Origin of the sequence: Victivallis sp. Marseille-Q1083 (genome assembly GCF_903645315.1) — a bacterium.
GTDB lineage: Bacteria > Verrucomicrobiota > Lentisphaeria > Victivallales > Victivallaceae > UMGS1518.
In genome coordinates, this window is sequence record NZ_CAHJXL010000002.1 from 1 (window position 1) to 115343 (window position 115343).

Here is a 115343-nt window from a genome sequence, read left to right on the forward strand (position 1 = left end):
AAGATGTAAAGAAGTAGTAAAAAAACATAGAACTTGAGATATATTTGTCAGTAATTACAATTCAATTGCAACATATTGTTTCGGATGGTAAACGAATAATCAGTCAGTATGATTTATAATAGTCTGAACCGGACGTATAATTATCTGCTGCGGACGAACGCGGTGAATCAGTATTCGCTGATCACCGAGCCGAATGGCACCACTTATGCGCAGGTGCATGATGCTGACGGCAACCTGACCGAGTTATACGACGCAGTATACCTACGATGCCGAGAACCGTCTGAAAACGGCGGATGTCGGGACTTATCGTTATGAGTACGCTTACGACTATCAGGGCCGACGGATCAAGCAGAAGGTGATCCTAAAGTCGGGAGCGACCGGCCAGACGCAGTCAGAGGTCGCTTACGTCTACGACGGCTGGAATGTAGTAGGCGTCTACGACACCACGACGGCGACGCCGACTTTCCAGAAGGGGTATCTATGGGGTGAAGACCTCTCCGGCAGTTTGCAGGGTGCCGGCGGAGTCGGCGGGCTGCTGGCGGAAAAGCGTGGTGGCCAGACCTATCTGCCGGTCTATGACGGCAACGGCAATATCATGAGTTATTTGAATGCGTCGACCAAGGCTTCGGTGGCGGAATATGTCTACGACGCTTTCGGCCGCACGATATCTTCGAGCGGCACGGAGGCTGACAACTTCACTTACCGGTTCAGCACGAAGCCGATGGACGGCAATGGCCTCTACTACTACGGTTATCGTTACTACGATCTGCAGCATGGCCGATGGATCAGCCGCGATCCGATTGAAGAGAGTGGCGGGGTAAATCTGTATGGTTTTAACAGCAATAATGGTATATCGGCCATTGATTGGTTAGGGCTGGATGATGCTAAAGATGTTGAATATCCGACACATTGGTATGGCGTTGGAGAAACCGTTTTATATCATTTTTATGAGACTCTTTATTCTCCCGGCCGAATGCTTGAACGCATGGGCCGGACGGCAAGAGATAATCCATGGGATTTAATAAATCCTTATTCGAAACGTAATTTGGCTATGGAAGGAGTAAATGGTGTCTTGGATACTGCAGGAGTGGGATTGGGGGTGGGGGTTAGTTTCTTGAGTGGAGATGCTTTGGATTCCCAGCCGATGACCGGCTTGGAAAGTTGCTTCATTTTCTTTAATGGTATATCCAATACATTTCAAGGCGCAAGTGATACTGCGGACAGTGCGGCTCGAGCTCTAGGTTATTCCAGTCGGATGTTGGTTACCAATCGGACGACATTTAATATTGAAGATATTGGAGTTGGAGACTATCTTCAAATTCTCGGCAATGAATTTTGGATGATTGAAATAGTGGCGATTCGCGGTGCTCAGTTATTGCGGGAAGCCGATCGTAGGTGTCCTTGCATTAAAGTGGTGGCGCATAGTCAGGGGACAATGAGTTTCAGGAGAGCGTTGGATTTGGTGGACACTCCTGATCTCAGAGCCAAGATTGATTACATCGGGGTTGGAGGAGAGGCTTTTAATAGTGCTTCTTTTATCGGCTTGCGCTGCGCCCGCAATATCTGGAATTTTTCCGATACTTTTAGCACCTGGGATAAGGTGCCATTGACTAATTATCTGCCAAGTTTGGATAAGGGCATGAGCCTGCCATTCTTGGGACCGTCAACTTTTGGTTATGATCTTTTTGAGTATGGTCGTTGGGAATTAAAAACTTCGAAATATTTTCAAGAAGGTGGCAATCATCATTCATTTTCTTATTATATTGAACTGCTTAGAGGAGAAAGGAAACGTAAAAATGTTCGTTAAAATGGTTTGGTTGATGTTTATAGTTGGGTTGTTGTACGGTTGTACTGTTTCAAAAGCTAGACTCGATGATGTTTACCCTTATCATTCAATGATTGGGAAAAAATATATTTTGTTAAGGGATTGCAAATTGGTGGATCGTACATTAAAGCTTCCGTATTTATATCCAGAATATATAGTGTATCCTGAAAACAAAAAAGTTACAGGTTCAGGGCTGTTGGGATCTGATTTTGAGATAATACATGTGGATTTTGAAGAGAATATGGCAACTCGAGGAATCAGTTATGAAGTTTTAATTACTACTCCAAATGGAGAAAAAATTGAAGCTTGTGCAGAACAGCAGATGCTTTCTATTGATTGGGTGGACGGTAATTGGGATTCAATACCCCACTTTATGGCTCCATTAGTAAAGGAATTGGAAAAATGAGAGTACTTGATATTAATAAAGTTGTCACACCTGTCCTAACAATTTTCAAAATGGCGTAATTTTCTGATTACGCCCCCTCATTTTCATCTATTTCACACCAATTCTCAAAAGTAGCCCCCCTTTGTTGTAAATCTGCTGTCCTAAAAAGCGAACTCTGGTTGAAATGATTCCGGCTCCGGTGGTTTGGTAAATGGTTGATCCAGCCATTGGCGCAAGTCGCGGTAAACAAATAGATTCCATTTCAGGAAAGTGACCAGGGTTGAAAAATGCCATTGCGCTTTCGACAAAAACTTCAGGTACTTGGTCAGCAAAATAGCGATAAGCGCTGTCCAAACTTGAATCCGAACCGCATTTTCGCTGGTGCCGATAAACGTTTTGATCTTGAAGTTCTGCTTGAGCATCTTGAAAAAGCTTTCGATTTGCCAGCGAGCCTTATAGATGTCGCCGATCGTTTGTGCGTCCAGCTCAAAATTGTTGGTTAGCAAGGTCAATGTCCGATGGTTTTCCACATCGCAGACGACCACTTTGCGGAGACGTTCCGGATATTTGTCTTGCGAACCACGCAGAAAAATGACTTCATCGCTCAAAACGGTTCCGGGATATTGCTTGACATCGTATTCCGGGATGTCGTAGGTCGTATTGGTCTTGAGGCGCGTGACAAAATCCACACCGGAGAGATTCCATTTATACAGCATGGAAAAATCAACGTATCCGCGATCACAAACCACCATGCTGTCACGCGGGAGTTCCATTCGTCTGGCGCTGTTTACCTCATGAACATCTCCATTGGTGAAATCAACGAACACGGGAAGATGACCATCGTGATCCAACAGCATATTGAGCTTGATTGCCCCTTTGGTTTGCCGATAGGTTGCCCATGGAAAAACTTTAACGCAAAGCTCAATCAGCGTTGCGTCGAGACTGTAAAGTTTCTTGGGAAACGAAAACTCATGCCGTGGCGCAATTGCATGGCAGTGTCCCAGAAGCATATGGAAAATATCGCCGAACATTTTCGGAGAGCGATGGGCATTGGCGTACGACAAGTTGGATTTGGTTGGAGCGGATTCCACTCCAAGATGATTCAATTTGCCTCCACAGGTTTTCAAACCTCCGCAAATCTCTCGCAGACTATTGGCCTGCGCCAACTGGCAGAAGATCATCGACACAAAATGTGCCCAACTGTCAAAGGACTGTTTTCGCTTGTCTCCATTGTGTTTCATGACTATTTCTTCAAATTCTCGCTTCGGTATCAAATCCAACACTTGACGAAAAAGACTGACTGATGTATTCTTCATTACGGAGCCTCCTTGTGGTTTAGGCAACCGTAATATACTATTACGGACAAGTTGGCTCCACTTTTTTCACCCTTTCAAAAGTTTGTTAGGACAGGCGTGTAAAGTTGTAGTGTTTTTTCTATTAATTGCGTCATTAACATCAGGTTGTTTTTACAATTCTTTTGGAATACGTTTAGATGGGAATGATGTTTACCAATCTATGCGTGAGGATAAATATGTTTTGCAGATTCCTTGTATAGTAGAGAAAGATGGCCGCTATTCAAAACTAATTCCTTTGAATGTTGATGCGAAATATTCTGATGATGTCATAATATTACCGGCAGGGACGGAATTATCCTTGGAAGGAATTCGCTTAAAAGTCGATGCATATTATGGGCTGGCAAAGCATTTGTTGGCTAACGATTTTGAAGTAAGTTGTTACTTAATTGGAGAAATGAATGGCGTTCCGACTATATTTAATGTTGACGAGCTTACTCTAACGAAAGGGAATCCTGCGGTTCATGTGGAGTTTGACGAGCGTTATTGTAAACAAGTACCGTTGGAGTCAGAATAGAATTTGCAGGGAGAGTGTTTGTGGCGCTCAATTATTGCGAGAAGCCAATCTAAAATGCCCTTGCATTAAAGTAGTTGCTCATAGTCAAGGAACGATGAGCTTCAGACGAGCTTTAGATTTAGCCTGAATGTTGCATGAAACTTTCGAATCGTCGAGAAATGTTCAGAAGATTCGGAAGTTTTTATTTTCAGAGTCGGATATTGTCGTTTTTTTGCAAATTGAGCATATTCCCCCTTTCCCCCGTTGTTGTTCGGCGAGCCGGGGACAGCTCTCCAAGGTTTTATTCCCAAGCGATGATTTTCGCAGCGATCAAGCGGAGGAGTTCCTGATTTGGACAAGCACTTGAAAGAGCAACATAAATTTTTCTGGTATTCCGCCGAATAATGGCACCGATTTTCACCAGGTATAAGCGAATGCTGCCGCAGGTAGCCTCGGCAAATTGAGTTCCTGTCAACAACAATGCCCGAAACCGTTCCATGAGAATATAAGCCAAACTTGAAAGCAGAAGCCGGAATTGATTTGCCGCAAAGTCATGGCAGCTCGTCCGATCAGCGAAAAGATCCAGCTGCTGTTCCTTGATCCTGTTTTCCATCTCACCTCGGGCGCAATAGACTTTTTCATAAAGATATTGTCCATCATCATCAAGATTGGTGACGATAAAACGATTATTCGGTCCGGGGGAGTTGAATTCCGCTTTGGCAATCACCCGGCGCGGGTATTTCCAAGTTCCTGCCGCATATTCGAACTGAGTAAACAGTTTTGCTTTTTCATGTGTTTCGTTGTAAAGTGCTTCCGCTTTCACTTGAAGATCTTTTGATAATTCCAGCAAACGTGGATTTTTCGCCAATCCGACAATATATTTGACCTCATTTTTATCACACCAGTTCAGCATTTTCTGCCGACAAAAGCCACTGTCTCCCCGGAAAATAATCTTAACCTTCGGCCATTTCTGCCGAAAGCGCTTTACCAGTAGCGAGAGAATCGCCCAAGCATGCTTGGCCGCATCAATTTTTGATGGACGCAAATAAGCCACAAGCAATTGATCCCCGCAGAAAACATACAACGGCAAAAAGCAATAGTGGTCATAATAGCCATGAAAAAAGCGATTTTCCTGCATCCCGTAAGTGAGGTCATCGGTAGCATCGAAATCAAGAATCAATTCTCGAGGCGGCGTGGAAAAACTTTCGATAAAGAATTCGACAAACAATCGGCTCAAATCTACGCAAGCACGACGATCGATTCCATTTTCGAATCGACATAAAGTGCTTGGAGTGGCGAGTTGACGATCACGACCGACAACAGTTTGAATCAGCGGATCAGTTCGCAATTCATGATGGTCATTGAGATCTTCATGGCCGGCAACCAAACCAAAAACTCGTTGACGAAGCATGCTCAGATAGGAATGTTCAACTTTTCCGGGCTGTCGAATATCAAAAGAATCCAGCAGGTTACCGGCGCGCCGGGTCAAACCGAGTTTGCGGTCGAATTCTTTCACAAAAAGCAACCCGCCGTCACTGCTGATATCTCCACCGGCGAAATTGAATTCAATTTTTCTGCTTTTCGGACCTTGAAAGAACGGAATCGAAACGTTACATTTTGTCATTGGCAGACCTCGGCGTTATATTGTCACGTAAAATATTACAATATAATATATTAGTCGAGAATCTGCCTCTTTGTTTTTGAAAATTTACGCAATATTCAGGTTAGTGGATACTCCTGATCTAAGAGCAAAAATTGATTACATCGGTATCGGAGGAGAAGTTTTTAACAGTGCTTCTTTTTTAGGGTTGCGGTCACTACTGTCCGGTAAAAGTTTCCGGACTTGATTGTTAAAATCGGGACTTGTTCTATATTAGAAGAGCTCAAACCCATAATATTGAACAAGAAAGTCCCGACAATGCATTACAGTAGCATCTTTCAGCAGCTTTTCAATTTCATACCGAGACATCGTTTTGAGAAATCCGTAGAAAACTTATCCGGCGACCGCTATTGCAAACATTTTACCGCATGGCGGCAGTTTTTGACGTGCCTTTACGCGCAAATTACGGGCAAAGACTCCTTGCGAGAAATTGAAAACGGTCTTCTTGCAAACCATGATCGGCTGTATCACCTCGGCATGGAGGTTGTTCCAAAATCGACCTTGTCCGAAGCGATGAATCGACGTGATCCGGAGATATTCAAGGCGTTGTTTGAGGAAATTCTTGACCGGGCTTTGAAATGTGCGCCCTCGCACAAGTTCCGATTCCACAATCCGCTGTACGCGATTGACAGCACGACGATTGATCTGTGCCTAAATCTTTACGATTGGGCGCATTATCGTAAAAACAAGGGTGCTATCAAACTTCATACCGAGCTTGATCTATCCGGAAATCTGCCCTGCTTTGTGATGCTGAGCAACGGGAAAATAGCAGATATTCGAGCGGCACGAGAGAACATTATCATCGTTCCGGACAGCATCTACACCTTTGACAAAGGATACTATGATCTGAACTGGTTTCAACACATTGCGGACAGCGAGGCTTATTTTGTCACGAGACTGAAAGACAATGCAAAAATTGAGTTTCTCGGACAGCATCGGGAGGCAAATGAAAAACGTGGGGTTTTGCGGGATGAAGCCGTGTGGTTTACCGGATATCAATCAGCAAGAAAATATCCCGGAGAACTGAGGCTGATTGAGTTCCTGGATGAATCGACCGGAAAAACATACCGCTTCATTACCAACAACTTCAAACTGGCGGCAGCGAGCATTGCCGGAATTTATAAACAGCGTTGGCAGATCGAAATCTTCTTCAAATGGATCAAGCAAAATCTCAAAATCAAGAGCTTTCTTGGAACCAGTGAAAACGCCGTCATGACGCAAATCTATGTCGCGCTTATCCATTATCTTTTGGTCGCATACATCAAATTCCTGCATGGATTCAAGCTCAGCCTCTCGGAATTAACGAACCGAATCCGCGAGACGCTTATGCAGAATCTTTCCCTGCTCGAAGTCCTCGCTCTGAACCGCAAAACCATTACGAAGCCGCCGGATTGGAATGCTCCCGAACAACTCGAACTTTTCAACGAGTTTCTATGCTGAATTTTTTACCGGACAGCAGTGGGTTGCGGTGTGAGCGTAATCTTTGGAATAGTGGGGATATTGTTCCTGGATTTAATTATGCACCGAGTTTTGATAAATTGAAAAGTATTCCATTTTTGGGGCCGTCAACTTTGGGTTATGATATTTTTGGTTATGGCAGTTGGGAATTTGTAAAATCAACAAACGAGGCTCCAGGGAATAATCACTCTTTTTTTTATTACGAAGAATTTTTTTCAAGACCGCGGATGGTTCAAAATGTTCATTAAAATTGTTTTATTTTTGTTGTTAGCTTTATCATTATCAAGTTGTGTTATGATATCGGAAGCGAGGCTTGATGAAGTTTACCCATATCGAGCAATGATTGGGAAAAAATTTATTATTCTAGACGATTGTGTTTTAATTTATAATAAACCTTTTCCCATTCTTGATCCTATGGCATCTAGAGGGGATCGATATTTAGTGACGAAGGAAATTCCTCCTTTATCTGAATTTGAAATAATTCATGTTGATTTTATTGAAAATATGAATATTCGAGGAATTCGATATCAAGTGGAAGTTATAACACCCGATAAAGAGCATATCAATGTTTATCTTGGTATAGGATTTTTTCATATAGTCACATTAAATAATTCAGATGCATTGCCAGAGTTTAAAGCTAAAATAATTAAGGAATTTAAATAATGATTGACACTATAAAAAGAATATTTATTTTTCTGTTTTTTGTTTTTTACTTAATAGGATGTTCTCATTCATTTGTAATAGGGGTGGATCAAAATGATGTTTATAATTCTATGCGGGGAAATAAATATATTTTACAAGTTCCTTGTAGAATTGAAAATAACGATAATGAATTAAAACTAATCCCGTTAACTACAGAGGAAGGAACAGAGGAAAATATATTGCCTGTTGGCACAGAGCTAAAATTGAAAAAAATTTGGTTGGAAACAACTGCTTACTATAATTGCTTTGATCAATTAGTGAGAAATAATTTTACAGTAAAATGTTATTTGGAAAAAAAATTTAATGGAATTCCGACTATATTTAACGTTGACGAACTTACTTTGACAAAAGGCAACCCTGCGGTTCGTGTAGAGTTTGACGAGCGTTATTGTAAACAAGTACCGTCGGAGTCAGAATAGGTTATAGGGTATCGTGAGCAACGGTTGGCATCCGATCCGTTTGATATTGGGAGCCGATGCGGGAGGACTGCCGAATAAATCGGTGACCCTGACGATTAGGGGGAAGGAAGAAAAATCGTTTGCGGTGTTTTCCGATGCGGCCTGCACGCAGGTGTTCATGGCGCCGGGTCAGACGACGAAGACGTTCACATTTCCGGCCAATCAGACCTCGCAGACTTACTATTTTGTCGGCTTGAAGGGCGATGAGGAAGTAGATGCCAAACTGGATTTCAGCAGCGGTTCGCTGTCGGTGGACGATCCCGGGGAGGACAAGGTGGAGATTCTGCCGCTTTGCCAGGCCTGCCAGAACGGCCTGTGCCTGCCGGGCGAGGGAAATTATGCGATGAACGAGAACGGTATCGATGCCGATTTTCCGTTGGGCAGCGAGGATTATGGATCCGGCCGGGCGTCGGTGCGGCTGCGGGCGCCGGAGATTTCCTGGGATATGCTGGACAAGGATCACTTCCGGGTTCAGAGTTCCCCAGGCGTCAACGTCACTTATGATCCGGAGGGTTATCCGACCCAGGTGATCAGCGGCGGAGAAAAGACGACGTTCGCCTATACGCGTGGTGCGGTCGAAGATTCGGCGTCGATTACCAGAATCGTAATGAAGCACTATGTCGGCGGCGCCGCGACGCCGCACGCCGAAACCGAATTGAAACTGGATTTGAGTTCGACGGTGCCGCAGCTGATCAATGGTTTCAAAGTGACCAGCACGGTTGGTTCGATCGTCCGCAACTACTACTGGCGACAGTTGACGATCGCCTATCCTGAATTTTCCAGTTCCGCCCTTCCGACCTTTCAGTTGTTCACTTGGAGCGGCACCGGCGCGCAGCCGACCGGGCTGGCGCCGGAGTGGATGTCGTGGAGTGAGTCCGGGGATACCCGGATCGAACATCATTTAAAAGGGATCGGGGCCCAGACCGGCATTTATACCAAAATTACCCGCAAGAAAATCGCCGGCATTTACCGGGTGACGGAGATCAACGAGGTCGGATTGCGCAAAACCACTTTCGCGTATGATTTGCAGGGTCGTTTGACTCAGAAAATCGCCCCGGATGGCACCAGGTACAGCTACAGTTATCCAGGGACGGCGCGCGACAGCTATACCGAAACAGAAACGCGCGGAACCTTGACGACCAGGCGGACTTACAGCACCACGGTCAGCGGCAGTAAGATCATTCAGGATATAACGACCACGGTGAACAATACGCTGACCGCTCATGACCGTTATGAGAGCTATTATATCAGCAGTTCCAGCCCTGACCTGCAGATCCGTTACGACGGCAGTACGGAGTTGAAAACGGAGATTTACCGGATTACCGACACAGCCAGCCCATTCCTTGGCCGGACCCGGTTGATCAAACATCCGGATGGCCGGGTGACGATCTATGAATACAGCCGGGCGGCCAACGGCAACGATACGGTGACGGTGTCCAGCGGAGCGCCGAACAACCCGAACACTCCGACGGCAGTGTCCAGCGGCGAACGGACGGTGACAGTGACCAATCCGCAGGGTAAAGTGATCAGCCGCACCCAATACATCTCCGATCCGTTCATTTCTCCGACGCTGTACCGCAAGGTGGGGGAGGAGACCAATACGCTTGATTCGTTCGGCCGGATAACCGCGACGACTTATCTGGACGGCACCAGCAGCAGCCGGACCTACGGCTGCTGCGGCGTCACCGAGGAGACCGACCGGACCGGGGTGACGACGACTTATGGTTATGACGAGCTAACCAAACAAATGACTTTCACGGAGCGGAACGGTATCACGACGCTTTACAGCTATGACAACTGCGGTCGGCAGACGGCGGTGACGGTCAAAGGGCGCAGCGGCGGCGAGTTGACGACGACGGTCGGCTATCTGTACAACGCGGTCAGCACGGTGACCGATCCGAAGCGTTTCACGACCCGGTATTCGCACAACTATGCCCAGACCAATTCCTCGACGTTGACGTTGACGGAGACGGTGACGCTGCCGAACAATGCCACTCAGATTTCGACCTATGTCAACGGGCTGCAGACTTCGACGGGAGGAACCGGGCAGCATGCGCAGACCTTCAGTTACGGTCCGAACTGGCAATCTTCGACGCCGTCGAATGTGAAAATCTACACCGACATGCTGGGCCGGCAGTACAAGACCGAATACCCGGACGGCACCAGCGCGATGAATTACTACAATACGAAGGGGCAGTTGGTCAAGTCGGTGACGCCGGGCGGGGTGACGACGCTGTATACTTATAACGTTCGCGGCCAGTTGGCTTCCGAAATAGTGGATATGGATCGCAACGGGACGCAGTCGACCGGCGATATTGTAACGACTTATACGCATAGCTTCGGAACCAGAACGCTGGATGGCCAGTCTGTTACCGTACAGGTTATGACCGTGGCAACGTCAAGCGGAACGAATTCGGTTGAGGTCCGGAAAACCGAGCAAACCCTGGATGGGCTGTGCAGCTGGGTGACGGAGTTCGGCAAAACCGCTTTTTCGAGAACCGAATATCCGGGAGACGGGGTGGTACGAGCAACCGAAATCGATGCGGTTGGAGTAAAGAAAGTGACGACGCAGGAGAACGGGTTGGTTACGAAGGAAGAATTGTTCCACAGTGACGGCACCGCCGGCAACGTGATGACTTACACTTACGATCAGTTCGACCGGTTGAGTACGGTGACTGAAAAACGCGGCGCGACGGTGGTGAATACGCTGGCCAACAACAGCTATGACGCGAACGGCAACGTGCTGTCGCGGACGGTGAACGGGCAGTCGGTCAGCATGGCTTACGACAACCTGAACCGGCTGTATAATTATCTGCTGCCCGGGAACCGGATCGTCAACTATGAGTTCCATCCGACCGGCGAGTTGAAGAAGGTGTCGGGAGCGGAGACTTACACGCAGGAGTTCAGCTACAACAACTTCGGTGGCATGTTGACGTTGAAGACCTGGCGTACCAACACGACGCCGCAGGTGACGAGCTGGAATTACGACAGCCGGCAGCGGGTGAAGGAGAAAATCTACGCGGACGGCCGTAAGGTCTCCTATACCTATACGGCGGACAACCAGCCATTGAAACGGACCTGGGCGCGTGGGGTGACGACGACTTATTCGTATGACAACGGCGGGCGGCAGACCGGCATCGACTACAGCGATGCGACGCCGGACGTGTCGATCACCTACGATTTCCTGAGCCGCCCGGTAACGGTGACCGATGGAGCCGGAACCCGGACTTATACTTATGACAATGCGAAAAACGTGCTGACCGCCGAGACGCTTCCGTATCTGGCCGATACGACGCTGAATTATACTTACGATGCCTACGGGCGCCGCACCGGGCAAGCGTTGAAGACCGGCAGTACGACGCACCAGCAGGCGAACTATACCTATGGTACGGACGGTCGTTATGCGACGATTTCGGACGGCGGTTATACGGCGCATTATACCCACAATGCGGCTGGGCAGCTGTCGACGCTGCGGCTGGCGACGGCGACGGCCAACCAGACGGTATCGACGGCAACCCGGAGCTTCGACAGCGCTCACCGGCTGACTGGCGTCAGCACGACGGCGGGATCATTGACGAAGAACTATGGTTATACATTGAACATCAAGGACCAGCGGATCAAGACGACGCTGGCGGACGGCAGTTACTGGGATTACGCATATGACAACTATGGACAGGTGATCAATGCGGTGCGCAAAAATGCTTCCGGAGGGATCGCCGGGCAGTCGTTCAATTACAGTTTCGACCAGGTCGGCAACCGTCAGTCCGCATTCCAGGGAACGACCGGCAGTGATTCTCAGTGGAGCTATACGGCGAACGCGGTGAATCAGTATTCGCTGATCACCGAGCCGAATGGCATGGCGTATGCGCAGGTGCACGATGCGGACGGCAACCTGACCGGCAGTTATACGACACAATATACCTACGATGCCGAGAACCGTCTGAAAACGGCGGATGTCGGGACTTATCGTTATGAATACGCTTACGACTATCAGGGCCGTCGGATCAGGCAGAAGGTGATCCTGAAATCGGGAGCGACCGGCCAGACGCAGTCGGAGGTTGCTTACGTCTACGACGGCTGGAATGTGGTGGGCGTCTACGACATCACGACGGCGACGCCGACTTTCTTGAAAGGGTATCTGTGGGGCGAAGACCTCTCCGGCAGCCTGCAGGGCGCCGGCGGGGTCGGCGGGCTGCTGGCGGAAAAGCGCGGCGGACAGACCTATCTGCCGGTCTATGACGGCAACGGCAACATCGTGAGCTACCTGAACGCCTCGACCAAAACTTCGGTGGCGGAGTACGTCTACGACGCTTTCGGCCGCACGGTGTCATCGAGTGGCACGGAGGCCGACAACTTCACCTACCGGTTCAGCACGAAGCCGATGGACGGTAACGGCCTATACTACTACGGCTACCGTTACTACGATCCGCAGCATGGAAGATGGATCAGCCGCGATCCGCTGGAAGAAGAAGGAGGCGTGAATCTATATGGGTTCGTTGGGAATAATGGGATATCCTATGTTGATGGATTAGGTTTAATGAATCTATGGAATCCAGGAGAGGCAGCAACTTATTTAGCTTCCCAAAAGTACGGTAGTTATGGGAGAAAAACAGTTAGGATTGATACGGATTTGGATCATCCCATCAATGAGCTTGTCTGGCATAATCCATGGGGAATTCATTACGTTTATGCTAATATTGACGTGATGAAAAGAGTAATAGAGAGACTTTTTGAAGGAGAAAACTATGATCCTGAATGTAATTGTATTGAGCATTTTACGTTGATTGCGCATAATGGAATTGGTGGTTGGATTATGGTTGCAGATGAAAAAGATATTCGCTTTGATATTTCCAGCTACCAGAGAAACCTTTTACCAGAACGTAGTAGAAAGTTGATGCTAGAATCTTCTGAAAAAGCTCTTGAATTTTTAGACTTTGTGAATAGTTATATGTGTACAGATGGAACTATGGAGTTTTTTCAATGCAAATCAGGACAAGGAGAGCAAGGGCGTGAATTGTTAAAATTTTTAATGACACGTTATCCAGGGAAAGAAATAATATTATATGATATTTCTGTTAAATATTTTTTTGCTATTGGTATTCCAGAAGATGTAAATCCTTGGAGTTATTTCTGGCAAAAAAAATACTCATACTGATCAATTTGAATGGATTATTAAAATGAAGAAGATAACTATAATTTTTATTTTTTTTGCAACTCTCTTTGTAATTAGTACAATGTTTATACCGGGAAAACAATTACCCAAGGAGAACATTTGTAAGGGAAATCTTCGAACGCTTAGTATGGGATTAGAGGCATATGTTGAATGCTGGCCAGATATAGATTTATATAATCTAATTAGAAGTAGAAATTTCATATGTTTTATAGAAAAAAAATATTCAGTGTCTTCTCCAGAAATATGTCCCATTACACATTCGAATTATTTATTGAAAGAATACAATGGGCAATATTATTGGGAGGATCGATTACCTCACCTAGATGGACATAAAAATCATGATTATCTTTTAAGATTAAATAACTGGGGTAGTAAAAATATCCCAGGTCGGCAACCGTCAGTCCGCATTCCAGGGGACGGCCGGCAGTGATTCCCAGTGGAGTTATACGGTGAACGCGGTGAATCAGTATTCGCTGATCACCGAGCCGAATGGCACCACTTACGCACAGGTGCATGATGCGGACGGCAACCTGACCGGCAGTTATACGACGCAATATACATACGATGCCGAGAACCGTCTGAAAACGGCGGATGTCGGGACTTATCGTTATGAATATACTTACGACTATTTAAGCCGGCGGATCAGGCAGAAGGTGATCCTGAAATCGGGAGCGACCGGCCAGACGCAGTCGGAGGTCGCTTACGTCTACGACGGCTGGAATGTGGTGGGCGTCTACGACACCACGACGGCGGCGCCGACTTTCCAGAAGGGGTATCTGTGGGGCGAAGACCTCTCCGGCAACCTACAGGGCGCCGGCGGGGTCGGCGGACTGCTGGCCGAGAAGCGCGGCGGACAGACCTATCTGCCGGTCTATGACGGCAACGGCAATATCATGAGTTATTTGAATGCCTCGACCAAGGCTTCGGTGGCGGAGTACATCTACGACGCCTTCGGCCGCACAATATCTTCGAGTGGCGCGGAGGCCGACAACTTCACCTACCGGTTCAGCACGAAGCCGGTGGACGGCAATGGGCTTTACTACTACGGTTACCGTTACTACGATCCGCAGCACGGCCGCTGGATCAGTCGCGATCCGCTGGAGGAAGAAGGAGGGATAAATCTGTATGGGTTCGTTCAGAATAACGGCGTAATGAAATATGATTTGCTGGGAACATTCGTATTAAGTCCTGGATATGAGTATCGCGTATATGCTGGCGGATATCCATTATGGGGAAGTTATAATATTAGATTTTTTGAAGAAACATTACAAGAAACTTCTTCTTTTATTTCTAAAAAGATAATTGTGAGAAGTAATATGTATAGTGCATTTCGTACATCACGAGAAAGATATGATTATGGATGGGGGGCCTATCCAGGACGGAATCCAGTAATACCTACAGAAACTCCTCATGAGATGTTTTGGGCTTATGCGATGATTTTTACATGTAAATGCCAATCCAAAGATAATGGAGAGGTCTATGGTGCTGTAGAACTTTTTGAAAAATCTTCAAGCTGGCAAGTTGAAAGAGATTGGTTTGAGGGATATTCTGTGGATGGAGGAGTCTCTTTAATGAAATTAGGCATGGGCCTTTCATTTAATGGTTCAAATGTGCTTAATTTTGAAAGAGCAGGAGGCTCTGCCTATATAGCAACTGGTACAGTTTATCGTGTAGCTTATGAAGTTGGTTGGATGCTTAATAAAACCACTTCTGCAAGTATTAGTGCAATGGGGCTAGGGATGGGGTTTCCTATATTATCCCAAAATACTGTCATCGCAAAATTACGGTTTATGGTTCAAGGAACATGTTCATTTGAAAATGGTCGATTGAATCTAGATTTGGTTTATCTTGATTATTAAGAAAGTATAATATATAAGTGGAGATGATGTAATTAGTGTTTTTTCTAGATGAGTTACTATAAATTGGGGTAATTAATAATAATGTAATAAAAGAAGTGATTAGCTTGGTTTGTGATTTTTTAGTTGTAAAATAATAGAAATGGCTAAAATATTATAGCTGGTGGCATATGATAAAGATCTTGATTTTCTGTATGATGCTATTGTTGTGTGTTTTTTTAGGAATATTTGATATTTATATTTACCCAAATTTTCAAGTGGAGATAATTCCTTCAACAAGAGGAAATGGTCAAGTAAATATAAATTCAAAATTATTACTTTCGGATACAATAGAGTCAGAAGAGAATCTTTTTCAATCTTTGAGTCAATCAGCTTACAAAAAATTTTTAAAACCTATAATTAGTAGTACACAAGAAATAAGAAATTTTCCTGAATTTCTAGCTGGTTCAGTTACTTTAGGTGGTATAGGATATATTAGAAAAAATGATGGCAAAATCGATCGAATTCTTTTTAAAGTTTCTGACCCATTGACTATAAGTTTTGAAAATTTACGTAATATGAAAGTTTCTAATTATCAGTCGGATCGAATTTTAATACCATCTGGAATTACTCTTTTGACTTATACGGTGGACAAAGATAATAAAATTTGGTATTCAATACAGTATTTTTTTTCAAATCTTTATGAAGAAGAAATTTTTATAAAAAAAACTGAATTTATAATTTTCTGGAATGGAGGTTATCTTATTAATGAAATTAAAAAGAGAGAGAACCTGAAAGATAAAAAGAATTCTATAAGGAACGAATGATTATTAAATATGAATAAAAATATAATTTTACTGATATCTGTAATTGTATTCTTCATATTGTGTTTTAACAAAATTCATATTGTAAGGGCGAAAGAAGAAACCTTAATATCTAAAGATCGAGTTTATTATTTTGAAGAAAAAATTCCGACAGAAAAAGAAATCGCAGCATTATTAGATAATGTAGATTCTCAGGATAATGTACTTGGAGCACTTATAACGAATTCTGTTACTACTCAATTTTCTACAGCAGAATTAGCCGGCAATAAGGTAATTACTTTATTGAATGATAAAATTTTTGATGTTGAAAATAAAATAGAACTAATTTCTTGTTATTTTCCGGAAACATATCTTGTAAGTTTTGAGAAATTACGGGATATTGAAGTAAATGAGTATCAAGCAAAACAGATTATTGTCCCTCCGGGAATTGTTGTTTTTGCATTTACTGTGGACAATGAGAAAAAATTATGGTACAGTTTCCAATATTTTCAAAAGGGGTATGACTCAAAAGAATTTGTCAAAGAAGCTGTATTCGAAATGAAATAATTATCACATATAATTCGACAATACGATGCTGAACTATGATTATTTACGGTCGCTGACTGTACCGGGTAGACGTTGAATACCGGCAGTACGACGCACCAGCAGGCGAACTATACCTATGGTACGGACGGTCGTTATGCGACGATTTCGGACGGCGGTTATACGGCACATTATACCCACAATGCGGCCGGGCAGCTGTCGACGCTGCGGCTGGCGACGGCGACGGCCAACCAGACGGTATCGACGGCAACCCGGAGTTTTGACAGCGCTCACCGGCTGACCGGCGTCAGCACGACGGCGGGATCATTGACGAAGAACTACGGTTATACCTTGAACATCAAGGACCAGCGGATCAAGACGACGCTGGCGGACGGCAGTTACTGGGATTACGCGTATGACAACTATGGACAGGTGATCAACGCGGTGCGTAAAAACGCTTCCGGAGGGATCGCCGGGCAGTCGTTCAATTACAGCTTCGACCAGGTCGGCAACCGTCAGTCCGCCTTCCAGGGAACGACCGGCAGTGATTCCCAGTGGAGCTATACGGCGAACGCGGTGAATCAGTATTCGCTGATCACCGAGCCGAATGGCACCACTTACGCGCAGGTGCACGATGCGGACGGCAACCTGACCGGCAGCTATACGACGCAATATACCTACGATGCCGAGAACCGTCTGAAAACGGCGGATGTCGGGACTTATCGTTATGAATATACTTACGACTATTTAAGCCGTCGGATCAGGCAGAAGGTGATTCTGAAATCGGGCGCGACCGGCCAGACGCAGTCAGAGGTCGCTTACGTCTACGACGGCTGGAATGTAGTAGGCGTCTACGACACCACGACGGCGACGCCGACTTTCCAGAAGGGGTATCTGTGGGGCGAAGACCTCTCCGGCAGCCTGCAGGGCGTCGGCAGGGGGCGGTAGGCTGCTGACGGCAATATCATGAGTTTCCTGAACGCCTCGACCAAGGTTTCGGTGATGAAAAATTCTTTAGATAGTGTCGTCAATAATTTAGAGCCCGAGCGGCAATACATCTAATTTGTACGGTCTCAAGAAAGGATGATGTATTCTTCGCGTATCTGGTTGCGATTCTACGCCAGCGTTTTAACGTCAGATCATCTGAAATATCATGCCGTTCGTATGCATTCGCCATTTTTCATCACCTATAGTTTGACGTTTGCATAATATAGCACTAACCTATTGACGACACTGTCTGGGAACTACTGCAGTTGATCGCGGCGAAAATCATCGCTCTGGAATCGCCGCTTTAAGGGCGCTGTAACAATGAAGGTAGGGGGGAATGGGCGCAAATCACAGGAATAATGGAGAAATAACGATCACAAGGTGAAGCTTTCCGAATCATCATCACATCTTTCGAAGGTTCGGATGCTTCATGTAACTTTCAGGGCAGAACAGATTACGGCTTATCTTGTCGTCTCTGTAAACAACAAATCCGATGAAATTGTCGAAATGGAAAGTTGAAAAGCGAAACCGGAAGTATTAAGGTATCCGTCAGGAGAAAATTGTCGTTGCAGATCGTTGCTGCCGAAATTTTATGAACGAACTGGTTATGAAAGGGATGTTATCTTGAGTACTGTCAAGGAATTCGGTTATGACCGTCGGAGAATTGAGGCCGGAATTGCCCACATCGGAGTCGGAAATTTCCACCGTGCCCATGAGGAGTATTATACCAATCAATTGCTCGAACAAGCCGACCAGCGCAACTGGGGAATTTGCGGCATTGCGCTGCTTCCTTCGGATGAAGCGCTGGTGAACGCGCTGCGCCGCCAGCAGGGGGAATACACTTTGACGGTCTGCGGCCGCGATGGCCGCGACGAAGTGTTCCGCATCGGTTCGCTGATCGAATTGTTGTGGAGTGTCGAAGCGCCGGAAGCGGTCATCGCGAAATTGGCCGATCCAGCCATCAAAATCATTTCGATGACCATCACCGAGGGCGGTTACAATCTTGACAAAGCGAGCGGTGAATTCATGCTCGCCGATGAAAAGGTGCAGCACGACTTGAAGAATCCTGCTGCTCCGGTTACCGTTTTCGGCTTTATTGCCGCCGGTTTGCGCCGCCGCATGGAATTGGCCAACGGCCCGGTGACGATATTGAGTTGCGACAATCTTCAGCACAACGGGAATACCGCCCGCCGTGCCTTCATGGCTTTTATCGAAGCGCAGGATCGGACGCTGGCCGGCTGGGTTGAGGCCAATGTGACATTCCCGAATTCGATGGTCGACCGCATCACGCCGGCGGTGCGGCCCGCCGACCGGGAACGTTTGAACGCCGCCAATGGCACCGCGGATGCGGCGCCGGTTTATTGCGAAGATTTCATCCAGTGGGTTATCGAGGACAAATTCAGCGCCGGCCGGCCGGCCTGGGAACGGGTCGGCGTCGATTTTACCGACGATGTGACCGCTTTTGAAAATATGAAGCTCAGTTTGCTGAACGCGTCGCACACAATGCTGTCCTATCCGGCTTTCCTGGCCGGCTACCGCAAGGTGGACGACGCCATGCACGATGAGCGTTTCGTCCGTTATCTGCGTGATTTCATGGACCGGGATATTACGCCTTATGTGCCGGCGCCGGGCACGATCAATCTGGCGGAGTACAAGCAGACGTTGCTCGAACGGTTCGGCAACCGTTCCGTGAGCGATCAACTGGCCCGGCTCTGTTTCGACGGCGTGTCCAAAATTCCGGTTTATCTCGCGCCCAATCTGGCCAAAATGCTGCGGGACGGGGCGGACTTGACCCGGGTGGCCTTCTTTGCGGCGGTTTATCGCCGTTATTTGAAGGGACCGGCCGATGACCGGGGGCAGGCGTATGCGGTTGACGAACCCTGGCTGACGGCGGCGGACCGCCAACTGATTGCCGAAGATGATGCCGTCGCTTTCCTGGCGCTGTCGCCTTTTGCTTCGGTCGATTTGCAATGCGACGCCCGGTTTGTCGCGCTTTACCGGAAGATGGCGGCCGACGTGGAGGCCGATGGAACGTTGCCGGTGCTGGAAGCGATTCTGTCGCCGGACCGCTGAATGGATGCCGGGTATGGAGACGCGTACTGCCAATAAGCTCGGTCCGTTCATCGTACTGACCTTCATCTACTTCATCGTCGGGTTCCTGACGACGGTCAACGGCCAATGCCAGGGCCCGCTGAAAACCGCTTTCCTGGCGGATGCGGGTGCGTTGAAAAATACTTTCATCACGCTGATTTCCTTCTTTTTCTTTCTGGGATATCTGCTGAACAGTCCGCTCGGCGGCCGCTGGATCAACCGGGTCGGCTATAAGCGGACGCTGCTGCGGGCGCTCGGGATCATGATTGCCGGACTGGTGATGTTCTTTGCCTCCTCGTGGTTTACCGTCGCTTTTCCGGCGGTCATCGCGGTCCTCGGGCCGGCGCACATTCCGGCCGGTTATTTTATCTTCCTGACCGGTTCATTCCTGATGGGCACTGCGGCGGCCTTGTCGCAGGTGGTCATCAACCCCTATGTAGCCGCCTACGAGCTGCCGGGAACCCAGGCGGTACAGCGCATGAATATCGTCTGTGCCGTCAATTCGTTCGGCACGATGATCGCGCCTTTCTTCGTCACGACTCTGCTGTTCGGCGGCCGGGCGATGGAAGATGTCGAAGTGCGGCAGTTGATGATGCCGTTCCTGCTGCTGACCGTGTTCGTCGTGATCACCACACTGGTGACCCGGCGGCTGTACATTCCCGACCTGACGAACACCCGGACGGAGGAAGGGGAGCGGTTGACCCGCAGCATCTGGTCGTTCCGTCATTTCACGTTCGGAGTGATCGCCATTTTCTTCTATGTCGGCGCGGAGGTGGCGGTCGGCACCAACATCAACCTTCACGCGCTGGAATTGGACGGCAACGGCGCCTTGCTGCATTTTTTCGGCCGGAACCGCCTGATGATCGGTGATCTCGACCTCGGGATTCCGGCGCTGCTGGCGACGATTTACTGGGGCGGCATGATGATCGGACGCATGGTTTCCGGAGGGATGAACCGTATTTCGCCGCGCGTTCAGTTGACCGTCTCAACCATTGCCGCCGCCTTGCTGATGGGCGTCGCCATCCTCACCAGCAACCTCTGGCTGATGGCGTTGCTCGGGCTCTTCCACTCCGTGATGTGGGGGTGCATTTTCACGCTCGCAGTCAAAGGGCTGGACAAATACACCGCCAGGGCTTCCGGCATTTTCATGATGGGAGTTTTCGGCGGCGCCGTTTTTCCGGTTCTGCAGGGCGTGGCGGCCGATCTGCTCGGTTCCTGGCGCTGGACCTGGTTGATTGTCGTTGCCTGTGAACTGGTGATGCTTTTTTACGCGCTCGTCGGTTCGCGCTGCCGTGAACAGGCCTGACGGATTCCGCCGGGCCGGCGGGTGGCGTTTTCATTTCCATCGGCCGGGTTGGACAGAAATGAAAACGCAATAAAACGGGTACCGCGTCAGTCGACGAAAAGATCCCGGCCGGCGAATACCGGGTCGCTGGTCAAATTGATTCCCAGTTTGCGCAGACCCGCTTCGTCGCCCGGCGTCGGCAGGTGGCTCAAATGCATTTCACAGCCGGCCAGCCGCTTCAACTGCTTCATGGCCAGGTTGGCGGCCGGATTGGACGGTACACTGACACTGAGGGCGATCAGCGTTTCGTCCAGGTCGAGGCTCAGGCGTTTGCTGCGCAGGATTTCCTTTTTCAACGACCCGACCGAGTCGATGACTTCCGGCGACAGCAACAGCAGTTCGTCCGGCAGACCGGCCAGGTGTTTGATGGTGTTGAGAATGCAGCTGGCCGCCGCGTGCAGCAGCGGCGAATTCTTGCCGGCGATGACGGTCTGGTCCGGCAGTTGGAGCGCTGCTCCGCAATAAAAACCGTCGTTGCCTTTGCCGGGCGTGCTGGCGGCCGCCTTGGCGGTTTCCCGGGCGTTCAATACGGTGGGCCGGTCGGTTTCGGAGACGCCGAGATCGTCCATCAGCAGTTTTACCCGGTCGACGGTCTGCTGGTCGGCCACTCCCATGACGTATTCGCATTGATAGCGGAAATAGCGCCGGATCACTTCCTGAATGGCCGCTTCCCGGACGACCGCGTCGTCAGTGATGGCGAAGCCCACCCGGTTGACGCCCATGTCGGTCGGCGACTGATAGAGTTGCTCCTTGTTCATGATTTTGGCGCAGATCCGTTTGACCACCGGGAAGATTTCGATGTCGCGGTTGTAGTTGATCGCCGTCTGCTGATAGGCGGCCAGATGAAACGGATCGACCATGTTGATGTCGGCGATGTCGGCGGTGGCCGCTTCGTAGGCGAGGTTGACCGGGTGATCGAGCGGCAGGTTCCAGACCGGGAAGGTCTCGAATTTGGCATAGCCGGCGGCGACGCCGCGTTTGTATTCATGGTAAACCTGAGACAGGCAGGTGGCCATTTTGCCGCTGCCGCCGCCGGGACCGGTGACGATGACGATCGGTTTGTCGCTCTCGATATAGCTGTTGGCGCCGTAACCGTCGTCGCTGACGATCGTGTCGATGTCGGTCGGGTAACCTTTGATGCTGCGGTGGGTATAGGTGGTGATCTGGCGGCGCGCCAGCTTATTGATGAAATTGCGCACCATCGGCTGGTCCTCGTAGCGGGTGACGACGACCGCCTTGACCGGCAGCCCCCAGTCGCGCAGATTGTCGATCAGCCGCAAGGTGTCCAGATCGTAGGCGATGCCGAAATCCGCCCGGATTTTCTTGCGTTCGATGTCGCCGGCGTAAATGCAGATGACGATATCGATTTTGTCCTTGAGCATCTGCAGCAGTTGAATTTTGACATTCGGAGCGAAACCGGGCAGGATCCGGGCGGCGTGATAGTCGTAGGCCAGCTTGCCGCCGAATTCCAGGTAAAGTTTATTGTCGAACTTGGCGGCCCGCTCCAGGATGGCCGCCGATTGCTCGGCCAGATATTTGGCGTTGTCGAAACCGATGCTCTTCATCATTATGAAACTGCTCCCCGCTAGTTTTTTGCCACTTCGATTGCGCTGTTGACGTTGCCGAACGGCGCGCTGATTTGAATGCCGTCGATGGCGTCGCGCAACGCCGCCACCGTTTCCCGGGCGATGTCGATGCCGACCCTGCGCTGATCGTCCCGGCTTTGCGCCCGGGCCATCCGGGTCATGATTTGATCCGGCACGACGACGCCCGGCACTTCATTTTTCATGAATTCGGCATTGCGGTAGCTGGCCAGCGGCCAGATGCCGGCGATGACCGGCACCCGGAAATTTTCCATCGCCTCCAGCAGCCGCAGCACCGGTTCGACGGCGAATGCCGGCTGCGTGATGATGAACGAAGCGCCGGCTTCCACCTTTTCCCGCAGCCGCCGCAGTTCGCGCTCCATGTCCAGCGCGTTGGGGTCGGCGCCGGCGCCGCAGAAGAAGCTGGTCGGCGCGCCGAGTGATTTGCCGCCGATGTCGATGCCGCGATTGAGTCTCGAGGCGAATTTCAGGATGCCGATCGAATCGACGTCGAAGACGGCGGACGCGAACGGATAGTCGCCGAGTTTCGGCGGATCGCCGGTGATGAACAGAATGTTGTTGATGTGTTCCCAGGCGCAGCCGAGCAGGTCGGCCTGCATGCCGATCAGGTTTTTGTCGCGGCAGCAGCAGTGCAGGATGACCTCGATGCCGGCCTGTTTCTGGATTTCATTGGCGGTGACCGACGGAGAAATGCGGGAACTGGCGCGCGGGCCGTCCGGCAGATTGATCGCGTCGATGCCGGCGGCTTTGCAGACGCGGGCTTTTTCGATGGTCGAACTCAAGTCGAAACCGCGCGGCGGCGTGATTTCGATGCTGCTGACGAATTCGCCGCGGCAGAGCTTGGCCGCCAGCGCGGAACGCTCCGCCGGCGGAATCGGTTCGAACTGCTCCTCGACGGCCGGCACGACCTCCACCGGCGGCAGGTGCGCCCGCCGGGTCAGCGGCGTGATGCTGCGGGCGATGTCCCGGATATGTTCCGGGCCGATGCCGCAGCAGCCGCCGATGCCGCGGGCGCCGAGGTTGGCGTAACGCAGCGCGTAGGTGGTCAGGTATTCCGGGCTGCACATGTAAATCATCCGGTTGTCGACGCTCTTGGGAACGCCGGCGTTCGGCTGGACGATGACCGGATAGTGGCTCAGCGGCAATAATTTTTCCAGCGCGTCGAGCATCGGTTCCGGGCCGATATCGCAGTTGAGCCCGACCGCGGTCGGCCGGCGTTCGCTGCGGTCCAGCAGGGCGAGAATGGCGCTCAGCGGTTCGCCGTAAACGGTCTCCAGGTCGCGGTCGACGGCGAAGCTGAAGACGAACGGCAGCCGGCCGAAACGGTTGACGGCGGCGATGGCGCACTCGGTGCCGATCTGCGACGACAGCGTTTCGAACATCAGAAAATCACTGCCGGCCGCTTCCAGCGCCTGGATTTGCTCGCCGAGGATTTCGACGCCTTCGTCGAAACTGATCTGGCCGCTGGCCACCTCTTTGCCGAGCGGTCCGAGCGAGGCGGCGACCAGGGTGTTTTCGGCGCATTGCGACCGGGCGAGCCCGACGGCGGCGGTATTGATTTCGACACATTTTTCCGCCAGGCCGAACCGGGCGAGTTTCTGGCGGTTGGCGCCGTAGCTGTTGGTGGTGACGACTTCGGCACCGGCTTCGACATAGCTGCGGTGGATGTCGCCGACCACTTTGGGATTGGTCAGGTTCAGGCTCTCATAAGAGGTGTTGACGAAAAAATTCCGTTTGTAAAATTCCGTGCCGGTGGCGCCGTCGAAAATGACGACGTGATCTTGCAGGCGTTCTTTCAGCAGGTCTGTCATAGTGAACCAGTCGTTTTATCCTAATTTCTTAAACTTGCACCTTATTCCCAAGCCGGACGTTCGGAGCTGTTTGGCGGTTTTGCATGATTTCCCGGGATTGTTCCTGCCGAACCGCGGACGACCTCGCCGGTGCGGTCGTCCTCCAGCGGAAGGAAGCTCTCATCATTGACTATAACCGCATACTATACCACCTGAACCGGCAAAGTAAAACCGCGGCCGGACAAAATTCCGCTCCGATTTCATCAATCATGTCGTGGAGAGGGGGGCCGGTTGTTCAAGCCGTCCGTGTGGCGGGCGGAGGCGAAGGAGCCTGTAGAGCCGCTTCCCGGCGTCTTATTCTTCCCGGCCGGAAAATTTGCCCTGCTTGCGAAACTGGGCCGGGGAAATGCCGCGATATTTCCGGAACATGCGGCTGAAATAATAACGGTCGCAGAAGCCGGCTTCGGCGGCGATTTCGTTGATCGACAGGTTGGAGCGCACCAGCAGCAGTGCCGCATGGCGCAGTTTGATGTCCAGCAGATAACGCTGCGGCGGAATGCCGAAGCTGTCGAGAAATTTCTTGCAGAAGACGCTCCGGCTCATTTTGGCCATCGCCGCCAGTTCGTTGTTCGACGGCGACTGCGTCGGATTCTGCCGCAGGTAATGCAGAATCTGGATCAGCGCGGAGTTGATTTGCGTGTAGTTGTCGAGATAGTCCGGCGGCAACAGAGACAGCGCGACATTGACGATCGCCGCGCAGAGCAGCGACAACCGTTCGGCGGCCTGCCGTCCGGCCAGTTGTTCGCCGGCCTGGTCGATCAGCTCCAGCAGGAGCGCCGAGGCGGGCAGGCGCAGGCAGAAGTCATGGCAGTTCAGAAACGCGCCGCCGGCCAGAAAATGCAGGTAGAATTTTTCGATCTTGCCGCCGTCGGTGGCGGTGTCGAATTCGGTTTCCGGCGCGATCAGCCAGATTTCACCCGGCTGCATTTTGATGACCTGCTCCCGGTAATAGAGGATGCCTTTGTCATTGTAAGGCCGGTAAAGCCGCCAGTAGGGCACTTTCAGAATGGTCGATTTGAAATCCCAATCCAGGATGACATCTTTCCGGCAGTAGAGGATCTCGACCGGAATGCTCTTCGGCTGGATTGCCTCGTGATTGATGACGACGGGCGACGGCATTGGCGGAACTCCATTTTTTTGTCTTTGCTGCCACGGCGGCGATCGGATTTCATCGTGTGTCCGGGGCATTTCGAACGGTCGGCCGGACTGAAAAGAATCCTTGCTCTTCTAAATATAAATGCCTCTTTGCGAAAAAACAAACGGATTTTTGAGAAAAAAAGGATGATTGTACACAAAAATAAGACATTTGTGCATTGTGATTTCGCCGAAAATTTAATATTATTCCTTATAGTGACTATGCCAAACGGTTTGGAATAGCAAAAAATCGGAGAACGAAAAACCTACTAACCTAAGGAGAAAGCAAATGGAAAGCAGGAAACGGGATTTTACATTGATTGAATTGTTGGTTGTCATCGCGATCATCGCGATTCTGGCCAGCATGCTGCTGCCGGCGCTCGGCAAAGCCAAAGCGGCGGCCCAGCGGATCAAATGCGTCAGCAACTTGAAACAGATGGGGCTGGCGGCGGTCTTTTACAACAACGACAACGAAGATTTCGTGCCGCCGTCGGTTGGCAACGGACCGAATGGTGAGCCGCTGGAGCAATTGACCTTCTGTTACCGGCCGACTGCCGACGAAGAGGCGAAAGGGTGGGGCGGCAGTCTGGGCCGGTACATTGAAGGCGATGTTTTCAAATGTCCGAATTCCGCCGTCAAATCGACGCTGCCGGATTGGTTCCAGACCAACTATGGACTCAACATTACCGTCAGCCATTTCCGCTATTGGGATCAGGCGAACGCCAACTGGCAGAAAATCACTGAATTTCAGCAGCCCAGCGTCGGTATTTTGATCGGCGAAACCTATGATCCGATTCGGGACTGGTCGTGCGAAACTCTGATTCTGCATCCGGGATTTCCGGACTATTTCGATTTCATCCGCCATGCGCGGCTGATGAATGTCGCCTATCTCGACGGTCACGTCAGCCAGGTGCGGGAGCAGTTCATGAAACAGGATGCCTGGGCAACGAAGGAAATGAGAGATTTCTGGGGGATGGACAAGCAGCGGTAATTTCGCCGCGGCTGGTGAAGGCCGGTTGATTTCACGCGAAGTCGGACAGGGGAATCGCCGGTCTTTCCTGCATCATAAAGGAGATTGAGGTTTTGACCGGTTGCAGCCGGCCGGCGGACCGGCCGGGAAACAAGATGGAGGCTGGTTGGAGAAGGTTGTCGGAAAAGGAGGACAGGTTGGATTCGAAGAAAAGGTTGGCGGAAGAATATCCGGCAGGGCGGCAACAGTTTGAACAGGAGGCGGACTGATTTTACCGCCGGATTGCCCGGGTGGTGGAAATTATCGATATTCGAAGCGGGTTTCGGTGTGGAATGGAAAAGCGTAATATAGTTCGGAAATTTATTTCAGGAAATGGAAAAAATTGATTTTTTTTTGAAAAACGGACGATTATACACAAAATCGTATCATTTGTGCATTGCGATTTCTGGAAAAATATTGTATAATTTTCCTAGATACTGATATCAGAGCGTTTGCTTGAGCAGCCTGGATATTCAAGAAAACTAAACCTTTAATGAAGGAGAATCCAAATGGAACGGAAATCGAATCGTGCTTTCACATTGATTGAATTGCTGGTTGTCATCGCGATCATTGCCATTCTGGCCAGTATGCTGCTGCCGGCGCTCGGCAAGGCCAAAACCAAGGCCATCTCGATCAAATGCGTCGGCAATTTGAGGCAGCAGGGGGTTGCCGAAGCCATGTACGGCCTGGACAATGACGATTATCTCACGTACGGTTTCTGGGACAATCCGTCCAAGTTCGACACCAGCTGGTTCAGCCAGTTGAACAGTTATCTGGGCAGCCCGGAGGTGTTGACCTGTCCGGCTTACAGCGCGGAGAAATTGACCGGCTGGATGAATATCGTCGATGAGGACAATGACTTCATCGAAGCATTTTCCGGTTCTTACGGCCACAATGTCTATCTCGGCGCCGACAGCACCCTGTGGCGTCCGGCTGGAAAAGGCCCGGTTTTGAAATTGTCCTCGCTGCAAAGCGCCGCTCCGGTGGTCGGAGACATCAAGCGCCACGGTTATATGAGCCCCGGCGACATCAATCTGACCACCATGCTGAACGGCACCGATGCGCCCGGCAGTTGCGTGTCCGTCCGTCATGGCAATAAGGTCAATCTGGTTTTCAGCGACGGCCACGCCGGCACGCTTGGCGCCCAGGAATTCCTCGGCGAAGCGTATAAAGCGTCCGAACGGGCGATCGGCAATGTCGCCGATGACAATGCTTCGATTTGTTTTTGGTTCATGGGGTACTAAATTACTCCAGCCGCCATCGATTCATGCCGCCGGCTGATGGGGCTCGGTGATTCCGGGCAGGATAAGAATTGGAATCTTCATGATGCGTCGGGATTCGGGCTGGGAAGTCGTATTTTTAGATTACGGAGGAAATGATGCGTAAAACGCTATGGATGCTTGGAATGTGTTGTCTGGCTTCTTTGGATGGAGCCGGCGGCGGAATGGTCGGCAGCAATGTCGATCCGGCTCCGGGACCGGCCGGGGAAAAGCCCTATGAGATGGTGATGAGGAGCGACGACCACGAGCCGTTGATCACCTTTGAGGATTGTACCCGCTGGGTGGTGGAAGGGGACCATGCCGAAGCGGCGCTCTACCGGACCGAAGAGGAGAAACTCTACCGGGATTACGCCGGCAAATTATGGTTCAGGGCACAGGGCGACAATGCCGAAATCCGGCTGCGTCCGGTTGAGAAGCTGATGATTGACGAGCCGTGGAATGCCGTGGCGGTCTGGAACCACGGTTTGAGCTGGGTCTGGCAGGCGCAGGACAAGGATCATCCGTGGCCGCAGATGAGCGTGCTGGTTCGCGGGGCCGACGGCAAAGAGTATGAGATCGACGGTTTTGCGCGGATGTATTACGATTACTGGTTTTACCAGCGCCGGCTGGTCAATCAGCCGATTCCGCGCCCGGCGGAATTCGTCGGCTTGAAATTTCGCAATTTTTCCAACGATCGGCCGCTGGCGATTTACCTGGATTGCGTCTACTTCTATCAGGCTTCGGAACGGCCGCTGACCTTTGCCCCCTGGCCGGAGCAGTTGCCGTTTCCGGTCCGCGGCGAGACGATTTTGCCGGATCAGTTGACTGCCGATTTCAGCAATGCGGTGGAGCGGGTCGCGCCGGATACGGTGGCGTTCGTCTATCGCGGCGGCGACGGCGAGTTGCGTTATGAATGGAAGCTGGATGCGCCGTTTCTCGACGGCTTGAAGGTGATCGGCCCGGAGGGCGCGGTAGCGCCGGCCGTCGGAGCGGGGGTGGTGCTGGCCGACGGTGAGAAGGCGACGCTGAAGCTGCTGGAGAATCAGTTGAGCGGCGGGGTGCTCCATTTGAAATATCTGGCGGCCGGGACGCATGCGGAAGCCCGGCTGGATTGTGAAGTCGCCATCAAGCAGAAGTCGCTGGTTTTTGATTTCCGGGAGGAAACCGCGTCCGCCGGACAAATTGCCCGGCTGGAATTGGGACGGGCGGAACAGACCGGTCCGCATCAGTTGTTCCGGCTGCCGTTTCTGACCTATGGCGGCGTCGATACCGATCCGCGCATGCTGCTGGCGAAGGGGCTTTACCTGTTCAGCCAGTTCGACTGGTACGTCTCCAATGCTTCCGAACTGGTCGGCGGCGAAGCCTCCGGCGCTGATTTTGCCCGCTTCAACGGTGCGGCGGTGTACAATGCGATCAGTGACGGGACCCGGAATCCGCTGCGGGAACGGCTGTTTCTCAATGTGTCTGCCAATCCGTGGGAGGTCTTTCCGACCGTCGACAATCCGCCGTCGCCATTCCGTGAAATCCAGGGCGACCGGCTGTGGCGGGTGGCCTCCAGCCATTCTCCGGAAGAATTGGCGCTCAACACCCGGCTGCGCCGGCTCGGACTGGAGAAAATTACGATCCGCTACCATGAGGACGACTGGCGCGACAGCGGGGACAGCTACACCTTTCGTTTGAATGCCGCGCCGAAGAAAGGCGGCGATGCGGCGTTGAAGCAGTTCGTCGCCGCCGTCCGGCAGCTCGGCTGGAAAATCGGCCTTTATACCAATTATACCGATTTCGCACCGGTCAATCCATTGTGGGACGAGGATAACATGATGTGGCGGCAGGACGGCAACTGGCTGGACTCCTGGGCGCGCTGTTATGCGCCGAAGCCGATGTGGGGGGTGGAAATGCAGGCGGAACTGGCACCGCAGATTCAGGCCAAGTTCGGGGAGGATCACTCCTATTGCGATGTCCATACCGCGGTGACGCCGTTCAGCCGGGTCGATTATGACGCCCGGGTGCCCGGCGCCGGGATGTTCCGCCGGACGTTCGAATGCTACGGCCGGATCCTGTACAATGAAAAATTTGCCCACCAGGGGCCGGCCTATTCCGAAGGCGTCAACCATTGGTGGTATGCCGGTTTGGTCGACGGCAACTACGCGCAGTTGATGAGCAACGACCGGCCGAACGAATTGTGGTTTCCCGATTTTGCGCTGCGCAAGCTCCATATTCTGGAGATGGATGCCGGCATGGGGTCGCCCGGCATGTTTTTCGGCAGCAGGTCGTGGAATATGCCGCAGTTTATCGCGACGAGTTTCGCCTACGGCAACATCGGCTTCGCCGACAACGGCCACGACGACGCGGCGGTGATGAATATCTACTATCTGATGCAGCCGGTTCAGGCCGGATACGTCATGGAGCCGGTCGAGGCGATCCTTTACGAACGGGACGGCATCGAATATCCGACCGCCGCGGCGCTGGTCAACGGCGCCTGGCGCGACGGCCGTTTGCGGGTCCGTTACGCCAACGGTTTCGAAATGCGGCTCAATGCCAATGCGGAAGTCTGGGATGATTTGCCGCAATGGGGCTGGCAGGTCCATTCCGCCGACCGTTCCCGCTGGTCGGTCCGCCGGCTGGTGGACGGCAAAGTCGTCGAGGCGGCGGCCGGGCCGGATTCCTGCTATTTCAATTCCGCCGACGGCGAGGCGGCTTACGGCGGGATGCGCGGCGAGGGGGCGGCGGCGTTGAAACGGGAAGCCGGCGGCTGGGAGTTGATTCCGGCCCGGCAGTACCGGAGTTTCGCCTTTGCGCCGGAGTTGATCGGAGCCGGCGACGGGGCGTTGACCGCCATCGGCGTGGACGCCGACGGCAATGAAGTGGAACGCCGGGCACTGGTACCGGCCTCTGACGGTCTGTTGTCGGCGCCGGCGGTGAATCCGGCGGTGTTCAAGTATCTGCTGCGGCGGAATTGAGGCCGCGGCCATGTACGACAGACTTTATTTCGACCGGCCTGCCGAACATTTCACCCAGGCGGCGCCGTTGGGCAACGGTGCGTTGGGAGCGTTGATTTTCGGCGGTGTCCGGCACGAAAAAATTGTCCTGAATGAGAAGTCATTGTGGTCCGGTTCGCCGCAGCAGGCGGACCGGCCGGAGGCCTGGCGGAGCCTGCCGGAAATCCGCCGCCTGTTGCTGGCCGGCCGGAATCTCGAGGCAGAGGCGCTGATGAAGCAGAGCTTCACTTGCCGGGGCAGCGGTTCGGCGTACGGCGCGGCGGCGGAAGTGCCGTTCGGCTGTTACCAGACGCTCGGGGCGCTCGAGCTGGATTTCGGGCCGGTCCTGAATTACCGCAATTACAGTCGATTGCTCTGGCTGGACCGGGCGCTGGCGACGGTCGATTTCGCCGCCGACGGCACGCCGCGCCGCCGGGAAATCTTTCTGTCCCATCCGGACAACGTGATGGTATGCCGTTTTTCCGGCAGTTACTTCCTGCGGGCGAATTTGAGCCGGCGGCAGCATGCCGCCGTGGAACGGGACCGGGATGACCTGGTTCTCCACGGGGTGTTGCCGGACGGCCGCGGCGGCGATGGAATGCGTTTTGTCGGCCGGCTGCGTTTCTGTCAGGCGGATGAGTTGAAATTCCGGGACGGGGCGGTGGAAGTCCGCCATGAACAGTCGCTGGTCATGCTGTTCACGGCGGCGACCGATTTCCGGTCCGGGCAGGATCTTTTCCAATTGACTGCCCGGCGGCTGGAGACGGCGTCGTCGATGGCGTTCGACGAAGCGTTCCAGCGGCACTTGGACGATTATCAGCCGCTGTTCCGCCGTTCGGTGCTGCGCCTGCCGGAGACGGCGAATTCCGCGCTGCCGCTGCGCCGGCGGCTGGAAGGCTTCCGCCAGGGCGCCGCCGACCCGGCTCTGGCGGCGCTCTATTACAACTTCGGCCGTTATCTGCTGCTGGCCAGCAGTCGGCCGGGAGCGCTGCCGGCCAATTTGCAGGGGATCTGGGCGGAGGAATATCAGCCGCCGTGGAACGGCGATTACCATCTCAACATCAACCTGCAGATGAATTACTGGCTGCCGGAGGCGGCCAATCTGGCGGAATGCCACCGGGTGCTGTGCGATTATATCGCCGGACTGGTGCCGAACGGCGAACGTACCGCGCAGTGTTATTACCGCGCCCGCGGCTGGGTGGCGCACGTGATCAGCAATCCGTGGAATTTCACCTCGCCGGGGGAGAACAGCTCCTGGGGCGCGACGCTCAGCGGCGGCGCCTGGCTGTGCCGGCATATTTGCGAGCACTATTTCTACGGCGGCGACCGGGCGTTTCTGCGGGACTACTATCCGGTCCTGCGGGGCGCGGCGGAATTTTTGCTCGATATGCTCGTCGAGGAGCCGGAACACGGCTGGCTGGTCAGTTGTCCGTCCAATTCGCCGGAGAACAGTTTTTATCTGCCGGATGGCCGGATTGCCCAGAATTGCGCCGGCCCGGCAATCGACACCCAGTTGATCCGGGAGTTGTTCGGCAATGTGATCGAGGCGGCCGGGATTCTGCATTGCGATGAAGAATTGCAGCGGGAGCTGCGGCGGGCCTGCGATCGTTTGCCGCCGGTGATGATCGGCCGCCACGGACAGATCCAGGAGTGGCTTGAGGATTATGACGAGGTGGAAGTGACGCATCGCCACTTGTCGCCGTTGTACGCGTTGTATCCCGGCAACGGCATCACGCCGCGGCGGACGCCGGAATTGGCGCAGGCGGCGGCGGTGACGCTGAACCGGCGCGGCGATGTCGCCACCGGTTGGTCGAGCGCCTGGAAGATCAATTGCTGGGCCAGGCTGGGCGACGGCGAGCGGGCCTACCGGCTCTGGAAGACCTTGATGACACTGGTGGAAGAGCGGAAGAGTATCGGTGCCGAAGGCGGCAGCTATGAAAATCTTTTCTGTGCGCATCCGCCGTTTCAGATCGACGGCAACTTCGGCGGCGCGGCCGGGGTGGCGGAGCTGCTGCTGCAGTCGCACGAGCGGCTGCCGGATGGCGGTTTCGTCATCCGGTTGCTGCCGGCTTTACCGGCCGCCTGGCCGACCGGTCGGCTGGACGGCTTGCGGGCGCGCGGCGGCGTCACCGTCGATTTGAGTTGGGAAGGCCGGGAGTGCCGGGCGGTGTTCCGGGCGGATCGGGGCGGCGAATATCCGGTCGCCGTCGGGCAGAATGCGGCGGTGGAGCGTCTGGTTCTGCCGGCCGGAAAGGAGGCGGAGTATCGATTTGCCTTCGAATTGCCCCGGACAAGCCGGATATTTGCATAACGGCGGAATCGTATTATTTTATTTTCAGGTGATCGGTTGAAAAAAAGGAGCGCTCCGGAACAATTCCGGAAGCGGAGTTTTTTTCGCGGCGTCCGGCGCTGGCCGGCGGCCCGCCTGAAAGAGAGAGCAGTGCCAAACCAATAGGAGGCTGTCAGATGCTGAAAGGAATTTCGCCGTTGGTGTCGCCGGAGTTGTTGAAGGTGTTGTCGGAGATGGGGCATGGCGATGAACTGGTGCTGTCCGACGCCCATTTTCCCGGGTATTCGAACAATACCCGGGTGATGCGCCAGGATGGCGCGACGGTGACGCAGTTGATCGAAGCGATCCTGCCGTTGTGGGAGTTGGACCAGTACGCGCCGCCGCTGGTGATGATGGCGCCGGAACCGGGCGATGCGATGCCGCAGGAGACGATCGACGCCTATGCCGGGGCGGTGGCGAAAGCAACCGGCAAGGCGATGAAGATCGAGTTGATCGACCGCCAGAGCTTCTATCTTCGCACCCGTTCGGCTTACGCGGTGGTGATCACCGGCGAAACCCGCAAATACGGCAATCTGCTGCTGAAAAAAGGGGTGATTTCCTGACGGGTTGACGCGGGAAATGCCGGAAGGCGGTTCCGGTCATGATTGAATGGCGTCGCTGAAAAACTGCCGGTCGCGTTTGCGAAACGACCGGAATCTGGTATACAGAGAATTCAGCGGCAATTGCGGATCGCCGCACAGGTCGATGATTTTTCGGAGATTGGCCACCTGGGAATCGATATGAAACCGGGTGTAGTGTTCGGCGCTGTTGTCGTCACGCTGCCGGATGCTCTGCAGAATTTTTTGATGGACATCATAGATCAGTTCATCGTTGAATTCCAGAAATTGCTGGTTGGAAGCATTGTGGTCGCGGTATTTTTCCTCGTTGCCGAGCATCCGGAAGTAAATTTCCGAACACATCTTGACATTCAGCCGGAAGAGCACCGACAGATAACAGAGGTTGTTCGGGCTGGAAAACCGGGCGTTGCCGCAGTAGGTGATGATCGCCATGTGGAAGTTCATGTCGGCGGAAATCGCTTTTTCGCGGTCATTTTCCTGTTGGGCCCGGGCGCTTTGCGCCAGGTAATATTCCAGCGCCTCCAGCGCGGTGACCGACGGCTGCAGCGCCAGGCGCCGCGCCGCGACCGGCTCGATGCCGGCGCGCAGTTCGTTCCAGTCGAGGATGTCGCCCAGCGTGAAGTTTTTGATCCGGTAGCCGCAATAAGGGATGTATTCGACGACGCCCCAGCCGACCGCCTGGCTCAGTGCTTCGCGCACCGACGGCCGGTTGATGTTGAACTCCTTGGCCAGCACCGATTCCTTCAGCGACTGGCCGCAGGTCAAATCGCTGTCCATCAGTTTGCGGACCAACGCCTCTTCCGCCTGCAGAAAGCCGGGTTCCTTGGTTGTGTTGCCGTTCGCGGCGCCGATTGTTTCGAGCATTGAAAACTCCTCATTGCTGTCGGATGTTTTTTCCGGCTTTATTATAGCAAGGTTCGGAAAAAAATACAACGGGCAATCCCATAATTGTTTTCAATTTCACTTTTCAACCGTTGCGCCCGGCCGCTATTGGTTTCCGATGACCGAAGGGGAAATCGTCCGGGTCAGAAAATCGCGCAGCGCGTCGCGCCAGTGCGGCATCGGCGGCATCCGATGAAGCCGCAGCATCAATTTCTCAAGCCGCGAATTGGCCGGACGCGGCGCCGGCAGCGGATATTCCTGCGTCGAACAGGGCACGACCGTTTGCCGGATGCCGGCCAGGGCGAAAATTTCCCGGGCGAACTCATACCAGGAGGCTTCTCCTTCGCAGGTCAGATGAAAGGTGCCGACCAGTTCCGGCCGGATCAGCAGTTGCCGCAGTCCGTCGGCCGCCGCCAGCGTACTGGTCGGATTGCCGACCTGGTCGGCGACTACCTTCAGGACCGGCCGGCTGCCGTCGGCCAGCTTCAGCATGGTGTGGACAAAACTTGGTCCGCCGGGGCCGTACAGCCAGGAAACCCGGGCGATGACGTGATTCGGACAATGGCGGCGGATCAACTGCTCGCCGCCGTATTTGCTGCGGCCGTAGATTGTCTGCGGATCGGGCCGGTCGAATTCATGATAAGGCTGTCTGGCGTCGCCGCGAAAGACGTAATCGGTCGAGATGGCGATCAGCCGGACGCCGTGCCGGTGGCAGGCGGCGGCGACATTGCCGCTGCCGGCGGCATTGATGCGGTAAGCCGTTTCGACCGCCGTTTCGCAGGCGTCGACGGCGGTCAGCGCGGCGCAATGGATGACCGCCTCCGGCCGTTCGGCGGCAATGAGCCGGTCAATTCCGGCGGCGTCGGTGATATCGGCCGCCGGCAAATCGGTCGGAACGACGTCGAATCCGGTCAGACGCTGCTGCAGGGTGCGTCCGAGCATGCCGTTGCCGCCGGTCAACAATATTCTCATGATCCGTTCTTCCTGTTATTTTTCTCGTCTTCAGTCGAAGAGTTCCGCCGCGACGAACGGCACTCCCTTGAGATCCTTGGGCGACAACAACGCTTCCGCCGCCGGAATCAGCCAGTCGATGCCGAGCGCCGGATCGTCGAAACGAATGGTGCGTTCGTAGTCCGGCGCATAATAGTTGTCGCATTTGTAAGCGAAAATCACCTCGTCGGACAGCACCGCGAAACCGTGCGCCATGCCGCGCGGCACGAAGAGTTGCCGCTTGTTTTCGCCCGACAATTCGACGGCGACGTGTTGGCTGAAGGTCGGCGAACTGCGGCGGAGGTCGACGACGATATCCAGCGCGCGCCCGGCGATGACCCGCACCAGTTTGGCCTGCGCATAGGGCGGGCGTTGGTAGTGCAGCCCGCGCAGGACGCCGTAGCGGGACCGCGATTCATTGTCCTGGATGAAATCGGCGGCAATGCCGGCCGCTTGGAACCGGGCCCGGTTGTAGGATTCGAAGAAACAGCCGCGCGCGTCGCCGAACACCTTCGGTTCGATCAGCAGCACGCCGTCAATCGCAGTGGTCGATACATTCATTTTTTCCCTCGTTCAAACGGCGCATCAGGTATTGGCCGTATTCCGTTTTCAGCAGATGTTGCGCCTGGGCCAGAACTTCTTCCGCGCTCAGCCAGCCATTTTCCCAGGCGATTTCCTCCAGACAGGCGACCTGCAGTCCCTGCCGGCGTTCAATGGTCCGGATGAAGTCGGCCGCCTCCAGCAAGCTGTCGTGGGTGCCGGTGTCCAGCCAGGCATAGCCGCGGCACAGGCGTTCCACCGTCAACTGGCCGCGGCGCAGGTATTCGCTGTTGACCGAAGTGATTTCCAGTTCGCCGCGGGCCGAAGGCCGGACCGCTTTGGCGATCTCGATGACGTTGTTGTCGTAGAAATACAAACCGGTGACCGCGTAATTCGATTGCGGATGCGGCGGTTTTTCCTCGATGGAAACCGCTTGGCCGGCGGCATCGAAAGTCACCACGCCGAACCGTTCCGGATCGCGGACGTAATAGCCGAAGATGGTCGCGCCGCATTGCCGCCGCGCCGCCCGGCGCAGCAGCCGCCCCAGGCCGGCGCCGTGAAAAATATTGTCGCCGAGCACCAGGGCGACCCGGTCGCCGCCGAGGAAGGTTTCACCGATCAGGAATGCCTGGGCCAAGCCGTCCGGCGACGGTTGGACCGCATAATCGAGCCGGATGCCGAATTGGCTGCCGTCGCCCAGCAACCGCAGAAAACCGCTTTGGTCCTCCGGGGTGGTGATCACCAGAATTTCCCGGATGCCGGCTTGCATCAGCACCGACAGCGGGTAATAGATCATCGGTTTGTCGTACACCGGCAGCAGTTGCTTGGAGACGCCGAGCGTCACCGGATAGAGGCGGCTGCCGGTGCCGCCGGCCAGGACAATGCCTTTCATGACGGTTTGCCTCCCAAACCGAGCCGTTCCAGCCGGTAGGAGCCGTCCAGCACCCGCCGGCACCAGGTGTCTTTGTGTTCCAGGTACCAGAGGACCGTCTTGCGCAGGCCGCTGGCGAAGGTTTCCTGCGGCTGCCAGTGCAGTTCCCGGCGGATTTTCGACGCGTCGATCGCATAGCGCAGATCGTGACCCGGTCGGTCGGCGACGAAAGTGATCTGTTCCCGGTACGATTTGCCGTCGGCGCGCGGCCGCAACTCATCGAGCAACGCACAGATGAGGCGGACGACTTCCAGATTGGTCTTTTCGTGGTTGCCGCCGATGTTGTAGGTCTGGCCGGGCGTTCCTTCGGTGATGACTTTGAGAAGCGCCGCGGCATGGTCTTCGACATAGAGCCAGTCGCGGATCTGCCCGCCGTCGCCGTATACCGGCAGCGGTTTGCCGTCCAGCGCATTGAGGATCATCAGCGGAATCAATTTCTCCGGGAAGTGATACGGCCCGTAATTGTTGGAGCAATTGGTCACCAGCGTCGGCAGTTGAAAGGTCCGCTGCCAGGCGCGCACCAGATGGTCGGAGGCCGCTTTGCTGGCCGAATAGGGCGACGAAGGCGCGTAAGGGGTGGTTTCCCGGAAGTAATCGCCGGGGCCTTTCAGATCGCCGAACACCTCGTCGGTGGAAATGTGGTGGAACCGGAACGCCGCCTGCCGCCCGGCCGGCAGGCCCTGCCAGTAACGGCGGGCCGCTTCCAGCAGCGTGTAAGTGCCGACGATGTTGGTCTGGACGAATTCTCCCGGCGCGTCGATCGAGCGGTCGACATGGGATTCGGCGGCCAGGTGCATGACCGCGTCGGGGCGGAAGTCATCGAAAATCGCTTCCACCGCCGGCCGGTCGCAGATATCGGCCCGTTCGAAACGGTAAGTTGGCAGATGGGCGACCGGTTCCAGCGATTCGAGATTGCCCGCATAGGTAAGTTTGTCGATCACGCACACTTCATGCGGCGTATATTGCAGCAGGCGGCGCACCACGGCGGAGCCGATGAAACCGGCGCCGCCGGTGACGATGAATTTTTTTCCGGTCATATCAAATCCGAGATTTTCACGATACAAATTGCTGAAACGGCCATTTTTCAAAAATTTACTAATATCCTGTCAACCCTCTTTATGCAACCGGGGCTTTCGGAAAATTCCGCAAAACCCGGCCGCCGGCCGCTTCAATCGAACAACAGGGAAAATTCGACATGGGTTTTGCCGTTCAGCGGGAATTTCAACTCCTTGGCCATGCCGTTGCGATGAAGCCGGAAGGCGACTTCGCCGGCCTGGTCGAACAGCCGCAGCCGGCAACCGCGGTCGTCCAGCTCGGCGACTTCGACATGGGTGGACATCTGCAGCGGTTCGACCGCGTAATTCGGCAGCAGCGTGATGATTTTCGCCTCATGCTCGACGACCTCGGCAGTGAAGTCACCGGCGGCGCAGTGAATGTTCACCGTCTGGCGGTTGCGGTCACTTGTCCAATCGGTGTTCAGCAGCATCAGAGTCCGGTGGCGCGGTCCGTTTTCCCAGCGCGTCCAGAAAATTTCGTCGGTAGCGGCGGTGACGTAATCGTCGGTCCGATAACGTTCCGCCAGACCGGCGATGATTCCGCCGACCAATCGGGACAGTTTCTCGTGGCCGGGATAAGCGTAAAAGGTCAATAGATAGACCCAGCCTTGCCCGAAACGGTGCCGGACCAGCAGCGGCGCGCCGGTGTCGCTGTCGTAAGCGATGATTTCCGCGCCGTCGGAAAGCTGGATTCGGGCCGTCCGGCAGGGACCGTCCTCGTCCGGCGAAACGCTCGGCAGCCGCGAAAGGTCGACCGTCCGGTTCAGGGCCTGGTCGACATGGAAGTATTGGCCGCTGAATTCCGGTCCGGGTCCGCAGACTTTGACCCCGGCCAGTTCAGTCAGGTCGCCGTCGCGAAAGAGGGCCAGGTCGGCCATATCCAACAGGAATTGGCGGTCGACATGAGTGCTGAACTGGGCCAGTGACGTTAAGAGAACGCCGCCGGAAACGACGAATTCGGTCAGTTTGACATAATCTTCGGCCAGCATGGTGTTCCAGCCGAGGTGCAGCAACAGACGGTAATCGTGAAACACGCCTGCGGACGCTTCGATCGGCAGTTGGTCGAAATCGCCGTAGGGGGTACCGGAGAAATAGAACCGCCGCCGGTCGAATTTCTGCCGGAACGGATGGGTCGAGGCCTGCGGCATCAGCACATCCAGCAGTTGCCGGACTTTTTCCGGCTGCCGGTGCTCCCAACCGGGATCGGAACGGCCGAACTGGCCCCAGACGGCGTAATCGGGGCCCTGTTCCGGACCGCAGATGAATCCGTTGAACGGCGCCGCATAGCGGCCGTCGAGAACGGCGATGGCCGGCGCCGGCCGGCCGGCGCGCGGATGAGTTTGGGTGAATTCGAAAAAGCGGCGCGTCATGCTGCGTTTGCCGCGGGTCAGGTAATCATCCCAGCCCTGGCGTTCTTCCTTGAATTGCAGGAACAGACTGTCTTCCTCATAGATGACTTTGGCCCCCTGCATCCACGGCAGGAACAGGGCCAGAAAGTATTGATTCAGTTGGTCGGGGAAGTAAAGCTGCTTGGTGTGCTGGATGGCGATGTGGACACCCCATTCCGTTTTGCCGAACGCCTTGGCGGCGCCGCGGGCGAGGGAGCCGAGGTGCTGGCTGTGCGCCACCAGCGTCTCCGTCCGGATAAAATCGAAGCCGGCCTGATAACAGTGCCGCTGACCGCCGGAAGCGTCGCCGATTCCGGCCGGCATCTGGCGGGCGTGGAGATCGTCGCTGATTTGCCGCAGGTGGGCGATGAAGCGGCAGTAGGCGTCGCGCATGTCCTGCGATCGGTTGTCCGGTTCGGCGGCGTAGACCGGTCCGCTGGCTTCATGCGGCCCGGCATTGTGGAAATAGGTTCCGGCCGCCGCCGCCAGCGCGCCGGAGCGGTAGCAGTTGGTGCCCTGGACAAAGATGTGGTAACGGCGGCACAACTCCCCCCAGCGGGTCAGTTCGGTGTCGCTGACCGCCGCATCGGTGGGATGGCCATGCTGTCGGAACGAGCGGAAAGCGACGAAATTGCCGAGCTGGGTGCGCCAGGTGTAATCGAGCAGCCAATCCATTTCGCCGTGCGAATCGTGCGGCACGGTCGTCATATCGAATCCGACTTTGACCGGCGGCGTTTCCGGCGGCAGGTCGTAGACCGCCCGGATTTTGCCGTGATTGCTTTGGCCGGCATTGGCGACGCTGACCGGGTAATCGCGGCCGTCGCCGGCCGGCGTGAAGGTGAAGTCGTTCCAGCCGGGATGAAGGAGGCAGGACAATGTTTCATCCGGGGTGACGACGGTGATTCGGTCTTCGCGTTCGGCATAAATGCGGCCGGTCTGCGGCTGGTTGCGCAGCGCCCAGTGCGGCAACGACAAATCCAGATGGCTGCGGTATTGCCATTGGCCGGCGATACGGCTGATCAGCAGCGAGAGACCGCCGCCGGCGTTTCGCAGCATGATTTTGCCGTCGACCGGTAGCGTCAGGAAAATATCTTCCAGCAGTTGCGCCGAAAAATCATGCATCCGGAAGTAATGGATCACCCGTCGTTCGCTGCCGTCGGCAGCGATGAAACTCAATTCGATGTCGCCGTCGGCCACCGCTTCATAGCTGCCGTCCGGCGGAACGGCTTCGATGCCGACCGGCCACGGCCGGGCGGTTGTCCAGAGCGAGGGCCGGGCGGCCATCGCCTGAAGGTGCAGCAGCAATTCGCCGCTGCGTTGTTTGGGCGGCAGCGAAAGGGTGAACTCAACCTCTCCGCCCGGCGGCAGTACCGCCGCGTCCATGCGCGACCAGTTGATTTGTTCCAGCGGCAGCTGCGCCGCTTCCAGGACAGCCTGGCCGGCTTTGGGGGCCGGGCGGAACCACAGGCAGTCGCTGCGGGTGACGACGACGGCGCAGCAGGAATATTTGCCGCCGACCGGGAAGATGAGCCGTCCGTCCTTTCGAATTTGCCCGGCGGTGAATTCGAAGGTGCCGGATTGGGTGCATAACGCAAACACGGCGCCGTCGCCGGCTTCGGCCTCCACCCGGATGCCGGCGATGCCGCGCCGGGTGGAGGATTGCCAGTCAAGGCCGGGCAGCGGCACTTCCCGCGGGGACAGAATCGGCCCGAACCAGACGGTCGGATACTGCAATTCATAAAGTTGCCCGATTTTGCCTCCGCTGCAATGCAAACAACCATCCCAGCGGAACAGCGGATGATAATGGCGGCGCGAATATAAAAACTGATATCCCCATTCAATGCGGAAATTCAACTTCATGATCGATTTTTGCTCCTGTGTCGATATTGATTCTATACCAATAATGCCGCTTGGGTGCTTTCGCCAGTATCGGGCGAGAGTTTCCGCGAAATTTCCCGGCCTCAGCCTTGCATAAAATCTTTTTGTCCGTTAATATTAAAAAAGTGGCAATTCACATTTGCCCGGGATGGACAATTTCCCAGGTAAACCGCTTCAGGCGGCAATTTGCCGGGAAAGTCAAGGATGATGAAATGCGGCGGCTTGAATGCCGCCGCGGAGGCAGTAGACGATGCAAACCAACGGCAAACAGTGGGCGGTCAGGATGGCTGAAAAAGGGCCGGGCAATTTTTACCGGGTATCCGCCGATTTATACCGTTCGGCGCAGCCGGAGAACAAAAATTACCCGCAGCTTCAGGCATTGGGGATCAGGAGTGTGCTCAATTTGCGTTATCACCATCGGAATCCGAAGAATGGGGCGGCCGACTACCGGCTGAATTTTCTGGCAGTGCCGTTCAGTGCCGTCGATTTGACCTCGGCGGAATTGACGAAGGCGTTGAGGCTGTTCAAAACAGCGCCGAAGCCGGTGCTGGTGCACTGTTGGCACGGTTCCGACCGGACCGGAACGTTCTGCGCGGCCTATCGGATTGTGTTTGAAGACTGGAGTGTCGAAGCGGCGCTCGATGAATTGAAGAACGGCGGTTTCGGTTTTCACCGGCGGCTTTATGCGAACATTCCGGAACTGTTTCGCGCCGTCGACTGGCCGGCGGTCCAGGCGGCGGTATTGGCCGAAGAAAACCGGCCGCCGCCGGAGGCCGGTTCATAAAAGACACAGCAGCGCCGCCAGCGCCGTAAACAGGCCGGCCAGCGCCAGCTTGCCCCAGAAGACGTTGCGGCGGCTCCATTGCAGCAGCCCGGAAGTGGTGACGCCGCGGTAGGCGATGGCGAAGACCGCCAGCAGCGGCAGGATGAACATGACATTGTAAAGCAGGAGATACCACAGCCAGCGCCCGGCGCCCTGTTCCTTGGTCAACAGCACCAGCGTCGGCAGGTAAACCTGCCCGGTGCAGACGCTTTCAAGCACGGTGACCAGCACCCCGATCAGGAAGGCGCCGGGCAGCAGATAACGGTAAGCGAGGCCGCGGCGCATCACCGTATGGATGCGCCGCTTGACAGCCGCCGGGAGCTGCAGTTTCACCGCCGCAGCGTTCCGGGTCCGCCGGAAGCGGATTGCGTCGAGCAGCGACAGTCCGGCGAACAGCAGCAGCAGCAGGATCATGGCGGATTCGATGAGGCGCTGCAGCGTTTGATAGCCGGAGAAAAGCTGCAGCGCCCGGAACAGCCCGAAGCCCAACGCCAGATAGGTGAGGAAACAGGCGAAGCAGTAGACTGACCCGACCCACAGCAATTGGCTTCCCCGGATTCTGGCCACCGCCAACAGGCTCAGAAAGAAAATCAGGGTGGAAAAGACGCACGGATTGATGCCGTCAACCAGTCCGGCGGCGGCGACGGCGCCGAGGGTGAAGGCGGCGGCCCGATTGTACACTGCTGCGTTATCGGCGTCTGCCGGGCCGCCGGCCGGGGGCGGAGCGGCGGTGGCCGGCGTCTGCAGGCAGTTTTCGACTTCGAAAAGGAGGCGCCGGTCGATGGCGGTGAAGCCGCCGAGATAGAGCCGTCGGTCGAGAACGATGGCGACCGGTTCATTGTCGTCGATTTGCAGGGCGTCTTGGAGTTCGACCAGTTTCAAATAATTTTCCGTGATGCCGATGTCGTAATGGTTCAGCACATAGCGGCCGGCGAACCGTTCTGCCAGCCGCGGCAGTACCAGAGCTTTGACTTTGGCGCATTCGTTGCAGCCGGGCTGGTAAAAAAAATCGACCGTCACCGGCTCGGCGGCGGACAAGCCGCCGGCCAGCAGGAACACCAGGAGAATCGATGCCAAAAGGCTTCGGCGGACGGTTTGCCGACCGGGCCGGGATAATGCCGTTGCCATCGCTTTATCCTTCCGAACGCGGCAGTTGCATGGCGGTATAAGCGGAATCGGTTTCCCGGAAGCCCAGCTTCTCATAAAGGGCTTTGCCGGCCGGCGTGGCGGCCAGTTCCAACAGCGAAACCTGCCGCTGGGCGGCTTCGACCAGCAAGGCTTGCAGAATCAGCGTGGCGAGTCCCCGGCGGCGGTAGGCCGGCCGGGTATAGACGTTGAGCAGTTGGCCGGTCCGGCCGGTCGGATAGCGGAAATTGGCCGGTTTTTCCACCAGCAGCAAAAGGGCGACCGAAACCAGTTCCTCATCGGTATCCGCCACGTACGCGAGGCAGTCGCAACCGAGATGGCCGGTAAAAAAATCGGCCCACTGCCGCCGGAATGCGTCCCGGCTCTCCGGCGGGAATTCTCCGTGCTCTTCGCACAGAAAGTCCAGACGCAGTTGCACCAGTGCGTCGAGATCATCCGGAGTGGCTTTGCGAATTTTCATAAACCGGCCTTCTGGTTGTTTCGTTTCATAATCTAGCACCGGAAAGGGGAGAGGCAAGCCGGACCGGCAAAAGAATTTTCAAGCGGCCGCGGATGAGGCCGCTGCCGCTTGGCGCCGGAACCGCGTTGCGGTTTCGTTCAGGTGCTGCCAGCGCGTTGTTGCTTGCGGAAAGCCAGCGGCGAAATACCGCGGAACTTGCGGAACATCCGGCTGAAATAGTAAATGTCGCAGAAGCCGCAGCTCTCGGCGATGTCGGCGATCGGCAATTCCGTCCGGATCAGCAGCAGTGTGGCGCTGCGGATCCGTTGTTCCTGCACGTAATGCTGCGGCGAGATCCCGAAATAACTGGAAAAACGGCGGATGAAAGTGCTCAATCCCATCTTGGCGAATTCGGCCAGTTCGGCGTTGGTGTAATTGCGGGCCGGATTCTGCTGTATCAGCCGCCAGACGGCGATCAGGCCGGATTCGACCGGCCGGTATTGGAAGAGATATTGTTCCGGCAGCAGCGCCAGCGCGGCGGTCACCAGCGCGGTGACTTCGAATTCGAGCCGGAATCCGGAGTTGCGGCGTTCCTGCAATTTGGTTGAAATCCGTTCGACCAGCGCTTCCAGAGCGGTTGACGGCGGCAGGCGGCAGCAGAAATCGCGGCAGTTGGACAGATCGCCGTCGACCAGGAAGTGAAGGTAGAATTTATCAAGCGGTCCGGTCAGCGACGAATTGAATTCGGTCTGCGGCGCGATCACCCAGACTTCCCCGGCGCGCATCGACAGCGTTTGGTCATGGTAATGGAGCAGACCGGTATTGCTCCAGGGACGGTAAAGCCGCCAGTAGGGCGCCGGCGGACCGCCGATCTGCCAATCGTTCAGCACATCCCGCCGGCACAGCAGAATTTCCACCGCCGGGCCGCTCAATTGGAAAACCTGGTGTCGGCTGTCACTGCTGTCGTTGATATTTTTCATTCGGGCTTCCTCCGGAATCGTTCTGACATATCATAACATTTTGTCGGGTGGAGTCAAGCGGAAACGGCATGAATACACAAAAAAAAGGAATTCCAGTCTATTGTTTTTCGAGGGAAAATCAGTTATACTTTATTATAGAGAACGATTGGAACGTTGCGCAACGGAAAATCGGCGGCATAACGAAGAAAAAAGGCGGATCGGCCGGAGAAACTGTTCGAAGGCGTGCATTGCCGGATGGGGATTCGGAAACTTGTAAAAAAGTACAGGGAGAACAAAATGATGAAAAAGAAGAATTTTACATTGATCGAATTGCTGGTTGTGATCGCGATAATCGCTATTCTGGCCAGCATGCTGCTGCCGGCGCTGGCCAAGGCGAAAGCCAAGGCCCAGACGATCAAATGTATCGGCAACCTGAAGCAGCAGGGACTGGCTTTTCAAATGTATTGCAATGACAACGACGATGCCGTGCCGTACGGAAAAATCGGCTGGCTGGATGAGCACTCGAGCAGTTGGATCAGCAACTTTTACACTTATCTCGGCAGCGTCGATGTCTTTCGCTGTCCGACGGACAATATCGCTTACGGAACCGATTTTTACTTTTTGAACGACAAAGATGAACACATCGATCGTTATATGGGGTCCTATGGTTACAACAACCAGCTCGGGCGGCCCGATCCCGATTTCGGCAACGGCGTTCTCAAGCTGGCCAATTTGAAGAACGCTTCGCCGATTGTTTGCGATATTCATGAACAGGCTTTTATGGCACAGCACGCGATTACCGTGGCCAATATGCTGAAGGCGACGCCGGACTCCTGCTGCCCGGTGCCGCGTCACGAATTGCGGGTCAATCTGGTGTTCAGCGACGGCCATGCCGCCGGCATGACGCCGCAGCAGATGCTGGCTGAAGCGGATCAGGCGTCGATGCGCTGGGACAACCGGATCGTCAACGAAGGGATCAGCTTCGGCGCCTGGATGACCGGTTATTGAGATGGGAAACCGGAATTGAAAAATGGAATATCAAAAATGGCCGGAAACACCATTCTTTCCGGCCGGGAAAAAAAGGAGAAACGATCGATGCGTTGGTGTGTTGCCGTGCCGCTGGTGATTCTGGCGCAGTTGGCCCCCGGACTGCAGGCGTTCCGCTTTGACCGCGGAGAGGAACCGCCGGCAATCTGGATTCATCCGGAGTGCGAGCCGGTGGTCAAATATGCGGCGTCGGAACTGGCTTTTCATCTGAAGGAGAGTCTGGCGCAGGAGTGTTCAATCCGGCAGAGCGATCTTCTGGAGGTCGCCGAATTGCGGATCGCCGGCGACGCGGTCCGGTTGACGGCGCCGGAATTGCAGACGGCGGTTGATTCCTACACGCTGCAGATCCGGCCGGATTCCATTTCCGTTTATGCGGCGTCCGGAAATGAACGGGGGGTGCTTTATGGCGTTTACGCGTTGCTGGAGGACGATTTCCGGTGCCGCTGGTACACGCCGGAACTGACGGTGATTCCGGAAGTGGAACACCTGGAAATTGCCGAAGGCGTCCGGCAATACGCGCCGCCGGTACAGTGGCGGGAAGTTTTTTATTATGAGGCCGCCGAGCCGGTTTTTGCCGGCCGTCAACGGCTGAACGGCAATACGTCGGGCCGTTGCGAACGTTCGCCCGGCCGCCGGGTGATCGACGAGGGCGCGCACGGCGATTGGGGCCTCTGGTGCCACAGTATGTTTTCGCTGCTGGACCCGGAACTCTACCAGACCCATCCGGAATATTTCGCCGAGGTCGACGGCAAACGGGTGGCGCCGAAGCCCGACGGGACCCAGGCCTGCATGACCGACCCGGCCGTGGCCGATATCGTCATCGAAGCCTTGCGGAAAAAGATTGCCGCGACCCCGCCGCCGTCCGTCCCGTGGGCCGGGCCGTTGCGGTACTGGAGCGTCAGCCAGATGGATGGCCGGGGGTATTGCACTTGCAGTCGCTGCGCCGCCGTCGACCGGGAAAATGGATCGCCGATCGGCTCCATTCTGCAATTGGTCAACCGGGTGGCGGAGGCGTTTCCCGATTACCGCATCGGCACGCTCGCCTACGACTATTCACGGCATGTGCCGGGCGCGACCCGGCTGCAGCCGAATGTGGTGATTCAGCTCTGCTCGATTGAGGCGCCGCGCGTCGCGGCGAATGAACCGGTGTCGACTTCGCCCAAACATCAATCTTTTCGGGACGACATCGTCAATTGGGGCAGATTGTGCAATGACATCGTCCTCTGGGATTACGTCGTTCAGTTCCAGAATCTGGTGGCGCCTTATCCGAACTGGAATGTGCTGCAGGACAACATCCGGTTTTACGCCGGGCACCACGTCACCGGGATCTTTTGCCAGGGCAACCGGGACCGCGGCGGAGAATTCGCCGAGCTGCGCGCTTACTTGCTGAGTAAACTGTTATGGGATCCCGATTGCGATCTCGAACGGCATCGGCAGGATTTCCTGGCCGCCTGGTATGGTGCCGCCGCGCCCTGCATCGCCGAATACCTGGCCCGCCAGGAACGCGAGCTGGCGAAATCCGGCCTGCCGCTGTCGATGGACGGAGAAGTGGCCGCTCATCGCAACGGTTTCCTGTCTGAAGTGAACCTGCGCGTTTACAACGAGCTTTTCGATCAGGCGGAAGCGGCGGTCGCCGCCGATCCGGAAAGGCTGAATCGGGTGCGGAAGGAGCGGCTCGGGATCCAGTATGTCCAGCTCCGGCTGCGGTATGGCACGCCGGAAGAACGCCGGAAGGTGCTCGCCGATTTTACCGCCTGCGCCGAAAAGAATGGCGTCTGGATGTTGAGTGAAGTGGATTGGCGGGAAGACCAGGCCGGAAATCGCGCCATGTTTTTCAAACGCATTTCCGACGAATTGGATGCGGAGGACAATGAACACGGGAGATGAGGCGAAATTACTTTGCCTGGCGTCGCCGATTTCCCGTTGGGATGAGGCGCTGCCGCTGGGCAATGGCATGACCGGCGTGCTGATGTGGGGCGGCGACCGGCTGGTGAAGCTGTCGCTCGACCGGGGAGACTTATGGGATGAGCGCCGGGGCGGGGCCGAACGCTGCCCGGACTGGAACCGGGCGGCATTGCGGGAGATTGTTGCCGCCGGCGACGGGGAACGTTTGCGGCGGCTCGACCGGGTTGCCGCCGCTATTCCGGCCACCCGGCTGCCGGCCGGCCGGATCGAAATCGCATTGCCGGCGGCGGCCGACCGGTTTGTGCTCGATCTGTCCACCGCCACCGGCCGGCTCTGGCTTGATGACGGCCGGCTGGGGATGGAATGCTTCTGCGCGGCGGCGGGGGAAGGCATCTATTTCCGGCTGCCGCCGGATATTCCGGCTAAGGTCCGGCTGGTGATGCCGGCGTATGGCAGCGCGAATCCGGAAAAGGACAGCCTGGCTTCGCTGGGCTATCCACCCGGCTGCCTGGTTGAAACCGGCCGCCGGCTGATCGGCTGGCAGCCGACTTTGGGCGGTTGGGGCTTTGCCGTCGTGGTCGATGCATTGGCGGATGGCGCTTACCGGGTTTTGATCGACCGCCATGCTTCGTTCGACGCATTGTCGGCGCAATTGGAAGCGGCCGCGCCGCCGGTGCCGTATCCGGCGGTCCGGCGGCGGCACTGCCGCTGGTGGAAGGCGTTCTGGCAGCGTTCGTCGGTGGTCTTGCCGGACCGGGAGGTGGCGAAACATTACCATTTATGCCGCTATTTTTACGGTTCCGGTTCCCGGCCCGGCGCGCCGCCGTTGCCGCTGCAGGGTGTCTGGACGGCGGCGGACGGACAACTGCCGCCGTGGAAGGGAGATTATCATCACGATTTGAATACCCAGATGACCTATCTGGCCTATTTGACCAGCGGAGACTTCGATTGCGGCCGGGCTTTCTTCGATCACCTGTCGGCGCAGTTGCCGGTTTACCGTCGTTTTGCCCGGGAGTTTTTCGGTTGTTCCGGCATCGCGGTACCGGGGACGGCCACGCTGGCCGGGCAGGCGCTCGGCGGTTGGGGGCAGTACAGTTTTTCCCCGACCAACAGCGCCTGGCTGGCGGTGATGTTCGCCGATCACTACCGTTATACGCTGGATCGGCCGTTTTTGCGCCGGCAGGCCTGGCCGTTTCTGGCCGGGGTCGGAGAATTGCTGCTGAATTTGCTGGAGACGGCGCCGGACGGCCGCTACCGGCTGCCGTTGTCGACCTCGCCGGAAATCCATGACAACACGCTGGCGGCGTATCTGCCGGAATTGTCCAATTACGATCTGGCTTTGTTGCGGCGGTTGTTCGGGGATCTGCAGTTTGCGGCCGCGGAATCGGGGCGGCCGGAAACGGCGCGATTCTGGGCGGCCGAACGGAAGCGGTTGCCGGATTGGGCGGTGGACGACCAGACGGGACTGCAGCTTTGTCCGGGTGAAAATCTGTTGGAATCCCACCGGCACCATTCGCATCTGATGGCGATTTATCCGTTGCGGCTGTTGGCGATGGAGCATCCCGGAGAGGCGAAACTCATCGCCGATTCCTTGCGGTATTTGAAAACTTTGGGCGAACGACACTGGGTCGGGTTCAGTTTTGTCTGGCATGCGGCGATGGCGGCTTATTGCGGGTTCGGGGAGATGGCGTTATTCCGGCTGCAGCAGTTCCTTGACGGTTTTGTCAGCCGCAACGGTTTTCATTTGAATGGTGATTACAAAAATTTGGGCTATTGTAACTGGAAGTACCGGCCGTTCACGCTGGAGGGAAATTTTCTGGCGATGCAGACGGTTCATGAAATGCTGTTGTCCTCCGCCGGCGGTGTGGTGCGGATTTTTCCCGCTTTGCCGGCGAGCTGGCAGGAGGTCGCATTTGAAAATCTGCGGGGGGAGGGCGGCTTGCTGGTCAGCGCCGGTCTGGCGGGCGGCCGCTGCCGGCGGCTGGAATTGCTGGCTCCGCGAAATGTTACGGTACGCTTGGCCGATACCGGACATGGATTGGCGGATTTGCTGGAGCGGCGGTCCGGGGTGGAGAAGCAATCGGGCGGGTTTCGGATTGCGCTGTCGGCCGGAGTGCGCTGGCGGGCGGCGGCGGAAAGTTTGAAACGGCGAAAAATGAACGAAATGGCTGTTGCCGATTGAGAAAGTGAGAAAAGATGATAAATTGGAGAAAATGTCTGATCGGAGGGATGGTGAGTCTGATGACTGGAAATCTGCTGCTGGCGGCGATGCTGCCGGAAAGTTGGGGCAAGGGGGCCAGGCTGGAGGTCAAGCCGGCGGCTCTATGCGGGCAGGAGCTCAGGCGGAGCATTGCGATTGCCCCGCCGACGGAGGGGGACCGGCAGGGCGTGCCGGCCTGGAAACGGACGCTCGGCCTGGGCCGGGAGGGCGATCAGAAACTGCAATTTTTTCTCGGCGTCCAGGACGGAGGCGCCGCCGGCGCGCCATGCGAGTTCCAAGTGGTGGTCAACGGCCGGGTATTGTGGGAGAAAAGTTATGCGGCGGCGGAATGGGAGCCGGTGGAAATCGATTTGTCGTCCTACGCCGGCAATTTGATTTTCCTGGAATTTGCGGTAAAAGTGCCGGAGGGAGCGACCGCGCTGCTGGGGGAACCGCGTATTCTGGAAGGGGGGCGACTACTGTATGATCTGGCGGATCTGCTGGAGGGGTCCAGCTGGTTTTTGCTGCGGGAAGAGTCGGCCGCCGACCGCCGGGCGCGGCTTCAAGTGGTGCCGGGTGCGGAAATCCTGGCTTGGCAGCGGTTGGAGATGATCTGTTTCACCCATTTCGGCATCAATACCTTTTCCAATCGGGAGTGGGGAACCGGCGGCGAGCCGGCGGCGTTGTTCAATCCGGTCGATTTCGATGCCCGGCAATGGGCCAGAGCGGTGAAGGACGCCGGCCTGAAAATGATCATCCTGACCGCCAAGCATCATGACGGTTTCTGCCTCTGGCCGAGCCGGTACACCGACTATTCGGTCAAAAACAGTCCGTGGCGGAATGGGCGGGGGGATGTCGTCCGGGAGGTGGCCGAGGCTTGCCGCGAGTACGGCCTGAAGTTCGGTTTTTATCTGTCGCCGTGGGACCGCAACAATCCGCTCTACGGCAGCGGGGAAGCGTATGACGAATATTTCATGAATCAGTTGACCGAGTTGCTGACCGATTACGGCGAGGTGACGGAGGTCTGGTTTGACGGCGCCAACGGCGAGGGCCCGAACGGTAAAAAGCAGCAATATGACTGGGAACGATATTTCGGGTTGGTGCGCCGCTTGCAGCCGCAGGCGCTGATGGCGATCTGCGGGCCGGATATCCGCTGGGTCGGCAATGAATCCGGCATGGCCGCCGAAACCGAATGGAGTGTGCAAAAGATCGACGGTGAATGGAAATGGTATCCGGCCGAATGCGATGTCAGCATCCGTCCCGGCTGGTTCTATCATCCGGACGAGAAGCCGAAAACGGCGGAGCAGCTGGTGGACATCTATTTTCAGTCGGTGGGGCGCAATTCCGTTCTGCTGTTGAACATTCCGCCGGATACCCGCGGCCGGTTCGCCGATGCCGACGTGGCGGCGCTCCGGGGATTCCGGGCCGAATTGGACAAGTTGTTTCAAACCGATCTGGCCGAACGGGCGGTGGTCCCGGCCGAAAACGGGCCGGCGCGGCCGGTGCCGTCCGGCGATGAGGAGTCCTGGTGGTGCCCGCAGGGGGAAGGGCCTTACACGCTTGAGCTGCAATGGAAAGAGCCGGTCGAAATCAATATTGTCGAGTTGGCCGAAGCGATCCGGCATGGTCAGCGGGTGGAGGCGTTCCGCCTGTTTTACCGCCGGACCGACGGCAGTTTCACCCCCTGGCTGGAAGGTACTACCATCGGTTACCGCCGGCTGTTGCGCGCTTCGGAGCCGGTGAAAACCGATGCGGTCAGAATCCTCATCGAACAATCGCTGGCCGCTCCGCTGATCAGTAGCGTCAAAGTCTACTGAGCGGTCGCCGGGCGGCAAAATGCCGGTCGATCGGAATTTCAGCTTCCGGCCGGCCGGCGATGGCGTTTTATTGTTTCAATTGAGTTTCCAGGCGGCTGAAGTCGCTGCCTTCGCTGCAGTGTTGTACCTGGTATTGCCGCATGGCCTTTAGATAGCGGTCCTTGGCCGCCTGCCGGTCCGCCGCGTCGTCTTCCAGCTTCAGTTCCGCCCGGCGCTCGAGTTCAACCAGCTCCATCGGCAAAGCGGCGATTCTCACCCGTTCGCTCTTCGCCGGATCGGCGGCAACCGCCCGGGCGGCCTGGTTGAGCAGCGCCTGGGCCCGAATGATGGTGGCGGGACGCAGCCAGCGCTCGGTGTTGGCGTGATAACAGCCGAAGGCGATGCCGGATTGGGCGACTTCCTGCTCCAGCAAAGCGAGGTATTCTTTCAGAAACGGTGCCGCTTCGCCGTAATAGCCGGTCAAAAATTCATCGATCAAAGCCGTTTGAGCCTGGGACGGGTCCCACATCAGTTTGGCCAGCAACCAGGCGCGCAAGGCGACGAAATCGCCGACGATGCCGCCGGATTGGTAATCGCCCTGTTCGAACAACGCCGTCACCCGGTGGTCGGCGAAGAAACGGATATCGTTGCCCAGGTTGGTTAAATTGGGATGCGGGATCAGGTAATTGCTGAAGTTGGTCACATAGTTCCAGATCGCCAGTTGGGTGGCGATCTCCGACCAATTCAGCACATCGTCCCGGAACGAAGCGTTGGCTTCCGAGTCGATCGGCTTGGAAAAATCGCATTCGATTGAACAGAGCCGGATCAACACGTTGGGGGCCGGACGGATGGTCCTGGGCGCTTTGCGGGTGTGGCGGTAGGCCAGCGTCTCGACCAGCACGCCGGGAAATTCCCGGGCGACCGCGTCGGCGACTTCGTTGACCGCCAGCAGCAGCGAGCCGGCCGGCGAACCCTCCGCTTCGTCCACCGCCCGGCAGTCGGCGCACTGGCAGTAGCTCTTTTCGCCGCCGCTGTCATTCTGGCTGACCGAAATGATGGCCGGCGCCGGGTGCGCCCGCAGTCTGGCCAGGACGTTGGCGGTCAATTCCCGGCGCAAATCCGGATTGGTCAGGCACAGTTGGGTGGCAACCCGTTTGCCGTCCACTTCGGCGAACCATTCCGGGTGTGCCGCCAGATATTTTTCGGCCGGGATCAGTTCAGGGAAGGTGTGGCACCAGCCGATGATTTCATAGTGGCCGCCCAGTGATTCGTCCAGTTGTTCGAAATGGCCGTTGCAGCGCAGCCGGGAGGCGAATTGCGGGTGGTCGATGACGTCGTGATAAAAACTTTCCCGGCTGATCAATGGCGGCGCGTATTCGATGTCGAGCGGTCCGACTGCCAGTTTTTCGCGTCGCGGCACGAAGGTTTCCCGCGAGGTCCAGAAGCGGATGCCGCACTCCTTCTCAAGAAATTCGTAAACCGCATACAAGGTGCCGCGCGGTGCGCCGCCGGCCAGGATCAGCGCGTCTCCGGCGGTTCGGAGCAGAATGGCATCGGTCGGCAAGCTGGCCAGCGTATTTTCCGCCAGCAACCCGGCGGCTTCCGCCGCCCGGCCGACCAGAATTGTTTTGCCGGCCGGTTCCGGAAGTCCGACGACGACCGGCAGCGTGACGCCGGTCGCTGCCGCCACAAAATTTCGCAACTCATCGGCCGCGCTTTTCTCGACCGGCGTGGCATCGGCGGCGAGACCAATTCGATAATCGCTGCGGCCGGAATCGACCAGTACCAGTTCGGCTTGCAGGGTCAGAACGGTCAGCATGGCGGCAAAGCCTCCCAATAGTTTTTTCATCGTTCGCTTTTCCTTTCCCGGTTGGTTGCCATTGATTGGCAGATTTCTTATAAATAAACCGGAAAACGGCCGCTTGCAAATGAAACGGCAGGGAAAAAATATGAATTCGCGCCGTGTGCAAGCTTTTTCGCAAACAGACTCGTACCGCCGATCTTCCAAAACGCCGGATTTACCGGTATGAGGCGATTCGGGCAAGCGGTGCCGCCTGATTGGCGGGCTGAAAATTTGTACACGCGTGAATTGACAGAAAACTCCCCGGCATGGGAGCGGACCTTATGGACATGCCGGGGGATGGAATTTATTTTTGAGCTTTCTTCTTGACGGCCTGTTCGACCAGATGATAGATTTTCTGGCCGTTCTCATTTTCCGGCTCGAAAATTCTTCTGGCAAAATCAAGCGGCGTCTGGCCGTTTTTCGCAGCGAGCGTCGGATCGGCGCCGGCTTTCAGCAGCGCTTCAATCATCGCGGCATCGGAGTTGTGGAAGATGGCGGCGATCAACGGCGTCCAGCCGCCGGCATCCTGATGGTTGATATCGGCGCCGGCGTCCGCCAGTATTTTGATGATTTCCGGGGAATTGCCGTGTTGTGCTGCCGTCATCAGTACGGTCCAGCCGTCGGCAAAAGCAAGATTGGGATTAATCCCGCTGTTGATCACCAGCGAAACCGCTTTCATATCCGGATTGGTGGCTACCGCGCAGAAAGCCGGTATTCCCCGGATGTTGCGCCGTTCCAGATTGACGCCGGCGTCGATTGCTTTTTGGATATCGGCCAGTGAACCGTTTCGCAGCAATTCTTCCAGTTGCGTGCCATACGGAATCCCGGACGGGTTGTTCGGTTTGTTGGCCGGCTGGATGATCGCTTCCAGTTGGGCCAGTGCCTCGCTGCCGACCCGCGCGGCATTGTCATTGGCGTAATCCCATGCCGTATGGCCCTGCGGATCTTGAAGTTTCGCATCGGCACCGTGCCGGAGCAATGTGGAAATGACCTTCGGATTGGGATTGCGCCAGGCCGCCAGCATCAGCGGCGTTTGGCCTTCGCGGTTCAGGATATTCACCGGCATCCCGGCGTTCAGCAGCACTTCAACGACTTTTTCATTGGGATTGGCAATCGCGGCCAGATGTAGTGCCGACTGAGAACCGCTGCGCGGACCGGAACGCAGGTCGGTCTGGGCGCCGGCATCCAGTAACGCTTTGATGATTTCTTCATTTTCAGCCATTTCGGCGCCGGCGATGAGCGCCGTGTAATTATACATGCCGCGGGCGTCGACTTCGGCTCCGGATTGCAGCAGCAGCCTGATCACTTTGACGTCCGGATTGAATTTGGCGGCATTGATCAACGCGGTGTTGTAAATATCGTCGATTTCGGCTGGATCGGCGCCTTTCTGCAAAGCTGCCGCCACTTCATCGGCGGTCGCCGTTCTGGCAAAGACGCTGAAATTTTCCAGAGGCGCGGTTTCGGCGGGATCCGGTTCGGTTCTGGCTTGCTGGGAGTAAGCCGTACCGATTGCCAGTGTGACGGCGACAATGGCAACGATCATTTGCATTTTTCGACTGGTGGTCATTGGAAACCTCCTTTGGGTTAGGATGTTTTTGATCCGTAAGGATAGGTTGCTGCGCCGTCCGGCCATGCCGATGGCGGCCGGGCAATTGGAAATCAGGCAGGTTTTTTCCGCCAGTTTGAGCAGACTACTGGAATAAACTTGCGGCGACCTCTTCGCAACTTTGGCTGTGGACTTGGAGCAGGCGGTGCAGCAGCGGGTTCCACCAGCAGAAGGCGGCGATGATTCGCCCGAGCAGACCGGTCAATGGATCGCCCTGCCGGACATGGGCCAATTCATGCAGCAGAATGCTCTGCATTTCATCATCGGACAAATGGTTGACCAATTTGGCCGGGATGATGATTGTCGGTTGGCGGAAGCCGATGGTGATCGGCGAGTCGACGATCGGCGAACAGAAAAGTGTCAACCGGCGCCGGAGTTGCAGCGTTTCGGCCGACCGGCGCAGCAGGCAGTTGAATTTTGGCTCGGTCAACGGCTCCAGACCGACCCGGAACCAGCGAAGAAACAGCAAGCCGTGGAGCAGATACAGCAAACCGGCGAGGGTGCCGATTCCCCCAGAGCGACAGAATTGCTTGAGACAACCGCCTGCCGGACAACCTGACGTGCGGTTGTCCGCTTGCGGACCCGGCGGTATCGGCTCCGGAGCCGTCCGATTCGACCGCTTCCGTCTGGTTGGCCGGCGGTGCCGGACGGACCGGGGCAGTGGGAGGGAGCGGTTGCATGTTTCCCGCGTCCGGCCGGAAAATACCGGATCCGGTCAATTGAAAGATCAGGAAAAATGGAATAATCAGACCGATGGCGGCGATGGCTCCGAAGGCTATTGTTTTTCGCCGCATCGCCGATTGGCGCCGCGCCAGAAAGGTGCCGGTCAGGCCGAGCAAAGACAGTGCGATCAGTTGCAAAGCCAGCGTGATGACCGGGCTGCTCAGACAATCCGCGAACAGATTCATCGGCTATTTCTCCTGGTTGTATTGATCGATGAGCGTTTTCAGTTCCTGTACTTCGTCGGCAGAGAGCTTCGAGTGTTCGAACAGTGCGCGTACCAATCCCAGGCAGGAACCGCCGAAGATGCGGTGTTGAACGTCTTCGAGAATGGCCCCGGAGGCCTGTTCCCGCCCGACGGTCGGCAGGAAGGTGAATTTCCGGCCGCTGCCCCGATGGGTCAGCCAGCCTTTTTCTTCCAGCCGCAGAACTTGAACCTGAAAAGTGGTGCGTTTCAAGCCGGTTTGGTTTTTGGCGTTGACCCGTTCCATGATATCGGCGATGGAACAGCCGTCGGTTTGCCAGACGACATCCATGATGTCGAACTCGGCCGGTGTCAGTTTCGGCAAATTCTTCTTTTTCATCGTCAATGCCCCGTGGTTGCTTTTTTTTTGATGACAGATGTCGTCTTAATGCAAATATAACGATATTTGTCGTCAACGCAAGCCATCGAAAATAAAAAAGGCGAATTTTTTTTCCGGGAGTGAACGATAGGCCGTTGCAACTCACAGACGGCGGCAGAAAATCACAAAATGCCGATGATCGTTTATTTGCTTTCAAAGCCCGGATAGAGTATAATAAAAGGATATGGCGGAAGGGATAAAACCGGTGGAGCTAGCAAGTCAAAACAGGGTGGAACACGGCTGCCGGCCGTTGCTGGAAATCAGGGCGCTGACCAAAACCTACGATGCGGTAACAGCGCTCCGTGCCGTTTCGCTGTCGTTGCCGGCCGGCTGTATTCTGGGCGTCATCGGCGAAAACGGCGCCGGCAAATCGACGTTCGCCAAATGCGTCACCGGCCTGGTCAGGCCGACCGGCGGTGAAATACTGCTTGACGGCCGTCCGGTCCGGGGGATGACGCCGGCGATTTCCGGTATTCCGCAGGAATTCGACCTGGTGGAGCATCTCAGCGTGGCGGAGAATATTTTTCTGGGCCGGGAGCCAGGCCGTTGGCTGCTGCTTGACCGCAGGAAGATGAACGAGGCGTCATCGCGGCAACTGGCTAAATTGCGGGCGGAGGTGTCGCCGGAAGCGTTGATTGCGGCGTTGTCGCCGTCCCAGAAGCAGATGGTGGCGATTGCCAAGGCGTTTGCCGGCAATTGCCGGGTATTGGTGATGGATGAGCCGACGACGATTTTGAATCCCGAAGAGACGGCCCGGCTGTTTGCGGTGATGCGGGAATTTCGGGCCGCCGGCAATGCGATCGTTTATATTTCCCATAAGCTGGCCGAGGTCCGGGAGATTTGTGACCGGATCGCCGTCTTCCGCGATGGTGAATTGATTTCCGTCGATGCGGCTGCCGAATTGGAACCGGCGGAGATGGCGCGGCGGATGGTGGGGCGGGAGCTGACCCGGCTGTTTCCGGAGCCGCTGAACCGGGCGCCGGGGGAGATGGTGCTGGGAGTGGGAAATCTGGGCGCGGCGCCGCTGGTGGAGGGGGGCAGTTTCGGGCTGCGGCGCGGCGAATTGCTCGGCGTCGCCGGTTTGGCCGGCGCCGGCCGGACCGAATTGGCCGAAGCGCTTGCCGGTTTGCGCCGGATTGACGGCGGCGGGATTAAAATAGCCGGACATCCGGTCAGGTTCCGGTCGGCGGCGCAGGCGGTGGCGGCCGGGGTCAGTTATCTCTCCGAGGACCGGCAGGGCAGCGGCATTCTGCCGGATTTTTCCATCGAAGAGAATATTACGCTGGTATCGCTGGCCAAATATTGCCGTTGCGGGTTCTACTCCCGGCGGCGCGGCGCGGCGGGCGCCCGGAATTATGTGAAGCGTTTCCGGATCAAACCGTCCGACGTCGCGATGCCGCTGCGGGCGCTCTCCGGCGGCAATCAACAGAAGGTCGCCGTCGCCCGCGGCCTGGATACCGCGCCGTCGGTGTTCATCTTCGACGAACCGACTCGCGGGGTCGATGTCGGGGCGCGGCGGGAAATTTACGATTTTATCCGGGATCTGGCGGCCGGCGGGGTCGGCTGTCTGTTGATTTCGTCGGATATGGAGGAACTGCTCGGCATGTGCCGGAAAATCATGGTGATGCGCGAGGGTAAAGTGGCCGGCTTCGTCAGCGGCGAACGTTTGACGGAGGCCGAATTGATGTACCTGGCGATTGGAGTGAAGCATGAGGTGGAGTAACGGGGCGCCGGTGGGGAGGTTTCTGCGCAATTCCGGCGGCGTTTATGTCGTTTTGGCGGTGCTGTTGATACTTTGTTCGGTGTCGAACGAGTATTTCCGCAATCCGCAGAATTTGTTCAATATCACCCGGCAGGTTTCCTACAGCGGCATCATTGCGCTGGGGATGACCTTTGTCATCGCCGCCGGCGGCATTGATCTGGCGGTCGGTTCGCTGCTGGCGCTGGCCGGCGTGGGCGCATTGCTGGCGATGGAGCTGGCGCCGGGCTCGCCGCTGCTGCAACTGCTGCTGGCGCTGGTTGCCGCAATTGGCATCGGCGCCGCCGGCGGAGCGGTCAATGGCGTGCTGGTCGGGGCGGCGCGGATTCAGCCGTTTATCGTCACGCTGGGAACGATGTCGATCTATCGTTCGCTGGCGCTCTATTTTGCCGATGCCGGGCTGGTGACGACCGACAACGGCCTCTACCGGGAATTGGCGTCGGCGACGTTCGGCGGGGTTTCGCTGCCGGCGCTGGTTTTGCTCGTCCTTACCGTCCTGCTCGGCGTCGTGCTGCGCTCGACCCGGTTCGGCCGCCATGTCTGCGCGGTCGGTTCCAACGAGCGGGTGGCGCGTTATGCGGCGATTCCGACCGGCAGAGTCAAATTCTACACGTATTTGCTGGCCGGGGTGCTGGCCGGGGTCAGCGCTTTTCTGCTCGGCGGCCGGCTGAGTTCGATCAGCAGTTCCGGCGCCGGACTTTCCTATGAATTGGACGCGATTGCCGCCGTGATCATCGGCGGTGCCGCGATGACCGGCGGCAAAGCGTCGGTTCCCGGCACGCTGGCCGGCGTGCTGTTGCTCGGCATCGTCTCCAACGTGCTGGACATGTGGGGCGTTTCGGTCAATCTGCAGGGAACGGTCAAGGGGTTGGTGATTATCATCGCAGTGTTGATGCAATATAAGAGAAAGGATGTCTGATGAAAAAATTGTTTGCCGTGTGTATGGCCGCATTGCTAGCGTTGAGCCTGATTTCCTGCGGCAAATCCGAGGCGAAGAAAGTGCGTATCGGCGTGTCGATTCCGGCTGCCGACCACGGTTGGACCGGCGGGGTGGTCTGGAGTGCCGAAGAGGCCAAAAAACGGCTGGAAGCCGCCGATCCGGAATTGGAGATCATCATTTCCACGGCGCGCGATGCCGCCGAACAGGTCAGCAAGATTGAAAATTTGATGGTGCGCAACGTCGATGCGCTGGTGGTGCTGCCGCAGGAACCCGGTCCGCTGACCGGCGTCTGCGAAGAGGCCAAAAAACAGGGAATCTTCCTGGTGACGGTCGACCGCGGGCTGGAAAAGCCGGTGCAGGACGTCAATGTCGCCGGCGACAATGCCGGATTCGGCCGGGCCGCCGCGCAGGCGATTGTCGCAGCGCTGGACGGCAAGGGCGACATTCTGGTGATGGAAGGGATTCCGTGCGTCGTCAACACCGACCGGGTGGAGGCGTTCCGGCAGGAACTCGCCGGCCATCCTGATTTGAAAATTATGGAATCGCAGTCGGCTTACTGGGACACCGAAAAAGGGTTGAAATTGATGGAGAATTATCTGCAGAAATATCCGAAGATCGATGCCGTCTGGGTGGGGGATGACGATGTGCTGCTCGGGGCGTTGAAGGCGCTGCAGGAATCCGGTCGCCGTGATGTCAGGTTGATGCTCGGCGGCGGCGGCAGCCGTCAGGTGATCAAGATGATCCTTGATGCCGACCCGGTGGTCAATCTGACCGTCACCTATCCGCCGCGGATGATCGAAGTCGGCATTACCGCCGCGCTGGAAGGCGTCCGCAACGAAGGCAGGGTGCCGGCCGGCAAAGAGCAAATCGTCATGCCGTCGGAAATCGTCAACCGCGACAATGCGGCGGATTTTTACTTTCCGGACTCCATCTATTGATGCCGGGCGATGTAAAGTTCGAAACCGGATTCGGAGGCAATCCGGCTTGCCGGGCGGACGCCGGGAAGGCAACTTCACCTTCCCGGCGTTTTTTTGTATATAGAAACTTCAGCTCCGGAACAACAATTCCGGCGGCGTCAGCAAACCGGACGGCATCAACAGCCTCTCAGTCCGTTCGCAGGCTTTCATTTCGGTCGGTCCGGTCCATTCGAGGTAAAGGTCGCCCCAGTAGAACGGGCCATGCGAATTGCGGCGGCAACCGAGCACTTCTAGCGTCAGGCGGTTCCGGCCGGGCTGCAGCGCATCCGTCAATTCCAATTCATAGGGCGGCCAGCCGACCAGCCCGACGGTCTGGCCGTTGACCAGAATCCGCAACGCCGTCCCGCCGATATCGCCGGCTTTCAGAAAAACGCGTTCCCCGGTCGGCCGGTACTGCCAATCCAGCGAATAAGCGAGATTGCCGGAATAATTGGGCAAGCCCTGTGCAACCCAGTCGCCGGTGGCCAGCGTAGGCGGCGGCGCCAGCAGCGTGCTGGTCGTACCAGCGGTCCGGACCCCGAAATCGCCGAGCAGAAACATCGCTTCCAAACCGCTGCAATCAATCTGATAAGCCAGGCGGACGGTGCAGCAATTTTCACCGATCCGCAAAGCGCCGGACGGCAGCGGCAGTTTTTTCAGGGATTCATCCACCCAGAAGCCGTCGCTCCGGGCAGGATCCAATTTTACGCCATTGATAAGAATTTCAGCTGCTTCCGGTTGTTCCATCGCCAGATAGACCGGCGTGTGCGGTATCACATCGCAATGGAAACGGTAGGCAAGTTCGATGGCGGCCGGCGGTTTGGCGCTCGGTTGGCGGGCCCACGGCTGCACCATCGCTCCGCCGCGCGGCTGTTCGTCCATCGCCTGCCGGATACGGTCGTCGATGGTCAGAATGAAAGTTTCCGGCTGCCACTCGCCGGCGGCAATCCGGTAGCGGGCGAAGTCGAGGACGGCGACATTGGGTTCGTCGAGTTGATAATCCCAGTGAGCCGGCGCCAACGGTTCCCGGCGCTGCACCGTCCAGTTCGGTCGCGGCGCGGCTTTGACGCTGCCGGCCGGCACCAGCAGGAACAACCGGGTTTCCAGGCCGGCCAGACTGGTGGCGAGTTCCCAGCCGCCGGGGATTTGCCGGGCTTCGGCCAGATAGGTGCGGCCGTCGACCGGATCCAGTTCCAGCCATTCTCCGGCTGCCGGAGCCAGGACTTTCACCGTCAGGCGCTCATAACCGCGGTTGCGTTCCCTGGCTCGCACCTTATCGACCATTTCCCCGCTGAACGGGTGCGGGAAACCGGTGTTGCAGAGCATCAACGCCAATCCGTCCTTCCGCTCGCGCAACTGATAGAGCACCACTTCCGCCGGCCGGCCGGCCGGATCGTCGATGGCGACCCGGCGAACTAGGTTGAGTGCCGCCAGCCAATCGGGTGTCAGCAGCGGCTGCAATGTGGCCGGCAACGATTTATCTTCCTCCGCATCCAGACAGACCGGCAACCGGTCCGGGACGGCGGCGGTAATCAGACCGCCGGCGGCTTGAAATTGCTGCAGCAGTTTCAGGGTTGAACTGCGCAGCGTGAGCAGCGGCGGCAAGACCACGGCGCGGTAAGTGGCCTGGCCGACCCGCAAGACCGGACGGTCGTCAACCATTGCCACTTCGGCGTGCCGGGCCAGGATATCCTCATCGCCGTAGTCGAAATCGAGATGATTGGCGAGCAGTTGATTGCGGGTGGCAGTAAAGCCGTGCTGCAGCGCTTTCACCGCCGGATTGTGTTCCCGGTCGCCGGCCATCAGCAGCCACATCGATTCGATCGGATGGATGACCAGAATTTCGCGTATTTCGCGGCCCTCGCTGAGTACCGTATTGAGCCGGGCGAAATAATCTTCGACGAAACCGTAATAGCGGAACCACGGCGATTGCCGCGAAATGGCGGCCGGATAATCCCGTTTGGCTTCCCCTTCCATCGTGTACCAGGCGAGATGCTGGCAGCGCAGGTTGACACCGAGCACCGTCTGCCAGTCGCCGATCGCCTTATGCCCGGCGAACGGAAAATGCCAGCCGGTGCAGCCGTAGGTCTCGGTGAGCCGCCATTGCCGGCCGAATTGTCTGGCGGCGGAAGCCAACTGTTTGACGGTGTCGAAGATCTGCCAGAATTCTCCCAGTTGATCCATGCCCGGCAATTGCATGTACTCATAAAAGCGCATGCAGTTGCCGACGAAACCGGCCTGCAGATCCAATGTGTCCTCCCACAAGACATGGCCGGTGAAAGCGATATGATGGCGGGCGCACCATTCGCCGATCTGCCTGCTGTAGGAATTGACGAACAAGGTGGTCAATTCCTCCATATAGCAATACAGCGCCCTGGAGTAAGGAACGCCTTCAACCCGATAGAACAGTTCCGGCAAATGGTCGAGCAGCTCAAAGCCGAAACGCTGCCGGAACAATTCCGGCAGCCGGTCGGTCCACGGCGTGCTCCGGCAATTGTCGCCGCAATTGACATTGACGCCGCCGTAATTGGGTTCGTCGGTGAAAATCGCCGGCGAGGCCTTGCCGAACTGTTCGCCGACTTCCCGGAAGTAAGGTTCATAGGTGACGTCGATGAATTTTTCAACCGCTTCCGGATTGAGTACATCCAGATAGCTGGAATTGTTGTGCCAGGGGCTGGGCTCCTGGAGTTTGCGGTAAAAGTGGATCAGCGATTCGCCCGTTTCCAGTTTGTCCGGCAGTTCGGCCAGCCGTTCAACCTGCGACGCGCGGTCGCCGTCCAGCCGGGCGCGGAAAATGGCGATGGTATCCGCCGTCGGCTGCAGCCGGGCCGGATCTTGGAAGGTTTCGGCGATCAGCATGCGCAGCGAATATTGCCGGTCGGCGGTGACCAGGCCGCCGGCGGAACCGGACGGCCAGCGGTCTTCATCGTACAGATATGCCTTCATCTCCTGCTTCCGGGCTTCGTCGATACAGGCCTTGATGCAGTTGAACCATTTTTCACTGAGATACGGCGTATTCAATCCGACCCGGGCGTGCATGAAAAATCCGCCGAGCCCGGCGGCTTTCATCTGGCGGATCTGGCGGCGCAGCTCCTCTTCTTCCAGCCGGCCGTTCCAACTCCAGAACGGCGCGCCGCGGTACTGCGACGCCGGGTGGCGGAAGTTTTCGAGGAGCTCCTGGCAGTTCTTGGATTCCATCTTTGCATTTCCTTTCGAATGAAACTATATTGGAGACAAGATATAATTTGCCGTAAAACCATTTTTTCGCCATGACGAATCATGCAAAAAACAGCACATTTCATGCAAGAAGATCATTTGCAGCGTGAAGCATCCAGTTTTGTGGATTTTGTCGCACCTGATGGCTTGCCGTTGAGGGTGTTGCGGTTCGAGCCTCAGAAGGATACCGGATTGCACGACCACAAGTTTTATGAACTGGTGATCGTTTTCGGTGGAGAATCCTGTCACAATACCATCCGGGAGCGCTACCAGATCGGGGCAGGGGACGTCTTCCTGATCCGGCCCGGTGAAATTCACGGCTATGAAGCGACCAACGGTTTGAATCTGGTCAATATCCTTTATTGGCAGGAGCAATTGAATCTGCCGCTGTACGATTTGAAGAATTTGCCGGGCTATCATGCTTTTTTCGAATTGGAACCGGAAATGCGGCGCCAGCACGGCTTCCGCAAGCATTTACAGGTGAGCAAACGGAATTTGAGTTTTCTGGCTGTCGCCTGTCGGGAACTGGAAAACTGTCTGAGCCGGAATGCGCCGGGCTGCCTGTTTCACGGCGTGGCCATTTTCATGCAGATTATCGGCTGTATTTCCGGCAGTTTTCAATCCGATGCCGACCGGGCCGCCGAACATGAACTGTTGTGGCAGCACAGCCAACTGCTGAGCGATATCGAGCGGCATTGGCTGGAGCCGTTTCCTCTGGAGGCATTGGCCAAACGGCACGGCATGTCCGCTTCAACGCTGTACCGGCTGTTCATTCGGTTGTTCGGGCAGTCGCCGCTGGAATATCTGATCGGTCTGCGTATCGCCCGCGCCCAGGAGCTGCTGGTGCGAAGTTCGCAGTCAATCGGCGAGGTGGCGCAGGCGACCGGTTTTCAGGATAGCAACTATTTCAGCCGCTGTTTCCGGCGGGTGACCGGCGAAACGCCGAGCTGCTACCGGAAACGCATGCAGGGATGAAACGGCATCCGCTTATCCGGTTGTAAACACAGAGTCAAAGCGACAACAGCATCGGCGTAAAACGGATGCCGTCGCGGGTTTGTTCGCCGGCCTGATCGACGAAGCCGAGCCGGTGATAGAATTCCACCGCATAAGGGGAGGAATTGACGGTGATCCGGGAAATTTCGCCGTCTTCGCGGCAGTTTTGCAACACCGCTTGAAACAGTCGGGAGGCAATTCCCTGCCGATGGCAGCGCTTGTCGACAAACAATAGACAGAGGTGTGCCGGGACCCGGACGGCAATGACGCCGAGCAGTTGCCGTTGCTGGAAACAGCCGAGCAGGTACAACTGGCCGGCGCGCAGCTTGGCCACCAGACTCTCCCGATCCAGAAATTTGGCAAAATTCGCCACCCCTTCCGGGGTGTATTCGGGAGCCTCGAATTCGAGAAAGACATTCCAGACCAGATTGACGGCCGCGGTCAGTTGGGATTCATCCAATCGAACGACGGACCGGGCGGGGACGCCGCTGCCGGAAGGCCGATTCATTTCACTGCTTCCTGACGCGCAGCGGCGGGCCGGAGCAATTGCCGCAAAAGTTGGAAAAATGCATCATGGCCGTATTTTTCCCGCCATGGCGTATGGCCGCATTGCGGCAGCAGGTGGCTGGAGAAAGAGACCCGGCGGGCCCGGAGCGGCTCGATGACGCCCTCCGGCGGGTGAGTGTCGTAAAGGCCGTGAATAACAGCGATGGGACAAGCGATGCTGGTGAACGTTTCCAGCAATTTGCCGTTCTTTCGCCAATCCGCCACCTCCGCAAAAACCTTCGCGTACATTTCACCGTCGAAAAATGACGCTTCCGGGGGTTCCGCTTCCGCCAGAGGTTGGTAGATGTCGGCTTTTTCGCAAAGCCTGCCGAGCTGTTGCAGCAGTGAATTCCGGTCCGGATGGTCCGGCTGTTCGAGATCGGCGAGCAGCCGCCGGTAGAGAACGGCATCCGCCGCATCGAAGTGCGATTGCCGCCGGGCCTCCAACTGCGGCAGATAGCCCGCGTCCAGCGGACCGCAGCCGACCAGAATGAGACGGTCGACCTGTTGCGGATGCCGGGCCGCGAAAATCCCGGCCAGCCAGGCGCCCCAGGAGTGGCCGACCAGGGCGATCGGGCCAGTCCGGCGGGGCGTCAGTTGTTCGTATAGTTCTTCGACGAGTTCGGCGATGGAATAACCCGATTGCAACGGTTCGAGAGTGCCGCCAATGTCGGCCAATCCCGCCGCCAGGCCGGCAGCCGAACCGATACCGCCGGGACCGCCGTGAATGGCGGCCGCCAGAAACGGGGGACGGCCGTGAATTCTGACAGTCATTCGTCTCCTCACAGATTGTCGCTTCGCCGGAAGGAGCGGAAGCCGTAAATGCTGATCATCACGAAGCAGAGCAACGGCAGCAGGAACGAGAGGTTGACTGCCGGCATTCCGAACAGAGTGCCCCGGTCGATGATGGCGGCCTGTACCGGCGGCAGCACCGAACCGCCGAGGATCGCCATGATCAGCCCGGCAGCCCCGAATTTCGCGTCGTCGCCGAGTCCGGCCAGGGCGATTCCATAGATGGTCGGAAACATCAGCGACATACAGCCGGAGACGCCGACCAGGCAATACAGGCCGTAAATATCCTGGAAACCGATGACGCCAAGCGTCAGAATGCCGCCGGCAATGGACAGAATCAACAGCAATTTGCCGGGATTGAGATAACGCAGCAGGAATGTGCAGATGAAACGGCTGATACAGAAAATAATCATGGCGGCGATGTTGTATTGCTGCGAGAGGACTTCGGCGGCTTTTTCATCCATTCCCCGGGCCATGAACAAACGGGTGCCGTATTGGATGATGAAAGTCCAGCACATGATCTGAACGCCGACATAAAAGAATTGGGCGATGACGCCTTCCCGATAGCGCGGCAGGCTGAAAATACGCTTTAGCGTCGGCAGGAAATCGATCGAATGGGATTGATCGTGGTTGGTCGGCATCCTGGTGCAGCGGATGAGCAGGAATAAGGCGATGATGACCAGCCCGATCAATAAATAGGGCTGAATGAGCACCGATAAATCGCTCTCCTTGACCGCTTCGAACTCCTCGGCGGAGAGCAGACTGCGTTCCGCCGTGCCCAGCGGCTGCATACGCGCCTGAATGAACTGCATTGCCACGAACATGCCGAGCAGCGAGCCGATCGGGTTGAAGGATTGGGCCAGGTTCAGGCGGCGGGTGGCGGTTTCTTCGGTTCCCATCGACAGAATATAGGGATTGGAGCTGGTTTCCAGAAAGGAGAGTCCGCAGGTCAGGATGAAATAGGCCAACAGGAACGGATAATAGCTGCCGGTCAGTTTGGCCGGGAAGAACAGCAGCGCTCCGGCGGCATACAGCGCCAGGCCGAGCAGAATACCGGCTTTGTAAGAATATTTGCGGATGAACATGGCGGCGGGAAACGCCATCGCAAAATAACCGCCGTAAAACGCGACCTGCACCAAGGCGCCGTCGGTCACGCTCATCCGGAAAATTTTGGAAAATGCCTTGACCATCGGATTGGTGATGTCGTTGGCGAATCCCCACAATGCGAAACAGGAGGTGATCAGGATGAAGGGAACGACATAACTGATTCCGTCTTTATGCAAGAGACTTTGTTTTTCCCGAGACATTATGGCCGTCCTTTCTGGTATTTTTGGGGAAAAAAGCTTGAACTTGCCGGTTTTTCCCTGGAAATAGTTTAAAGGTCTTGGGAGAGTCTGTCAACCGGATTTTCGGGAAATTCTGAAATTTTCCGATCAGGAAGAGGATTTCGCGCCAAACCCCGGTTCAGCCAGGACCGCTTCGCGATGCTCGAGAAAATACTTGGTAATCAGATAGTGTTGGGAGTCTTCATAAGCAAGGACGCGGCAGCCGGTCTCTAACCGTTCAAGAAGCGTCGCGCCGGGATAGCCAGGATGGGAGAATGGGTGGCGATAATCAGCCGGGAGGGCGACAGCGCGGCTTCCGGTTCATCGTGCAGATACAAGCCGCGATTGCCGAACCGATTTTTCAATAATGCGAAAAACGATTCGCCGTGCGACTGACAGTGCAGCGAATCGCCGCCATAGGCGCGGATGACCGGCGGCGCTCCCGCTTCGATTTGGTCCAGTTTTTCGATGGCGGCGGCAACGTTGTAAAAACTTTCGGCGCGCAGGAAGTAAGCATCTCTGGGGTAGTTGCAGCGCTCATAACCGAGGTAGAGGCCCAGTGACGACTCGGTGGAGAAAGTCGAAAAACGCAAATTCTTGGAGCCGCCCTCCGGATTCAGCCCGAAACAGACTGCGATCGCTTCCAATAGAGTGGATTTGCCGCTGCCGTTTTCGCCGAAAAGAATGGTGACCGGGTGACGGACGAGCGAAGCCACCGCCGGAATCTAACGGGTAAAGCTGCCGATCGGCAATTGCCTCGCTGTGGACGAAAAGTTTCCGAATGTACAATTGTTCAGCGGTCAGCATGGTAAAAACTCCTTGTGACAAATCGGGCGCCTCATACCGGCTTGCCGGCCAGGATTTCCCGGTAATCCTGGTAGTTGGCCTGCAGCAGCGCCGGCGTATCCAGGTGATACGGACAACGTTCGGCGCAACGGCCGCAATGCAGGCAGCTTTCGATCCGTTTCATCATCGCCTGCATCGGCGCGGTCAGCTGGGCGGCTGACGGCGCCCGCCGGATCAGGAGCGACATTCTGGCACAAGTGTTGATTTCGATGCCGGCGGGGCAGGGCAGGCAGTAACCGCAGCCGCGGCAGAAATTGCCCTGCAGCATCCGGCGGTCGCGGTCGATGACCGCCTGCCGTACGGCGTCGAGCGCCGGCGGTGTCGAACGGCAGGCGAGAAACTCGTTCAATTCCCGTTCCCGCTGGATTCCCCAGAGCGGCAGCACGTGGTCGAATTGCGCCAGATAAGCATAAGCCGTCATCGCATCGGTGATCAGGCCGCCGGCCAGCGCCTTCATTGCCAGAAAACCGATTTGCCGCTCCCGGCATCTGGCGGCGAGTTGGTGTTCTTCCGGCGTCGCCAGGTAGCTGAACGGAAATTGCAGCGTATCGTACAAGCCGGAGTCAACCGCTTCCCGGGCAACCGGCAGACGATGATTGGTGAGGCCGATAAAACGGATTTTGCCCTGTTGCCGGGCTTCCTGCATCGCTTCATACAGTCCGCTGCCGTCGCCGGGTTTCGGACAGAAAGCCGGATTGTGAAATTGCAGGATATCGACGTAATCGCAGTGGAGCAGCCGGAGGCTGGTATGCAGATCGTCCCAGAAGCCCGTCGCCGTGGTTGCCGGGGTCTTGGTGGCGATAAAAATTTTCTCCCGGAGATTTCGGAAAGCGCAGCCGAGTTTTTCTTCGCTGTCGGAGTAGCTTCTGGCGGTATCAAAGAATGTTATCCCGTGCTCGAAAGCCTTGCGCAGCAGATAGACGGCTTCCCGCCGGCCGACGCGTTGAACGGGCAGGGCGCCGAAGCCGTTTTTATCGACGGTAATACCGGTTTTCCCGAGTGTGACTTGCAACGGTATCATGGCTGCCTCCTGAATTGTTTTTCCTTGAATATATCATCGGTTGGAGCCGAAGGCAACCGCCGCGGCGATTTCTCCGCCGGATGATTGCCGCTGCCGGCCGGAAAGAAAACTGATCGAATCCTGACGGACTGCCGGCCGGCGGTTCGTTTGAGCGACCTCATCGATTTCTTGATTGGAAAATCATAAATATATGCTACATCACTAACCTGAATATTGCGTAAATTTTCAAAAACAAAGAGGCAGATTCTCGACTAACGTATTATATTGTAATATCTTACATCACAATATAACGCCGAGGTCTGCCAATGACAAAATGTAATGTTTCGATTCCGGTCTTTCAAGGTCCGAAAAGCAGAAAAATTGAATTCAATTTCGCCGGTGGAGATATCAGCAGTGACGGCGGGTTGCTTTTTGTGAAAGAATTCGACCGCAAACTCGGTTTGACCCGGCGCGCCGGTAACCTGCTGGATTCTTTTGATATTCGACAGCCCGGAAAAGTTGAGCATTCCTATCTGAGCATGCTTCGTCAACGAGTTTTTGGTTTGGTTGCCGGCCATGAAGATCTCAATGACCATCATGAATTGCGAACTGATCCGCTGATTCAAACTGTTGTCGGTCGTGATCGTCAACTCGCCACTCCAAGCACTTTATGTCGATTCGAAAATGGAATCGATCGTCGTGCTTGCGTAGATTTGAGCCGATTGTTTGTCGAATTCTTTATCGAAAGTTTTTCCACGCCGCCTCGAGAATTGATTCTTGATTTCGATGCTACCGATGACCTCACTTACGGGATGCAGGAAAATCGCTTTTTTCATGGCTATTATGACCACTATTGCTTTTTGCCGTTGTAGGTTTTCTGCGGGGATCAATTGCTTGTGGCTTATTTGCGTCCATCAAAAATTGATGCGGCCAAGCATGCTTGGGCGATTCTCTCGCTACTGGTAAAGCGCTTTCGGCAGAAATGGCCGAAGGTTAAGATTATTTTCCGGGGAGACAGTGGCTTTTGTCGGCAGAAAATGCTGAACTGGTGTGATAAAAATGAGGTCAAATATATTGTCGGATTGGCGAAAAATCCACGTTTGCTGGAATTATCAAAAGATCTTCAAGTGAAAGCGGAAGCACTTTACAACGAAACACATGAAAAAGCAAAACTGTTTACTCAGTTCGAATATGCGGCAGGAACTTGGAAATACCCGCGCCGGGTGATTGCCAAAGCGGAATTCAACTCCCCCGGACCGAATAATCGTTTTATCGTCACCAATCTTGATGATGATGGACAATATCTTTATGAAAAAGTCTATTGCGCCCGAGGTGAGATGGAAAACAGGATCAAGGAACAGCAGCTGGATCTTTTCGCTGATCGGACGAGCTGCCATGACTTTGCGGCAAATCAATTCCGGCTTCTGCTTTCAAGTTTGGCTTATATTCTCATGGAACGGTTTCGGGCATTGTTGTTGACAGGAACTCAATTTGCCGAGGCTACCTGCGGCAGCATTCGCTTATACCTGGTGAAAATCGGTGCCATTATTCGGCGGAATACCAGAAAAATTTATGTTGCTCTTTCAAGTGCTTGTCCAAATCAGGAACTCCTCCGCTTGATCGCTGCGAAAATCATCGCTTGGGAATAAAACCTTGGAGAGCTGTCCCCGGCTCGCCGAACAACAACGGGGGAAAGGGGGAATATGCTCAATTTGCAAAAAAACGACAATATCCGACTCTGAAAATAAAAACTTCCGAATCTTCTGAACATTTCTCGACGATTCGAAAGTTTCATGCAACATTCAGGCTAAATCTATAACCCAGGTTGTAACATTCTAAGGACCGCAGCAAAGCAGAAAAACGGGTTCTCGCCGCTTCAATATTCCCGCAGAACCCGGAATACGCGCCGGATGCGTTTGATCTTCCGGTTGTGGGTGGAAACAGCGATGTTCAATGTCCGCATGTGCTGTGCGTATTCGTCGGCAATCTGGCTGATGATATCCCGGAGCGTTTTACCGGGATCGTTGATCCAGTTCATGAACTTTTCGAAGGTCGAGCGATAGGCGAGTGCTTCGCTGATGGTATCGGAGGTGGCGCGTTCGGGACTCTTCTCATAGACGGCCCATGTTTCGGAGAGCGACAGATTCTTTCCGGAGTGACGAAGCCACGTGCCTGCTGCACATGGTCGGGATAACTTCCGTTGAAGTTGCCTTCAATAGCAGAATCTGTTTCCTTGCTTCTTTCAGAGCTTCTTTCTGATTCCGGGTTTTTGAGGCTGATCGCTTTGCGGGCACCGAGGTCGAGTTTAATTTTCGCAACAGCCATATCCCTATTCTTTTTTCGGATTAGCCGGATATAGCCACCATAGACGAATCTTGACGAAAAAAAAAGCCAGAAACGGTACTGAACGGCACCTTTCTGGCATTTTTGAGCTTAAAAATGGCGGAGAGAGAGGGATTCGAACCCTCGGACCAGTTTCCCAGTCGCAGGTTTAGCAAACCTGTGCTTTCGGCCACTCAGCCATCTCTCCGCATACTCATTCCGAGCATAGGTTTAACATAGCTTATTTTACCTTTTCGTCAAGTCCGGATTGTACAAAAAAGTGGTTTTTTCGCGGAAAATGGACCGGTTTTGAGCGGGATGAATATGGAAAGAATAAAAACACCCTGCGGCAATTGAACGGAAGGATACCCAGCGCCTTGCCGCAGGGGAGAAAATTCGATGGAGCCCGACTCAGGAAGCGGCTCCCAGTTGAAACGCTGCTTCATTGACGGCGTGTAATTTTTCCGGCAGATATCGTTTGGCCGTTTCCCACAAGACAGCTGGTTCCAATTCAAGGTATTTACTCAGCGCGCCGAGCAACGCGATATTGATCGCTTTCTTATTTTCCAGCCTGTTCTGATCGATATCATCCGGCGTGATCAAGATTCCTCCCTGCTTGAGTTTTGCCAGGTTGACTTCGATTTGCGTGTTGTCCAGGACGATCAACATGTCGGTTTCTCCTTCCGGTATCATCGGGCTGGCCACCTTGGCGCCAAAACGCACTTCACTGGAAACCGAACCGCCACGCTGGCTCATACCGTGCACTTCGCTCTTTTTGACGTCGAAACCGGCTTCGAACAAGGCTTCCGCCAGGATATCGGTGACTTTCAGCACGCCTTGACCGCCGAGACCGGCGACCGTGATGTTTTTGACCGTATTCATCAGTTTTTTCCTTCTTGTTTCGCTTCGTATCCCTTGATTTTGACGGCAGCGAGAATACAGGGCCGCCGCGCGATGATGACACTCAGGTCATCGGAGGCCAGACGCTGCTGCAACAAAGATTTGAAGGAATCCTGATCCAGAGTCGGATCGCAGATATCGACATGATCGACGCCGATTGCCTTAACGACGTCTTCCAGAACTACCTTCGGCCCCGGCGTATGGTCCAGTTTGCGTCCGGTGGCCGGATTTTCCTGCAATCCGGTCATCGCCGTCGTCGAGTTGTCCAGAATGATGACGACATGGCCGGTAGCCGGCCGGTTGTAAACCATCTCGACGATGCCGTTGATGCCGGTATGCAGAAACGTGCTGTCGCCGATGACGCTGACTACCCGGCGGGCTTCCGCCTCCGGCAGCACTTGACGCATGCCCAGTCCGGCGGTGACGCTGGCGCCCATGCAAACACAGGTGTCCACCGCTTCGAAGGGCGGCAAGACGCCGAGCGTATAGCAGCCGATGTCGCCGGAAACGATGCACTTGAGATCCCGCAACACTTCATAAGTCCGGCGGTGCGGGCAGCCGACACACAATTGCGGCGGTTTTCCGGCCGGCGGCGGCGGTTCCGGCGAAGTATCGCCGGCCAGGATCCGACGGATCCGCGAGACATTCAATTCGCCGAAACGGTACATTTCCGCTTTGCCTTCCGCCGGGATACCGGCCGCACGGCAGGCGTCGTACAGAATCGGATCGCCTTCTTCCAAGACGACGCAGCGTTTGACTTTGGCGGCGAACTGCCTCATCCGGTTCAATGGCAACGGATAAGTCATGCCGATTTTCAGAAAGGAAGCGTCCGGGGCGGCGTCGAGGGCGTGCTGGTAGGCGATGCCGCTGGCGATGATGCCGAGACTGGCATTGTTCATCGTCTCCTCGACGAAATCACTGCTTTCATTGAAGAGAGCCAGTTCATTGAGTTTGGCCCGCAATTTGCGATGGGCCGCCCGGGCGAAGGCCGGAATCATGACATTCTGCTTGACATCGCGTTCGTAATGGGTGGGACGCGGCGCTTCGGTCGCATGGTGCCGTTCGACGATGCATTTCGAGTGACAAATTCGGGTCGTTACCCGCAGCAATACCGGCAAATGGTATTGTTCAGACATTTCAAACGCCCGGAGCGTATAGAGATAAGCCTCCTGGGAATCGGTCGGTTCGAGCATCATGACACCGGCTGCCGCCGCATAACGCCGGTTGTCCTGTTCATTCTGGCTGGACGCCATGCCGGGGTCGTCGGCCGAGACGATAACCAGACCGCCGGGAGTACCGCAGTAAGCGATCGTGAACAACGGGTCGGCGGCGACGTTGAGGCCGACGTGTTTCATCGTCACCAACGCTCTGGCATGCGCGAATGCGGCGCCGATGCCGACTTCGAGGGCGACTTTTTCATTCGGCGCCCATTCGGCCTTGCCGCCGAGTTCATTGAAGTAATCGAGAATTTCCGAAGACGGCGTACCGGGATAACCGACTCCCAGATGAACCCCGGCGTCGTAGGCGGCCATGGCGATGGCTTCATTGCCGCTGAGCAGCAGTTTATTGGCCATAACAGTTTCCTTACTTATTAACGGTTCGTTTGATCGATATTGAGAAAGCATTTTTCCAGCAATTCGGGGCGGGGCGGCCTGGTCAGCAAACTGGTGACGACCAGCGCTGCGATGGACAGCGGCAGCGAGTAGACCAGCGAGTCGACAAACGGCCACGGAAATTCACTGATCAATTCGGTTCGGCCGAACAGGGCTTGACAGATACCCATTGCCGCCGACTCCTGACGATGCAGGAAGAGCAGGCCGAAACTGCTGGCCAGACTGCCGACGATGATACTGGCCCAGACACCGGCCCGGGTTGCCCGTTTCCAGTAAATTGCCGCACAGTAGGCCGGCAGGAATGCGGCGGCGCAAATCCCGAAAAAGATGGCGGTGCCGCGTGCAACGATCCCGGCAGGCAGCAGAAAACCCAGAAAGATGCTGACCGCAATGCCGATCAGGATACCGATTTTCGTGACCAGCGTGCTGCTGGGGCGTTTGAACAACGGACAGAATACGTCGTGGCCGAACGAGGTGCCGGTGACATGATAAAGCGAACTCAGCGTCGACATTGCCGCCGACAGCAAGGTAATCGTAAAGAGATAGACGAACCATTGCGGCATTGCCCGGTTGATGAACAGCGGAATGATGGTGTCCGGATTGCCGCCGGCCGCTTCGGCAGCAATCTGTTGAAAGTCCGGATTGCGGTAAAACCAGACATTGGACAACGCACCGACCACATAAGCGCCGCCGGCGGTGACCAGAATGAAAATCGAGCCGACCAGGATGGCCTGGTTGAGTTGTTTGCCGCTCTTGACGGTCATGAAGCGTACTGCCAGTTGGGGTTGAGCCAGGGCGCCGATGCCGACGCCGAGCATCAGACTGGAGACCAGCGTCCACCACCATTGGGAATTGAAACGCGGCATCGAAGTCCAGCCGACGTGGCCGAGCGGTTTGAGGCCGTCCGGCACCAGCGGGGTCAGATCGGAAAGCGCCCGGTGCGCTTCGGAGATGCCGCCGAGTTCAACATAAGTCATCGTCACCAGGAAAACCATGCCGCAGAACATGACGCTACCCATCAGGGCGTCGATGTTCATCACTCCCTTGAGGCCGCCGACAGTAACGTAAATGGCGATGAACAAAGCAAAACCGAGCAGGGCGACCGGGTAGGCGACGTGCAATGTTTCCTGTAAAAAGCGGGCGCCGCCGATCAGCACGACGCCGGAGTAAAGCGGCATGAACAGGAAAATGATCAGACCACAGGCTATCTTCAGCCATTCGGAATCGAAACGCCGGCCGATGAATTCCGGAAAAGTGCCGGCGTCGAGCCGGTGGCCGATTCGCCGGGTGCGCCGGCCGAAGAAGAGAAAGGCGACCAGAATGCCGATGGCGATATTCATGAACGGCAGCCACAGCAAGCCCAAGCCGAACAGCGCCGCCATGCCGCCGAATCCGACGATCGCCGAAGTGCTGATAAAGGCCGCCCCATAGGACATCGCCATGACGAACGGGTTGACCGAACGGCCGGCCACCAGATAATCCTGGCTGTTCTTGGTTTGCCGGTAACCGCGGTAACTCAAGTAGGCGATTACCCCGAGGTAGACGACGATGATGCCGACCAGTGCGAAATAATTCATGGCCGCTCTTGTTCGGTGTTGTCCAGCGCGGCGGGTTCCAGTTGATCGCAATCGTCGCCGCGATTGAAATTGATTGCTCCGTAAATTACCCCGATCAGCATGGCAATCACATTGGCATAAAAAGCCAGCGCCACAACCCAGTCATCCAGTCCCAACAACATAGCGAGCAAATCCCTCCGTGAAAATTTGGCAGTTAAATCTATAAAATAGTCGGTCAAAGCAAGGTTGGCAAATCGGTTGCAAAAAAAAATCCCGTGTTTCCAGACAAGGAAACACGGGACGGCATTCCGAAAAAGGAATTATTTGCCGAGGGCAATCCCCAGCCAGTCTTGAATGACCGGCGAATATTTGATGACCACCGGAGCGAAAACGATGCTGACCATGCTCATCAATTTGATCAGGATGTTCAACGCCGGGCCGGAGGTGTCTTTGCACGGGTCGCCGACAGTGTCGCCGACCACGGCGGCGCCGTGAACCGGGTTCTTGGTGCCGTCCGGCAGCTTCTTGCCGCCGTGGGCGCCTTTTTCGATGAACTTTTTGGCGTTGTCCCAAGCGCCGCCGGCATTGTTCAGCATCGTTGCCAGCAGGAAACCGCCGGTCAGACCGCCGGCCAGCAGGCCCATGACGCCCGGCACGCCGAGAATCAGGCCGGTGACGACCGGAACGATGATCGCCAGCAGCGACGGAATCACCATCTCACGCTGGGCGCCGGCGGTGGAAATCGCCACGCAGCGGGCGTAATCCGGCGTCGCTTTGCTTTCCATGATGCCCGGGATTTCCTTGAACTGGCGACGCACTTCCTGCACCATCGAACCGGCGGCGCGGCCGACGGCCTTCATCGTCATCGCGCAGAAGACGAACGCCATCATGCAGCCGAGGAACAGGCCGCAAATCAGCAGCGGACTCATGATGTGCAGGTTGTAGGCATCGACGAATTCCAGAATCGACGCGTTGTGGGCTCTTTCGGCGGTAAAACCGAGGAAGGTGCCGTCGGCGGAAGCCTTGGCCAATTTGGAGATCCACAGCTTCGCTTCCTCCAGGTAGGCGGCCAGCAACGCCATCGCGGTCAAAGCGGCCGAACCGATCGCAAATCCTTTGCCGGTGGCGGCCGTCGTGTTGCCGAGCGAGTCCAGCATGTCGGTACGTTCCCGCACCTGAGACGGCAGACCGGACATTTCGGCGTTGCCGCCGGCGTTGTCGGCAATCGGGCCGTAAGCGTCGGTTGCCAGCGTGATGCCCAGCGTCGACAGCATGCCGACTGCGGCAAAGCCGATGCCGTAGAGGCCCATCGTGAAGTTATGGAAGCCGTCGGAGAACCCGAACGCGCAGATGATGCCGATGACGATGGTGATGACCGGGATGCCGGCCGAATACATGCCGGTGGCCAGACCGTCGATGATCGTCGTGGCCGGACCCATGACCGCCTGGCCGGCGATGCCGCGGGTCGGCGCGTATTCGTCACTGGTATAATATTCGGTCGCCTGGCCGATGATCACACCGGCCGCCAGACCGGCGACGACGGAGCCGAAAATACCCCAGGAGATGTATCCGTTGCCTGCCAGGCAGGCCAGAGCGGCGAGGATCAGGATCGAGCTGCCGAGCGTGCCGGTCAGCAGGCTGTGCAGCAGATTCTTCTGCGAAGCGCCTTCCCGGCACTTGACCAGGATCATGCCGACGATCGAGAAGATCGTACCGAGACCGGCGACGACCATCGGCGCGGTCACCAGCCGGAGCGCCTGCTCGGCATCGCCGAACTGCACGCCGACGGCGGCCCCGAGGGCGGCGGTCGCCAGGATGGAACCGCAATAGGATTCGTAAAGGTCGGCTCCCATGCCGGCGACGTCGCCGACGTTGTCGCCGACGTTGTCGGCGATGGTGGCCGGATTGCGCGGGTCGTCTTCCGGAATACCGGCTTCGACCTTACCGACCAGGTCGGCGCCGACGTCGGCCGCTTTCGTATAGATGCCGCCGCCGACACGGGCGAACAGCGCCTGAGTCGAAGCACCCATGCCGAAGGTCAGCATCGTCGTGGTGATCTGGACGAGTTTTTCGGTGGCGGTGCAGCCTTCCGGCACCAGATGCAAGCCGGCGATGGTCAAACCGTTCGCCATATTTTCCGGAGTGAAGAAAACATTGTCCAGCAGCCAGTACCAGACGCAGATGTCGAGCAGCCCGAAGCCGACGACGACCAGTCCCATGACGGCGCCGGAACGGAAAGCGACCTGCAAACCGCGGTTCAAGCCCTCGCTGGCGGCCTGGGCCGTCCGGCTGGAGGCGTTGGTCGCCGTGCGCATGCCGATGTAGCCGCAGAGGCCGGAGAAGATACCGCCGGTCAGGAAGGCAACCGGAACGAACGGGTTCTGGATGCCCATGAAGGCCAGCACGGTGAAGATGACGAACAGCACGACGAAGACGGCCGAGACGACTTTGTACTGCCGGAACAGATAGGCCATCGCGCCTTCGCGGACATAACCGGCAATTTCCTGCATTTTGGCGTTGCCGGGATTGGCGGCCATCATCTTCCGGTAGAAAATGATCGCCACCAGCAGGGCGAGAATTGACGCCAGCGGCGCCACGTACCAATACATGCTGAAATCGGTGGAGGTGACTTCAGTTGCCACTTCGACGGCCTCTTCGCCGGCAACGGCGCAGGCGCCGGTCAGCAGAAAGGCAGTCAGAAGACCCAGGGAGTGCTTCATGTTTTTCAATACCTCTTTTTGCTTATTTGTTAATTTTCGGAAAAAGCCAAACACGATAAAATACTTTAAAAACTCCCAATTGCAAGATTGGTTTTGCATGATAAATTAAGAGTTCGTAAATTCGAAATGGAAAAACATGGACATTTTTATATATCAGGAGGGGATGAAATGAAAACAATCGGAATTATTCTGATTGTCATTTTAGCCGGCTGGGCATTGTACCGCTATCTTCGACGCTCGAGCCGGGGAGACTGCTGCTGCGGTTGTCTGAAGAACTGTTCGGCGGACCGGAAGCGGCAAGGCGGCGGAGAGGAGCCGAAAGATGCCGACCGCTGATTTTCAGCTCCGTGCGGCCGAATCGGATGCCGAATTGCGGCGAATTGAGGCATTGGCCAGAAGAATCTGGCCGAAAACTTATGACGGCATATTGTCGCCGGAACAGCTCGAATACATGCTTCACATGATGTATGATCTGCCGGTGTTGCGCCGGGAACTGGCCGAGGGGGTTTGTTTTCGGATTCTATATGATGGAGAGAGCCCGATCGGCTTTTTTTCCTGTGGTCCTTACCGCGAAGGAGTCGCCAAGCTGCACAAGCTCTATCTCGATTACGACTATCATCATCTGGGGTTGGGCAGTTACATGCTGCAGGCGGCCAAACAACTGCTGCGGGAGGCCGGCTACCGGCATATGCTGCTCAATGTCAACAAAAATAACCGCAACGCCTTGCGTGCCTATGAGCGCAACGGCCTGGTGCTGGAGCAAGCGGTCGTCAACGATATCGGCAACGGTTTCGTCATGGACGATTACGTCTTCGGTTGCGACTTGTAGAGAAAAAGCCACCTTGCGCCCCGCCTCTGAGGTGACCCCCAAAATTTGGACGGTTTAAGGCAGCGAGGAATGAGTTCGGTATTGCACCGGGCTCATTCCTTTTAATTTCAAAGATATCCTGTCGTTGTTGAAATAGCAAATGTATTCACTGAGCTTTTTCTCAAACTCCTCAACCGATTCAAAGTGCTCGCCGAAAAACATTTCAGTCTTGAGTCTGTCGAAGAAGTTTTCCATCACGCTGTTGTCAAGGCAATTCCCCTTTCTGGACATACTTTGTGTAATGTTATGTTCGCTCAGCATCTTCTGGAACTTCCTCATTTGATATTGCCAGCCTTGATCAGAGTGCATGATCGGAGCCGCATCAGGAGGCAATTTGAAAAATAAGCCTGCCATCATATTTTTTGTTTGAACAAAGTTTGGGTTTCTGCTGATGGAGTAGGACACCACTTCCGAATTAAATAAATCCAAGATTGGAGACAGGTAGACCTTCTCATCACAAACGGCAAATTCCGTCACATCCGTGACCAGTTTTTCGAAGGGCTTGTGAGCTTTGAATTGCCGGTCCAGAATATTGGGAGCTACTTTCCCGACAGAGCCTTTATATGACCGGTACTTATTTCTTTTTTGCTTCCCTTGAAATCTCATTTCTCGCATCAGTTTTTGCGTTGTTTTGTGGTTGACCGTGAAACCGGCTTGCCGCAAAACAGCATGAATGCGACGATAGTCATATTGACTTTTGTTCGTTTCGAATATCTCTTGAATTTGCCGTCGGATTGTTCCATATTTATCTGTTTGGGAAGCATTTTTTACCTGATAATATTATTACAGGCATACCGTTCTTTATCTTGCCGATGATGGCAGCACCGAACCGTTTATCGCCGACGGCCCCGCCATGCAGATCCGCCAGGTCATTTTGCCGAACGATACGATTGGAACCTCCAACGCTGTAATGAACTTTACCTGTCAACGCCCCACTCCTCCTTACGTGCACTCCTACTACAATTACAGTGTTTATACTTTGCACGGCCCGTTGCCCACCTGTCCTTGATTACGTATAACAACCGGAAAGGATTGCATATAAAAAACAACTGCCGAAATTCCATTACGGGGAAAGATGGGGAGATTCTGAAATGTCACATTTGCAAAAGATGTCGTGTATGGCTATTGTGTTGATATGCCTCTGTTTCGCAACGGGCAGTCATGGAAAAACCGTAACGATTCCGGTAAAAGCCGTCGGCGTTGCCGATATCGGCGGACTGGGTAAAGAATCGGAACTGGAATGGCCGATGATGTATACCGATGAAACAGGAAGACCTGTTCAGCCACCCATGCCGGTGTTTACCGAGGCAACCACCATTTATGTGGAAATGAACGACACGAAACTGGCAATCGGACAAGCCAAACAGGCGGCCGGCCTTACTCCGGCCAACGATGAAAAGCCACCGGAAGTGACGCTCAGCGCCTCAACGGATGGCGACCGCTGGCCGCATGCCCGGCCGCCGCGCAAAGACGATACCACCGAGGATGACAACAACAATATTTCCTATCCGTCCTGGGGCTCAATCTGCAACTGTGGAAACGGTTCATCCTGTAAAGCCTCGTATACCGTGGTCGGCAATGGCTTAAATACCTCCACCATAAAGTTCACCAGTACCACGCCATGCGATCATTTCATTTTCGTCGCCTGCGGAAATTCAAGAAAGGTGATAAGAGTGGTTTTCTATCTGGTCGACATCAAGGTAAACAATACCTGCGGGATGCACGAAATATCCCCCGGCGCCCTGATCCCGTTCAATTGTGATTGGGATTGCACCAAATACTACACCGCCGGCAGCGAAGCGCCGGAACCCGGCATGTATCCAACGCCGGCCACTCTGCTCCGTTCCGGAATCGACAAGGTTGAAGGAGAAATCGTCTGGGACTACGAATATGCCGACTCCTGCAATAATGAGAATGACCTGAAAAATGTAACGGTATCGGTAAAACCCAACACGATGACCGGGAAGTTTACGATAAATTACGGTGACAGCGATATAACGCTCTGGGAAGCTTACCGCAAAAACCAGGTCATGCCGCAAATGCCGACGATGCCGGGGCAGCCGGAACGGCCCTGGCCGCCCTATGAAGATCCGGAGAACAGTGCCCATGATACCGGAGTGGTCCCTTCCGGCCGAGAATACGATTTGGCGAAGCTGGGCAGCAATTCACTTTCCCTCTACGCCGAAGGGTTGAAAGTCGGCTCCAGCATGATACTGGTCACCTTTGCCGGAAGCGCGAAGAGCAACGCCGCGGACGCGGTTGCCAATTCCAGTGTTGTTCATGTAAACGGAGCGGATGGGGCAACGGTCAACTCCGTGGAAATGGTTGCCAAGCAGGCAGGAAGAAAGGCAATTTATTTCTCTGACAACGTGATAATGTTTTTTGTTGATAATGTATCCACTGGTTATAATTATGATTGGGCCCCCGGACATGGCGACGATTATTCAACGTTGCCCAACAAAGATACCGTAAAACCACTGAATCAATCTTCGATCCAAATAACTTATAGTGCAGAGCCATCCTCGCCAACCAGTGTTCAATTATTGGCAAAAGAAGGAAATGAAAAAAAAACGTAGACCAATTTTGAAGATATGAGAATTACTGATTGGTATTTAATGAGTAAAACCATAACTAAAGCTTTTACATATTATAAGAATGCTCAAAAAGTTATAATTACAAACGATGAAGGTCGCCAAGCACTAAACCGCTTCATGGTAAATATATATCAGAATTGTCCATTTACCGAATACAAAAGAAGGGATTATAATGACTATATTGATTTGGATCATTTGGTAACCGATTAGGATTAATCATTAATTTCATGAAAGAAGATACAAAATGACATTCAAAAAATCTGGAATTACTACTATAATATTAATATTATATTTTTCGTTTTCAACCATCAATATGCTGAAGGCAAATGACTATACCAATAACGAAACAAATCAGATATTCAATCTATTTGCTCATGCCGGAACACTGCTGAAAAATAAAAGTTCCAAAGCAATTAACGATGACATTGATTCGCTGCTCAACCAACTCCAACAAACTCAAGCGCCATATGGTCTCCAGGCGGAAATTGATCTTTTGATTGCCAGATTACTGTACTTCCAAGGCAAATATGAAGAAGCCAGATCCCTGATTGCTCAAGTGGTTGATCAGTATTCCATCATCATGCCGGACTGGTTGATGTTGGATTATGCGTGCGCGGGCAAATTAAATTTACCTCTGGATGAGAAAAATAATATAGCTTTGGAGATGGCAAAACCAATTCCATGGTCGGCAATGGGTTCACACGCCGATATTATTCTGTTTACACGCGAAGGCATTCCACTTTTGATGAATAATACTATTAGTATAGAATTACCAACATTATTGATAGGTGGATGGTTTGACATTGCAGAATTATATGCCAAAGAAAAATTGATTCATTCTGCATCGGAAAAATATATCTGTGCAATTTATTCGTTGTATGCTCTTCCCTTAACAATAAAATCTCGTTACGTTCAATGGTCCCAAGTTGCTATCTTGGAAAAACAGCAGCAACACCCACGGCTTGCTTTTCTCGCCACGCTACGAGCGATTATTATCCGACCTGAAAAGCTTAACGAAATCAAACAAGTCTGGCAACAGGAAGTGCCGGCAATTATCAAGCCGGCCGAACAAAAAATTTCCGCAAAAACAGCGGAAACCATTGCTGCGATCTATTCCCGAGGAAAATTCTATTCTTTGGCCATCGAGGTCTTACTACAATCGAAGATGCCGAATCAAGAATTAATCCGTGAAAATCGGAATAAATTATTGCAGCAAATTCAGAGGATACAAAAGAAATGGCCTACTTGTTATATGTCGGGACAAGATATCTCACTCTTTACAGATGGGGACGAGCTACATATTCCCATGCCATCGGAAACCTTCTGGAATGAAGACACCTTGTATACCAGCAATCAATAACTCACCTTATTTCTGTTACCAACGCATCCTTGCACGAGGTGTATAAGCTAAGAGTGTTTTTTGTGTTTGCCGGGGAAAGAAGGAAATTCTGAAATGTCACATTTGCAAAAGATGTCGTGTATGGCTATTGTGTTGATATGCCTCTGTTTCGCAACGGGCAGTCATGGAAAAACCGTAACGATTCCGGTAAAAGCCGTCGGCGTTGCCGATATCGGCGGACTGGGTAAGGAATCGGAACTGGAATGGCCGATGATGTATACCGATGAAACAGGAAGACCTGTTCAGCCACCCATGCCGGTGTTTACCGAGGCAACCACCATTTATGTGGAAATGAACGACACGAAACTGGCAATCGGACAAGCCAAACAGGCGGCCGGCCTCACTCCGGCCAACGATGAAAAGCCACCGGAAGTGACGCTCAGCGCCTCAACGGATGGCGACCGCTGGCCGCATGCCCGGCCGCCGCGCAAAGACGACACCGCCGAAGACGAAAGGAACAACATCTCCTATCCCTCTTGGGGCTCGATCTGCAACTGTGGAAACGGTTCATCCTGTAAAGCCTCGCATACCGTGGTCGGCAATGGCTTAAATACTTCCACCATAAAGTTCACCAGTACCACGCCATGCGATCATTTCATCTTCGTCGCCTGCGGAAATTCGCGTAAGGTCATCCGAGTCGTCTTTTATCAGGTTGACGTCAATGTAAACAATACCTGCGGGATGCACGAAATATCCCCCGGCGCCCTGATCCCGTTCAATTGTGATTGGGATTGCACCAGACACTACACCGCCGGCAGCGAAGCGCCGGAACCCGGCATGTATCCGACGCCGGCCACTCTGCTCCGTTCCGGAATCGACAAGGTTGAAGGAGAAATCGTCTGGGACTACGAATATGCCGACTCCTGCAATAATGAGAATGACCTGAAAAGTGTAACGGTATCGGTCAAACCCAACACGATGACCGGGAAGTTTACGATAAATTACGGTGACAGCGATATAACGCTCTGGGAAGCTTACCGCAAAAATCAGGTCATGCCGCAAATGCCGACAATGCCGGGGCAGCCGGAACGGCCCTGGCCGCCCTATGAAGATCCGGAGAACAGTGCCCATGATACCGGAGTGGTTCCCTCCGACCGTGAATACGATTTGGCGAAGCTGGGCAGCAATTCACTTTCCCTCTGCGCCGAAGGGTTGAAGGTCGGCTCCAGCATGATACTGGTCACCTTTGCCGGAAGCGTGAAGAGCAACGCCGCGGACGCGGTTGCCAATTCCAGTATTGTTCATGTAAACGGAACGGATGGGGTAACGGTCAACTCGGTGGAAATGGTTGCCAGGCAAGGTGGTGCACGAAAAATCATCAATACTTATAATATGCCGGTCGTCTACAGCGTCGATTCCATTTCAACCGGCTATAATTACAACTGGACGGTCGGTACCGGCGACGATCACTTTCAACCGGATATAGTGCTGTCTCTGGCCCATCCAACAGTTTCCATCACCTATAACAATGCCGGAACCTCCAATGACAATGTTCAACTTTTGGAGCAGAGCGGCAATGAACGCAAAACATATAACACTGCAGTCATACTTTATACGCAGAAAACTTATAAAAACAACGACAATTGCTGCGGGCAGCTTGTGTTAACACTGCCGGTCCGGGTCGCGCTGGCTCATTATGTTGAGCCTAAGACAATCGCTTCCGTAAGTGGTTTGGCGGCCAGACAGACAAAAGTTATTTCATTATTAAATCGTCTCGGCAGCGGTCATAGCTTCGCCAATGTTCCAACGGATATCATGGCGGCTTATCAAACTCAATACGGCGGTCATCTGGTCAGTTTCAATACCAGCCGGCTGCAATATTCTGAAACCTTGAATGCCAACGCCGTCACGCTGTTCAAGTTAAATGACTCCGGTTCTCCCAGAAAGGTTGATTTATATGGGACTTTACTGTCAGCCAGACCTTTCGAAGAATCATGGTCTGACAAGGCCGTATACGCAACGTTGGCGCATGAAGGAATACATTGTACGCAGCGCAATCAATCATCTAACAACAGTAACAGTGATTATTATAAGATGTATCAGAATGTTTATCTGACTGAGAATTTATACAGTTTCTTTGAAGCAGAAGCATATTTCAATACGATGAACAATGGACAGGATTGGTTGCATATCAAACTTGCTTCTGTACAGTCAAACTATGAAAACGCAATGTTGTTTATAGATAGAGGAAATGAATTATACAAACAAACCAGTGTAAAGTTTATGCGCGATATTTATAAAAACTGTTATTTTAATGAGATGAAAAGAGATGATTATGATCATACGATATTACCTCCTCTCACAAGCTCAACCCCATAAGGAAGATTTTTATCATGAATATGAGCTTCATTTTAAAAAGGACATTTGAAATCCTGTTTTTAAGCTCCGCTTTGACAGGTATAGCGGCCCAAGACCCTATGGAATACTGGATGACTATTTATGCCGAATCCGGATCTATCATCCATCATTATAAAGAGGATGTTGTTCCACAAACAGCATTAGTGCTTTATAATAAAGTAATCGAAAAAGAACCACCGCCGGCAATCGCGGCAGAAATTGAGTTGCTTAAAGCTCAATTGTTATATTATGGAGATAGAGAAAAAGAAGCATTGGAAATTATTGATGCAGGCAAAGAAAACTATAAAGTTTTAATGCCGGATTGGATTGCATTAAAAGTACAGGCCGCTATTGAGTTCAGAAAGCCGAAGGAGAATTATTATGAAGCAGTCGTTGAGCTGGGAGCATTGATTCCGTTTTCCGGAATTGGAGTAGAAAGAGATAAGATAATATCACAGCGTCCTGATGATTCTATTGATCCTGAGGATGGAATTTATTCAAGAACAACCATTTCTCCAAGAGAGGCTATAAATATTGCCAATGAATTTAAAAAACTGAAAATGACATCAGATCAAATTAATTTCATACTGATTGCTATTTATTACAACCCTCCATGGATTTATGGAATCCCTAATACAACGTGGGAGGAAATTGCTGTTGCTGAAAAAAAATTAGGACATGAACGTCTTGCCGCAATTGCTTTCCTGCGGGCTGCGCAGGCTAATCCGGAAAATTTGATCAATTTACAACAGAAATTTAAAAAAAATTATTCCAAAATTGAAGATAAACATGATCAAAAAATACCACAAATAGTTGCAGAAGAAATCGCCAGAACATTAAGTAGATCGCGTTATTGGCCTTGGTCAATTGAAATTTTAAAACGCTCTGATGTAATCAATAACAATTTGATAAAGGACAACAGCAATGATTTTAAAATAAGTTTGCAACATATAATTAAATTTTTTCCAGAAGAGTATCGTTGGGGAAAACGAATATCAGAAATAACTGATTATGGTGATTTTCATTTACCTATGCCAACCGAAACATTTTGGAATGAATGGAGTCTTTACCAAGCGAAATAAAGAGAAGTAAGGCCTAAATAAGTATCTGATGACAATAACAGGTTTTGAGATGAAACTATTGTTTTTATTGCTTATGAATATGACTGTAACTTTGTCCGCCGCGCATGATCCAATGGAGCGTTGGATGGAGCTATATGCTGAATCCGGTAGTATAGTAACCATTGGAGGAAAGAAATTGATCCATTGATTGCTTTAGCCTTATATGAAAAGATTATCAATGAAATTCCTCCGGCGGAGATCGCACCGGAAGTAGAATTGTTAAAAGCTCAACTATTATATTATGGTGGTAAAGAAACAGAGGCATTTTCAATCATTGATGCTGGAATACAAAAATACAAAACATTGTTGCCTGATTGGCTCGCGCTTAAATTGCAATCTGCGACAGAGAATGAAGAAATTAATAAATATTTTCAATATACTATAGAATTGGATTATATACTTCCAATTTCGTCGTCTGGACTTCGCATGGATACATATTTATCTGCACATCCTAAAAATTCAATTCCTCCTGAAGATGGTATTTATTGCTATGAATCGTTACGGGCAAATAAAATTGTAAAAATAATTGAAAAATGTAAACAAAACTGTCTATATACTGATCAAATAAACCTCCTATTAATTTCCATATATGCTTATTCCCCATGGCAGAGAATACCGAAGTCAGCCTGGGAGGATATTGCCATAACAGAACGGAAGCTTGGTCATGATAACCTTGCGATTATCGCGTTTTTGCGTGCCGCGCAAGCATCCCCTGACAAATTGGCCGAACTGCAAAGCATGATGAAAGCGTCATATGCCAACGTCGATGACGGCTCGAACGATAAAATCCCTTACCAAGTTGCCGATGAAATGGCTGACGAATACAATAAAGGATATTGTTGGCCATGGGCCATCGATATCCTGAAACGAGCAGATAAGGTCAATACATCAAAACTCAAGAAAACGGTTGAAGCCTTTAAAGAGAGTTGCCGGCATATTCTTAAATTTTATCCGGAGGAACACCGGTGGGGAAAACGGATTGCCGATATTAAAGATTACGAGAATTTCCACCTACCGAAGCCGACGGAGACTTTCTGGAATGAAGAGACCTTGTATCAACCTAAAAATCAATAATCAAGGTTATTGTGTTAAATCAGTATCAAGTGGAGAGTCAAAGAACTTTCCACTGAACAATTGAATTTATGCCCAAGGGCTTTTGAACGCATAGAATCATCGGTTCGAGCCGATCACTACGCTGGAATTGCGCGTGGTCGTCGATCAGATTCACAGTTAGAACAAAAGTATTGAAGAGTTAAACCAGGCAATTGATGCCCACAGCAGTAAAATGGATGGCTTCGACAATCTGAAGTCCCTCAAGAGAATCGGTTCGAAAGGCGCGACAATCCTGCCGTCGACGATCGGCAATGTGCAGAATTTCCGGTCGGCAAAGCAATTGGCCGCTTATATCGGGATCATGCGCGAGATTCGTCGTCGAACGCGGGGAGGCGGCTGTTTTCCGGATGGCAACTCGGCATTGATACTGGTCGGCGCCAGATTGCGGCATATTTATTCCAGTAAATGGGTAACTCGACAATATATGGACATCAAAAACTCTTTGAGAGGGACGCTGAGTAAATATCCTGAAGTTAACCAGATACTCAACTGGAGATTTCAAAGGTGCGTATAATTTCGGACACTCCTGTAGCGAAACATGCTGCATCTCTCCCGCCCAACTGCGTTTCAGATAAATCCCATCAAGGAAAATATACGGATATGAGTCAATTAAAGGGACGCTGCTGCCATTCTTCAATGTTGCTGTAAATCTTCTGATTCTGCTCGTTTACGGTGCTTGCGCTGACTTTCGCGCCCCACAACGCCTCGGTGATGTCCTCGACCCGGCGCACCGACACCCCGGCCAGATACATCTCTACCAGCGCTTTCGCCAACGAGCTCTCACGGCGCTTATAGCGTTCGATGATCTGCGTCTCGAACGGTAGCGAACGAAAACGTGGAACTTGCAGTTCCAGCTCGCCCTCCCCAGTTATCAGCTTGCGTGGATAGTTGCCGATGCGGATGTCCTGACGGTCAGGGCTGCGCTCATAGAGCCCGGCTCCGCATATTGCGTCTGCTTCGGTATTAATAAGATCATTTTGATTATTAACCTCAAAATAAATTAATTTCATTTTTTGTCATTTGCCGCTTGAATATTCTGAAATAACGTTTCTCGTAAATATTAGGGCAATATTCCTTTTCTGAAAATTACGCTGTTAGCCAGCGTTGTTGATATGGTTCTAAAAATTTGAGAGATTTATACTTTCGATAGCATCATATTAACTGCATCGGCAGAGAGGGAACTAGTCATGAAGCATCTGGGAACTCTGGTCGTTGCGATTGCCCTTGCGACAACCGCAAGTCTCTCCGCACAGGCAGCCACCTACTATGTCAACGCCTCCCGTCCTGACGACAGCGGCAGCGGCTTGAGCGAGTCCGCCGCCAAAAAATCGATCAAAGCCGCAGTCAACGCGGCAAAAGCCGCCGCCGGCGATCACCTCATCCTGGTCAAGCCCGGGACCTACACCGGAGCGGACAACCGTGAAATCGAATTCGGCGGCAAAAACATCCAGCTGAGGAGCACGGCCGGAGCGGCAACGACGATCATCGACCTGGCGCAGTCCGGCCGTTTTTTATATCTGCACAACAACGAAACCAAAGCCGGCAGTTCGCTGGAAGGTTTTACCATCCAGAATGGCAACTACAGTTCTGGAACGGCACTTACTTTGAGTTCAGCCGGTCTGACGATCAAGAACTGTATCTTCAAAGACAACCGCTATACCGGCGGCGGCGCGGTTTCGACGTCTGGCGGCGACATCGACATCGTTGGCTGTAAATTCATCAACAACATCCAGGCGTCGAGCAGCGGCTATCCGGGAGGCGGGCCGACCAGCGGCGGCGCGTTGATATCCAACAACGGCACGGTGTCGGTAACCGGCAGCGAGTTTATCGGCAACACCGGTTACAACGGTGGTGCGATTTTGAGTTACGGCGCGAGCTTCACCATCAGGCAGAGCAGATTCACCGGCAACACGGCGACCGGTTACGGCGGGGCGCTGTATGTGATGCAGGCGAGTTCGACCGCGCCGGTCACGATCCTTGAAAACAGCCTGTTTACCGGCAACACGGCGGCCAGCGCCGGCGGATTCGCCCAGCTCAACGGCACCGTGACGATCAAAAACTGCACCATCTATGACAATATCACCAACGGTACCTCCAGTTCCAGCGTCGATCTGGCATTGAACAGCAATATGTCTTTGTACAATACGATCCTGATCGGCAAATTTTCCGGCACCCCGGGAACGATTCAAAACTGCTGCACCAATGCGACGGTCACCGGCGCCGGCAACCTCAATGCCGATCCGCAGTTGACGCCGGTCGGCTGGTTGACCGCGTCCTCGCCGTGCATCAACGCCGGCAGCAATGCCAACGCGGCGTCTCCTGACCTGGCCGGGCAGGCCCGTCCACAGGGCGGCACGGTCGACATCGGCTGTTATGAATGGAAAGACACCGACGGCGACGGCATCCCCGATGCCGTCGAAACCGCCGCCGGGTTGAATCCGAACAGCGCGGCCGATGCGTCCGGCGACGCCGACAACGACGGCCTTTCGAACCTGCAGGAGTTTTTGCTCGGCACTGATCCCGGCAAAGCCGATACCGACGGCGACGGCATTGCCGACAAAGCGGAAATCGATCAGGGTTACGATCCGTTGAAATACACCCGGATTATTTACGTCAATGCGGCGCGGCCCGACGACAGCGGCAACGGCCTGACGCTGGCGACGGCGAAGAAAACCATTGCCGCGGCGGTGGATTTGTCCAAAAGCAACGCTTATGAGAACATCATCAAGCTCAAGGGCGGCACTTACACCGGAGCATCCAACAAAAACCTGGATTTTGCCGGCTGTAATATCAAACTGATGAGCATCGACGGCGCGGCTTCGACGATCATCGACCTGGAAAACTCCGGCCGGTTTTTATATCTGCAGAAAGGGGAAACCACCACCAGCCGGCTTGACGGGCTGACGATTAAAAACGGCAGCAACACCTATGGAGCGGCGGGATATTTGAATAACGCCGGGCTGACGATCCGCAACTGCGTGATCGAAAACTGCACCTCCTCGTCGACCGGCGGCGGTTCGTTTGCGGCGGTTTACGCATCCGGCAAGCCGGTCATCATCACCGGCACCGTATTCCGCGGCAACTCCGGCCCGACTTCGACGATGGGCGGGCCGATGGGTTCGGGCGGCGCGTTGGTGTTGACCAACGCCGGCCCGAGCGAGGTCAGCGATTGCACCTTCCAGGGCAACATGGGTTATTACGGGGGCGGCATTTATGTGATGGGTTCGCAAGTCGTCATGAACAATAACCGTTTCCTCGGCAATGTGGCCGGCTACCAGGGCGGCGCGGTTTACGTTACCGGCGGGATGACCGGCCCGAGCGGATCCCCGACCGGGGTGACGATGACCAACTGCCTGCTGCTCAACAACCGGGCGCAGGACAATTATTCGGACCTCTACGTGCCGGGCGGCAGCAGCAATACGCTGACCAACCTGACCGTAGCCGGCGGTTCGGCGAAGAACGGCATCAGTTGCGATTTCGAAGGCAACACCACATTGACCAACTGCATCATTCAGGGGCAGATCAAGCTGACGACCAGCAGCAGCTATACGATCGCCGCCGACTACAACTGCACGACGACCGATTTGAGCGCCAAAGGCAGCGGCAACATCATGAGCGATCCGGCGCTGACCAAAGGCGGCTACCTGAAAAAAGGTTCGCCGTGTATCAATGCCGGCACCGCCACCGGCGCGCCGGCCAGGGATATCGACGGGATGGCCCGCCCGGTCGGCGCCCGGCCGGATATCGGCTGCCAGGAGTTCAAGGACACCGACAACGACGGCATTCCGGACAACATCGAAACCGCCGCCGGACTGAATGCGTCCAGTGCCGCCGACGCGACGCTTGACAAAGACGGCGACGGCCTGAACAACCTCAACGAATATTATTCCGGCACCAACATCAATAAAGCGGACACCGACGGCGACGGCATCAACGACAAAGCGGAAATCGACCAGGAATCCGATCCGCTGACGCCGACCCGGATCGTCTATGTCAACGCTTCCGGCGGCAATGATTCCAACAGCGGCACGACCGCCGCGACCGCCAAGAAAACCATAAATGCGGCCATCGCCGTCTCCAAGACGGCCGGTTTCGACAACGTGATCAAGCTGGCGGCCGGGACCTATTCCGGCGACGGCAACCACACGCTGGATTTCGGCGGTTACGATATTAAAATCCAGGGCGCCGGGGCCGCGTCCACGATCATCGACCTCGGAGGCGCGGCGCGCTTCCTGACTCTGCAGAAAGGCGAAAGCCTGAACAGCCAACTGAAAAACCTGACTTTCCGCAACGGCTATCAGTCCGGCAGCGCGACAGTGGTTTATGCCAACAACGCACAGATATACCTGCGAAACTGCACCTTTGCCGACAACCATTCGGGCGACCCGAATGCCGCCGGCGGTTCTGGCCCCAGTTCGGGCGCCAGCTACAACACCGCCGCCGTCTATGCCGGCGGGGCGATGCCGGTCAAGGTGGTCGCCTGCAGCTTCGTCAACAACTGTTCCTTCAACGCGATGGGAGCCAGTGGCGGCGGCACCGGCGGGGCGATCATCATTTCCGGCAGCAGCACCGGCAGCCGGATCGACAACTGCACCTTTACCGGCAACTACGGATACAACTCCGGCGCGATCGGATTGACCGGCGCCCAGGCCAGCGTCACCCGAAGCCGGTTCTACAACAATATCGCGGCCGCTTACGGCGGCGCGGTCTATGTCGGCAGCGGCATGGGCGGTCCCAGCGCAACCGTACCGAAAATCAGCATGGTCAACTGCATATTGATCGGCAACCGGGCGCAAAACAACTATTCTGACATTTACGGAGCGGGAACCGCCCAGGTGGCGTTGTCCAACGTAACGATCGCCGGCGGTTCGGCCAAGAGCGGCGGAAGCTGCTATTTCGACACCGCCCCGACGATCATCAACACCATCTTGCAGGGTGACGTGGTGCTGAAAAGCGGCGTCGCCATCAACGGCAAGAACAACTGCGTTTCAATGCCGTCGGCAACGTTCGGAACCGGCAGCATTACGGCCGATCCGATGCTGACCCGGGCCGGCTATCTGCAGAAGGGTTCGCCCTGCATCAATGCCGGCAGCAATGACGCCGGCACCGCCACCGTCGATATCGACGGCGTCGCCCGTCCGGTCGGAGCCAACAAAGACATCGGCGCCCAGGAATTCAAGGACACCGACAATGACGGCATTCCGGACAACATCGAAACCGCCGCCGGGCTGAATGCGTCCAGCGCCGCCGACGCGACGCTCGACAAAGACGGCGATGGCCTGAACAACCTCAACGAATATTATTCCGGTACCGATATCAATAAAGCGGATACCGATGGCGACGGCGTCAACGACGGTGCCGAAACCGCCGCCGGGACCGATCCGTTGATCGCGTCGAAGGTCTATTATGTCAACGCCGCCTCCGGGAACGACAATAATTCTGGCCTGACGACGGCGCAGGCCAGAAAGACCATCGGCGCGGCGCTGGCGCTGACCAGGAATCCCGGTTACGAAAATGTCGTCAAAGTGATGCCGGGCACCTACGTCGGCGACGGCAACCACACTTTGGATTTCAACGGTTATGACGTCAAGCTGCTCAGCACCGGCAGCGCCGCCGATACGATCGTCGACCTTGGCGGCACGGCGCGGTTTCTGACCCTGCAGAAAGGGGAAAGCCTGAACAGCGTCCTGAACGGATTCACGATCCGCAACGGCCACCAGGACAGCAGCGGCACGGCGATTTACCTGAACAACGCCCAGCTCGATATCCGCAACTGCGTCTTTGACGGCAACTTCTCCGGCCGGATCATCCAGCCCGGCGATCCCTCCTATCCGGGCAGCGGCAGCGGCGCCGCGGCGATTTATGCCAGCGGCCGGCCGATCCGGATCACCAACACCCGGTTCTTCAACAATCGCGCCTCCGGGATGGGGTCGATGGGAAACGCCGGGGCGCTGTGCGCGATGAACATCGGCGATTCGATAATCGACCGCTGTGAGTTCATCGGCAATGACGGACCGAACGGCGGAGCGATTCAATTCGCCCGCGGCACGCTGACCGTCACCAACAGCAAATTCCTGCGCAACCGGACCGATTACAACGGGGGAGCGATCAACGCCGGCAACTACATGGGCGGCGGCGGCACCACGCCGACGACACTGGTCCTGAAGAACTGCCTGTTCCTGGACAACAAAGCCAAAAACGATTACTCCGACCTTTACTCCGGCAATGGCACCATAACCAGACTGGTCAACGTGACGATCAGCCGCGGCGGAAGCAAGAACGGGGGCAGTTGTTATTTCGACAGCACGACCACCATCGACAACAGCATCGTCAACGGCCCGGCGGTATTGAAAAACGGCATCCCGCTGATCGCGAAATGCAGCCAGAATCCGGCCGACTGGTCGGCCTATGGCGCCGGTAACATCACCGCTGATCCGATGCTCTACCAATGCGGCTATCCGGAACCGGCTTCACCGGTCGTCAACGCCGGTAAAAGCGCCACCATCGTCACTCCCGACCTGGACGGCACGCCGCGCGCTGCCGCTTCCGGCGGCATGGGGTGTTATGAGTGGAAAGACACCGACGGCGACGGTATTCCGGACGCGGTGGAAACCGCCGCCGGCTTGAATCCCTCCAGCGCCGCCGACGCGACGCTTGACAAAGACAATGACGGTATCAATAACCTGACCGAATTTCAAATGGGAACTAAAATCAATGTCGCCGACACCGACGGCGACGGCATCGATGACGGCGATGAGTTGGCGCTTGGCTACGATCCGACCTTTTTCACCCGGATGATCTATGTCGATACCAATAACGGCAGCGACAGCAATAACGGCTTAACCCCCGCGACCGCCAAGAAATCGATCGGCGCCGGCGTCGCCAACGCCAAGCAATCCGGGTGCGAGAACATCGTCAAGGCGCTGCCCGGTACCTACTCACACGAATACGATAAAAACCTCAACTTCGGCGGCTACGACATCAAGATTCAAAATGCCGGCAGTCTGACCGAAACGGTCATCGATATCGGCGGCGAAAATCCATTGCTGACACTCTCCAACGGCGAAACCACCGACAGTTGGCTGGACGGTTTCCTGTTGACCGGCAGCGACGGCTCCGACGCGGTGATCACCCTGACCGACAGCGGTCTGACGATCAAAAACTGCCGGTTCGCCTACAATAACCTCAATCAGCCCGACTGGCCGGATCGACCGATGGATTTCTATTACGGCGCCTACGGAATGATTCGGGCGACCAATTCCACTTTGCGGCTTGATAAAACCGAAGTGATCGACAATGTTCAGAACCCTTACGGTAATTTCCTGTGGAGCTCGAAGAGCAATATCACCTTTGACAAGTGCCGTTTCCAGGACAACGATCTCGGTTCCGGCACGCTGGTGATGTTCGGCAACATCTACATGGGCGGCCCGACCCAGAACCTGGAACCGGTGACATTGACGATGACCAATACCGTATTCGCCCGCAACAACACCAGGTCATCCGGACCGGTGATCAAAATTAGTGACAAAGCTATTTTGACCGGCGTCAACTGTTCGCTGGTCAACTGCGCGAACGGGATCGCGCCGGTCGTTCAGAACGACGGCGAGACCACGTTCCTGAACAGCATCATCACCGACTCGGTAGCCGGTAATATCCCGGTTTTTTCCTATTGCTGCACCGCCGAGGATTACTCCGAAAGTGGCACCGGCAACATCGTCTATGCCGGCGATCTGTCGGTGCTGGGCTACCTGAATGCCGATTCCGCCTGCATCGACGCCGGCACCACGGCCGGCGCACCGCCGGACGACATCATCGGAACTGCCCGTCCCCAGGGCGGCGGTGTCGATATCGGCGCGGAAGAGTTCTGCGATGCCAACAATAACGGTATCTCCGATTACTATGAATACATCTGCGGCGGTACGCTGGACCCGGACGCCGATGATGATGGTGACGGGCTTTCCAATCTGCAAGAGTATCAGATGGGATTGGACGCGTCCAACCCGGATACCGACTGGGATGGGATGCCGGACGGCTGGGAGGTGGCCAACGGCCTCAATCCGTTCATCGACGACAGCCGGGAAGACGCCGACGGCGACGGATTGATCAACGTCGAAGAGTATATCAACGGCACCGATCCGAACAACCCCGATACCGACGGTGACGGCCGTAACGATTACTGGGAAGTCAAAGAAGCCTTTTCCAATCCGCTGACGGCCGAGTTCACCCCCGGCGAAACGGTGCTGCAGTCGATCAACGGCAACGGCTTCTCCAACAGCGCCGGAGGATGGGAGAATGAAGGGAATTCGACCTTCGCCCGCGGCCGGCGCGGCTGGGTGCAGTATAACTTCAACATCGCCGCCACCGGCGTTTACGTCATCGATGTCGAAATCGCCGAGCGGATCGACAAGACCACGCCAGGCAGTTTCCAGATCGCCGGTTATGTCGACGGCGCCTGGAGCGCCACCCGGGTGGTCGAAGTCACCCACGGCACGCCGCAGAAGCTCGAATTCTTCCTGCCGAAGCTGGCCGCCGGCAGCCATACGCTGAAGCTTGATTGGCTGAACGTCTACCGCAACACCACGCTGCAGATCAACAAGGTCCGGGTGTTGAAGCTGAACGGCAAAGACACCAACAACGACGGGGTGGCCGACTGGGTCGACACCCGGATGAACAATATGTGCAACGTCACCGTGCCGGCCACGACGCCGACTTCTCCGGTCTGCATCGAAGGCGCCAACGCCTCGTATATCGAGCAGATCACCATCACCGGATATTACACTCCGGACGGCCAGACGCGGGACCCGCCGGTCACCCGCCGCACCGCCTTCAACAACTGGTATGCCGACGTGCCGTTGAATCCGAATTCCAGCAGTGCGCTGACCATCAATGTCGCCTATCAGAACGGAGCGAAAACGATCGCCAGGTCGGTGAGCTGGACGCCGACCGATGCCTGGAACACCTCGAACATCACGATCCGCAAGAATGATTCGCTGCGCCTGGCGGTGACGCCGCCGAGCGGTTTTGCCGGAACGGTGACGATGAAGGTCGAAGACCAGACCTGCACGGTGGCCGCCGGGCAGATCGTGCCGTACAAGTTCGAAAACGCCGGCAGGATTCCGGTGACGGTCATCTGCGCGCCGACCGTCGGCGCGCCGGAAACCCGGACGATGACCGTCAACGTGATGTCCGGAACGTTCAACCCCAATCCGGTGTGCGCGGTCGGCGTCGAACGCCAATGGTCCAATGCCGATCTCGGCGCCGACGTTTATCTGGAATTCGATTACAACATCGCCAGGAAGGACCGCAATCCCAACTCGTCGCCGCGGGTGTTCACGCTGCGGGCCGATCAACCGGGAACCGCCTACGTAACGGCGCGGACCGCCAAAGGCGGGCCGATCCTTGACTCCACCGAGATCAGAATCATTAACATCACTTCGCACCTCAACGACGGTTATCACCGGATCATCACCGACTTCGGCGATGGAACCGCGCTGTATGAGGGCTATGTGGTGCTCGACGAAGTGATTCCGGGACTGCAGGTCAAGGTGGTGCTGTGGGGATCGAACACGCTGTTCGAAGACGGCACCCGCGAAAAATGGCTCGATGCAAGCTCTTTCGACGCCTCCGGCGAGATGCACTACCGGATGCTGGCCGGACGCGGCTTCACCACCTGCCAGAGCCTGTTTCTCTACCAGGACGGCGTGCTGGTGCGACCGCTCCAATGAGGAGCGGTCGCGGCTGGTTGGCGTTTTCCAAGCGGCCACAATAAATGAGGCCGCTTGAGAATGGTTGGAAGAGTGTTGCAAAGGGAATATCATATAAAGGGATTTACCAAATGAAAAAGCAGATTTGGACACTGGCCGGGCTGGTCGCCGTCGGGCTGTTTACCTGGAATAGTTATGCCAATCTCCCCTGTGAAGGCGGGGAAAACTGTGAAAAGACATGTGGTTGCGGGGAAGATTCTTCTGTATCTGATACTGATATAGGGGGAGATAAACCAGGCCATAATAATGACAAAGAAGATGATAAAGTTTGTGAAAATAGCAAGGGGACTATTAGTTTTGCTGATGGTTCCGGAGGCGGGAATATCCAGCCTACTGCCGTCCGCATGGCGGGCAGCGGTTATACCAAAGTCAACAGTGTCGACATTTCGATCAATTTCGGCATTCCAGCCAATGAAAACATCGATGTGCTGGGGCGTTTCAGCATCTATACGATCGCGCCGAGTTCGGCGATTTATACACCTCAGACGCTGCAATACCTGAACCGTATGCTCGACCGGTTGACTATCGCGGTGACCAGACCGCCGATGGGCTCCTCCGGCTCGATGACCCACGAATTGTACGCGGCCGGAGATACGACGATCGGAATTCATCCGAATAATAATACAGCTGGAGCAAATAATGACGCCGGCGGAGCCACGCCCGGCCAGGGAACGTCAACCTTGAGCGGCACCTGTCCGGACTGCGGCGGCAACCACAGCGACATGGGCGGCAATACGGTCCGTCAGGTCAAGTTGCTGACCAAGGACCGCGAGGTGCTGATCTTCAATTTTGGACAGAATGAAAATACCGCCACGCTATCCGGCAAAAAAGCCTATTACAACTACCGGCTGCAGATGGTCAACGCTTCCGGCACCCCGGTGACCGATAATCCGACTTATTACGACATGTTCATCGGCGACGGCTATGTGATGCGTTATTCGGCCGAAGACGGCCAGGTGATATCCCTGACGACGCCGTTCGGCCGGACGATCAAGCCGGATTCGCCGAGCGTCGGACTGGAGATCATTTACGACGAATCCGGCAACATCAAGCAGGTGTGGAGCAGCGCCGAAGGACTGGCCGACGTCGTCGTCACCGATCCCGGCAACAGTTACGAGATCCGCATCTATCCGCCGGCCAATGCCGGAACCAAAACCAACGGCGCTTATGTGCCGACCGGCGATCCGCATACCGTCTGGAAGATTGAGAATCCGAATCCCGGCCAGGCCACCCAGGTCCAGGTCACCAAGTCGGTGACGGTCAACGGCGTAACCACCGATGAGGTGAGTCTTTACGATTACAGTTATGCGCAGGAAGGCTGGAAGCTGGATTCTCCGGACGGCCTGGAAGTCATCTCGCAGAGCACCAGTTGGAACTATTCCAAGACGGTGCGGACGATCAGCGAAACAGTTAAAACTGCCGCCGGCGAAATCGCCAGCAAAAGCACTCGCGTCATGCAGAAGTTCCCGTTCGGAGATCGCACCGTGGTCAGCACCCTCGATCCGGAAGGCGCCAACCTGCAGACGGTCTATACCTATTATTCCAGCGGCGGCGGCATCGGCCGGGTCGAAACCATCAGTTACCCGGACGGCAACTGGGTCTGGTACAAATACGATGATGAAGGCCGGGTGATCGAAGAAATCAAACCATGGAAAAACTCACCGCTGAAATCCCCGGCCAGCCAGGCCCGTTCAATCACTTATTCCTACGCGCCGCTGGACTCCCGCGACACCGTGCAGCCGAACGACGCCCGGCCGCGCTCCATTGAGGAAAAGATTCTCGGCGTCACCGTGAGAAAAGAGTTTAACGCACGCCTGTCCTAACAAACTTTTGAAAGGGTGAAAAAAGTGGAGCCAACTTGTCCGTAATAGTATATTACGGTTGCCTAAACCACAAGGAGGCTCCGTAATGAAGAATACATCAGTCAGTCTTTTTCGTCAAGTGTTGGATTTGATACCGAAGCGAGAATTTGAAGAAATAGTCATGAAACACAATGGAGACAAGCGAAAACAGTCCTTTGACAGTTGGGCACATTTTGTGTCGATGATCTTCTGCCAGTTGGCGCAGGCCAATAGTCTGCGAGAGATTTGCGGAGGTTTGAAAACCTGTGGAGGCAAATTGAATCATCTTGGAGTGGAATCCGCTCCAACCAAATCCAACTTGTCGTACGCCAATGCCCATCGCTCTCCGAAAATGTTCGGCGATATTTTCCATATGCTTCTGGGACACTGCCATGCAATTGCGCCACGGCATGAGTTTTCGTTTCCCAAGAAACTTTACAGTCTCGACGCAACGCTGATTGAGCTTTGCGTTAAAGTTTTTCCATGGGCAACCTATCGGCAAACCAAAGGGGCAATCAAGCTCAATATGCTGTTGGATCACGATGGTCATCTTCCCGTGTTCGTTGATTTCACCAATGGAGATGTTCATGAGGTAAACAGCGCCAGACGAATGGAACTCCCGCGTGACAGCATGGTGGTTTGTGATCGCGGATACGTTGATTTTTCCATGCTGTATAAATGGAATCTCTCCGGTGTGGATTTTGTCACGCGCCTCAAGACCAATACGACCTACGACATCCCGGAATACGATGTCAAGCAATATCCCGGAACCGTTTTGAGCGATGAAGTCATTTTTCTGCGTGGTTCGCAAGACAAATATCCGGAACGTCTCCGCAAAGTGGTCGTCTGCGATGTGGAAAACCATCGGACATTGACCTTGCTAACCAACAATTTTGAGCTGGACGCACAAACGATCGGCGACATCTATAAGGCTCGCTGGCAAATCGAAAGCTTTTTCAAGATGCTCAAGCAGAACTTCAAGATCAAAACGTTTATCGGCACCAGCGAAAATGCGGTTCGGATTCAAGTTTGGACAGCGCTTATCGCTATTTTGCTGACCAAGTACCTGAAGTTTTTGTCGAAAGCGCAATGGCATTTTTCAACCCTGGTCACTTTCCTGAAATGGAATCTATTTGTTTACCGCGACTTGCGCCAATGGCTGGATCAACCATTTACCAAACCACCGGAGCCGGAATCATTTCAACCAGAGTTCGCTTTTTAGGACAGCAGATTTACAACAAAGGGGGGCTACTTTTGAGAATTGGTGTGAAATAGATGAAAATGAGGGGGCGTAATCAGAAAATTACGCCATTTTGAAAATTGTTAGGACAGGTGTGAGTTTAACGCGTATTATTTCGCATCCAATCAGTATTACGAGATCAACCAGCAAGGCACCACCCAGGATGCCGCCTGGAACGACGCGGCGAACCTGAAAACCGAAAAACGTTATTATGCCAAAGGCGACAACTCTTCACCGTCGGCTGGCCGGTTGTACCGGATCACCTATCCGAACGACACCACCGAAACCTATACCTATGCCTACGGCAACTGGAATGCCGGCAGTTCCTTGGGCGCCGGAACCTTCACCGCCGGCACCGGAACCGCAGTCAAAATGACGGTGACTTACGGCACCACCGCCAACCCGAACGGCGTCGCCAACAAGACCGGCCAGCAGGTGACGATCTTCGACGGCATCGGCAATGTGGTCATGAAAGAAAAGTATGTGTATACCGGCAGCGGTTTCGAGCGGTTCGGTTGGACCGCCGCCAGCTACGACGCCTGGATGCGTCCGCTGGCAATCAAAACCTCGAACAATGAACTGACCGAGTACACCTGGAACTGCTGTCTGAAAACCTCCGAAACGTTGCCGGACGGCACCCAGTACACTTATGCTTACGATGCGTTAAAACGGCTGATTTCCAAGACCAAAGTGGGTATCGGCGATCAACCGGATCTGGTGACAAGTTATACCTATGACGCTCAAGGGCGTGTATTGAATACAACGATATCGGGGGGCAACTTGAGTTTGAGTGAAAGTTCAACGTATAATTATGCCGGGCAAATAACTTCAACGACCGATCAGTCTGGAGTGACTTCTACCTATACTTATCTCAATGGCAGCAATGTTGGGTCGAATCTTAAAGGGAAAATAGGGGCAGTCATTCTATCGGGAAATAGAACCCAGATCAAGGAAACGTTATGTGACGGACAACTCGCTTCAATTACAGGTAATTTACAACCAGCATCTTATTTTGATTATGGTGTTACGGAGAATGGTGAAATTTGGATTAAAAATGTCATAGGCGTAGCCGATGGATCTCAATGGAAGAAAGAATATCATGATATGCTGAATAGAAAAGTCAAGGTTGAATCGTCTGGTTTCAATGGGGTAATGATCACTGAGCAATATTTTTATAACACAAAAAATCAATTAACTAAAATTATATATACAGGCCAGCCTACCATTTTATTTGAATACGACGCTCTTAGTAATCAAATCCAAGTGGGACAAGATGGCGATAGTAACGCCACCTTGACAACGACCTCATCGGACCGTATTCTCCTTGAAGATATCAGCATGATAAAAGAAAGTAATATTTGGTACCTGAAAACAGTACAATCCACCTATGGAAGTGTAAATAACTCAACACCTACAATTATAGCACAGACCAAAACAAAATTATCTGCTCTAGCCACAAATACAATTTCTGACGTTCAAACAATTGATATCAATGGAAATATTACCACACAAACAAATGTTATTGATCGTACAGCTAAGAGGCTGACAATAAATATCTCTACTACCGGCTCAACTGTAACTGCTCAACAAATCTACCTCAATGGTTTGTTGAATTCACAAAAGAATTTTAGTGATTTAACAATTGTATATCACTATGATGGCTTAGGTAGAACAATTTCTGAGGTTGATCAAAGAATAGGAACACAACAGACCACTTATTATTCTTCTGGAGAAGGAAGAGTCGGAAAAATACATACACAGATTGATGCCGCTGGAAATACGACGATTTATGATTATGATGCTGCCGGCAACTTGATATCACTGCAAAATCCACTGAATCAGAAAACATATTATTCGTATAACAATATGAACCAAATTACTCGGGTTTGGGGTAATTCCAAATATCCCTTTGAGTTGAAGTATGACAGTCTTGGCCAGTTGACGCAACTGAAAACCTATCGTACCGGTACAAATTGGAGCAACTCCAACTGGCCGGGAAACAATGTTTCCGCCGATGTTACGTACTGGACCTATGATTCGGCTTCCGGGTTGGTAACTGCCAAAACCGATGCGGCCGGAAAATCGACTACCTATACTTATACCCCAGATGGGAAACTATTAACCCGTACCTGGTCAAGATTGAATGCCGGACAGCCGTTAAAAACTACTTACAGTTATGATACTTTCGGACAGCTTCACAAGATCGATTATTCGGACTCCACGCCGGATATCACCTATACCTACAATCGTCTCGGGCAACCATTGACCGTTACGGATGCAGCCGGAACTCGGACACTTACTTATAATGCACAATTCGCCTTGCAAAAAGAGTCAATCAATGGTATCTATACGAAAGAGCTGAATCGCGTTTATACCACCAGCGGCTTAAAGGGAAGTTACAGTGGATTGAACATCGGTACGGTCAATCTGTACACCTATGGTTACGACCAGTATAGTCGCTTGAATAAAGTGACTACTGCGGCCGGCGTTTTCAATTATACATATCTTGCCAACAGCGATTTGATCGCTTCAATGACCCGACCGAATAATGTGCCAACCAACTACACTTACGAAACAGCCAGGGATCTGTTGACCAAAGTTGCCAACGGCGCCATCAGTACATTCCAGTATGCCAACGATGCGCTCGGACGCCGTACCAGCATGAACCGCAGCGGCAGCGCCTTCACCGCTGCAGATGTTTTGAGTTACACTTACAACAGCTATTCCGAACTGACCGGCGCCTCGTCGAACAACAATGCTTCCTATAGTTACAGTTATACCTACGACCCAATCGGCAACCGCAAGACTGCCGGCCTGGCTGGCACTAATTGGACCTATACCGCCAACAGTCTCAACCAATATTCAGCATTGAATCAGGCTGGTACAGTTCAAAATCCGACTTATGACGCCGACGGCAACATGCTGACTCGCGACGGCTGGACGCAAACTTGGAACGCCGAGAACCGGCTGATCAAAGCTGAAAAAGGAACGGTAAAATTAGAGTTCGCTTACGATTATATGGGACGACGCATTGAAAAAAAAGTTTATAACGGCAACACTTTGACCAGTCATATCCGCTTCGTTTACGATGGATATAAATTGATCGAAGAGCTTAATGGATTGAGCAACAATGCCGTCCTGCGTCGATATGTCTGGCAACCGGTTATGCTTGATAGTCCGTTGATTGTTTTTGATGCAGCCTCGAATAAGAACTATTTCTATCATACCGATGCCAATAAGAATGTGACTGATCTTACGGAATCTACAGGCGCGATAGTCGCTCATTATAAATACAGTCCATTTGGCCAATTAGTAAATTCTTCTGGTACTTATTCAAATACCAATGTTTTCACCTGGAGTAGCGAATATGCTGACAGAGAAACCGATTTGATTTATTATAACTTCCGGGAATATGACCCGAAACTGGGTCGTTGGTTATCTCAGGATTCCATTGAGGAAAAAGGAGATGGTATGATAAATAACTGACGTTCGCGGAATCAGCTTTCTGCGTGTAATTTATGGCGATTAACTTACACGTTTGGAAGCGGACAGGTTGCAGACTGAATGTTTCAATGAGGCGCATCAGAAACGATGACGACCCCGGAAAGGAGATTAGTCAGATCTGTAAACCAGAGCGCCACCGTAGAGAGCGACTGATTAATCGACTACTCTGTATGGGAGGATGGTGAGGCCGTGACAGCAGTTCCGCTTCGATTCGTGAAAAACGAATGGAGGCAGAGAATGATGACAAGTTTTGTTGGAGTGGATTTGCACCGGAACAATTTTACTTATTGCATCCGGGTAAATGGGGAAGAACGGAAAATCGGCAAGTGTGAGATTACCGAACTGAAGGGCTTTGCCGCAATGCTCGGTCCGAACACGGCGATGGCGGTGGAGGCGACCGGAAATACGTTCATGTTTTGCAGCTCGCTGAAAGCTCATGTCGGGCGACTGGTGGTGGTGAATCCATCACAGTTCAAAGTCATCAGCATGTCCACCAAAAAGACGGACAAACATGACGCAAAAGTGTTGGCGGAGTTCCTGGAAAAGGATATGCTTCCGGAGGTAAGAGTGAAAGACGATTTGCAGGCGAAAATTTCAAGTCTGACGCAGACCAGGGAAAAACTGGTTCAGTTGCGTACCGTATTGAAAAACAAAGTCAACAATCTGTTAGCAGCTAACTTCATCGTGCTGAAACGGGAAGAACTGTCCACGGAGAAAGGGCTTTTGAAAGCATTGAGTTATCACTTCGACCCGATCACCGACACGGAAATGCTGGTGGTTGTCGAACAGATTCGCAGTCTGAACAAAAGCATTGAAAAACTGGATAAGGCGATTGAGGATCACGGCAGCAAGATGGACGGCTTCGACAACCTGAAATCCATCAAGGGAATCGGCTCGAAAGGTGCGGCGATCCTGTTGGCAACCATCGGCAATATCGCTGATTTCCGATCGGCAAAGCAGTTGGCCGCTTATATCGGAATCGTCCCCAGAGTGAGCAATTCAAATGACACGGTTTGCCACGGAAGAATCACGAAGAGCGGCAGCAAGATCGCCAGAACCGCTTTGGTGCAATGCGCTTTGATCGCCAAACGCTACAGCCCGTATCTCAATGCCTTTCATGAATCGGTAAAAAGTCGGCGGGGAGGTGCGAAAGCCAATATCGCCTTGGCTCGCAAATTCCTCGATATCGTGTATAGAACATTAAAAAACAATTGGATGTTTGAGAATTTTACTCAATTCAAGCTCGTAAAAAATTGAGTTTTTCTCGACATCGAAGTGGAAATTTATCATGGGAGGACATAATTTATATATATTCTGTTTTAACAATCCAATTGTTAACATTGATTCCTTAGGAAACACATCTGTACATGCTACATTTACAACGGCCGTTGCCACTGGTGATTTTGCAACCGCCGCCACAATTTTAGAGTCTTTAACAGAAGCAGGCATGCTTTCTCCACAGGCAATTGCTGCTATGGCTGCAACATTAGCCGCAGCACAACAAGCACAAAATATTCAACCGATTTCAACTTCAAAGCCAATTTCAATTTCGCTCCCTGCATCACCACCGCCCTCGTGTCCCGATAAGAAAAAATGCCCTCCATGTCCTCCGCCACGGCCTCCAGAAATAAGAATTGATAAAGTACCGCCGTCTCGTGCGCATTGGCCACATCCAAGTACGCATATGCATGTGATAGTATATAAGATGAATCAAAATCCGAAAACCTGTCAATGTTTTGAACACCCACATGAATTTACATGGGGAATAGAAGATTCATTATGGTTCAGTATGCTTTCTCAACTATTAAAACATTGAATCAATGGAATAACATGATATAATTATTTATTATTTGCATTATTAATACGATAAAAAAAACAATTCAATATTTTTAGTAAAAATTATTTTCAAAAAAGGAATATAAACATGAAAAATATAGTTGCATCATTAGAGTATTGGAATAACTATTTATATTTTCGTGGACTTGATAATAATACTATAAGCATTGAAGCAATAGAAAATCCTGGATGGTGGATAAAAATTAACCTAAGTAATACTGATTTTGAAAATATTCGTTTTGTTCCTATTATTACAAATATAGATCCAGAAAATGGAGGAGAAAACAATTCAGAGAATTGGCTATGTTGTTATATCAAAGATAAAATTTTTAATGGCTGTGGTTCTATTAACAAATTATCCACCATCATTGAAATATTTTTTAATTGGATTGAAGAGCATGGATATGATGAGAGCAAATATGTAAAAGTTGCAATAAAAAAACCTCCTATTCCGCTAGAGGGATTTAATATTTGGAGTTTTTGTATTAAAAATAAATATATCCCTATTGTAGATAAATATTAATATGTAATGTTAAATTATTAATTTTTGAAGTTTATTCCTTAAATTCAAGAGTAATATCAATGAAAATAGCAAATCTATGGGTTGTTTTCAATTTATCAATCTATTGTATTTTTGCTAATATTGTTGCTTCATTGCCAGACAATGTCAAACATATCGTCGGGCTGACCGACGATAATTCTTACCTGCCTCGTGTTCAAGCCATACATGCACTGGGAAAAAAACTACCGCAAGACCAGATTGATGTCTTTTACAAATTTCTTTTTCAAAAACTCGAAGATCAGGAGCTACCGGATCTGGAGTTCAATGGCTTGAAAAATGAATTGACCTGGGCCTTGATCTGGCAGGAAAAAGTCCCCAAAGACTTGGCGAAACATCTTGATACCATGTTTCGGGATAAATCCTATGATGTGACCTGGCGGGATTACTGCGTGCAGTTTTTCGGCAAGTATTATCGTTACGTCGGAGAAGCCGACCGCAAAATCCTGAAAGCCGGGCTGGAGGAAGCCTTGAATGAATGGCAGAACCGGATCGCCGGAACCGCCGGCTACATGCTTTGGCAGATGTCCGACTATCCCGGTTTCGACAAGCAAGCAATCATTGACAAGATTGTCGAAATATTGAATCAGCCGGATTGTTCCAATGCTTCAAAGTTACCCTTGCTGCAAGCCTGCGGCGAAGCCGGAGATAAGCGAGCTCTACCGCAAGCCCGCGAGCTGATGAAAACCTGCAAAGATATCATGCTTCGCGCCTCGGCTATCGCCGCAGTCGGCTATCTTGGTGACGCCACTGACATCCCATATCTTGAAACCCTGAGCAAACAAACCGATCCCAGAGTACAAAAACCTGCCCAGGCCGCTTTGGTGAAGCTGCAAAAGTAAAAGAGATATAATTTTATAAATAATAATTTATTTATAAAATATCAAAGCAAGGGAGAGGAAAAATGAACAGAAATCATGTTATCGGTTTCAGTATGCTATTTGCAGCCTTATTTTCTAGTTTGGCTTATGCGAATCTCCCCTGCGAAGGCGGCGAGAACTGCGAAAAGGAGTGTGAATGTGGTGAAAACTCTTCATCATCCGGAAGCGGTGGCGTCGGAACCGGCGGCCCCGGTCATGGCGATGAAACCGGTGGCGGAGCATCCTTTGGAACTGGAGGAGGAACCCAAAGTTTTGCTGATGGCTCCGGCGGCGGGGTTATCCAACCGACCGTGATGCGCAACGCCGGGAGCGGTACGACAAAAGTCGGCAGCGTCGATATCTCGATCAACTTCGGTCTCCCGGCCAATGAGAACATTGATGTTTTGGGCCGTTTCAGCATCTACACTATTTCGCCCAGCTCGGCGATCTACACACCGCAAACATTACAATACCTGAATCGTATGCTTGACCGGCTGACTATCGCAGTCACCCGGCCGGCAATGGGCACTCCCGGGTCGATGACCCACAAAATGTATGCAGTCGGAGAAGCGATGGTCAGCGGCGATACGACATCCGGCAATGATGCCGGCGGAACCACACCGTCAGGGCAGGGGACATCAACCTTGAGCGGCACCTGTCCGGATTGCGGCGGCAACCACAGCGATATGCCCGGCAACACGGTGCGGCAGGTGAAGCTGCTGACCAAAGACCGCGAGGTGTTGATCTTCAATTTTCCGCAGAACGAAAACACCGCCAAGCTCTCCGGCCAGAAAGCTTACTACAACTACCGGCTGCAGATGGTCAACGCCTCCGGTACGCCCGTCACCGACAATCCGGTCTATTATGACATGTTTATCGGGGATGGTTATGTGATGCGATATTCGGCTGCAGACGGCCAGGTGGTATCATTAACAACGCCGTTCGGCCGGACGATCAAGCCGGATTCACCGAGTGTCGGCTTGGAGATCGTATACGATGAATCCGGTAACATCAAACAGGTCTGGAGCAGCGCCGAAGGACTGGCCGATGTCGTCGTCACCGATCCCGGTAACAGCTATGAAATCCGTATTTATCCGCCGGCCAATGCCGGCGTCAAAACCGACGGCGCTTATGTTCCGGTCGGCGATCCGCATACCGTCTGGAAGATCGAAAACCCGAATCCCGGGCAGGCCACCCAGGTTCAAGTCACCAAGTCGGTAACGGTAAATGGCGTGACCACCGACGAGGTAAGCCTTTATGACTACAGCTATGCGCAGGAGGGCTGGAAGCTGGATTCGCCGGACGGCCTGGAAGTCATCTCGCAGAGCACCAGTTGGAATTACTCGAAAACGGTGCGGACGATCAGCGAAACGGTTAAGACCGCCGCCGGCGAAATCGCCTCGAAGAGTACCCGCATCATGCAGAAGTTCCCGTTCGGAGATCGTACCGTGGTCAGCACCCTCGATCCGGAAGGCGCCAACCTGCAGACGGTCTATACCTATTATTCCAGCGGCGGCGGCATCGGCCGGGTCGAAACCATCAGTTACCCGGACGGCAACTGGGTCTGGTACAAATACGATGATGAAGGCCGGGTGATCGAAGAAATCAAACCATGGAAAAACTCGGCATTGAAATCCCCGGCCAACCAGGCCCGTTCAATCACTTATTCCTACGCGCCGCTGGACTCCCGCGACACCGTGCAGCCGAACGACGCCCGGCCGCGCTCCATTGAGGAAAAGATTCTCGGCGTCACCGTGAGAAAAGAGTTTAACGCGTATTATTTCGCATCCAATCAGTATTACGAGATCAACCAGCAAGGCACCACCCAGGATGCCGCCTGGAACGACGCGGCGAACCTGAAAACCGAAAAACGTTATTATGCCAAAGGCGACAACTCTTCACCGTCGGCTGGCCGGTTGTACCGGATCACCTATCCGAACGACACCACCGAAACCTATACCTATGCCTACGGCAACTGGAATGCCGGCAGTTCCTTGGGCGCCGGAACCTTCACCGCCGGCACCGGAACCGCAGTCAAAATGACGGTGACTTACGGCACCACCGCCAACCCGAACGGCGTCGCCAACAAGACCGGCCAGCAGGTGACGATCTTCGACGGCATCGGCAATGTGGTCATGAAGGAGAAATACGTCTACATCGGCAGCGGTTACGAGCGGTTCGGCTGGACCGCCGCCAGTTACGACGCCTGGATGCGTCCGCTGGCGATCAAAACCTCGAACAATGAACTGACCGAATACACCTGGAACTGTTGTCTGAAAACCTCCGAAACGCTGCCGGATGGTACGCAGTTCACTTATGCTTACGATGCGTTGAAACGGCTGATTTCCAAGACCAAAGTGGGTATCGGCGATCAACCGGATCTGGTGACAAGTTATACCTATGACGCTCAAGGACGTGTATTGAATACAATAGTATCGGGGGGGAACTTGAGTTTGAGTGAAAGTTCAACATATAATTATGCCGGACAAATAGCTTCAATCACTGGTAATATGCAACCCACAACTTATTATAATTATGGAGTATCAGAGACTGGCGAAACCTGGAGTAAGCATTCTTTCGGTTCCGGAGACGGAACTCGCTGGGAAACAGTCTATCAGGATCTGCTGAAGCGCACCGTCAAAGTGGAACGTTCCGGTTTTAACGATAGTGTTGTCAGTGATGTATACTCATATAACAATAAGAATCAATTAACCAAAATAGCCAGAACCGGACAGCCTGCCGTTTTATTTACTTATGACACACTGGGAAATCAAACGCAAATTGGTTTTGATGGTGATAACAACAGTTCATTAACGGCTGCTTCAAGCGATCGCATACAGATTAATGAGATAAGTATGATCAAAGAAAACAATAACTGGTTCTTGAAGAGTGTTCAGTCAACCTATGGAACATTGAACAACGGAACCGCGACGGTTATTAACCAAACCAAAGAAAAACTATCCGGCTTGCCAGCCAATACGATCTCGGAAATTCAATCCATTGATATCAATGGGAATATTACAACCCAAACCAGTTTGCTTGATCGTGCCGCGAAAAAAATTACCGTGAATACCACCAATCCGGGATCTACTGTAACCCGGCAGCAAATTATTCTCAACGGTCTGTTACTTTCGCAAAAAAGCTTTTCGAATTTGACCACAACATACGGTTATGATAGTTTGGGCAGAATGATTTCTGTTGTCGATCCAAGAACCGGCGCTCAACAGATAACTTATTTTACCATTGGCCCCGGAAAGATCGGCAAAATACATACAGAAGTTGATGCCGACGGAAATACGACGACTTACGATTACGACGCATCCGGCAACTTGAAATCAATAAAAAATCCACTGAATCAAAAGACTTATTATTCCTATAATAACATGGGGCTGATTACCCGGACTTGGGGAGATGTGCAATATCCAGTCGAGCAGGTCTATGACAATCTTGGCCAGTTGACGCAACTGAAAACCTATCGTACCGGTACCAATTGGAGCAACACTACCTGGCCGGGAAGCAATGTTGCCGCCGATGTTACCCAATGGACTTATGATGCAGCTTCCGGGGTGGCAACCGCTAAAACTGATGCTGCCGGAAAGTCGACTACCTACACTTATACCACAGACGGTAAACTTCTGACGCGCACCTGGGCAAGATTGAATGCCGGGCAGCCATTAAAAACTACTTACAGTTATGACACTTTCGGACAGCTTCAAAAGATTGATTATTCTGATTCCACGCCGGATATCACCTATACCTACAATCGACTTGGACTTCCATTGACCGTTGTCGATGCCACTGGGAGCAGGACATTTACTTATAATGCGCAATTCGCCTTGCAAAAGGAGGCAATCAATGGTATCTATACGAAAGAGCTGAATCGCGTTTATACCACCAGCGGCTTAAAGGGAAGTTACAGTGGATTGAACATCGGTACGGTCAATCTGTACACCTATGGTTACGACCAGTATAGTCGCTTGAATAAAGTGACTACTGCGGCCGGCGTTTTCAATTATACATATCTTGCCAACAGCGATTTGATCGCTTCAATGACCCGACCGAATAATGTGCCAACCAACTACACTTACGAAACAGCCAGGGATCTGTTGACCAAAGTTGCCAACGGCGCCATCAGTACATTCCAGTATGCCAACGATGCGCTCGGACGCCGTACCAGCATGAACCGCAGCGGCAGCGCCTTCACCGCTGCAGATGTTTTGAGTTACACTTACAACAGCTATTCCGAACTGACCGGCGCCTCGTCGAACAACAATGCTTCGTATAGTTACAACTATACCTACGATCCAATCGGCAACCGCAAGACGGCCGGCTTGGCCGGCACTAATTGGACCTATACAGCAAACAATCTCAATCAATATTCAGCCTTAAATCAAGCAGGTACAATTCAGAATCCAACTTATGACGCCGACGGCAACATGCTGACTCGCGACGGCTGGACGCAAACCTGGAACGCCGAAAATCGGCTGATCAAAGCCGAAAAAGGTACGGCAAAATTAGAGTTCGCTTACGATTACATGGGCCGACGCATTGAAAAGAAAGTCTATAACGGCAGTACCTTAACAGCCCACATTCGATTTGTCTACGATGGCTATAAGCTGATCGAAGAACTCAATGGACTGAATAACAATGCCGTCCTGCGGCGTTATGTCTGGCAGCCGGTTATGCTTGATACGCCGTTGACGGTTTTTGATGCTGTTGCGAATAAAACATATTTCTACCATGCCGATGCTAATAAAAACGTGACTGATCTGACGGACTCTGCTGACGCGATAGTTGCGCATTATGAATACAGTCCCTTTGGGCAACTGGTGAAATCTTCCGGTGCTTATGCAAATACTAATGTCCTTACCTGGAGCAGTGAATATCGTGATATTGAAACTGACTTGATATATTACAACTATCGCTATTATTATCCATTATGGGGACGATGGATTAACCATGATCCTATCAGTGTTTCTGGAGGTATCAATACTTTGAATTTTGTTTTCAATAATCCAATTTCCTTCATGGACTCATATGGAAATGATCCGTATGATGGATACAGCAGTTCCATAGGATTATACACTCAGCCAATATTTACTCCACAACCAATTAGAATCAAAATAACCCCATTTACTCCTGAGACCACGTTTTCTGGGACTGATCCACGACAATCCTCGGGAGATACTTTAGATGCTACTGGAATTGATGGATATAGTGCAGAACCAGATGCTACTACATGCTGTTGTTCGGATGGAAGTCAAGGAATACCTGTCTTGATGCAACTGAAAAAAAATGGTGGGAAATGGGTTGTCGATACCCCAAAACTTGAACCACAAAGAGGAGCCCCTTGGTATTCGCCTTACAATAGTTTTATTACAAGTTATGATGGAAAAAGATATAAGTTGCATGCTGTTCGTTATTATTCCTATACCGACACCGGTGGTAGACAATATGGGCGTTCTTATCTTGATGCGCCTGGAGTTAGACTAAGAGCTCTATCACAAGAACCAATACTGCCAAGTCATGACTTCAGCTTGGATTTTAGAATAGAAGTTTTTTGCCGTTGTGCTTACAATGATGAATATACCGGTTCTTCTGTTGACTTTACTTACACCAGGCATCCGACTGGCTCAGGTACAGTTTCCGGAGAAACTATTATTTTGGGTGATCCACAGAATCCGTCGAAATATCCATTTCAACCTCATCAACACGGACCCATTTATATACAGGAAAATTAAAGATAAATATTGGAGTTAAAGTAATGAAAATACAAATTCACCATATGAATTTAATTATTGTTTTACTGTTATTATTATTCTCATGCTTTGGGAGGGGAAATAAGAATTTGCCTTGGTATATGCCATTTATTATTACGAGTTATGGCATTTTACTAGGAGTAATGATTCAAAAGCCATTCATAACAAATAAAATGATTAATTTGCTGGTCTTATTTTTTTTATGTTTTTTATTTGGAGGATTATGTATTGCAGTAATTTATTTTTATAACTTCCAGCATTAATAATGCTAATTACAGAGAGAAAATTATGATCAATAAAATTATCAGTAGTAAAAAGTTGAAACTTTTTTTATCAGTCATTGTTTTGTTATTAAACGCTATATTATCTATGTATATTTTCATTGACAGATGCAATCATTTTTTATATGTATTAATAGATATTATGAAATATTGTTCATGGGGGATTGGAGGATTATTCATTGGATATTTTATCGTTAAACCTGTACAGAATAAATATTTTATGATTATCTTCATTTTGTTTTTATTTCTCTACCATCTACTCTCGGAATATTTTTTTGATCATGAATTATTTTGGACATGGTTTTTTAACAACTTTACAAATAGGCCAGTTGGAATTCCCATGAATTTGGATTCAATATATTTTCTTAAATTTTCAGATTTTCTAAATCATTGGCAAGTTTGATATTATATAATTAATTCAAGGGAAGAAAAGAATAATGACAAGAAATCTATTAATCGATTGCAGCATGGATACAAACCATTGATAATTATTATTTTACTATCATTGAAAATAGCATAAGCAGTTCATCTGTATCCTGTTTATCTGGACCAATAGTTACTTCCTTTATAAAGGATAATTGCAAAAATGAAAATTAATGAAAATTTTCCTAAAATTACTTTAATCATTGTGTTGTTACTAATATGTGCATATTGGAGAATGCCTACAAGATCAATATCTGAAGATTTTGCCCCGGTCTTTTTACTGTGTTTTGGAGGAATCGCATATTGGATATACAGAAAAACTATCTCGTGCTCACGTTCAATAAGGTTAATTACATATTTATTTTTATCGATTGTTCTTGGTTTTATTTCGATAATAAGTGAATACTTAGATCTTATCCCTAAATAGCAGTTGAAATTCAATAAAAATATGCTATATTTACTCAACCGCAACAGAGAGGTGGATATGGCATTAAAAGCTTGGGAAGTATCCGATGCGTTTTGGAGCAAAGTAGCCCCCCTGATTCCCAAATCCAGGCGTGATCCGGAAAAAGAGTATCAGCGTCGACGTGGAGCCGGACGCAAACCGATGGAATCTCGCAAGATTTTTGAAGCTATTGTGTATGTCCTCCGCACCGGCATCCAATGGAAGGCATTGCCCAAGGAGTACGGTAGCTCCAGTAGTGTTCATCGCCATTTTCGCAAATGGGAAGAAGCAGGATTCTTTCGCAAACTTTGGAAGAAAGGTCTTGCCGAATATGATGATATGGAAGGTATTGCATGGAAATGGCAAAGTATCGACGGAGCCATGACCAAAGCTCCGACAGCCCAAGAAACAGTAGGACCGAATCCTACTGATCGGGGAAAAAAATGGAACCAAACGTCACATTCTGGTCGACGAGCGTGGAGTCCTGTTGTCAATCGTCGTAACCGGAGCGAATCGACATGATGTCACGCAAGTTGAGGAAGTCTTGAAGAATCGAGTCCGAAAACCTCGTGGGCGTACCAAGCAGAACCTTTGCGCTGACGCCGGTTATTCCGGCGTAAAATCAGAGGAAGTCATGAAAAAATATCGCTACACGCCTCACATCAGACCTCGCGGGGAAGAGAAAGTTGCAATTCAAAAAGGCTATAAAGCCAGACGATGGATTGTTGAAGTCGCTCACTCCTGGCTCAATCGATTTCGTAAATTATTGGTTCGATATGAAAAGACGAATGCATCCTATGAGGCATTACTTCAATTGGCAGCAAGCATTATAATATTTCGAAAACTAGGTTCTATTTAGGGATAGGCTCTTAATACGAACTCTTTCATCTATGAGAGAAATTTTATGAAGACTATTACAAACATTTGGAAATTTTCACTGCTGTCCGGTAAAAAATTCAGCATAGAAACTCGTTGAAAAGTTCGAGTTGTTCGGGAGCATTCCAATCCGGCGGCTTCGTAATGGTTTTGCGGTTCAGAGCGAGGACTTCGAGCAGGGAAAGATTCTGCATAAGCGTCTCGCGGATTCGGTTCGTTAATTCCGAGAGGCTGAGCTTGAATCCATGCAGGAATTTGATGTATGCGACCAAAAGATAATGGATAAGCGCGACATAGATTTGCGTCATGACGGCGTTTTCACTGGTTCCAAGAAAGCTCTTGATTTTGAGATTTTGCTTGATCCATTTGAAGAAGATTTCGATCTGCCAACGCTGTTTATAAATTCCGGCAATG

The 115343-nt window shown here is 53.5% G+C and carries 79 protein-coding genes, 1 tRNA gene and 4 pseudogenes (1 of these 84 running past the window's edge); 49 read left to right on the forward strand and 35 right to left on the reverse strand.

The features are described 5' to 3' along the window. The first annotated feature begins 355 nt into the window (after positions 1-355). The gene (locus tag HWX74_RS16105; RefSeq protein ID WP_176014622.1) at positions 356-1807 is read left to right on the forward strand and encodes an RHS repeat-associated core domain-containing protein; all 1452 of its coding nucleotides are present in this window, start codon (positions 356-358) and stop codon (positions 1805-1807) included. Further along, the gene (locus HWX74_RS16110) at positions 1797-2231 is read left to right on the forward strand and encodes a hypothetical protein (RefSeq protein ID WP_176014623.1); all 435 of its coding nucleotides are present in this window, start codon (positions 1797-1799) and stop codon (positions 2229-2231) included. The genes HWX74_RS16105 and HWX74_RS16110 overlap by 11 nt, the downstream gene beginning before the upstream one ends. 140 nt (positions 2232-2371) lie before the next feature. On the opposite strand, the gene HWX74_RS16115 is transcribed toward HWX74_RS16110, so the two are convergent. Further along, on the reverse strand, positions 2372-3526 hold the full coding sequence (locus tag HWX74_RS16115; RefSeq protein WP_176014186.1) for an IS4 family transposase: 1155 nt from the start codon (positions 3524-3526) through the stop codon (positions 2372-2374). A 109-nt stretch (positions 3527-3635) separates the two neighbouring features. Here HWX74_RS16115 and HWX74_RS16120 point away from each other — a divergent pair, with 109 nt between their 5' ends. Beyond that, positions 3636-4079: a hypothetical protein gene (locus tag HWX74_RS16120; protein ID WP_176014624.1), complete on the forward strand. Its 444-nt coding sequence runs from the start codon at positions 3636-3638 to the stop codon at positions 4077-4079. Positions 4080-4359: 280 nt separating this feature from the next. Here HWX74_RS16120 and HWX74_RS16125 read toward each other — a convergent pair whose 3' ends face one another. Further along, positions 4360-5682: an IS1380 family transposase gene (locus HWX74_RS16125; protein ID WP_176013531.1), complete on the reverse strand. Its 1323-nt coding sequence runs from the start codon at positions 5680-5682 to the stop codon at positions 4360-4362. A 294-nt stretch (positions 5683-5976) separates the two neighbouring features. On the opposite strand from HWX74_RS16125, the gene HWX74_RS16130 reads away from it, so the two are divergent. From HWX74_RS16130 to HWX74_RS16180, 11 genes are all read left to right on the forward strand, one after another. Then, positions 5977-7158: an IS4 family transposase gene (locus HWX74_RS16130; protein ID WP_176013549.1), complete on the forward strand. Its 1182-nt coding sequence runs from the start codon at positions 5977-5979 to the stop codon at positions 7156-7158. Further along, a complete protein-coding gene (locus HWX74_RS16135; protein ID WP_176014625.1) occupies positions 7152-7424 on the forward strand; it encodes a hypothetical protein in 273 nt (90 codons plus the stop codon). The genes HWX74_RS16130 and HWX74_RS16135 overlap by 7 nt, the downstream gene beginning before the upstream one ends. Beyond that, complete coding sequence (locus HWX74_RS16140) at positions 7414-7839, forward strand: hypothetical protein (protein WP_176014626.1); 426 nt, start codon at positions 7414-7416, stop codon at positions 7837-7839. The genes HWX74_RS16135 and HWX74_RS16140 overlap by 11 nt, the downstream gene beginning before the upstream one ends. Next, positions 7839-8297, forward strand: a complete 459-nt coding sequence (locus tag HWX74_RS16145; protein WP_176014627.1) for a hypothetical protein — start codon at positions 7839-7841, stop codon at positions 8295-8297. The genes HWX74_RS16140 and HWX74_RS16145 overlap by 1 nt, the downstream gene beginning before the upstream one ends. 13 nt (positions 8298-8310) lie before the next feature. After that, on the forward strand, positions 8311-13491 hold the full coding sequence (locus HWX74_RS16150) for an RHS repeat domain-containing protein (protein ID WP_176014628.1): 5181 nt from the start codon (positions 8311-8313) through the stop codon (positions 13489-13491). A 467-nt stretch (positions 13492-13958) separates the two neighbouring features. Next, positions 13959-15368, forward strand: coding sequence for an RHS repeat protein (locus tag HWX74_RS20555; protein WP_217704993.1), 1410 nt, complete (start codon positions 13959-13961; stop codon positions 15366-15368). 191 nt (positions 15369-15559) lie between these two features. Continuing rightward, entirely contained in the window at positions 15560-16171 is a 612-nt protein-coding gene (locus HWX74_RS16160) for a hypothetical protein (RefSeq protein ID WP_176014629.1), read from the forward strand. 9 nt (positions 16172-16180) lie between these two features. Then, positions 16181-16714, forward strand: a complete 534-nt coding sequence (locus HWX74_RS16165; RefSeq protein ID WP_176014630.1) for a hypothetical protein — start codon at positions 16181-16183, stop codon at positions 16712-16714. Positions 16715-16786: 72 nt separating this feature from the next. Beyond that, positions 16787-17638, forward strand: coding sequence for a hypothetical protein (locus HWX74_RS16170; protein ID WP_176014631.1), 852 nt, complete (start codon positions 16787-16789; stop codon positions 17636-17638). A gap of 663 nt (positions 17639-18301) precedes the next feature. Beyond that, positions 18302-19750 (forward strand): mannitol dehydrogenase family protein, encoded by a 1449-nt coding sequence (locus tag HWX74_RS16175; RefSeq protein ID WP_176014632.1) that lies wholly within the window; start codon positions 18302-18304, stop codon positions 19748-19750. A gap of 13 nt (positions 19751-19763) precedes the next feature. After that, positions 19764-21074, forward strand: a complete 1311-nt coding sequence (locus HWX74_RS16180; RefSeq protein ID WP_176014633.1) for an MFS transporter — start codon at positions 19764-19766, stop codon at positions 21072-21074. An 86-nt stretch (positions 21075-21160) separates the two neighbouring features. Here HWX74_RS16180 and HWX74_RS16185 read toward each other — a convergent pair whose 3' ends face one another. The 3 genes from HWX74_RS16185 to HWX74_RS16195 form a co-directional block, all read right to left on the reverse strand. Beyond that, positions 21161-22681 (reverse strand): DUF1846 domain-containing protein, encoded by a 1521-nt coding sequence (locus tag HWX74_RS16185; RefSeq protein ID WP_176014634.1) that lies wholly within the window; start codon positions 22679-22681, stop codon positions 21161-21163. 17 nt (positions 22682-22698) lie between these two features. Beyond that, positions 22699-24528 carry a bifunctional homocysteine S-methyltransferase/methylenetetrahydrofolate reductase gene (locus HWX74_RS16190; RefSeq protein ID WP_176014635.1) on the reverse strand — a complete coding sequence of 610 codons (1830 nt, stop codon included), beginning with the start codon at positions 24526-24528 and terminating at the stop codon, positions 22699-22701. Positions 24529-24861: 333 nt separating this feature from the next. Next, positions 24862-25686, reverse strand: a complete 825-nt coding sequence (locus tag HWX74_RS16195) for a helix-turn-helix domain-containing protein (RefSeq protein ID WP_176014636.1) — start codon at positions 25684-25686, stop codon at positions 24862-24864. A gap of 304 nt (positions 25687-25990) precedes the next feature. Here HWX74_RS16195 and HWX74_RS16200 point away from each other — a divergent pair, with 304 nt between their 5' ends. From HWX74_RS16200 to fucU, 5 genes are all read left to right on the forward strand, one after another. Further along, on the forward strand, positions 25991-26692 hold the full coding sequence (locus HWX74_RS16200; RefSeq protein ID WP_176014637.1) for a type II secretion system protein: 702 nt from the start codon (positions 25991-25993) through the stop codon (positions 26690-26692). Between the two features lie 527 nt (positions 26693-27219). After that, a complete protein-coding gene (locus HWX74_RS16205; protein ID WP_176014638.1) occupies positions 27220-27954 on the forward strand; it encodes a type II secretion system protein in 735 nt (244 codons plus the stop codon). Positions 27955-28088: 134 nt separating this feature from the next. Continuing rightward, entirely contained in the window at positions 28089-30929 is a 2841-nt protein-coding gene (locus HWX74_RS16210) for a hypothetical protein (protein ID WP_217704994.1), read from the forward strand. 10 nt (positions 30930-30939) lie between these two features. Beyond that, positions 30940-33258, forward strand: a complete 2319-nt coding sequence (locus HWX74_RS16215) for a glycoside hydrolase N-terminal domain-containing protein (protein ID WP_176014640.1) — start codon at positions 30940-30942, stop codon at positions 33256-33258. Between the two features lie 155 nt (positions 33259-33413). Continuing rightward, positions 33414-33839, forward strand: coding sequence for an L-fucose mutarotase (gene fucU / locus HWX74_RS16220; protein WP_176014641.1), 426 nt, complete (start codon positions 33414-33416; stop codon positions 33837-33839). 36 nt (positions 33840-33875) lie between these two features. On the opposite strand, the gene HWX74_RS16225 is transcribed toward fucU, so the two are convergent. The 6 genes from HWX74_RS16225 to HWX74_RS16250 form a co-directional block, all read right to left on the reverse strand. After that, positions 33876-34718: a GntR family transcriptional regulator gene (locus HWX74_RS16225; RefSeq protein WP_176014642.1), complete on the reverse strand. Its 843-nt coding sequence runs from the start codon at positions 34716-34718 to the stop codon at positions 33876-33878. Between the two features lie 123 nt (positions 34719-34841). Continuing rightward, complete coding sequence (rfbD, locus tag HWX74_RS16230; RefSeq protein WP_176014643.1) at positions 34842-35708, reverse strand: dTDP-4-dehydrorhamnose reductase; 867 nt, start codon at positions 35706-35708, stop codon at positions 34842-34844. A 30-nt stretch (positions 35709-35738) separates the two neighbouring features. Further along, positions 35739-36287 (reverse strand): dTDP-4-dehydrorhamnose 3,5-epimerase, encoded by a 549-nt coding sequence (rfbC, locus tag HWX74_RS16235; RefSeq protein ID WP_176014644.1) that lies wholly within the window; start codon positions 36285-36287, stop codon positions 35739-35741. Beyond that, complete coding sequence (gene rfbA, locus HWX74_RS16240; protein WP_176014645.1) at positions 36262-37158, reverse strand: glucose-1-phosphate thymidylyltransferase RfbA; 897 nt, start codon at positions 37156-37158, stop codon at positions 36262-36264. Before rfbA ends, rfbC begins: the two co-directional genes overlap by 26 nt. Beyond that, positions 37155-38234, reverse strand: a complete 1080-nt coding sequence (gene rfbB, locus HWX74_RS16245; protein WP_176014646.1) for a dTDP-glucose 4,6-dehydratase — start codon at positions 38232-38234, stop codon at positions 37155-37157. Before rfbB ends, rfbA begins: the two co-directional genes overlap by 4 nt. Positions 38235-38365: 131 nt before the next feature. Then, a complete protein-coding gene (locus HWX74_RS16250; RefSeq protein WP_176014647.1) occupies positions 38366-41500 on the reverse strand; it encodes a hypothetical protein in 3135 nt (1044 codons plus the stop codon). 268 nt (positions 41501-41768) lie between these two features. On the opposite strand from HWX74_RS16250, the gene HWX74_RS16255 reads away from it, so the two are divergent. Further along, entirely contained in the window at positions 41769-42302 is a 534-nt protein-coding gene (locus HWX74_RS16255) for a dual specificity protein phosphatase family protein (RefSeq protein WP_176014648.1), read from the forward strand. Here the strand turns inward: HWX74_RS16255 and HWX74_RS16260 are convergent. From HWX74_RS16260 to HWX74_RS16270, 3 genes are all read right to left on the reverse strand, one after another. Beyond that, the gene (locus HWX74_RS16260; RefSeq protein ID WP_176014649.1) at positions 42297-43418 is read right to left on the reverse strand and encodes a cytochrome c biogenesis CcdA family protein; all 1122 of its coding nucleotides are present in this window, start codon (positions 43416-43418) and stop codon (positions 42297-42299) included. The genes HWX74_RS16255 and HWX74_RS16260 overlap by 6 nt on opposite strands. 55 nt (positions 43419-43473) lie before the next feature. Further along, positions 43474-43947 carry a GNAT family N-acetyltransferase gene (locus tag HWX74_RS16265; RefSeq protein WP_176014650.1) on the reverse strand — a complete coding sequence of 158 codons (474 nt, stop codon included), beginning with the start codon at positions 43945-43947 and terminating at the stop codon, positions 43474-43476. A 137-nt stretch (positions 43948-44084) separates the two neighbouring features. After that, positions 44085-44906 carry a helix-turn-helix domain-containing protein gene (locus HWX74_RS16270; RefSeq protein ID WP_176014651.1) on the reverse strand — a complete coding sequence of 274 codons (822 nt, stop codon included), beginning with the start codon at positions 44904-44906 and terminating at the stop codon, positions 44085-44087. Between the two features lie 276 nt (positions 44907-45182). On the opposite strand from HWX74_RS16270, the gene HWX74_RS16275 reads away from it, so the two are divergent. The 4 genes from HWX74_RS16275 (at position 45183) to HWX74_RS16290 (ending at position 51854) form a co-directional block, all read left to right on the forward strand. Continuing rightward, positions 45183-45893 carry a type II secretion system protein gene (locus tag HWX74_RS16275; RefSeq protein WP_217704995.1) on the forward strand — a complete coding sequence of 237 codons (711 nt, stop codon included), beginning with the start codon at positions 45183-45185 and terminating at the stop codon, positions 45891-45893. A gap of 87 nt (positions 45894-45980) precedes the next feature. Continuing rightward, a complete protein-coding gene (locus tag HWX74_RS16280; protein WP_176014653.1) occupies positions 45981-47819 on the forward strand; it encodes a DUF4838 domain-containing protein in 1839 nt (612 codons plus the stop codon). After that, on the forward strand, positions 47803-50019 hold the full coding sequence (locus HWX74_RS16285; RefSeq protein WP_176014654.1) for a hypothetical protein: 2217 nt from the start codon (positions 47803-47805) through the stop codon (positions 50017-50019). Before HWX74_RS16280 ends, HWX74_RS16285 begins: the two co-directional genes overlap by 17 nt. Before the next feature lie 59 nt (positions 50020-50078). Further along, on the forward strand, positions 50079-51854 hold the full coding sequence (locus tag HWX74_RS16290) for an alpha-L-fucosidase (protein WP_176014655.1): 1776 nt from the start codon (positions 50079-50081) through the stop codon (positions 51852-51854). Between the two features lie 67 nt (positions 51855-51921). Here HWX74_RS16290 and HWX74_RS16295 read toward each other — a convergent pair whose 3' ends face one another. From HWX74_RS16295 to HWX74_RS16305, 3 genes are all read right to left on the reverse strand, one after another. After that, the gene (locus HWX74_RS16295) at positions 51922-53682 is read right to left on the reverse strand and encodes a DUF4838 domain-containing protein (protein ID WP_176014656.1); all 1761 of its coding nucleotides are present in this window, start codon (positions 53680-53682) and stop codon (positions 51922-51924) included. Between the two features lie 298 nt (positions 53683-53980). Further along, entirely contained in the window at positions 53981-55243 is a 1263-nt protein-coding gene (locus HWX74_RS16300; RefSeq protein ID WP_176014657.1) for an ankyrin repeat domain-containing protein, read from the reverse strand. Positions 55244-55367: 124 nt separating this feature from the next. Then, positions 55368-55943, reverse strand: a complete 576-nt coding sequence (locus HWX74_RS16305) for a M56 family metallopeptidase (RefSeq protein ID WP_368506837.1) — start codon at positions 55941-55943, stop codon at positions 55368-55370. Between the two features lie 92 nt (positions 55944-56035). On the opposite strand from HWX74_RS16305, the gene HWX74_RS16310 reads away from it, so the two are divergent. Further along, complete coding sequence (locus HWX74_RS16310) at positions 56036-56215, forward strand: hypothetical protein (protein ID WP_176014659.1); 180 nt, start codon at positions 56036-56038, stop codon at positions 56213-56215. Here the strand turns inward: HWX74_RS16310 and HWX74_RS16315 are convergent. Next, positions 56194-56586, reverse strand: coding sequence for a BlaI/MecI/CopY family transcriptional regulator (locus tag HWX74_RS16315; RefSeq protein ID WP_176014660.1), 393 nt, complete (start codon positions 56584-56586; stop codon positions 56194-56196). The genes HWX74_RS16310 and HWX74_RS16315 overlap by 22 nt on opposite strands. 244 nt (positions 56587-56830) lie before the next feature. On the opposite strand from HWX74_RS16315, the gene HWX74_RS16320 reads away from it, so the two are divergent. From HWX74_RS16320 to HWX74_RS16330, 3 genes are read left to right on the forward strand one after another with little or no spacing between them, the layout of a single operon-like run. Next, complete coding sequence (locus HWX74_RS16320; protein ID WP_176014661.1) at positions 56831-58348, forward strand: sugar ABC transporter ATP-binding protein; 1518 nt, start codon at positions 56831-56833, stop codon at positions 58346-58348. Continuing rightward, positions 58335-59303, forward strand: coding sequence for an ABC transporter permease (locus tag HWX74_RS16325; RefSeq protein WP_176014662.1), 969 nt, complete (start codon positions 58335-58337; stop codon positions 59301-59303). The genes HWX74_RS16320 and HWX74_RS16325 overlap by 14 nt, the downstream gene beginning before the upstream one ends. Beyond that, positions 59303-60262: a substrate-binding domain-containing protein gene (locus tag HWX74_RS16330; protein ID WP_176014663.1), complete on the forward strand. Its 960-nt coding sequence runs from the start codon at positions 59303-59305 to the stop codon at positions 60260-60262. The genes HWX74_RS16325 and HWX74_RS16330 overlap by 1 nt, the downstream gene beginning before the upstream one ends. A gap of 108 nt (positions 60263-60370) precedes the next feature. Here the strand turns inward: HWX74_RS16330 and HWX74_RS16335 are convergent, their stop codons facing one another. After that, the gene (locus HWX74_RS16335) at positions 60371-63478 is read right to left on the reverse strand and encodes a glycosyl hydrolase (protein WP_176014664.1); all 3108 of its coding nucleotides are present in this window, start codon (positions 63476-63478) and stop codon (positions 60371-60373) included. A 117-nt stretch (positions 63479-63595) separates the two neighbouring features. Between HWX74_RS16335 and HWX74_RS16340 the strand changes: the two genes are divergently transcribed. Further along, on the forward strand, positions 63596-64471 hold the full coding sequence (locus HWX74_RS16340) for a helix-turn-helix domain-containing protein (protein ID WP_176014665.1): 876 nt from the start codon (positions 63596-63598) through the stop codon (positions 64469-64471). A gap of 34 nt (positions 64472-64505) precedes the next feature. Here HWX74_RS16340 and HWX74_RS16345 read toward each other — a convergent pair whose 3' ends face one another. The 5 genes and pseudogenes from HWX74_RS16345 to HWX74_RS16365 form a co-directional block, all read right to left on the reverse strand. After that, positions 64506-64997, reverse strand: coding sequence for a GNAT family N-acetyltransferase (locus tag HWX74_RS16345; protein WP_176014666.1), 492 nt, complete (start codon positions 64995-64997; stop codon positions 64506-64508). Continuing rightward, a complete protein-coding gene (locus tag HWX74_RS16350) occupies positions 64994-65809 on the reverse strand; it encodes an alpha/beta fold hydrolase (RefSeq protein ID WP_176014667.1) in 816 nt (271 codons plus the stop codon). Before HWX74_RS16350 ends, HWX74_RS16345 begins: the two co-directional genes overlap by 4 nt. Positions 65810-65817: 8 nt before the next feature. Further along, on the reverse strand, positions 65818-67134 hold the full coding sequence (gene fucP / locus HWX74_RS16355; protein ID WP_176014668.1) for an L-fucose:H+ symporter permease: 1317 nt from the start codon (positions 67132-67134) through the stop codon (positions 65818-65820). Positions 67135-67260: 126 nt separating this feature from the next. Next, a pseudogene (locus HWX74_RS16360) lies at positions 67261-67959 on the reverse strand (AAA family ATPase). A 31-nt stretch (positions 67960-67990) separates the two neighbouring features. Continuing rightward, positions 67991-69019, reverse strand: a complete 1029-nt coding sequence (locus tag HWX74_RS16365; protein ID WP_176014669.1) for an aldo/keto reductase — start codon at positions 69017-69019, stop codon at positions 67991-67993. A 305-nt stretch (positions 69020-69324) separates the two neighbouring features. Here HWX74_RS16365 and HWX74_RS16370 point away from each other — a divergent pair. Continuing rightward, positions 69325-70647, forward strand: a pseudogene (locus HWX74_RS16370) (IS1380 family transposase). Positions 70648-70874: 227 nt separating this feature from the next. Here the strand turns inward: HWX74_RS16370 and HWX74_RS16375 are convergent. The 7 genes from HWX74_RS16375 to HWX74_RS16405 form a co-directional block, all read right to left on the reverse strand. Beyond that, positions 70875-71036, reverse strand: a complete 162-nt coding sequence (locus HWX74_RS16375) for a hypothetical protein (protein ID WP_176014670.1) — start codon at positions 71034-71036, stop codon at positions 70875-70877. Between the two features lie 402 nt (positions 71037-71438). Continuing rightward, positions 71439-71528 (reverse strand) — tRNA-Ser (locus tag HWX74_RS16380). A gap of 203 nt (positions 71529-71731) precedes the next feature. Then, entirely contained in the window at positions 71732-72202 is a 471-nt protein-coding gene (locus HWX74_RS16385) for a 2-oxoacid:acceptor oxidoreductase family protein (RefSeq protein WP_176014671.1), read from the reverse strand. After that, a complete protein-coding gene (locus HWX74_RS16390; RefSeq protein ID WP_176014672.1) occupies positions 72202-73794 on the reverse strand; it encodes a thiamine pyrophosphate-dependent enzyme in 1593 nt (530 codons plus the stop codon). Before HWX74_RS16390 ends, HWX74_RS16385 begins: the two co-directional genes overlap by 1 nt. 17 nt (positions 73795-73811) lie before the next feature. Further along, the gene (locus HWX74_RS16395) at positions 73812-75410 is read right to left on the reverse strand and encodes a sodium:solute symporter (RefSeq protein ID WP_176014673.1); all 1599 of its coding nucleotides are present in this window, start codon (positions 75408-75410) and stop codon (positions 73812-73814) included. Then, positions 75407-75571 carry a hypothetical protein gene (locus HWX74_RS16400; protein ID WP_176014619.1) on the reverse strand — a complete coding sequence of 55 codons (165 nt, stop codon included), beginning with the start codon at positions 75569-75571 and terminating at the stop codon, positions 75407-75409. Before HWX74_RS16400 ends, HWX74_RS16395 begins: the two co-directional genes overlap by 4 nt. Positions 75572-75709: 138 nt before the next feature. Further along, entirely contained in the window at positions 75710-77998 is a 2289-nt protein-coding gene (locus HWX74_RS16405; protein WP_176015294.1) for a sodium-translocating pyrophosphatase, read from the reverse strand. A gap of 279 nt (positions 77999-78277) precedes the next feature. On the opposite strand from HWX74_RS16405, the gene HWX74_RS16410 reads away from it, so the two are divergent. Together HWX74_RS16410 and HWX74_RS16415 are read left to right on the forward strand one after the other, a co-directional pair. Next, the gene (locus HWX74_RS16410; protein ID WP_176014674.1) at positions 78278-78445 is read left to right on the forward strand and encodes a FeoB-associated Cys-rich membrane protein; all 168 of its coding nucleotides are present in this window, start codon (positions 78278-78280) and stop codon (positions 78443-78445) included. Then, complete coding sequence (locus HWX74_RS16415) at positions 78432-78938, forward strand: GNAT family N-acetyltransferase (RefSeq protein WP_176014675.1); 507 nt, start codon at positions 78432-78434, stop codon at positions 78936-78938. The genes HWX74_RS16410 and HWX74_RS16415 overlap by 14 nt, the downstream gene beginning before the upstream one ends. Positions 78939-78992: 54 nt before the next feature. Here HWX74_RS16415 and HWX74_RS16420 read toward each other — a convergent pair whose 3' ends face one another. Together HWX74_RS16420 and HWX74_RS16425 are read right to left on the reverse strand one after the other, a co-directional pair. Next, positions 78993-79712 carry an IS3 family transposase gene (locus tag HWX74_RS16420; protein WP_176015295.1) on the reverse strand — a complete coding sequence of 240 codons (720 nt, stop codon included), beginning with the start codon at positions 79710-79712 and terminating at the stop codon, positions 78993-78995. 10 nt (positions 79713-79722) lie between these two features. Beyond that, positions 79723-79905, reverse strand: coding sequence for a hypothetical protein (locus HWX74_RS16425; protein WP_176014676.1), 183 nt, complete (start codon positions 79903-79905; stop codon positions 79723-79725). Between the two features lie 190 nt (positions 79906-80095). On the opposite strand from HWX74_RS16425, the gene HWX74_RS16430 reads away from it, so the two are divergent. From HWX74_RS16430 to HWX74_RS20330, 7 genes and pseudogenes are all read left to right on the forward strand, one after another. After that, positions 80096-81553 (forward strand): hypothetical protein, encoded by a 1458-nt coding sequence (locus tag HWX74_RS16430; RefSeq protein WP_176014677.1) that lies wholly within the window; start codon positions 80096-80098, stop codon positions 81551-81553. Positions 81554-81815: 262 nt separating this feature from the next. Beyond that, complete coding sequence (locus tag HWX74_RS16435) at positions 81816-82931, forward strand: hypothetical protein (RefSeq protein WP_176014678.1); 1116 nt, start codon at positions 81816-81818, stop codon at positions 82929-82931. Positions 82932-83051: 120 nt separating this feature from the next. Beyond that, positions 83052-85289 carry a hypothetical protein gene (locus tag HWX74_RS16440; RefSeq protein ID WP_176014679.1) on the forward strand — a complete coding sequence of 746 codons (2238 nt, stop codon included), beginning with the start codon at positions 83052-83054 and terminating at the stop codon, positions 85287-85289. Between the two features lie 14 nt (positions 85290-85303). Further along, complete coding sequence (locus HWX74_RS16445; RefSeq protein WP_176014680.1) at positions 85304-86389, forward strand: hypothetical protein; 1086 nt, start codon at positions 85304-85306, stop codon at positions 86387-86389. A gap of 183 nt (positions 86390-86572) precedes the next feature. Continuing rightward, positions 86573-87502, forward strand: coding sequence for a hypothetical protein (locus HWX74_RS16450; RefSeq protein ID WP_176014681.1), 930 nt, complete (start codon positions 86573-86575; stop codon positions 87500-87502). A gap of 211 nt (positions 87503-87713) precedes the next feature. Next, positions 87714-87788: pseudogene (locus HWX74_RS20745) on the forward strand (hypothetical protein); the annotation flags it as partial. Positions 87789-87839: 51 nt separating this feature from the next. Continuing rightward, positions 87840-88055 (forward strand): annotated as a pseudogene (locus HWX74_RS20330) (hypothetical protein); the annotation flags it as partial. 91 nt (positions 88056-88146) lie between these two features. Here HWX74_RS20330 and HWX74_RS16460 read toward each other — a convergent pair. Further along, positions 88147-88551 (reverse strand): transposase, encoded by a 405-nt coding sequence (locus HWX74_RS16460; protein ID WP_176014683.1) that lies wholly within the window; start codon positions 88549-88551, stop codon positions 88147-88149. A 177-nt stretch (positions 88552-88728) separates the two neighbouring features. Between HWX74_RS16460 and HWX74_RS16465 the strand changes: the two genes are divergently transcribed. From HWX74_RS16465 to HWX74_RS16510, 10 genes are all read left to right on the forward strand, one after another. After that, positions 88729-97266: a choice-of-anchor Q domain-containing protein gene (locus HWX74_RS16465; RefSeq protein WP_176014684.1), complete on the forward strand. Its 8538-nt coding sequence runs from the start codon at positions 88729-88731 to the stop codon at positions 97264-97266. Between the two features lie 383 nt (positions 97267-97649). Continuing rightward, the gene (locus tag HWX74_RS16470; protein ID WP_176014685.1) at positions 97650-99128 is read left to right on the forward strand and encodes a hypothetical protein; all 1479 of its coding nucleotides are present in this window, start codon (positions 97650-97652) and stop codon (positions 99126-99128) included. An 85-nt stretch (positions 99129-99213) separates the two neighbouring features. Continuing rightward, on the forward strand, positions 99214-100368 hold the full coding sequence (locus HWX74_RS16475) for an IS4 family transposase (RefSeq protein ID WP_176014186.1): 1155 nt from the start codon (positions 99214-99216) through the stop codon (positions 100366-100368). Between the two features lie 267 nt (positions 100369-100635). After that, positions 100636-103872, forward strand: a complete 3237-nt coding sequence (locus HWX74_RS16480) for an RHS repeat domain-containing protein (RefSeq protein WP_176014686.1) — start codon at positions 100636-100638, stop codon at positions 103870-103872. A 258-nt stretch (positions 103873-104130) separates the two neighbouring features. Beyond that, positions 104131-105147, forward strand: a complete 1017-nt coding sequence (locus tag HWX74_RS16485) for an IS110 family transposase (protein ID WP_176014518.1) — start codon at positions 104131-104133, stop codon at positions 105145-105147. A 31-nt stretch (positions 105148-105178) separates the two neighbouring features. Further along, positions 105179-105706, forward strand: a complete 528-nt coding sequence (locus HWX74_RS16490; RefSeq protein WP_176014687.1) for a hypothetical protein — start codon at positions 105179-105181, stop codon at positions 105704-105706. A 108-nt stretch (positions 105707-105814) separates the two neighbouring features. Then, entirely contained in the window at positions 105815-106249 is a 435-nt protein-coding gene (locus HWX74_RS16495; RefSeq protein WP_176014688.1) for an Imm53 family immunity protein, read from the forward strand. Between the two features lie 59 nt (positions 106250-106308). After that, positions 106309-107127, forward strand: coding sequence for a HEAT repeat domain-containing protein (locus HWX74_RS16500; protein ID WP_176014689.1), 819 nt, complete (start codon positions 106309-106311; stop codon positions 107125-107127). 62 nt (positions 107128-107189) lie between these two features. After that, positions 107190-112886, forward strand: coding sequence for an RHS repeat protein (locus HWX74_RS16505; RefSeq protein WP_176014690.1), 5697 nt, complete (start codon positions 107190-107192; stop codon positions 112884-112886). A 1206-nt stretch (positions 112887-114092) separates the two neighbouring features. Beyond that, a protein-coding gene (locus tag HWX74_RS16510; protein ID WP_368506809.1) for an IS5 family transposase occupies positions 114093-114912 on the forward strand; the annotation gives its coding sequence in 2 pieces (ribosomal slippage) (positions 114093-114491 and positions 114493-114912; 819 coding nt in all). A 97-nt stretch (positions 114913-115009) separates the two neighbouring features. Here HWX74_RS16510 and HWX74_RS16515 read toward each other — a convergent pair. Next, positions 115010-115343, reverse strand: the 3' portion of a protein-coding gene (locus HWX74_RS16515; RefSeq protein ID WP_176014691.1) for an IS4 family transposase. Its footprint extends 848 nt past the window's final position; 334 of the gene's 1182 nt are visible here — the last part of the coding sequence; its start codon lies off the right edge, out of view; it ends in the stop codon at positions 115010-115012.

What these genes read in the sequence shown, in the direction of transcription:
- HWX74_RS16110 (WP_176014623.1), top strand. Translation starts at nt 1,797, where the DNA reads ATGTTCGTTAAAATGGTTTGGTTGATGTTTATAGTTGGGTTGTTGTAC.
- HWX74_RS16115 (WP_176014186.1), bottom strand. Translation starts at nt 3,526, where the DNA reads ATGAAGAATACATCAGTCAGTCTTTTTCGTCAAGTGTTGGATTTGATA.
- HWX74_RS16125 (WP_176013531.1), bottom strand. Translation starts at nt 5,682, where the DNA reads ATGACAAAATGTAACGTTTCGATTCCGTTCTTTCAAGGTCCGAAAAGC.
- HWX74_RS16130 (WP_176013549.1), top strand. Translation starts at nt 5,977, where the DNA reads ATGCATTACAGTAGCATCTTTCAGCAGCTTTTCAATTTCATACCGAGA.
- HWX74_RS16135 (WP_176014625.1), top strand. Translation starts at nt 7,152, where the DNA reads ATGCTGAATTTTTTACCGGACAGCAGTGGGTTGCGGTGTGAGCGTAAT.
- HWX74_RS16140 (WP_176014626.1), top strand. Translation starts at nt 7,414, where the DNA reads ATGTTCATTAAAATTGTTTTATTTTTGTTGTTAGCTTTATCATTATCA.
- HWX74_RS16145 (WP_176014627.1), top strand. Translation starts at nt 7,839, where the DNA reads ATGATTGACACTATAAAAAGAATATTTATTTTTCTGTTTTTTGTTTTT.
- HWX74_RS16160 (WP_176014629.1), top strand. Translation starts at nt 15,560, where the DNA reads ATGATGCTATTGTTGTGTGTTTTTTTAGGAATATTTGATATTTATATT.
- HWX74_RS16165 (WP_176014630.1), top strand. Translation starts at nt 16,181, where the DNA reads ATGAATAAAAATATAATTTTACTGATATCTGTAATTGTATTCTTCATA.
- HWX74_RS16180 (WP_176014633.1), top strand. Translation starts at nt 19,764, where the DNA reads ATGGAGACGCGTACTGCCAATAAGCTCGGTCCGTTCATCGTACTGACC.
- HWX74_RS16185 (WP_176014634.1), bottom strand. Translation starts at nt 22,681, where the DNA reads ATGATGAAGAGCATCGGTTTCGACAACGCCAAATATCTGGCCGAGCAA.
- HWX74_RS16190 (WP_176014635.1), bottom strand. Translation starts at nt 24,528, where the DNA reads ATGACAGACCTGCTGAAAGAACGCCTGCAAGATCACGTCGTCATTTTC.
- HWX74_RS16195 (WP_176014636.1), bottom strand. Translation starts at nt 25,686, where the DNA reads ATGCCGTCGCCCGTCGTCATCAATCACGAGGCAATCCAGCCGAAGAGC.
- HWX74_RS16200 (WP_176014637.1), top strand. Translation starts at nt 25,991, where the DNA reads ATGGAAAGCAGGAAACGGGATTTTACATTGATTGAATTGTTGGTTGTC.
- HWX74_RS16205 (WP_176014638.1), top strand. Translation starts at nt 27,220, where the DNA reads ATGGAACGGAAATCGAATCGTGCTTTCACATTGATTGAATTGCTGGTT.
- HWX74_RS16210 (WP_217704994.1), top strand. Translation starts at nt 28,089, where the DNA reads ATGCGTAAAACGCTATGGATGCTTGGAATGTGTTGTCTGGCTTCTTTG.
- HWX74_RS16215 (WP_176014640.1), top strand. Translation starts at nt 30,940, where the DNA reads ATGTACGACAGACTTTATTTCGACCGGCCTGCCGAACATTTCACCCAG.
- fucU (WP_176014641.1), top strand. Translation starts at nt 33,414, where the DNA reads ATGCTGAAAGGAATTTCGCCGTTGGTGTCGCCGGAGTTGTTGAAGGTG.
- HWX74_RS16225 (WP_176014642.1), bottom strand. Translation starts at nt 34,718, where the DNA reads ATGCTCGAAACAATCGGCGCCGCGAACGGCAACACAACCAAGGAACCC.
- rfbD (WP_176014643.1), bottom strand. Translation starts at nt 35,708, where the DNA reads ATGAGAATATTGTTGACCGGCGGCAACGGCATGCTCGGACGCACCCTG.
- rfbC (WP_176014644.1), bottom strand. Translation starts at nt 36,287, where the DNA reads ATGAATGTATCGACCACTGCGATTGACGGCGTGCTGCTGATCGAACCG.
- rfbA (WP_176014645.1), bottom strand. Translation starts at nt 37,158, where the DNA reads ATGAAAGGCATTGTCCTGGCCGGCGGCACCGGCAGCCGCCTCTATCCG.
- rfbB (WP_176014646.1), bottom strand. Translation starts at nt 38,234, where the DNA reads ATGACCGGAAAAAAATTCATCGTCACCGGCGGCGCCGGTTTCATCGGC.
- HWX74_RS16250 (WP_176014647.1), bottom strand. Translation starts at nt 41,500, where the DNA reads ATGAAGTTGAATTTCCGCATTGAATGGGGATATCAGTTTTTATATTCG.
- HWX74_RS16255 (WP_176014648.1), top strand. Translation starts at nt 41,769, where the DNA reads ATGCAAACCAACGGCAAACAGTGGGCGGTCAGGATGGCTGAAAAAGGG.
- HWX74_RS16265 (WP_176014650.1), bottom strand. Translation starts at nt 43,947, where the DNA reads ATGAAAATTCGCAAAGCCACTCCGGATGATCTCGACGCACTGGTGCAA.
- HWX74_RS16270 (WP_176014651.1), bottom strand. Translation starts at nt 44,906, where the DNA reads ATGAAAAATATCAACGACAGCAGTGACAGCCGACACCAGGTTTTCCAA.
- HWX74_RS16275 (WP_217704995.1), top strand. Translation starts at nt 45,183, where the DNA reads ATGATGAAAAAGAAGAATTTTACATTGATCGAATTGCTGGTTGTGATC.
- HWX74_RS16280 (WP_176014653.1), top strand. Translation starts at nt 45,981, where the DNA reads ATGCGTTGGTGTGTTGCCGTGCCGCTGGTGATTCTGGCGCAGTTGGCC.
- HWX74_RS16285 (WP_176014654.1), top strand. Translation starts at nt 47,803, where the DNA reads ATGAACACGGGAGATGAGGCGAAATTACTTTGCCTGGCGTCGCCGATT.
- HWX74_RS16290 (WP_176014655.1), top strand. Translation starts at nt 50,079, where the DNA reads ATGACTGGAAATCTGCTGCTGGCGGCGATGCTGCCGGAAAGTTGGGGC.
- HWX74_RS16295 (WP_176014656.1), bottom strand. Translation starts at nt 53,682, where the DNA reads ATGAAAAAACTATTGGGAGGCTTTGCCGCCATGCTGACCGTTCTGACC.
- HWX74_RS16300 (WP_176014657.1), bottom strand. Translation starts at nt 55,243, where the DNA reads ATGACCACCAGTCGAAAAATGCAAATGATCGTTGCCATTGTCGCCGTC.
- HWX74_RS16310 (WP_176014659.1), top strand. Translation starts at nt 56,036, where the DNA reads ATGGCGGCGATGGCTCCGAAGGCTATTGTTTTTCGCCGCATCGCCGAT.
- HWX74_RS16315 (WP_176014660.1), bottom strand. Translation starts at nt 56,586, where the DNA reads ATGAAAAAGAAGAATTTGCCGAAACTGACACCGGCCGAGTTCGACATC.
- HWX74_RS16325 (WP_176014662.1), top strand. Translation starts at nt 58,335, where the DNA reads ATGAGGTGGAGTAACGGGGCGCCGGTGGGGAGGTTTCTGCGCAATTCC.
- HWX74_RS16330 (WP_176014663.1), top strand. Translation starts at nt 59,303, where the DNA reads ATGAAAAAATTGTTTGCCGTGTGTATGGCCGCATTGCTAGCGTTGAGC.
- HWX74_RS16335 (WP_176014664.1), bottom strand. Translation starts at nt 63,478, where the DNA reads ATGGAATCCAAGAACTGCCAGGAGCTCCTCGAAAACTTCCGCCACCCG.
- HWX74_RS16345 (WP_176014666.1), bottom strand. Translation starts at nt 64,997, where the DNA reads ATGAATCGGCCTTCCGGCAGCGGCGTCCCCGCCCGGTCCGTCGTTCGA.
- HWX74_RS16350 (WP_176014667.1), bottom strand. Translation starts at nt 65,809, where the DNA reads ATGACTGTCAGAATTCACGGCCGTCCCCCGTTTCTGGCGGCCGCCATT.
- fucP (WP_176014668.1), bottom strand. Translation starts at nt 67,134, where the DNA reads ATGTCTCGGGAAAAACAAAGTCTCTTGCATAAAGACGGAATCAGTTAT.
- HWX74_RS16365 (WP_176014669.1), bottom strand. Translation starts at nt 69,019, where the DNA reads ATGATACCGTTGCAAGTCACACTCGGGAAAACCGGTATTACCGTCGAT.
- HWX74_RS16375 (WP_176014670.1), bottom strand. Translation starts at nt 71,036, where the DNA reads ATGAACTGGATCAACGATCCCGGTAAAACGCTCCGGGATATCATCAGC.
- HWX74_RS16385 (WP_176014671.1), bottom strand. Translation starts at nt 72,202, where the DNA reads ATGAATACGGTCAAAAACATCACGGTCGCCGGTCTCGGCGGTCAAGGC.
- HWX74_RS16390 (WP_176014672.1), bottom strand. Translation starts at nt 73,794, where the DNA reads ATGGCCAATAAACTGCTGCTCAGCGGCAATGAAGCCATCGCCATGGCC.
- HWX74_RS16395 (WP_176014673.1), bottom strand. Translation starts at nt 75,410, where the DNA reads ATGAATTATTTCGCACTGGTCGGCATCATCGTCGTCTACCTCGGGGTA.
- HWX74_RS16400 (WP_176014619.1), bottom strand. Translation starts at nt 75,571, where the DNA reads ATGTTGTTGGGACTGGATGACTGGGTTGTGGCGCTGGCTTTTTATGCC.
- HWX74_RS16405 (WP_176015294.1), bottom strand. Translation starts at nt 77,998, where the DNA reads ATGTATTGGTACGTGGCGCCGCTGGCGTCAATTCTCGCCCTGCTGGTG.
- HWX74_RS16410 (WP_176014674.1), top strand. Translation starts at nt 78,278, where the DNA reads ATGAAAACAATCGGAATTATTCTGATTGTCATTTTAGCCGGCTGGGCA.
- HWX74_RS16415 (WP_176014675.1), top strand. Translation starts at nt 78,432, where the DNA reads ATGCCGACCGCTGATTTTCAGCTCCGTGCGGCCGAATCGGATGCCGAA.
- HWX74_RS16430 (WP_176014677.1), top strand. Translation starts at nt 80,096, where the DNA reads ATGGCTATTGTGTTGATATGCCTCTGTTTCGCAACGGGCAGTCATGGA.
- HWX74_RS16435 (WP_176014678.1), top strand. Translation starts at nt 81,816, where the DNA reads ATGACATTCAAAAAATCTGGAATTACTACTATAATATTAATATTATAT.
- HWX74_RS16440 (WP_176014679.1), top strand. Translation starts at nt 83,052, where the DNA reads ATGGCTATTGTGTTGATATGCCTCTGTTTCGCAACGGGCAGTCATGGA.
- HWX74_RS16445 (WP_176014680.1), top strand. Translation starts at nt 85,304, where the DNA reads ATGAATATGAGCTTCATTTTAAAAAGGACATTTGAAATCCTGTTTTTA.
- HWX74_RS16460 (WP_176014683.1), bottom strand. Translation starts at nt 88,551, where the DNA reads ATGAAATTAATTTATTTTGAGGTTAATAATCAAAATGATCTTATTAAT.
- HWX74_RS16465 (WP_176014684.1), top strand. Translation starts at nt 88,729, where the DNA reads ATGAAGCATCTGGGAACTCTGGTCGTTGCGATTGCCCTTGCGACAACC.
- HWX74_RS16470 (WP_176014685.1), top strand. Translation starts at nt 97,650, where the DNA reads ATGGCGGGCAGCGGTTATACCAAAGTCAACAGTGTCGACATTTCGATC.
- HWX74_RS16475 (WP_176014186.1), top strand. Translation starts at nt 99,214, where the DNA reads ATGAAGAATACATCAGTCAGTCTTTTTCGTCAAGTGTTGGATTTGATA.
- HWX74_RS16485 (WP_176014518.1), top strand. Translation starts at nt 104,131, where the DNA reads ATGACAAGTTTTGTTGGAGTGGATTTGCACCGGAACAATTTTACTTAT.
- HWX74_RS16490 (WP_176014687.1), top strand. Translation starts at nt 105,179, where the DNA reads ATGGGAGGACATAATTTATATATATTCTGTTTTAACAATCCAATTGTT.
- HWX74_RS16495 (WP_176014688.1), top strand. Translation starts at nt 105,815, where the DNA reads ATGAAAAATATAGTTGCATCATTAGAGTATTGGAATAACTATTTATAT.
- HWX74_RS16500 (WP_176014689.1), top strand. Translation starts at nt 106,309, where the DNA reads ATGAAAATAGCAAATCTATGGGTTGTTTTCAATTTATCAATCTATTGT.
- HWX74_RS16505 (WP_176014690.1), top strand. Translation starts at nt 107,190, where the DNA reads ATGAACAGAAATCATGTTATCGGTTTCAGTATGCTATTTGCAGCCTTA.